At 74.5% G+C, this 98,698-nt stretch carries 100 protein-coding genes, 2 tRNA genes, 1 pseudogene and 1 riboswitch; of the genes and pseudogenes, 55 read left to right on the top strand and 48 right to left on the bottom strand.

Annotated elements, in window-relative coordinates:
* Positions 1-774: 774 nt before the first annotated feature.
* Positions 775-845: transfer RNA gene (locus tag ABD994_RS06245), tRNA-Gly, on the bottom strand.
* A 128-nt stretch (positions 846-973) separates the two neighbouring features.
* Here ABD994_RS06245 and ABD994_RS06250 point away from each other — a divergent pair.
* The 7 genes from ABD994_RS06250 to ABD994_RS06280 all read left to right on the top strand — a co-directional run bounded on the left by ABD994_RS06250 (position 974) and on the right by ABD994_RS06280 (position 3,777).
* On the top strand, positions 974-1,126 hold the full coding sequence (locus tag ABD994_RS06250) for a hypothetical protein (protein ID WP_345411889.1): 153 nt from the start codon (positions 974-976) through the stop codon (positions 1,124-1,126).
* Between the two features lie 83 nt (positions 1,127-1,209).
* Positions 1,210-1,283 (top strand) — tRNA-Pro (locus ABD994_RS06255).
* A gap of 174 nt (positions 1,284-1,457) precedes the next feature.
* Complete coding sequence (locus ABD994_RS06260; RefSeq protein WP_345411891.1) at positions 1,458-1,853, top strand: hypothetical protein; 396 nt, start codon at positions 1,458-1,460, stop codon at positions 1,851-1,853.
* Between the two features lie 10 nt (positions 1,854-1,863).
* Positions 1,864-2,571, top strand: a complete 708-nt coding sequence (locus ABD994_RS06265) for an alpha/beta hydrolase family protein (protein ID WP_345411893.1) — start codon at positions 1,864-1,866, stop codon at positions 2,569-2,571.
* Positions 2,564-2,761, top strand: coding sequence for a helix-hairpin-helix domain-containing protein (locus tag ABD994_RS06270; RefSeq protein WP_345411895.1), 198 nt, complete (start codon positions 2,564-2,566; stop codon positions 2,759-2,761). The genes ABD994_RS06265 and ABD994_RS06270 overlap by 8 nt, the downstream gene beginning before the upstream one ends.
* Before the next feature lie 96 nt (positions 2,762-2,857).
* Complete coding sequence (locus ABD994_RS06275) at positions 2,858-3,259, top strand: cupin domain-containing protein (protein ID WP_345411897.1); 402 nt, start codon at positions 2,858-2,860, stop codon at positions 3,257-3,259.
* A 152-nt stretch (positions 3,260-3,411) separates the two neighbouring features.
* Positions 3,412-3,777 carry a DUF4180 domain-containing protein gene (locus ABD994_RS06280; RefSeq protein WP_345411899.1) on the top strand — a complete coding sequence of 122 codons (366 nt, stop codon included), beginning with the start codon at positions 3,412-3,414 and terminating at the stop codon, positions 3,775-3,777.
* On the opposite strand, the gene ABD994_RS06285 is transcribed toward ABD994_RS06280, so the two are convergent.
* Positions 3,758-4,084: a YnfA family protein gene (locus ABD994_RS06285; RefSeq protein WP_345411901.1), complete on the bottom strand. Its 327-nt coding sequence runs from the start codon at positions 4,082-4,084 to the stop codon at positions 3,758-3,760. The genes ABD994_RS06280 and ABD994_RS06285 overlap by 20 nt on opposite strands.
* 7 nt (positions 4,085-4,091) lie before the next feature.
* Positions 4,092-4,877 (bottom strand): pentapeptide repeat-containing protein, encoded by a 786-nt coding sequence (locus ABD994_RS06290; RefSeq protein WP_345411903.1) that lies wholly within the window; start codon positions 4,875-4,877, stop codon positions 4,092-4,094.
* Positions 4,878-5,306: 429 nt separating this feature from the next.
* Between ABD994_RS06290 and tig the strand changes: the two genes are divergently transcribed.
* The 4 genes from tig to clpX all read left to right on the top strand — a co-directional run bounded on the left by tig (position 5,307) and on the right by clpX (position 9,851).
* The gene (gene tig, locus ABD994_RS06295) at positions 5,307-6,851 is read left to right on the top strand and encodes a trigger factor (RefSeq protein WP_345411905.1); all 1,545 of its coding nucleotides are present in this window, start codon (positions 5,307-5,309) and stop codon (positions 6,849-6,851) included.
* Between the two features lie 187 nt (positions 6,852-7,038).
* Positions 7,039-7,641: an ATP-dependent Clp protease proteolytic subunit gene (locus tag ABD994_RS06300; RefSeq protein WP_345412106.1), complete on the top strand. Its 603-nt coding sequence runs from the start codon at positions 7,039-7,041 to the stop codon at positions 7,639-7,641.
* Between the two features lie 15 nt (positions 7,642-7,656).
* Positions 7,657-8,310 (top strand): ATP-dependent Clp protease proteolytic subunit, encoded by a 654-nt coding sequence (locus ABD994_RS06305; RefSeq protein ID WP_345411908.1) that lies wholly within the window; start codon positions 7,657-7,659, stop codon positions 8,308-8,310.
* Between the two features lie 254 nt (positions 8,311-8,564).
* Complete coding sequence (gene clpX / locus ABD994_RS06310; protein WP_345412109.1) at positions 8,565-9,851, top strand: ATP-dependent Clp protease ATP-binding subunit ClpX; 1,287 nt, start codon at positions 8,565-8,567, stop codon at positions 9,849-9,851.
* A gap of 16 nt (positions 9,852-9,867) precedes the next feature.
* Here clpX and ABD994_RS06315 read toward each other — a convergent pair whose 3' ends face one another.
* Positions 9,868-10,803, bottom strand: coding sequence for an alpha/beta hydrolase (locus ABD994_RS06315; RefSeq protein WP_345411910.1), 936 nt, complete (start codon positions 10,801-10,803; stop codon positions 9,868-9,870).
* A gap of 74 nt (positions 10,804-10,877) precedes the next feature.
* Positions 10,878-11,750, bottom strand: coding sequence for a formate dehydrogenase accessory sulfurtransferase FdhD (gene fdhD, locus ABD994_RS06320; RefSeq protein ID WP_345411912.1), 873 nt, complete (start codon positions 11,748-11,750; stop codon positions 10,878-10,880).
* 99 nt (positions 11,751-11,849) lie between these two features.
* On the opposite strand from fdhD, the gene ABD994_RS06325 reads away from it, so the two are divergent.
* The 14 genes from ABD994_RS06325 (at position 11,850) to proB (ending at position 26,191) form a co-directional block, all read left to right on the top strand.
* On the top strand, positions 11,850-13,262 hold the full coding sequence (locus ABD994_RS06325) for an OFA family MFS transporter (protein WP_345411914.1): 1,413 nt from the start codon (positions 11,850-11,852) through the stop codon (positions 13,260-13,262).
* The gene (locus tag ABD994_RS31650; protein ID WP_425550030.1) at positions 13,259-13,366 is read left to right on the top strand and encodes an MFS transporter small subunit; all 108 of its coding nucleotides are present in this window, start codon (positions 13,259-13,261) and stop codon (positions 13,364-13,366) included. The genes ABD994_RS06325 and ABD994_RS31650 overlap by 4 nt, the downstream gene beginning before the upstream one ends.
* On the top strand, positions 13,363-13,638 hold the full coding sequence (locus tag ABD994_RS06330; protein WP_345412111.1) for a DUF6457 domain-containing protein: 276 nt from the start codon (positions 13,363-13,365) through the stop codon (positions 13,636-13,638). Before ABD994_RS31650 ends, ABD994_RS06330 begins: the two co-directional genes overlap by 4 nt.
* Positions 13,639-13,649: 11 nt before the next feature.
* Positions 13,650-15,224, top strand: a complete 1,575-nt coding sequence (folC, locus tag ABD994_RS06335) for a bifunctional tetrahydrofolate synthase/dihydrofolate synthase (protein ID WP_425550031.1) — start codon at positions 13,650-13,652, stop codon at positions 15,222-15,224.
* Positions 15,221-15,589, top strand: coding sequence for a DUF4233 domain-containing protein (locus ABD994_RS06340; RefSeq protein ID WP_345411916.1), 369 nt, complete (start codon positions 15,221-15,223; stop codon positions 15,587-15,589). The genes folC and ABD994_RS06340 overlap by 4 nt, the downstream gene beginning before the upstream one ends.
* Positions 15,590-15,640: 51 nt before the next feature.
* Positions 15,641-16,045: a nucleoside-diphosphate kinase gene (gene ndk / locus ABD994_RS06345; protein WP_345411918.1), complete on the top strand. Its 405-nt coding sequence runs from the start codon at positions 15,641-15,643 to the stop codon at positions 16,043-16,045.
* Between the two features lie 59 nt (positions 16,046-16,104).
* Positions 16,105-18,057 (top strand): TIGR03960 family B12-binding radical SAM protein, encoded by a 1,953-nt coding sequence (locus ABD994_RS06350; RefSeq protein ID WP_345411920.1) that lies wholly within the window; start codon positions 16,105-16,107, stop codon positions 18,055-18,057.
* 4 nt (positions 18,058-18,061) lie between these two features.
* Positions 18,062-18,559, top strand: a complete 498-nt coding sequence (locus ABD994_RS06355) for a GNAT family N-acetyltransferase (protein ID WP_345411922.1) — start codon at positions 18,062-18,064, stop codon at positions 18,557-18,559.
* Complete coding sequence (locus ABD994_RS06360; protein WP_345411924.1) at positions 18,559-19,362, top strand: TIGR03936 family radical SAM-associated protein; 804 nt, start codon at positions 18,559-18,561, stop codon at positions 19,360-19,362. Before ABD994_RS06355 ends, ABD994_RS06360 begins: the two co-directional genes overlap by 1 nt.
* A gap of 198 nt (positions 19,363-19,560) precedes the next feature.
* A complete protein-coding gene (locus ABD994_RS06365; protein ID WP_345411926.1) occupies positions 19,561-22,737 on the top strand; it encodes a translation initiation factor IF-2 N-terminal domain-containing protein in 3,177 nt (1,058 codons plus the stop codon).
* A gap of 194 nt (positions 22,738-22,931) precedes the next feature.
* The gene (gene rplU / locus ABD994_RS06370) at positions 22,932-23,231 is read left to right on the top strand and encodes a 50S ribosomal protein L21 (protein WP_345411928.1); all 300 of its coding nucleotides are present in this window, start codon (positions 22,932-22,934) and stop codon (positions 23,229-23,231) included.
* 10 nt (positions 23,232-23,241) lie between these two features.
* Complete coding sequence (gene rpmA / locus ABD994_RS06375; RefSeq protein WP_345411933.1) at positions 23,242-23,511, top strand: 50S ribosomal protein L27; 270 nt, start codon at positions 23,242-23,244, stop codon at positions 23,509-23,511.
* An 86-nt stretch (positions 23,512-23,597) separates the two neighbouring features.
* Positions 23,598-25,070 carry a GTPase ObgE gene (gene obgE / locus ABD994_RS06380; RefSeq protein ID WP_345411936.1) on the top strand — a complete coding sequence of 491 codons (1,473 nt, stop codon included), beginning with the start codon at positions 23,598-23,600 and terminating at the stop codon, positions 25,068-25,070.
* Positions 25,067-26,191 (top strand): glutamate 5-kinase, encoded by a 1,125-nt coding sequence (proB, locus tag ABD994_RS06385; RefSeq protein ID WP_345411940.1) that lies wholly within the window; start codon positions 25,067-25,069, stop codon positions 26,189-26,191. The genes obgE and proB overlap by 4 nt, the downstream gene beginning before the upstream one ends.
* 17 nt (positions 26,192-26,208) lie before the next feature.
* Here the strand turns inward: proB and ABD994_RS06390 are convergent, their stop codons facing one another.
* Positions 26,209-27,558 carry an HNH endonuclease signature motif containing protein gene (locus tag ABD994_RS06390; protein ID WP_345411944.1) on the bottom strand — a complete coding sequence of 450 codons (1,350 nt, stop codon included), beginning with the start codon at positions 27,556-27,558 and terminating at the stop codon, positions 26,209-26,211.
* A 103-nt stretch (positions 27,559-27,661) separates the two neighbouring features.
* On the opposite strand from ABD994_RS06390, the gene ABD994_RS06395 reads away from it, so the two are divergent.
* Positions 27,662-28,951, top strand: a complete 1,290-nt coding sequence (locus tag ABD994_RS06395) for an aldehyde dehydrogenase family protein (RefSeq protein ID WP_425550032.1) — start codon at positions 27,662-27,664, stop codon at positions 28,949-28,951.
* A gap of 3 nt (positions 28,952-28,954) precedes the next feature.
* On the opposite strand, the gene ABD994_RS06400 is transcribed toward ABD994_RS06395, so the two are convergent.
* The 7 genes from ABD994_RS06400 to ABD994_RS06430 form a co-directional block, all read right to left on the bottom strand.
* Positions 28,955-29,650 carry a helix-hairpin-helix domain-containing protein gene (locus tag ABD994_RS06400; protein ID WP_345411948.1) on the bottom strand — a complete coding sequence of 232 codons (696 nt, stop codon included), beginning with the start codon at positions 29,648-29,650 and terminating at the stop codon, positions 28,955-28,957.
* On the bottom strand, positions 29,647-31,158 hold the full coding sequence (locus ABD994_RS06405; RefSeq protein ID WP_345412117.1) for a fatty acyl-CoA synthetase: 1,512 nt from the start codon (positions 31,156-31,158) through the stop codon (positions 29,647-29,649). The genes ABD994_RS06400 and ABD994_RS06405 overlap by 4 nt, the downstream gene beginning before the upstream one ends.
* 9 nt (positions 31,159-31,167) lie before the next feature.
* Positions 31,168-32,064, bottom strand: a complete 897-nt coding sequence (locus ABD994_RS06410; protein WP_345411950.1) for an MOSC domain-containing protein — start codon at positions 32,062-32,064, stop codon at positions 31,168-31,170.
* 71 nt (positions 32,065-32,135) lie between these two features.
* Positions 32,136-32,477, bottom strand: coding sequence for a DUF3040 domain-containing protein (locus tag ABD994_RS06415; protein ID WP_345411952.1), 342 nt, complete (start codon positions 32,475-32,477; stop codon positions 32,136-32,138).
* 138 nt (positions 32,478-32,615) lie between these two features.
* Positions 32,616-34,736, bottom strand: a complete 2,121-nt coding sequence (locus ABD994_RS06420; RefSeq protein ID WP_345411954.1) for a RecQ family ATP-dependent DNA helicase — start codon at positions 34,734-34,736, stop codon at positions 32,616-32,618.
* Positions 34,737-34,781: 45 nt separating this feature from the next.
* Positions 34,782-36,224, bottom strand: coding sequence for an amidohydrolase (locus tag ABD994_RS06425; protein ID WP_345411956.1), 1,443 nt, complete (start codon positions 36,222-36,224; stop codon positions 34,782-34,784).
* 118 nt (positions 36,225-36,342) lie between these two features.
* Positions 36,343-37,848: a hypothetical protein gene (locus ABD994_RS06430; protein ID WP_345411958.1), complete on the bottom strand. Its 1,506-nt coding sequence runs from the start codon at positions 37,846-37,848 to the stop codon at positions 36,343-36,345.
* 116 nt (positions 37,849-37,964) lie between these two features.
* On the opposite strand from ABD994_RS06430, the gene ABD994_RS06435 reads away from it, so the two are divergent.
* From ABD994_RS06435 to ABD994_RS06455, 5 genes are all read left to right on the top strand, one after another.
* Positions 37,965-38,846, top strand: a complete 882-nt coding sequence (locus tag ABD994_RS06435; protein WP_345411960.1) for an AAA family ATPase — start codon at positions 37,965-37,967, stop codon at positions 38,844-38,846.
* Complete coding sequence (locus ABD994_RS06440; protein ID WP_345411962.1) at positions 38,846-40,312, top strand: vWA domain-containing protein; 1,467 nt, start codon at positions 38,846-38,848, stop codon at positions 40,310-40,312. Before ABD994_RS06435 ends, ABD994_RS06440 begins: the two co-directional genes overlap by 1 nt.
* A 28-nt stretch (positions 40,313-40,340) precedes the next feature.
* On the top strand, positions 40,341-40,976 hold the full coding sequence (gene nadD, locus ABD994_RS06445; RefSeq protein ID WP_345411966.1) for a nicotinate-nucleotide adenylyltransferase: 636 nt from the start codon (positions 40,341-40,343) through the stop codon (positions 40,974-40,976).
* Positions 40,977-41,116: 140 nt separating this feature from the next.
* Complete coding sequence (locus ABD994_RS06450; RefSeq protein WP_345411968.1) at positions 41,117-42,535, top strand: DUF6777 domain-containing protein; 1,419 nt, start codon at positions 41,117-41,119, stop codon at positions 42,533-42,535.
* The gene (locus ABD994_RS06455) at positions 42,532-43,122 is read left to right on the top strand and encodes a hypothetical protein (RefSeq protein WP_345411970.1); all 591 of its coding nucleotides are present in this window, start codon (positions 42,532-42,534) and stop codon (positions 43,120-43,122) included. Before ABD994_RS06450 ends, ABD994_RS06455 begins: the two co-directional genes overlap by 4 nt.
* 3 nt (positions 43,123-43,125) lie before the next feature.
* Here the strand turns inward: ABD994_RS06455 and ABD994_RS06460 are convergent, their stop codons facing one another.
* Both ABD994_RS06460 and ABD994_RS06465 read right to left on the bottom strand, forming a co-directional pair.
* Positions 43,126-43,608, bottom strand: a complete 483-nt coding sequence (locus ABD994_RS06460) for a PPOX class F420-dependent oxidoreductase (protein ID WP_345411972.1) — start codon at positions 43,606-43,608, stop codon at positions 43,126-43,128.
* Positions 43,609-43,690: 82 nt separating this feature from the next.
* Positions 43,691-44,860 carry an FIST signal transduction protein gene (locus tag ABD994_RS06465; RefSeq protein ID WP_345411975.1) on the bottom strand — a complete coding sequence of 390 codons (1,170 nt, stop codon included), beginning with the start codon at positions 44,858-44,860 and terminating at the stop codon, positions 43,691-43,693.
* A 98-nt stretch (positions 44,861-44,958) separates the two neighbouring features.
* On the opposite strand from ABD994_RS06465, the gene rsfS reads away from it, so the two are divergent.
* The 6 genes from rsfS (at position 44,959) to ABD994_RS06495 (ending at position 50,734) form a co-directional block, all read left to right on the top strand.
* Positions 44,959-45,357 (top strand): ribosome silencing factor, encoded by a 399-nt coding sequence (gene rsfS / locus ABD994_RS06470; protein WP_345412119.1) that lies wholly within the window; start codon positions 44,959-44,961, stop codon positions 45,355-45,357.
* Positions 45,354-45,968 carry a histidine phosphatase family protein gene (locus ABD994_RS06475; protein WP_345411978.1) on the top strand — a complete coding sequence of 205 codons (615 nt, stop codon included), beginning with the start codon at positions 45,354-45,356 and terminating at the stop codon, positions 45,966-45,968. The genes rsfS and ABD994_RS06475 overlap by 4 nt, the downstream gene beginning before the upstream one ends.
* The gene (gene octT, locus ABD994_RS06480) at positions 45,965-46,699 is read left to right on the top strand and encodes a diglucosylglycerate octanoyltransferase (protein WP_345411981.1); all 735 of its coding nucleotides are present in this window, start codon (positions 45,965-45,967) and stop codon (positions 46,697-46,699) included. The genes ABD994_RS06475 and octT overlap by 4 nt, the downstream gene beginning before the upstream one ends.
* A gap of 28 nt (positions 46,700-46,727) precedes the next feature.
* A complete protein-coding gene (locus ABD994_RS06485) occupies positions 46,728-47,159 on the top strand; it encodes an SRPBCC family protein (protein WP_345411983.1) in 432 nt (143 codons plus the stop codon).
* A gap of 126 nt (positions 47,160-47,285) precedes the next feature.
* A complete protein-coding gene (locus ABD994_RS06490; protein WP_345411985.1) occupies positions 47,286-48,287 on the top strand; it encodes a helix-hairpin-helix domain-containing protein in 1,002 nt (333 codons plus the stop codon).
* Positions 48,284-50,734, top strand: a complete 2,451-nt coding sequence (locus ABD994_RS06495) for a ComEC/Rec2 family competence protein (protein ID WP_345411987.1) — start codon at positions 48,284-48,286, stop codon at positions 50,732-50,734. The genes ABD994_RS06490 and ABD994_RS06495 overlap by 4 nt, the downstream gene beginning before the upstream one ends.
* A gap of 7 nt (positions 50,735-50,741) precedes the next feature.
* On the opposite strand, the gene thrC is transcribed toward ABD994_RS06495, so the two are convergent.
* Positions 50,742-52,004 (bottom strand): threonine synthase, encoded by a 1,263-nt coding sequence (thrC, locus tag ABD994_RS06500; protein WP_345411990.1) that lies wholly within the window; start codon positions 52,002-52,004, stop codon positions 50,742-50,744.
* 12 nt (positions 52,005-52,016) lie between these two features.
* Positions 52,017-52,133: riboswitch (SAM riboswitch) on the bottom strand.
* A gap of 147 nt (positions 52,134-52,280) precedes the next feature.
* Here thrC and holA point away from each other — a divergent pair.
* Complete coding sequence (gene holA / locus ABD994_RS06505; RefSeq protein WP_345411992.1) at positions 52,281-53,297, top strand: DNA polymerase III subunit delta; 1,017 nt, start codon at positions 52,281-52,283, stop codon at positions 53,295-53,297.
* 132 nt (positions 53,298-53,429) lie between these two features.
* Here holA and rpsT read toward each other — a convergent pair whose 3' ends face one another.
* A complete protein-coding gene (rpsT, locus tag ABD994_RS06510; RefSeq protein ID WP_345411995.1) occupies positions 53,430-53,723 on the bottom strand; it encodes a 30S ribosomal protein S20 in 294 nt (97 codons plus the stop codon).
* Positions 53,724-53,896: 173 nt separating this feature from the next.
* Here rpsT and lepA point away from each other — a divergent pair, with 173 nt between their 5' ends.
* The 5 genes from lepA (at position 53,897) to ABD994_RS06535 (ending at position 61,426) form a co-directional block, all read left to right on the top strand.
* Positions 53,897-55,810: a translation elongation factor 4 gene (gene lepA / locus ABD994_RS06515; protein WP_345411998.1), complete on the top strand. Its 1,914-nt coding sequence runs from the start codon at positions 53,897-53,899 to the stop codon at positions 55,808-55,810.
* A 43-nt stretch (positions 55,811-55,853) separates the two neighbouring features.
* Positions 55,854-56,390, top strand: a complete 537-nt coding sequence (locus tag ABD994_RS06520) for a hypothetical protein (RefSeq protein WP_345412000.1) — start codon at positions 55,854-55,856, stop codon at positions 56,388-56,390.
* A gap of 165 nt (positions 56,391-56,555) precedes the next feature.
* Positions 56,556-58,382, top strand: coding sequence for a DEAD/DEAH box helicase (locus ABD994_RS06525; RefSeq protein WP_345412002.1), 1,827 nt, complete (start codon positions 56,556-56,558; stop codon positions 58,380-58,382).
* Between the two features lie 207 nt (positions 58,383-58,589).
* The gene (locus ABD994_RS06530) at positions 58,590-60,590 is read left to right on the top strand and encodes an FAD/NAD(P)-binding protein (protein WP_345412004.1); all 2,001 of its coding nucleotides are present in this window, start codon (positions 58,590-58,592) and stop codon (positions 60,588-60,590) included.
* Entirely contained in the window at positions 60,587-61,426 is an 840-nt protein-coding gene (locus tag ABD994_RS06535) for an alpha/beta fold hydrolase (protein ID WP_345412006.1), read from the top strand. Before ABD994_RS06530 ends, ABD994_RS06535 begins: the two co-directional genes overlap by 4 nt.
* Before the next feature lie 39 nt (positions 61,427-61,465).
* Here ABD994_RS06535 and ABD994_RS06540 read toward each other — a convergent pair whose 3' ends face one another.
* Positions 61,466-62,431 (bottom strand): quinone oxidoreductase family protein, encoded by a 966-nt coding sequence (locus tag ABD994_RS06540; protein WP_345412010.1) that lies wholly within the window; start codon positions 62,429-62,431, stop codon positions 61,466-61,468.
* Positions 62,432-62,533: 102 nt separating this feature from the next.
* On the opposite strand from ABD994_RS06540, the gene ABD994_RS06545 reads away from it, so the two are divergent.
* Both ABD994_RS06545 and ABD994_RS06550 read left to right on the top strand, forming a co-directional pair.
* Positions 62,534-63,286: an alpha/beta fold hydrolase gene (locus tag ABD994_RS06545; protein ID WP_345412012.1), complete on the top strand. Its 753-nt coding sequence runs from the start codon at positions 62,534-62,536 to the stop codon at positions 63,284-63,286.
* 34 nt (positions 63,287-63,320) lie between these two features.
* A complete protein-coding gene (locus ABD994_RS06550; RefSeq protein ID WP_345412015.1) occupies positions 63,321-63,533 on the top strand; it encodes a hypothetical protein in 213 nt (70 codons plus the stop codon).
* A gap of 100 nt (positions 63,534-63,633) precedes the next feature.
* Here the strand turns inward: ABD994_RS06550 and ABD994_RS06555 are convergent, their stop codons facing one another.
* Positions 63,634-64,407: an enoyl-CoA hydratase-related protein gene (locus ABD994_RS06555; protein ID WP_345412017.1), complete on the bottom strand. Its 774-nt coding sequence runs from the start codon at positions 64,405-64,407 to the stop codon at positions 63,634-63,636.
* 109 nt (positions 64,408-64,516) lie between these two features.
* Here ABD994_RS06555 and ABD994_RS31655 point away from each other — a divergent pair, with 109 nt between their 5' ends.
* The 3 genes from ABD994_RS31655 (at position 64,517) to ABD994_RS06565 (ending at position 66,335) form a co-directional block, all read left to right on the top strand.
* Positions 64,517-64,582, top strand: a complete 66-nt coding sequence (locus ABD994_RS31655) for a putative leader peptide (RefSeq protein ID WP_425550036.1) — start codon at positions 64,517-64,519, stop codon at positions 64,580-64,582.
* 191 nt (positions 64,583-64,773) lie between these two features.
* Entirely contained in the window at positions 64,774-64,989 is a 216-nt protein-coding gene (locus ABD994_RS06560; protein WP_345412019.1) for a hypothetical protein, read from the top strand.
* Between the two features lie 116 nt (positions 64,990-65,105).
* Positions 65,106-66,335 (top strand): acyl-CoA dehydrogenase family protein, encoded by a 1,230-nt coding sequence (locus tag ABD994_RS06565; protein WP_345412021.1) that lies wholly within the window; start codon positions 65,106-65,108, stop codon positions 66,333-66,335.
* Positions 66,336-66,426: 91 nt separating this feature from the next.
* Here ABD994_RS06565 and ABD994_RS06570 read toward each other — a convergent pair whose 3' ends face one another.
* The 15 genes from ABD994_RS06570 to ABD994_RS06635 all read right to left on the bottom strand — a co-directional run bounded on the left by ABD994_RS06570 (position 66,427) and on the right by ABD994_RS06635 (position 78,945).
* Positions 66,427-67,431, bottom strand: coding sequence for a zinc-binding alcohol dehydrogenase family protein (locus ABD994_RS06570; RefSeq protein ID WP_345412121.1), 1,005 nt, complete (start codon positions 67,429-67,431; stop codon positions 66,427-66,429).
* Positions 67,432-67,481: 50 nt separating this feature from the next.
* Complete coding sequence (locus ABD994_RS06575) at positions 67,482-68,255, bottom strand: dienelactone hydrolase family protein (RefSeq protein WP_345412023.1); 774 nt, start codon at positions 68,253-68,255, stop codon at positions 67,482-67,484.
* Between the two features lie 99 nt (positions 68,256-68,354).
* Positions 68,355-68,828: an OsmC family protein gene (locus ABD994_RS06580; protein ID WP_345412025.1), complete on the bottom strand. Its 474-nt coding sequence runs from the start codon at positions 68,826-68,828 to the stop codon at positions 68,355-68,357.
* Positions 68,829-68,910: 82 nt separating this feature from the next.
* Positions 68,911-69,039: a putative leader peptide gene (locus ABD994_RS31660; protein ID WP_425550033.1), complete on the bottom strand. Its 129-nt coding sequence runs from the start codon at positions 69,037-69,039 to the stop codon at positions 68,911-68,913.
* Entirely contained in the window at positions 69,036-70,238 is a 1,203-nt protein-coding gene (locus ABD994_RS06585) for a trans-sulfuration enzyme family protein (RefSeq protein ID WP_345412027.1), read from the bottom strand. The genes ABD994_RS31660 and ABD994_RS06585 overlap by 4 nt, the downstream gene beginning before the upstream one ends.
* Before the next feature lie 36 nt (positions 70,239-70,274).
* Positions 70,275-71,657: an NtaA/DmoA family FMN-dependent monooxygenase gene (locus ABD994_RS06590; protein ID WP_345412029.1), complete on the bottom strand. Its 1,383-nt coding sequence runs from the start codon at positions 71,655-71,657 to the stop codon at positions 70,275-70,277.
* 9 nt (positions 71,658-71,666) lie between these two features.
* Complete coding sequence (locus ABD994_RS06595) at positions 71,667-72,818, bottom strand: LLM class flavin-dependent oxidoreductase (RefSeq protein ID WP_345412032.1); 1,152 nt, start codon at positions 72,816-72,818, stop codon at positions 71,667-71,669.
* An 11-nt stretch (positions 72,819-72,829) separates the two neighbouring features.
* Entirely contained in the window at positions 72,830-73,546 is a 717-nt protein-coding gene (locus ABD994_RS06600; protein ID WP_345412034.1) for a GNAT family N-acetyltransferase, read from the bottom strand.
* A 52-nt stretch (positions 73,547-73,598) separates the two neighbouring features.
* Entirely contained in the window at positions 73,599-74,762 is a 1,164-nt protein-coding gene (locus ABD994_RS06605) for a serine hydrolase domain-containing protein (protein WP_345412036.1), read from the bottom strand.
* Positions 74,763-74,830: 68 nt separating this feature from the next.
* Positions 74,831-75,394: a QsdR family transcriptional regulator gene (locus ABD994_RS06610; protein ID WP_345412038.1), complete on the bottom strand. Its 564-nt coding sequence runs from the start codon at positions 75,392-75,394 to the stop codon at positions 74,831-74,833.
* Complete coding sequence (locus tag ABD994_RS06615) at positions 75,391-75,708, bottom strand: hypothetical protein (RefSeq protein WP_345412043.1); 318 nt, start codon at positions 75,706-75,708, stop codon at positions 75,391-75,393. Before ABD994_RS06615 ends, ABD994_RS06610 begins: the two co-directional genes overlap by 4 nt.
* Positions 75,709-75,855: 147 nt before the next feature.
* Positions 75,856-76,218 (bottom strand): cupin domain-containing protein, encoded by a 363-nt coding sequence (locus ABD994_RS06620; protein ID WP_345412045.1) that lies wholly within the window; start codon positions 76,216-76,218, stop codon positions 75,856-75,858.
* Positions 76,215-76,910, bottom strand: a complete 696-nt coding sequence (locus ABD994_RS06625; RefSeq protein ID WP_345412047.1) for a nitroreductase family protein — start codon at positions 76,908-76,910, stop codon at positions 76,215-76,217. The genes ABD994_RS06620 and ABD994_RS06625 overlap by 4 nt, the downstream gene beginning before the upstream one ends.
* A gap of 34 nt (positions 76,911-76,944) precedes the next feature.
* Positions 76,945-78,282, bottom strand: coding sequence for an HNH endonuclease signature motif containing protein (locus tag ABD994_RS06630; protein ID WP_345412050.1), 1,338 nt, complete (start codon positions 78,280-78,282; stop codon positions 76,945-76,947).
* 120 nt (positions 78,283-78,402) lie between these two features.
* Positions 78,403-78,945 (bottom strand): TetR/AcrR family transcriptional regulator, encoded by a 543-nt coding sequence (locus ABD994_RS06635; RefSeq protein ID WP_345412052.1) that lies wholly within the window; start codon positions 78,943-78,945, stop codon positions 78,403-78,405.
* A 108-nt stretch (positions 78,946-79,053) separates the two neighbouring features.
* Here ABD994_RS06635 and ABD994_RS06640 point away from each other — a divergent pair, with 108 nt between their 5' ends.
* Genes ABD994_RS06640 through ABD994_RS06655 form a run of 4 tightly spaced genes read left to right on the top strand, consistent with a single transcriptional unit; the run spans position 79,054 to position 83,199 of the window.
* Positions 79,054-80,259, top strand: coding sequence for a cytochrome P450 (locus tag ABD994_RS06640; RefSeq protein WP_345412054.1), 1,206 nt, complete (start codon positions 79,054-79,056; stop codon positions 80,257-80,259).
* Positions 80,256-81,203 (top strand): MBL fold metallo-hydrolase, encoded by a 948-nt coding sequence (locus tag ABD994_RS06645; RefSeq protein ID WP_345412056.1) that lies wholly within the window; start codon positions 80,256-80,258, stop codon positions 81,201-81,203. Before ABD994_RS06640 ends, ABD994_RS06645 begins: the two co-directional genes overlap by 4 nt.
* Positions 81,200-82,171, top strand: a complete 972-nt coding sequence (locus tag ABD994_RS06650; protein WP_345412058.1) for a fumarylacetoacetate hydrolase family protein — start codon at positions 81,200-81,202, stop codon at positions 82,169-82,171. Before ABD994_RS06645 ends, ABD994_RS06650 begins: the two co-directional genes overlap by 4 nt.
* A complete protein-coding gene (locus ABD994_RS06655; RefSeq protein WP_345412064.1) occupies positions 82,168-83,199 on the top strand; it encodes an acyl-CoA dehydrogenase family protein in 1,032 nt (343 codons plus the stop codon). Before ABD994_RS06650 ends, ABD994_RS06655 begins: the two co-directional genes overlap by 4 nt.
* A 6-nt stretch (positions 83,200-83,205) precedes the next feature.
* Here ABD994_RS06655 and ABD994_RS06660 read toward each other — a convergent pair whose 3' ends face one another.
* Positions 83,206-83,976 (bottom strand): SDR family NAD(P)-dependent oxidoreductase, encoded by a 771-nt coding sequence (locus ABD994_RS06660; RefSeq protein WP_345412067.1) that lies wholly within the window; start codon positions 83,974-83,976, stop codon positions 83,206-83,208.
* A gap of 63 nt (positions 83,977-84,039) precedes the next feature.
* On the opposite strand from ABD994_RS06660, the gene ABD994_RS06665 reads away from it, so the two are divergent.
* A complete protein-coding gene (locus ABD994_RS06665) occupies positions 84,040-84,624 on the top strand; it encodes a TetR/AcrR family transcriptional regulator (RefSeq protein ID WP_345412069.1) in 585 nt (194 codons plus the stop codon).
* 96 nt (positions 84,625-84,720) lie between these two features.
* Complete coding sequence (locus tag ABD994_RS06670; protein WP_345412071.1) at positions 84,721-85,134, top strand: cupin domain-containing protein; 414 nt, start codon at positions 84,721-84,723, stop codon at positions 85,132-85,134.
* Here ABD994_RS06670 and ABD994_RS06675 read toward each other — a convergent pair.
* The 9 genes from ABD994_RS06675 to ABD994_RS06710 form a co-directional block, all read right to left on the bottom strand.
* Entirely contained in the window at positions 85,125-86,285 is a 1,161-nt protein-coding gene (locus tag ABD994_RS06675) for an acyl-CoA dehydrogenase family protein (protein WP_345412073.1), read from the bottom strand. The genes ABD994_RS06670 and ABD994_RS06675 overlap by 10 nt on opposite strands.
* Complete coding sequence (locus ABD994_RS06680; RefSeq protein ID WP_345412075.1) at positions 86,282-87,397, bottom strand: LLM class flavin-dependent oxidoreductase; 1,116 nt, start codon at positions 87,395-87,397, stop codon at positions 86,282-86,284. Before ABD994_RS06680 ends, ABD994_RS06675 begins: the two co-directional genes overlap by 4 nt.
* 148 nt (positions 87,398-87,545) lie before the next feature.
* Positions 87,546-88,820, bottom strand: coding sequence for a sulfate adenylyltransferase subunit 1 (locus ABD994_RS06685; protein WP_345412078.1), 1,275 nt, complete (start codon positions 88,818-88,820; stop codon positions 87,546-87,548).
* Positions 88,820-89,737, bottom strand: a complete 918-nt coding sequence (gene cysD, locus ABD994_RS06690; protein ID WP_345412080.1) for a sulfate adenylyltransferase subunit CysD — start codon at positions 89,735-89,737, stop codon at positions 88,820-88,822. Before cysD ends, ABD994_RS06685 begins: the two co-directional genes overlap by 1 nt.
* Positions 89,734-90,456: a phosphoadenylyl-sulfate reductase gene (locus ABD994_RS06695; protein WP_345412082.1), complete on the bottom strand. Its 723-nt coding sequence runs from the start codon at positions 90,454-90,456 to the stop codon at positions 89,734-89,736. Before ABD994_RS06695 ends, cysD begins: the two co-directional genes overlap by 4 nt.
* The gene (locus ABD994_RS06700; protein WP_345412084.1) at positions 90,453-90,581 is read right to left on the bottom strand and encodes an Insertion element protein; all 129 of its coding nucleotides are present in this window, start codon (positions 90,579-90,581) and stop codon (positions 90,453-90,455) included. Before ABD994_RS06700 ends, ABD994_RS06695 begins: the two co-directional genes overlap by 4 nt.
* Positions 90,578-92,359: a nitrite/sulfite reductase gene (locus ABD994_RS06705; protein ID WP_345412086.1), complete on the bottom strand. Its 1,782-nt coding sequence runs from the start codon at positions 92,357-92,359 to the stop codon at positions 90,578-90,580. The genes ABD994_RS06700 and ABD994_RS06705 overlap by 4 nt, the downstream gene beginning before the upstream one ends.
* 111 nt (positions 92,360-92,470) lie before the next feature.
* Positions 92,471-92,728, bottom strand: coding sequence for a putative leader peptide (locus ABD994_RS31665; RefSeq protein ID WP_425550034.1), 258 nt, complete (start codon positions 92,726-92,728; stop codon positions 92,471-92,473).
* Complete coding sequence (locus ABD994_RS06710) at positions 92,614-93,639, bottom strand: hypothetical protein (RefSeq protein WP_345412088.1); 1,026 nt, start codon at positions 93,637-93,639, stop codon at positions 92,614-92,616. Before ABD994_RS06710 ends, ABD994_RS31665 begins: the two co-directional genes overlap by 115 nt.
* Positions 93,640-93,716: 77 nt before the next feature.
* Here ABD994_RS06710 and hemW point away from each other — a divergent pair, with 77 nt between their 5' ends.
* Positions 93,717-94,952 carry a radical SAM family heme chaperone HemW gene (hemW, locus tag ABD994_RS06715; RefSeq protein ID WP_345412090.1) on the top strand — a complete coding sequence of 412 codons (1,236 nt, stop codon included), beginning with the start codon at positions 93,717-93,719 and terminating at the stop codon, positions 94,950-94,952.
* 303 nt (positions 94,953-95,255) lie between these two features.
* Here the strand turns inward: hemW and ABD994_RS06720 are convergent, their stop codons facing one another.
* From ABD994_RS06720 to ABD994_RS06735, 4 genes and pseudogenes are all read right to left on the bottom strand, one after another.
* Positions 95,256-95,582, bottom strand: a complete 327-nt coding sequence (locus ABD994_RS06720) for a hypothetical protein (protein WP_345412092.1) — start codon at positions 95,580-95,582, stop codon at positions 95,256-95,258.
* Entirely contained in the window at positions 95,579-96,817 is a 1,239-nt protein-coding gene (locus ABD994_RS06725; protein WP_345412094.1) for a hypothetical protein, read from the bottom strand. The genes ABD994_RS06720 and ABD994_RS06725 overlap by 4 nt, the downstream gene beginning before the upstream one ends.
* A 51-nt stretch (positions 96,818-96,868) precedes the next feature.
* Positions 96,869-98,362 (bottom strand): LuxR C-terminal-related transcriptional regulator, encoded by a 1,494-nt coding sequence (locus ABD994_RS06730; protein ID WP_345412098.1) that lies wholly within the window; start codon positions 98,360-98,362, stop codon positions 96,869-96,871.
* A pseudogene (locus ABD994_RS06735) lies at positions 98,359-98,698 on the bottom strand (hypothetical protein); the annotation flags it as partial. The pseudogene ABD994_RS06735 and the gene ABD994_RS06730, both read right to left, overlap by 4 nt.

Raw genomic sequence — 98,698 nt, forward strand, 5'->3', positions numbered from 1 at the left:
GCCCGGGTGGGCAGTAGTTGGTATTGCGGCAGATTCCGCCCTGGTTGGTCTGCCCGGGTGGGCAGTAGTTGGTGTTCTGGCAGACCCCGTTCACGTTGGTTCGGCCCAGGGCGCACGTCCCCAACAGGCCGCTTGGAGTGCACTGACCATATGCGCCGGAGACTTCACCGATGGGGCAGGTAGTGAGAGCAGTCGAGGCGTTCGACGCGTACGGTGCGCTGATCAAGTAGACCGCAAGTGCGAGTACGCCAGCAACGCCAGCAACGGCGAGGGCGACACCTCCTACGCGCCTTCTGCGTGCGTGCTTGGTGTCGTCAGCCGACTTCGCAGAGTTATCCTCATGGTTCATGGAATCGCCCCCCGAAGCGGAGCATCGCCTGTGGAATACTTCAGGTCAAGTGATTCCAAGATTTGGCTCTCGATCGCGACAATCGGGTAGTTACATAGTGTGGCGCGGCGGTCGCAGATTGGATTGAAGGAAGGGGTCCTAGCACGGTTCTCCGATTGCTCGGGCCACCCTCCGGTGAACGCCTCAAGTCAGTCCATGATCTAGGCCCCGGTCCCCCGCCGGGCTCGAATCGGACAGAGAGGACCGAGTTGAGGTTGAGAGCAGGACCCTGGGTTGCAGGCGCAGCGCCACGCTTGCAGGGCTTGTGGCCGGCGGGAGGGGGGCGAGCGCAATCGCACGCTTATCGCACGGCGCGGCGCCTTCGGAGGTCGCGGGGCGCCTGCAGCCGTGCCGGACGCACCGCCTGACCTGCGGTGCTGGCCTAGAGCGGGCGACGGGAATCGAACCCGCGTAGCCAGTTTGGAAGACTGGGGCTCTACCATTGAGCTACGCCCGCGGCGGGCCGCACGGCCCGCGACCACCGTAGCGGATGGCCCTCTCGCGCCCCGGTCGGTGGCCCCGGCGGCCGCGCTCGCTCCTCACTCGTCCGGGTCTTGACCGATCGACTGGAACGATCCGTCGAGAGTGACGTCCTACGAGTACGCCCCGGTAGGTATCTACTTCTCGCCATCCTGGGGACGTCGGACGCCAGCGAGGAAGGAGCCGGAGATGAACATCGCGCACGAGGTCGTGGACGAGGTCGTCGAGGACGACCACATCGTCCGCGGGCTGGACTAGCCCCGACGCGGTCCACCGCGACACGGGCCGGGAGGCAGCGGCGCCTCCGCGGTCCCGGCGCCCCGCCCCTAGACTCCCGACCACGGGGTGTGGCGCAGCTTGGTAGCGCACTCGCTTTGGGAGCGAGGGGCCGTCGGTTCGAATCCGGCCACCCCGACCGTGACCCTCCGGGCGAGGTCCTCGGCGCCGTGTTCCAGCCGACCGGGGAGCCCCGATCAAGCGGACCTTCCGGCAGGTCTACGGCGCGCCGGGCTGAGGCACTCCGGCGACCACGGTGTGACGGTGCCCGGTCGCGCGGCCGTGCGCACGCCGCGCTCCTATCTTCGGTGTCGTGATGCCGCCCCTGATGAGGATCCTCGCGCGGGGCGCCGCGCTGGTCCTCGGGACGACGGCGGCGCTGGCCGCGGTCGTCGGCCTCGTCGCGGGGGACCTGCTGGTCGCGCTCAACGCGTTCGGCTTCGTCGGCGTCTGCGCCCTCGCCGCCACGGTCGTCTTCTACTCGGTGGCGCTCGAGCGCATCGGGCTGGACCGCGCCCGCAACGCGGCCACGACGATCGTCGCCGTGCTGGGCGGAGCCGCCGCGGTCATGGGCGCCGTGTTCCTGGCCCTGGTCACCCAGGAGCGGTTCCGCGACGAGGCGTCGCGGTTCGGCTACCACTCGATCGCCGGGATCGTCGTGCTGGCGCTCCTCGGCGTGGTGCTCGCCGTGATGTGGCGCGAACGGTAGGGATGTCGTCGTGGCGCCGACCTTCTTCCACGACGTCCCACCGGCCCGGTGCACCCGGGAGGACCTCCTCGACGTCCACGTCGCGGAGGACGCGACCAGGCCGCGCCCCGCGGTCGTGTTCGTGCACGGCGGCCCGATCCCGCCGGGCCACAGCCCGCGGAACACCGACGTCTTCCGCGGCTACGGCGCCCTCGCCGCGGCGGCCGGGCTCATCGGCATCACGTTCGACCACCACCTCCACAGCGGCGAGCACTACCCCCAGGCTGCCGACGACGTCGCCGCCGCCGTGGCCCGAACGCGCGAGCTCCCGGTCGTCGACGCCGATCGCCTGCTGCTGTGGTTCTTCAGCGGCGGCGGGGCGATCGCCGCGGCGTGGCTGCGCGACCCGCCGCCCTGGCTGCGCGGGATCGCCTGGACCTACCCGATCCTCGCCCCGCCACCGGGCTGGACGGGCGACGTCCCGCGCTTCGACGCCGTCGAGGCCGTCGGGAAGCACCCAGCACTGCCGACGCTGCTCGTGCGGGTCGGGACGGAGATCGAGCCCGCCCGGGACACGCAGGACGCCTTCGTCGCCGCTGCGGACGAGGCGGGTGCCGGGCTGGAGATCCTGGTGATCGACCACGCCGGGCACGGCTTCGAGGTCCAGCCGTACGACGCCGAGGCCCGGGCCGTGGTGGACCGCGCGATGGCCTGGGCGGTGGCGACCCTCCGTGGCTGACGAGGAGGGCGACCTGCCCCGTGAGGTCGGGCGGCCCGCCACGAGGGCGCTGCACGCGGCCGGCTACACGAGGCTCGGGCAGCTCGAGGGCGTGCCGGGCGCCGACCTGCTCGCCCTGCACGGCGTCGGCCCGAAGGCGGTCCGCCTGCTGCGCGAGGCGCTGGCCGAGCGGGGGAGCGACCTGGCCTGACCGACTTCTTGCGGTCGGTGCGGTGCCCGCAGGAGGGTGACCGCACGGCCCGCGGCGAGGCGGGCGCCGTTCACCCCCGAGCGCCGGAGGCCTCCCGTGACCACCCCCAGCACGCCCGTCGAGCTCACCGTCGTCGACACCACGACGGCGGCCTGGCAGGGCTTCCCCGTCGCCTACATCGGGGCGAACCTCGAGCACGTGCCGCTGGTCGAGGACCCGGAGACGGGCATGACCGTGCTCAAGATGGTGTACCGCGCGGGCTTCACCAACCCCTGGCACAGCCACCCCTGCGCGCACGGCGTCTACGTGCTCGAGGGCGTGCTGAACACCCACCAGGGCGACTACCCCGCGGGCAGCTTCGTCTGGTTCCCCGAGGGCGGCGTGATGCAGCACGGCGCGACGCAGGACCAGGACGTCACGTTCCTGTTCATCACGAACAAGCCCTTCGACATCCACTTCGTGGGCGACGAGGACGACCCGGAGGCCCCGACGATGTAGCGGGGACCCCTTGCGGGACCGCACGCCGTGACCAGGCACGATGGGGCCCTGCGGTTCACGTGAGCAGCCGCCCGGCGGCCCTGCCGTGACAGGTGGCTCTTCACCGGCAGGGCCGCGACCAATCCACTGGACGTGCGTGGTCTGCTCGGGGCGTGAGCGCGCAGACGACCGACCGCCACGGCGTCCGGGTCCTGGTCCTCGACGCCACGGGACCCGCCATCGCCGGCGACGAGGCCGTGCTCGACGTCGTCGGTCAGGCCCTCGGAGACGGCGCCGAGGTCGTCGCGATCCCGGCCTCCCGCCTCGACCCGGCGTTCGCGCAGCTGGCCAGCGGTGTCGCGGGCGCGGTGGTGCAGAAGTTCGTCAACTACCGGCTGCGCCTGGTCGTCGTCGGGACGCTCGGGGCGACGTCGGGACCGGTGGCCGACTGGGTGCGCGAGGCGAACCGGGGCCGCGAGCTCTGGTTCGTCGCCGACCTCGACGAGCTCGACGCCCGGCTCAACGCGGCGCGTACATGATCACGCCCACGCCGGCCAGGCAGACGACCGCGCCGAGGACGTCGTAGCGGTCGGGCCGGTAGCCGTCGAGCAGGACGCCCCAGAGCAGCGACCCGGCGACGAACACCCCGCCGTACGCGGCGAGCACGCGGCCGAAGGCGGCGTCGGGCTGGAACGCGGCGACGAAGCCGTAGCACCCGAGCGCGAGCACGCCCAGGGCGGCGAACCACCACGCCCGGCCCTCGCGCAGCGCCTGCCACACCAGCCACGCGCCACCGATCTCCAGCACGGCGGCCAGCACGAACAGCGCGATCGAGCGCAGGGTCACCGCAGCATCACCGCGGTGACGGTAGGGCAGGCCAGTGCGCCGGCCGGGGCAGGTGCGCCGGCACGGTGGTGGCCGCGTCGCCGGTCGCGGCCGTCAGCTGCGGGGCGGTGAGCAGCAGCGCGCCGGCGAGGCGCGCCCCGCGCACGTCGGCGCCGCGGAGGTCGGCGCCGAGCAGCTCGGCCCCGTCGAGGTCGGCGCCGCGCAGGTCCGCCCCGACGAGCAGCGCGCCGCGCAGGCGGGCGGCGCGCAGGTCGCGGCGGCGCAGGTCGGCGCCGAGGAGGTCGGCGCTGCGCAGGTCCTCGCCCGGGTCGCCGGCCTGGGCCGCGAGCACGAGGTCGTCGAACACCGCCCCGGCCGCCCGCCGCACCGTGTCGACGTCGACCGCGGCGAGGCCGTCGGCGTCCCGCGCGACGAGCTCCTCGACGTGGGCCGAGAGCGCCACCGCGTCGTCGCGCACCGCGGGGGACCGGACGGCTTCGTCGAGCAGGGCGAGCACCTCGTGCAGCGGGTGGAGCACCGCGAGGGCGTCCAACATCCCGTCCTCGCGGCGCGTCGCCCCGCCGAAGGTCACCTGCACGACCTGCTGGCCGGCGCCGAAGCAGTCGAACACCACGCAGCCCGGGAAGCCGCGGTCGCGGAGACGGTCGTGGATGCCGCACCCGGAGTCGGATCGCAGGTGCGGGCAGGGCGTGCGGGCCGGCTTGTCGATCGCGAAGTCGGCCGACGCGGCGAACCCGGGCCCGACGCAGCACAGCGCCAGGCACCGGGAGCAGTCCGCCGTCCTCTCGCTCACATCCTCAGCGCCGGCCGCGCCTGCGGCGCTTGGTGCCGTAGCCGGCGATGAGCTCGAAGGTCTCGAGCGCCCGCTCGATGACGCCACGGGTCTTCTTCATCCGGGTCACCGTTCCCTCCTCTCGGACCCCGCGGGGAGCTGCGGGGTGGATGTCCCCCCACGGTGCCAGTCGCCGCGGCGGCACCTCGGAGGGGTGGGCACCACGCGCGCCGGACGGGCGCGGCGGCGCGCGGTCGGGGGTCACGTCTAGACTCGCCGCCACGCCCGGGCGGGCGCGTCAGCAGGTGCAGGCACCGGCCATCCGGTGCTCCTCGACCGTGAGCGGTGAGGGCGGCCTCCCGCGTCACGCCACGGACCGACCCGTCGTCGCCCCCAGGGGTCACGGCCCGGGTCACAGCACGAGCGCCCTGCCCCGAGGAGAGACGACCAGTGAAGTCCACCGTCGAGCACCTGTCGCCGACGCGCGTCAAACTCGCCGTCGAGGTGCCCTTCGACGAGCTCAAGCCCAACTTCGACCGGGCCTACAAGAAGATCGCGAAGCAGGTGCGCATCCCGGGCTTCCGGCCCGGCAAGGCGCCCGCGCGCATCCTCGACCAGCGCCTCGGACGGGGGGTCGTGCTCGAGGAGGTCGTCAACGAGGCCGTCCCCGCGAAGTACGGCGAGGCCGTCTCCGAGGCGGAGGTCCAGCCGCTCGGCCAGCCCGACATCGAGGTCACCGAGATCGAGGACGGCGACAAGCTCGCCTTCACCGCCGAGGTCGACGTCCGCCCCGAGTTCACGGTGCCGGACTACTCGTCGATCGCGGTCGAGGTCGACGCCGCCGAGGTCACCGACGACGACGTCGACGAGCAGCTCAAGGGCCTGCAGGCGCGCTTCGGCACGCTCACCGGCGTCGACCGCCCCGTGCAGAGCGGCGACTTCGTGGTCATCGACCTCTCGGCCACCGTCGACGGCGAGGCCATCGAGGAGGCCCAGACCACGGGCATGTCCCACGAGGTCGGCTCGGGCCAGCTCATCGAGGGGCTCGACGAGGCGCTCGAGGGCATGACCGCGGGCGAGACCAAGCAGTTCACGACGAAGCTCGTGGCGGGCGACCACGCCGGCGAGGACGCCGAGGTGTCGGTCACCGTGCAGACGGTCAAGGAGCGCCAGCTCCCCGAGGCCGACGACGAGTTCGCCCAGCTCGCCAGCGAGTTCGACACGCTCGACGAGCTCAAGGACGACCTGCGCACCCGCTACGCGCGCGTCAAGAAGATGGAGCAGGGCAGCCAGGCGCGCGACCGCGTGCTCGAGGCCCTGCTCGAGGCGGCCGACGTGCCGCTGCCGGAGTCGGTCGTGCAGTCCGAGGTCGAGGTCCGCGCCCACGAGGCCGTCCACGAGTTCGACCACGACGAGCAGAAGCTCACGCAGTACGTCGAGTCGCAGGGTCAGACCCGCGAGGAGTTCGACACCGAGCTGCGCACCAACGCCGAGCAGGCCGTGAAGACCCAGCTGCTCCTGGACCGGATCGCCGACGACGCGGGCGTCCAGGTCGAGCAGCAGGAGCTCATGGAACGCATCATGATGCAGGCCCAGCGCTTCGGGGTGAGCCCCGAGGAGTACATCCAGCAGGCGCAGCAGGCCAACCAGCTCGGCGCGGTCTTCGCCGACGTGCGGCGCGGCAAGGCGCTCGCGACGGTCGTCCAGTCGGCCACCATCACCGGCCCCGACGGCGCCGAGGTCGACCTCTCGGAGCTCTTCGGCACCGCCGGGGACGTCGAGGGCGAGACGATCGACGAGGCCCTCGAGGACGCGACCGCCGAGGGTGCCGACGCGGCCGCCGGCCCCACCGACCCCTCCGACTCGACTGCGACCCAGGTCGCGGACGCCGACTCCGACGCGAGCGACCCCGAGTCCCCCAGCTCGCAGGTGGAGGCCGAGCCCGGCGCGGACACCGAGGTCGTCGGGGCGCCCGACTCGACCACCCGCGCCTGACGCCGTCGGTACCGCGGATCCCGGGTCGCTCGGCCAGGAGCGAACACGGCCCGTCGACGGACTGCCGGACACCGCCCGGTGGTTACTGTCGAGGTCGGACGGCCCGACCGACGCCCGACCGATCACCTCAGCAGAGAAAGCAGGGACACAGGTGAGCCAGCACCTCTCCATCCCCGCCGGGGCGGTCATGCGCTCCGCCGGGGGATCGATGACCCTCAACGACTCGGTCTACGAGCGGCTCCTGCGGGAGCGCATCGTCGTCCTGGGTCAGGAGGTCAACGACACGATCGCCAACCAGATCTCGGCGCAGCTGCTCCTGCTCTCCGCCGAGGACCCCAAGTCCGACATCACGCTGTACATCAACTCGCCGGGTGGCTCCGTGTCCGCGGGCATGGCCATCTTCGACACGATGCAGTGGATCGAGCCCGACGTGTCGACCGTCGCGATGGGCCTCGCCGCGTCCATGGGGCAGTTCCTGCTCTCGGCCGGCGCCCGGGGCAAGCGCCTCGCGCTGCCGCACGCGCAGATCATGATGCACCAGCCCTCGGGCGGCCTCGGCGGCACCGAATCGGACATCACGATCCGCGCCGAGTCGATGCGCAAGCTCAAGCGCGAGATGGCCGAGCTGATCTCCGAGCACACGGGACAGAGCTTCGAGCGCATCACCGAGGACTCCGACCGCGACCGCTGGTTCTCGGCGCAGGAGGCCCTCGAGTACGGCTTCATCGACCACGTGGTGACGCGGTCGTCGGACCAGCCGAGCAGCAACGGCAACGGCCAGAGTTCCTGACAGGAGACAGAGCACATGAGTGAGCTCCACGTGCCCGGCGGCACGGCTCCGGCCTCGCCGCAGGCGCGCTACATCCTCCCCTCCTTCGTCGAACGCACCAGCTACGGCGTCAAGGAGTCGAACCCCTACAACAAGCTCTTCGAGGAAAGGATCATCTTCCTCGGGGTGCAGATCGACGACGCGTCGGCGAACGACGTGATGGCGCAGCTGCTGTTCCTGGAGTCGAACGACCCGGACCGCGACATCACGATGTACATCAACTCGCCCGGCGGCTCGTTCACGGCGCTCATGGCGATCTACGACACCATGCAGTACGTGCGGCCCGACATCGCGACGGTCTGCCTCGGGCAGGCCGCGTCGGCCGCCGCGGTGATCCTCGGCGCCGGTGCCCCCGGCAAGCGCCTCGCCGTGCCGAACGCCCGCGTGATGATCCACCAGCCGGCCACCGAGGGCTTCTACGGCCAGGTGTCCGACCTGGAGATCCAGGCCGCGGAGATCTCGCGCATGCGCCGCCTCATGGAGGAGACGCTCGCGCGGCACACCAACCGCAGCGCCGAGCAGATCCGCCAGGACGTCGAGCGCGACAAGATCCTGACCGCCGCCGAGGCCAAGGACTACGGCCTCATCGACGACGTCGTGGCGAGCCGCAAGCTCTCCGCCAACCGCTGATCCGGCTCCCCGCCCCGGGCACGCCCCGGGGCGGGACCGCCGGTGCGGCGCACCCCGGCGCAGCGGGTCGACCGCCCGTCGCGGGCACGCCGCGGGGTCCGGGGCGGCACCCGTCGTCGCGTACCCGATGACCTGCACGATCCACGACATACGGGACCGTGCCGAACCTCCCCGTCCGGTGGGGTGGACAGGTACGGTCGACCACGATGAGCGCACCGACCCGGGTGCGCCGGAGGGACACGAGGTCTGCTGCGATGGCACGCATCGGTGACGGCGGGGACCTGCTGAAGTGCTCCTTCTGCGGGAAGAGCCAGAAGCAGGTCAAGAAGCTCATCGCCGGGCCGGGCGTGTACATCTGCGATGAGTGCATCGACCTCTGCAACGAGATCATCGAGGAGGAGCTCGCCGAGGCCGGCGAGGTCAAGCTCGACGAGCTCCCGAAGCCGACCGAGATCCACGACTTCCTCGACCAGTACGTCATCGGTCAGGACGACACCAAGAAGACGCTGTCGGTCGCGGTCTACAACCACTACAAGCGGGTGCAGGCCGGCGAGAAGAACCGGGAGAGCTCCCGGAACGACGACACCGTCGAGCTGGCCAAGTCGAACATCCTCATGCTCGGCCCCACGGGCTGCGGCAAGACCTACCTCGCGCAGACCCTCGCCAAGCTGCTCAACGTCCCGTTCGCCATCGCGGACGCCACGGCCCTCACCGAGGCCGGCTACGTGGGCGAGGACGTCGAGAACATCCTGCTGAAGCTGATCCAGGCCGCCGACTACGACGTCAAGCGCGCCGAGACCGGCATCATCTACATCGACGAGGTCGACAAGATCGCGCGGAAGTCGGAGAACCCGTCGATCACGCGCGACGTCTCCGGCGAGGGCGTCCAGCAGGCCCTCCTGAAGATCCTCGAGGGCACGACGGCGTCGGTGCCCCCGCAGGGCGGGCGCAAGCACCCGCACCAGGAGTTCATCCAGATCGACACGACGAACGTGCTGTTCATCGTGGCCGGGGCCTTCGCGGGCCTCGAGAAGATCATCGCCGAGCGGGTGGGCAAGGGCGGCCTCGGCTTCGGCGCCGACATCCGCTCGAAGGCCGAGATGGAGTCCGCCGAGTCGTTCGGCGACACCCTGCCCGAGGACCTCATCAAGTTCGGGCTCATCCCCGAGTTCATCGGCCGCGTGCCGATCGTCGCCTCGGTGTCGAACCTCGACCAGCCGAGCCTCGTGCAGATCCTCACCGAGCCGCGCAACGCGCTGGTGAAGCAGTACCAGAAGCTCTTCGAGATGGACGGCGTCGAGCTCGAGTTCGCGCCGGAGGCCCTCGAGGCGATCGCCGACCTCGCGATCCTGCGCGGCACGGGGGCCCGTGGCCTGCGCGCGATCATGGAAGAGGTGCTCAACCCGGTCATGTACGACATCCCGGGTCGTGACGACGTCGCCAAGGTCGTGGTCACGGAGCAGACGGTCAAGGAGAACGTCAACCCGACGATCGTCCCGCGGCAGCCCTCGCGGCGGGAGCGCCGGGACAAGTCGGCCTGAGGCCCTGCGGCGCCGCTCAGCGGAGGCGGCGCCGCCCCGTCGTGGGCGCCCCGTCCCGGCTGTGCCGGCCGAGGAACGCCATGACGTCCGGGAGCACGCTGGCGTAGTACACGCCGTCGTGGCGCCCGGGGCTGATCCGGCCCACCTCCGGGCGCGCGAGCGCGAGGAAGCGGCGGGTCGCGTCGACGAAGGGGTCACGGTCGCCGCACCAGACAGCCGTGGGCAGGCCGCCGAGCTCGGGGTAGAAGCGCAGCGGGTCGTTGGCGGCCCAGTCGGCCTCCCCGGCGAACGGGCGGCGGGAGGCCACCCGCCAGTCGGTGAACAGCCCCGGGCTCACGGCCGTGGCCGCCCGCAGCGGGCGTCCCGTCCGCGTACGTGCCCGGGCGTACATCAGCGCGCCCGCCCCGCCCATCGAGATGCCGGTGACCAGCGCCGGGTCGCCGGGCAGGTCGCCGGGCAGGGGCCTGCTGCCCAGCCCGCGCTGCTGCATCCACACCGGCAACTCGTCGAGCAGCATGCGCATCGGGTCGTCGCTCGCCCGGTAGGGGTGCCAGTAGTTGTCGCCGCCGTCGAGGCCGACGAGCGCGAACCGCGGCACGCCGCGCGCCCAGGCGTCGCCGAGGATGCCGCGGGTGCCGGGGTCGGCCCAGAACGAGGCGGTGCCCCGCAGCCCGTGCAGGCCCACGCACACGGGCAGGCCCTCGCGCTCGGCCCCTGGCGGGAGCACGGTGACCAGCCGCACGGCGCGCCCGCGGGCGGCGGAGTCGACCCACTCCAGGGTCGAGACCGCGTCGGTCGGGGCCGCCCTGCGCGTCGGCGTCGGCACGCGCTGCGGCGGCGGCGCGGGATCCTCCTGGCCGACCAGCAGCCCGCCGACCCCGACGGCGCCCGCGACCCCGAGCGTCCCGGCGGCGCCGAGGAGGACCTGCCGACGTGTCGGTCGTGCGGGCACGGGGGGCCTCCTCACTCGCTCGGTCGCGTGCCGGGGTCACCGTACGTCGCCGAGGGGAGTGTGCCCCGGCACGGTCAGCCGGAGGTGGCCTCCGCGCCGACGAGGGACGCGTCCCCCGTCGAGCCGGTCGCGATCCGGGCGGTGCCGGCGTACACGTTCATCGACGTGCCGCGCAGGAACCCGACGAGCGTCATGCCCGACTCGCGCGCCATCTCGACCGCGAGCGAGGAGGGCGCGGACACCGCGGCGAGCACCGGCACCCCGGCCATGACGGCCTTCTGGGCCAGCTCGAACGACGCGCGCCCGGACACCATGAGCACGGTGCCGGCCGCCGGGATCGCGTCCTCCAGCAAGGCGTGCCCCAGCACCTTGTCGACGGCGTTGTGGCGCCCGACGTCCTCGCGCGCGACGAGCAGCGTGCCGTCGGCGCGGAACAGTCCGGCCGCGTGCAGGCCGCCGGTGCTGTCGAACACGGCCTGGGCGGCGCGCAGGGTGTCGGGGAGGCCGGCAAGCACCTCGGGCGTGAGCGTCACCGGGTCGTCGCCGGGCGCGAAGCGGGTCCTGGTGCGCACGGCGTCCAGCGACGCCTTGCCGCAGACGCCGCAGGACGACGTCGTGTAGAAGCGGCGCTCCACCGAGTCGTCCGGCGGCGCCACGCCGGGGGCGAGGGCGACGTCGAGGACGTTGTAGGTGTTCCGGCCCGCGTCGTCGACGGAGTCGCAGTAGCGGGCCGTCGACACGTCCTCGCGGTGGCCGATGACGCCCTCGGTGAGCAGGAAGCCGTGGGTGAGCTCCACGTCGTGCCCCGGGGTGCGCATCGTCACCGCCAGCGAGCGGCCGTCGACGCGGATCTCCAGGGGTTCCTCGGCCGCCAGCGTGTCCGGACGGCGGCGCGTCGTGCCGTCCTCGATGCGCAGCACCGGGCGCTTCACCGTCACGCGTCCCATGGGCTCTCCCGGTTCGTCGCGATGTGTGGTTGACGTGTGGACGACCACCCAACCGGGTAACGAGGCCGTTACCGGACGAAGTCGGCGAAAGGGGCCAAGATGGCCGGCGGGTTCTTCGATCGTTCCGCCATCGTCGCACCACCGGGATGGAGCCGCTGGCTCGTCCCGCCCGCGGCCCTGGCGGTCCACCTGGGCATCGGCCAGGCCTACGCCTGGAGCAACATCAAGACGGCGCTCGGCACCGGGCCGGGCAACCTCGGCTACTCCGGCACGGCGACGGCGCTGCCGTTTCAGCTGGCGATCGTCATGCTCGGCCTGTCGGCCGCCTTCGGCGGCACGCAGGTCGAGAAGCGGGGGCCCCGCTGGGCGATGTTCGTCTCGACGGTCTTCTTCTCCGGCGGGTTCCTCATCTCCGCGCTGGGCATGGCCTTCTCCCAGTACTGGCTCGTCGTCGTCGGCTACGGGTTCTTCGGCGGCATCGGCCTGGGCATCGGCTACATCTCGCCGGTCTCGACGCTGATGAAGTGGTTCGCCGACCGACCCGGCATGGCCACCGGCATCGCGATCATGGGCTTCGGCGGCGGTGCCCTCATCGCCGCGCCGATCGAGACCGCGCTCATCGCGACGTTCGGCAAGTCCTACGGCGGCTTCTCGATGACGTTCCTCGTCATGGGGATCGGCTACGCGGTCTTCATGTCGCTGGGCTGGCTGCTCGTGCGCGTGCCGGCGGACGACTGGCAGCCGCCCAACCCGCTGCAGGCCTCGCCGGGCAGCACGGGCCACGGCCCGGCGGTGTCGGTCTCGACCGCCATGCGACTGCCGCAGTTCTGGTTCCTGTGGATCGTGCTGTGCTTCAACGTCACGGCCGGGATCGGTCTGCTCGAACGCGCCAACCCCATCTACCAGGACTTCTTCGCCACCACCGGACCCACGACGCAGATCGCGGCAGCCGCGGGGGCGTTCGTGTCGATCCTGTCGCTGGCGAACATGCTGGGTCGCTTCGTGTGGTCGTCGGCCTCCGACGTCATCGGCCGCAAGAACATCTACCGGATGTACCTGGGCGTCGGCGCCCTGCTCTACCTGGTGATCCTCACCCTCGGCGAGGGCAACAAGGTCATCTTCCTCATCGCGTCGCTGCTGATCCTGTCGTTCTACGGCGCCGGCTTCGCCACCGTGCCCGCGTACCTCAAGGACCTGTTCGGCACCTACCAGGTCGGCGCCATCCACGGCCGGCTGCTCACGGCCTGGTCGGCGGCCGGCGTGCTCGGTCCGCTGGTGGTCAACGCGATCGTCGACGCCCAGGGCGACGAGCAGGGGCCGAGCAAGTACTCGGTCTCGTTCATGATCATGATCGGTCTGCTGGCCGTCGGGTTCGTGGCCAACGAGCTCATCCGTCCCGTCGACCCGAAGCACTACGTCCCCGACGCCGAGCGCGGGGGCGTGGAGGGCGCGGGCGTCGGCACGTCGTCCACCGAGTCGTCCAGCCAGCGCAACGAGGAGGTCTCCCGATGACCGCCGGACGCACCGCCCTGACCGTCGTCGCCTGGCTGTGGGTGACGATCCCGTTCCTCTACGGCGTGATCGCGCTGATCGGCAAGATCGGCGCGCTGTTCTGAGCACCCTCTCGGACTGGATCACCGAGGTCGCCCTCGAGCTGGGGATCGAGGAGCTGGGCGAGCTCGTCGACCCCGCGGTCGTCGAGCCGCTCGTGCTCGACATGACCCGCGACGTCGCGCACGGCGTCGCCCGCCCGGCCGCACCGATCAGCGCCTACCTGCTGGGGCTGGCGGTGGGCCGGGCGGCGGGCGCCGGGCCGGGGGAGCGGGAGCTCGCGGAGGGCTTCGCAGAGCGGTTGGCGGCGCGGGCCCGCGGTGACCTGTCGCCGTAACATCGAGGGTGATGACTGACGACCGCTGGGGCTCCGTCTCCGCTGATCAGGACGCGTCCGGTGACGCGGACGCCGACGAGCTGGCCCAGCTCCTCGCCATGGCGGGCGGTGCCGACGACTCGGGGTCCGGCCCCGGCGGGGGCGCGCTCGCCGACGCCCTGAGCCAGGGCGTCACCACCGGGGCGATCGAGGGGGCCCCCGGCCACGAGCCCGACGACGCCGAGTCGCTCGCGGCCCTGCGGGCGGTGGAGGCCGAGCTCGACCAGCGCTGGCCGGAGACGCGCATCGAGCCGTCCCTCGAGCGCATCCGCGCGCTCGTCGAGGTGCTCGGCGACCCCCAGCGGTCGTACCCGGCGATCCACGTCGCCGGCACCAACGGCAAGAGCTCGGTGACGCGGATGATCGACGCGCTGCTCACGCGCATCGGCCCGCGCACCGGGCGCTACACCAGTCCGCACCTGCAGCGGGTCACCGAGCGGATCGCGATCGACGGCGCCCCGATCAGCGCCCGGCGCTACGTCGAGCTCTACCAGGAGGTCGCGCCGTTCCTCGGGATCGTCGACCGCGCCCAGGAGGCGCACGGTGGGGGCCCGCGGCTGTCGAAGTTCGAGGTGCTCACCGGGATGGCGTTCGCCGCGTTCGCCGACGCGCCGGTCGACGTCGCGGTGCTCGAGGTCGGCCTCGGCGGGAGCTGGGACGCCACCAACGTCGCCGACGCCGTCGTCGCGGCGATCACGCCGATCGACATCGACCACGTCAACTACCTGGGCCCGGAGCTCGGCGGGATCGCCGCGGAGAAGGCGGGCGTCATCAAGCCGGGCGCGGTGGCGCTCATGGCCGAGCAGGCGCCCGAGGCGGCGAAGGTGCTGCTGGAGCGGGCGGTCGAGGTGGAGGCGGAGGTCGCCCGCGCGGGCATGGAGTTCGGCGTGCTGGGCCGCGAGGTCGCGGTCGGCGGGCAGCAGCTGCGGCTGCAGGGGCTCGGGGGCGAGTACGACGACATCTACCTGCCCCTGTTCGGCGAGCACCAGGCCAAGAACGCGGCCCTCGCGCTGGCCACCGTCGAGGCCTTCTTCGGGGCCGGCGCGTCGCGCAAGCTCGACATCGAGGCAGTCCGCGACGCCTTCGCCTCGGTCCGCGTCCCCGGGCGGCTCGAGCGGCTGCGGGCGGCGCCCACCGTCGTCGTCGACGCGGCGCACAACCCCCACGGCGCCCGCGCCGCCGCCGCGGCCGTGCGCGAGGAGTTCTCGTTCCGCCGGCTGGTCGGGGTCGTCGCGGTGATGGGCGACAAGGACGCCGGCGGCATCCTCGCCGCGCTCGAGCCGGTGCTCGACGAGGTCGTCGTCACCGCCGTGTCGTCGCCGCGGGCGATGGACCCCGACGAGCTCGGCAGCCTCGCCGTCGGCCACTTCGGCGCCGACCGCGTCGTCGTCGAGACCCGGATGGACGCGGCGCTGGAGACCGCGATCGGTCTGGCCGAGGAGACCGACGACCCGGACACCCCGGTCGCCGGCGCGGGCGTGCTCGTCGTGGGATCGGTCGTGGCCGCCGGCGAGGCGAGGACGCTCCTGGGGCGGGAGCCGTCGTGACCGACTACGTGGCCGACGCGAAGAAGGCGTTCCGCGGGCCGGCGAGCGCCGCGCTGAGCATGGAGATCCTCCTGCTGCCGCTCTCGCTGATCATCATGGACAAGCTCGAGGGCGGGCTGACGGCGGTCAAGATCACCTGGGTGGTCGTCGTGACGCTCGGGATGATCGTCGCGATCGCCCGGTTCTCGAAGCCGTGGGCCCTGCCGCTGGCCCTGGCCCTGCAGGTCCTCGTGCTGCTGGGCTGGGTGGTGTCGCCGTCGCTGGGCGTCTTCGGCCTCGTGTTCTGCCTCGTGTGGGCCGGGATGCTGTGGATGCGCCACGAGGTGCTGCGGCGCCGGGCGCAGTGGGGCGCCGGGCCGGGCTGAGCTCCTCGTTACCCTCGCGTCGACAGCTGGTCGCAACAAGAGGGGAACGACGTGGACGAGCGCACCCTGGTGCTGGTCAAGCCCGACGGCGTGGAGCGCGGCCTGATCGGCGAGGTCGTGTCGCGCATCGAGCGCAAGGGCCTGCGCCTCGTGTCGCTGGAGCTGAAGTCCGTCGACCGCGGCCTCGCCGAGCAGCACTACGCCGAGCACGAGGGCAAGGGCTTCTACGAAGACCTGATCACGTTCATCACCTCGGCGCCCGTGGCCGCGATGGTCGTCGAGGGCCCCCGCGCCATCGCCGCCTTCCGCCAGATCGCCGGCGGCACCGACCCCGTCGAGAAGGCCGTCCCGGGCTCGATCCGCGGCGACCTCGCCCTCGAGACCGGGTCGAACATCGTGCACGGCTCCGACTCGCCCGAGTCCGCCGAGCGCGAGATCAAGCTCTGGTTCGGCTAGGTCCTCGCCGGGTGGGCCGTGTGGCGAGACCCCGGGACGGCGATCGTTACCCTGGGCCGGTGGTCGAGTCCGTGTTCGAGAGCCTGGAACCGCTGCTGCCCCGGGTCCGCAAGCCGGTGCAGTACGTGGGTGGCGAGCGCAACGCGGGGACCAAGCCGTGGGACTCGGTGCCGGTCCACTGGGCGCTCTGCTACCCCGACGCTTACGAGGTGGGTCTGCCCAACCAGGGCCTGATGATCCTCTACGAGGTCCTCAACGAGCGGGACGACGCGCTCGCCGAGCGCACGTACGCCGTGTGGCCGGACCTCGCCGCGCTGATGCGCGAGCACGGGGTCCCGCAGTTCACCGTCGACGGCCACCGCCCGGTCGGGGCGTTCGACGTGCTCGGCGTCAGCTTCGCCACCGAGCTCGGCTACACCAACCTGCTCTCGATCCTCGACCTCGCGGGCATCCCGCTCCACGCCGCCGACCGCGGCGACGGCCACCCGCTGGTCCTCGCCGGCGGGCACGCGGCGTTCAACCCCGAGCCGATCGCCGACTTCGTCGACATCGTCGCCCTGGGCGACGGTGAGGAGGTCGTCGGCGAGATCACCGACGTGGTGAAGGCGACGCAGGGGTGGCGCCGGCGCGAGGTCCTCGAGCGCCTCGCCGCCGTCCCCGGCGTCTACGTGCCGAGCCTCTACGACGTCACCTACGGCGAGGACGGCGCGATCGCGGCGGTGACGCCGACCAGCGACGCCGCCCCCGCCCGCGTGCACAAGCGCACCACCAGCGACCTCGACGACTGGCCCTACCCGAAGCAGCCGCTGGTGCCGATGGCCGAGACCGTCCACGAGCGGATGAGCGTCGAGATCTTCCGGGGCTGCACCCGGGGGTGCCGCTTCTGCCAGGCCGGCATGATCACCCGCCCGGTGCGCGAGCGGTCGCCGCAGGGCGTGGGCGAGATGGTCGAGCAGGGCCTCAAGAGCTCGGGCTACCACGAGGTCGGCCTGCTCTCGCTCTCGAGCGCCGACCACTCCGGCATCGGCGAGATCGCCAAGGGCCTCGCCGACCGCTACGAGGGCACGGGCACCGGGCTGAGTCTGCCCAGCACGCGCGTCGACGCGTTCAACGTCACCCTCGCCGAGGAGCTGACGCGGTCGGGGCGCCGGTCCGGTCTCACCTTCGCGCCCGAGGGCGGCTCCGAGCGCCTGCGCAAGGTGATCAACAAGATGGTCTCCGAGGAGGAGCTCATCGCGACCGTCGGCACCGCCTACGAGCACGGCTGGCGCCAGGTCAAGCTCTACTTCATGTGCGGTCTGCCCACCGAGACCGACGAGGACGTGCTGCAGATCGCGCACATGGCCCACGAGGTCATCCGCGCCGGGCGCAAGGCCGCGGGCCGCGGCGACGTGCGGGCGACGGTGTCGATCGGCGCGTTCGTGCCCAAGCCGCACACGCCGTTCCAGTGGGCCGCCCAGACCGCGCCCGAGGTGGTGGACGCCCGGCTGCGCAAGCTCCGCGAGGCCATCAACAGCGACCGCAGCCTCGGCCGCAACATCGGCCTGCGCTACCACGACGGCGAGCCCAGCCTGGTCGAGGGCCTGCTCAGCCGCGGTGACCGCCGCGTCGGGCGCGTCATCGAGCAGGCGTGGCGCGACGGCCAGCAGTTCGACGGCTGGAGCGAGTACTTCTCCTACGAGCGGTGGATGGCCGCCGCCGAGCGCGCCGGGGTCGACGTCGCCTGGTTCACCACCCGGGAGCGCGGCGAGCACGAGATCCTGCCGTGGGACCACCTCGACTCCGGGCTCGACCGGGGCTGGCTGTGGGACGACTGGCAGGATGCGCTGGCCGCCGAGGAGCAGGACGACTGCCGCTGGACGCCGTGCTTCGACTGCGGCGTGTGCCCGACCATGGGCACCGAGATCCAGATGGCGCCTCCGGGGAGCGTGCCGCTGTCGATCACGCCGGTGGGGGAGCGCTCGTCGACGCCCGTCCGCAACCCCGCCCTCACGGGCGATCGGGGCGCGTGAGGCCGTGAGCGCGGCGTCGCCCGCCCTGGAGGTCCGCGTCCGCCGGGCCGGCGAGCCGGACGGTGACGCCGTCGCCGCCCTGCGCCGGGCCTGGCTCGAGCAGCGCGGGCGCGTGACGCCCGGCAGCGACCCGGGCTTCGAGCACGGGTTCGCGACGTGGTGGCGCGCGGAGCTGTCGCACCACGTCGTCTGGGTGGCCGAGGTCATCACCGAGGGCGACTGGCGGGTCGTCGGCTCGCTCGACGTCGCCGAGGTCGCCGCGATGCCCGCGCCCGGGCGGCCGGGGGAGCGGTGGGGCTACGTCGGCAGCCTCGTCGCGCTCGGGGCCGCGCCCCGCGGGGTGCCCCGCAAGCTGCTCGGCGCCGCCGTCGCCCACGCCCGCGACCGCGGTCTGGTGCGGCTGGTGCTGCGGCCGTCCCCGGCGGGGGCGGCCTTCTACCGTGCGGCCGGGTTCGTCCCGGCCGGCGACGACATGGTGGTCCTGACCACCGGAGGACCCTGATGGCGACCAGCAGGACGGCGAAGGCCGGGGAGGCGCCGCACCCGTCGGCGCCGACGGTGGCGAAGCTGCGGATGCGCTACGCCAAGCGTGGGCGGGCGCGCTTCAGCTCCCACCGGGACGTCGCGCGGACGATGGAGTGGACGCTGCGCCGGGCGGGGGTGCCGGTCGCCCTGTCGCACGGCTTCAGCCCCCATCCGCGCCTGTCGTGGATCGGTGCGGCGCCGACCGGCGCGGCGAGCGAGGCCGAGTACCTCGAGATCGGCGTCACCGAGCACCTCGACCCGGAGCTCGTGGCCCGCGAGGTCGACGCCGCGCTGCCCGCGGGCCTCGCGGTGATCGAGGTCGTCGTGGCCGGCCCGGGCGCGCTCGCCGACCGCATCGACGCCAGCGCGTGGCTGATCGAGACCCCGGGTGTGCCCGACGAGCGCCTGGCGCCGGCGATCGAGGCGTTCCTCGCGGCCCCCGAGGTGGTGGTGGAGCGCGTCACCAAGAACGGTCCCCGGCCGCTCGACGTACGAGCGGCCGTCGCCGAACCGGGGCTCACGCTCACCCGGACGGACGAACCACAGGACGCGGACCGGCAGGACCGTGCACCGGCCGCGACGTGTGGGAGACTGACAGCGGTCGTACGGCACACCACGCCGGCCGCACGACCCGACGACGTGTGCAGTGCCCTCCGCGACGTCGCCGGCCTCGAGTTCCCGGAGCCCGTCAGGGCCACCCGGTGGGCGCAGGGCCGGCTCGACGAGCGCGGGGAGCTGATCGATCCGCTCCTGGCGGACCGCGCGGCCCCCACCGCGTAGCCCCCGGACGGACCCGGTCGGCCTCGGTGCTGCCACGGCGGCGCACCGCACGACCCGACGGCACCCCGGGCCCACCGGCCCGCACCGCCGGACCGTGCCGCAGTCGGCGGTCGTCCCCGACGTCCGCCTCGGCGAGACCACGTACAGGTCCCCGTGTGGCCGCGACCCCCGTGTCGCGCCCGGGGGCGGAGGAGATGGATGACCGACACCGACACCCCCTCCGGCGGACCCACCGCCGCGGGGGTCCCCGTCGCACCCGGACGCCCCGACGACGCGGCCCTGGCCGCGCTGCCGGACAAGGTGCGGGTGCACGCCCTGGCCCGCGTCGTGGGCTCGTCGAGCCGCGAGGTGCTCGCCGTGCTCGCCAAGCTCGGCGTCCCGGCGCGCAGCGCGCAGTCCAGCGTCGACCGTGAGGTCGTCGCCCGGGTCGTCGACGACCTGTTCCCGCTGCCGGACGCCCCGGTCGCCGAGCCGCTCCCGGCCCCGGAGCCGGCCCCGGAGTCGGCCCCGGAGTCGACGGGATCCGACCCGGCCACGACCGCGCCGGCAGCACCGGCCGCACCGGCCGCACCGGCCGCGGCGCCCGCCTTCGCGGCGCCGATGTTCCTCGCCCCGGACGCCACCGGGGCCGACGCCGTGCCGACGCGCTCCCGGCGCCGCCGCGGCAGCCGCTCGACCGGCGTCGTCACCCCGGGGGAGACGACCGAGACCGAGGCCACCGGCGACCTCGCCGCCGACGCCGAGGAGAGCGTCGCCGCGGAGCCGATCTCGGCACCGGCGGCGACCGGCGACACCACCCCCGACACCACCGACACCACCACCGACACCGGCCCGGACGTCGAGTCCGCCGACGACGGTGACGAGGACGACGGCTCGCGCCGGCGCCGCCGTCGCGGCCGTCGCGGCCGTGGTCGCGGCCGCGGGGGCAGCGAGGACGCCGACGCCGAGTCCGGCGGCGAGTCCGCGTCCGACGACGTCGCGGACGGCGGCACGGACGGCGGCACCGACGATGCCAAGGACGAGCAGGACACCGAGGAGCAGGACGGCGACGACGGCGAGGGCGACGACGACGCCGAGTCGTCGTCCGGCACGTCGCGGCGCCGCCGCCGGCGTCGCCGCCGCTCGTCGGAGTCCGAGGGCGACGGGGACGCGGGCGACACCGAGGGTGCCGACCCGCCCAACACCGTCACGCACGTCCGCGACCGGGTCGAGCGGCCCGAGGGCGGCCGGTCGTCCAACGACGAGGTCAAGGGCGTCAAGGGCTCGACGCGGCTCGAGGCGAAGCGCCAGCGCCGCCGCGACGGGCGCGAGTCCGGCCGCCGGCGTCCGGCGATCCTGTCGGAGTCGGAGTTCCTCGCCCGGCGCGAGGCCGTCGAGCGCACGATGGTGGTGCGCCAGCAGGCCGGCCGCAGCCAGATCGGGGTGCTCGAGGACGGGGTGCTGGTCGAGCACTTCGTCGCCGGCGACGGCCAGAACTCCATGGTCGGCAACGTCTACCTCGGCCGGGTGCAGAACGTGCTCCCGTCGATGGAGGCCGCGTTCGTCGACATCGGGCGCGGCCGCAACGCCGTGCTCTACGCCGGCGAGGTCAACTGGGACGCGTCGGGCCTCGAGGGCAAGCAGCGCAAGATCGAGCAGGCGCTGTCGAGCGGCGACCAGGTGCTGGTCCAGGTCACGAAGGACCCGGTCGGCCACAAGGGCGCCCGCCTCACCACGCAGATCAGCCTGCCCGGGCGCTTCCTCGTGTTCGTCCCCGCCGGCGGCGCGACCGGCATCAGCCGCAAGCTGCCCGACACCGAGCGCAAGCGGCTCAAGGAGATCCTCAAGCGGATCGTCCCCGACGAGTCCGGGGTGATCATCCGGACGGCCGCGGAGGGCGTCAGCGAGTCCGACCTCGAGCGCGACGTCCGCCGCCTCACCGCGCAGTGGGAGGCCATCGAGAAGTCGGCCTCGGACAACAAGAGCACCAAGGGCCCGACGCTGGTCTACGAGGAGCCCGACCTCCTCATCCGCGTCGTGCGCGACATGTTCAACGAGGACTTCTCCTCGCTCGTCGTCTCCGGCGAGCGGGCGTGGGAGACGCTCGAGGGGTACGTGTCGCACGTCGCCCCCGAGCTCGCCGGGCGCCTGACGCGCCACACCGGACCGGAGGACGTGTTCACCGCGCACCGCATCGACGAGCAGCTGATCAAGGCCCTGGACCGCAAGGTCTGGCTGCCCTCGGGCGGCACGCTGGTGATCGACCGCACCGAGGCCATGACGGTGGTCGACGTCAACACCGGCAAGTTCACGGGGTCCGGCGGCAACCTCGAGGAGACGGTCACCCGCAACAACCTCGAGGCCGCGGAGGAGATCGTCCGCCAGCTCCGGCTGCGCGACATCGGCGGCATGATCGTCATCGACTTCATCGACATGGTGCTCGAGTCGAACCGCGACCTCGTGCTGCGGCGGCTCACCGAGTGCCTCGGGCGTGACCGCACGCGGCACCAGGTCTCGGAGGTCACCTCGCTGGGCCTCGTGCAGATGACCCGCAAGCGCGTGGGCCAGGGCCTGCTCGACGAGTTCTCCACCACCTGCGAGCACTGCCGCGGCCGCGGCGTCATCGTCTCCACCGAGCCGGTGATGGGCCACGAGCCCGCGCCGTCGAACGGCTCCGGCGGGAACGGGGGCGCGTCCGGGAACGGCCAGGGCCAGGCGTCCGGCGGTTCGGGCGGCTCGAGCCGTCGGGGCCGTCGCGGGCGGCGCGGCGAGCGCTCCGAGGGCGGTTCGCCGGCGACGGTCGCGGCCGCCAGCGGCCTGGGCAACGGCAAGGACGCCGACGACGTCGCCGACGAGGTGGCGGAGGCCGAGGAGCTGGAGACCGCCGAGGTCGCGGACACCACCGTCGACACCGCCGTCGCCGGTGACTCCGGCACGGCGGCGAGCGCCGAGACGGCCGCGGAGCCCGTGCCCGAGGCCGACGAGCCCGAGGTCGAGCTCGAGGCGGGGCTGGCCGAGGCCAGCGGCGCTGCGGACGGTGACGACGAGGGCGCGGCCGAGGAGGCCGACGACGAGAGCGTCGAGGAGACGATCCACGCCGCCGTCGAGGCCGAGGTGGCGCTCGAGGCCGAGGTCGCCGAGCACACCCCGGACACCAACGGCGCGGCGCCCGCCCCGCGCATCACCGGCGCGATCGGCGCCGTGCCGTCCACCGGGAACGGCAACGGCAACGGCCAGCACGAGGCCCTCGTGACGCCCGCCGGCACGGCGGGCGAGGCGTCGGACGACACCCCCGGGCCGGAGACGCCGGCCGCCTCGGTGCCCACCGGCGCCGGGTCGTCGCGGCCGCGTCGTCGCCGGGCCGCGTCCCGGCCGGCCGGCCCGCCGCAGTCCTGAACGAGACGTGATCGTTTCCTGACGACGGCGGTCCGCACCCCGGGGTGCGGACCGCCCCGGCCGGACGGGTACCCTTGGACGTCGGTGCCCGCCGGGTCGGTCCACCCGAACACCCGCGGCACCAGTGCGCCGGGCCCGCTCCGCAGGGGCCGCGCCGGAGCCGGAAGCCACACAAGACAGGAGTCCCGCGGAAGATGTACGCGATCGTGAAGACCGGCGGCAAGCAGTACAAGGTCGCGGTCGGCGACGTCATCGACGTGGAGCTCCTCGACGGTGACACGGTCGACCTCCAGCCCGTCCTGGTCGTCGACGGCAGCACCGTGCTCAGCTCGGCCTCCGACCTCGAGAAGGTGTCCATCTCGGGCAGCATCGTCGGGGACGCCAAGGGCCCGAAGATCAAGATCCTGAAGTACAAGAACAAGACCGGGTACAAGCGGCGCGTCGGCCACCGCCAGCGCTACAGCCGCCTCGAGGTCACGAACATCTCGAAGTAGGGGAGCAGACATGGCTCACAAGAAGGGTGCGTCCAGCTCCCGCAACGGTCGCGACTCCAACGCCCAGCGGCTCGGGGTCAAGCGCTACGGCGGCCAGGTCGTCAAGGCCGGCGAGATCCTCGTTCGTCAGCGCGGCACCAAGTTCCACCCCGGCGTCGGTGTCGGCCGCGGCGGCGACGACACGCTGTTCGCCCTCATCCCGGGCGCGGTGACCTTCGGGACCCACCGCAACCGCAAGGCCGTCAGCATCGTGCCGGTGGAGGAGACCGCCTCCGTCTGACAGCTCGCAGTACCGTCAGGGGTGGGTCCGGAACGCGGACCCACCCCTTTCGTTCGTCTCGACCCGGAAAGGAACAGAGCACCGCGATGGCCCGCTTCGTCGACCACGTGACGCTGCACGTCACGGCGGGCTCCGGCGGGCACGGCTGCGCCTCGATCCGCCGGGAGAAGTTCGTGCCCCTCGGCGGCCCGGACGGCGGGAACGGCGGGCGTGGCGGGGACGTCGTGCTCGTGGTCGACCCCGGCGTGCACACCCTGCTGGACTTCCACCACCGCCCGCACGCCACTGCCGGCAACGGGCGCCCGGGTCAGGGCAGTTTCCGCAACGGGGCCAACGCCGACGATATCGAGCTCGCGGTGCCCGAGGGCACGGTCGTGCTCGACGCCGACGGCGAGGTGCTGCACGACCTCACGGGCATCGGCACCCGGTTCGTCGCCGCGACGGGCGGGCGCGGCGGCCTCGGCAACGCGGCGCTGGCCGGCCCGTCCCGCAAGGCGCCGGGGTTCGCGCTGCTCGGCGAGCCGGGGGAGTCGCGCGACCTCGTGCTCGAGCTGCGCTCGATGGCCGACGTGGGGCTCGTCGGCTACCCCAGCGCGGGGAAGTCGTCGCTGGTGAGCGCGCTGAGCGCCGCCAAGCCGAAGATCGCCGACTACCCATTCACGACCCTGGCGCCCAACCTCGGCGTCGTGTCCGCGGGCGGCTCCACGTTCACCGTCGCCGACGTCCCGGGCCTCATCCCCGGCGCGAGCAGCGGCAAGGGCCTCGGGCTGGACTTCCTGCGCCACATCGAGCGCTGCTCGGTGCTCGTGCACGTCGTCGACTGCGCGACGTTCGAGCCGGACCGCGATCCGGTGTCCGACATCCGCGCGCTCGAGGCCGAGCTCGCCGCCTACACCCCGGCGCTCGGCACCGACCTGGCCGCGCGCCCCCGCATCGTCGCGCTGAACAAGATGGACGTCCCGGACGCCGTCGAGCTCGCCGAGATGGTGCACGACGACGTCGCGGCGTTCGGCTGGCCGGTGGTCGAGATCTCGACGGCGACGCGGGCCGGCTTGCAGGAGCTCGCCTACACGATGGCGACGGTCGTCGACGAGGCCCGCGCCGCCGCAGTGCCCTCGAGCGCGCCGCGGGTGGTGCTGCGCCCGACCGCGGTCGACGACACCGGCTTCTCCGTCGAGCCCGACCCGGAGGAGGGGTTCGTCGTCAAGGGCGAGAAGCCCGAGCGGTGGGTGCGCCAGACGGACTTCCAGAACGACGAGGCCGTCGGCTACCTGGCCGACCGGCTGGCCCGCCTCGGCGTCGAGGAGGCCCTCGCCGACGCCGGCGCCCGACCCGGCGACATGGTCACCATCGGCATCCACACCTTCGACTGGGAGCCCTCGACGCCCGCGGGCGTCGCGGCTATGCGCGGTAACCGGGGCACCGACCCGCGCCTCGAGGGCGCCGAGCTCGCCGACCGCCCGTCGGCGTCCGACCGGCGCGCGGCCCGCGACGAGCGTCGCCGCCACCGCAGCGACGACGAGCTCGGTATCGCGCCCTGGCACGAGGACTACGAGTGACTGCGCGGGAGACCGTCGCCCGCGCCCGCCGGCTGGTGGTCAAGGTCGGGTCGACGTCGCTGACCAGCGTCGACGACGGCCTCGACGTCGCCCGGCTGGACGCGCTCGTCGACGCCGTGGCGGCCCGGGCGGCGGCCACCCAGGTCGTGCTCGTCTCCTCCGGGGCGATCGCGGCCGGTCTGCGCCCGCTCGGCCTGCCGCGCCGGCCCCGCGACCTCGCCACCCAGCAGGCCGCGGCGGGCGTCGGGCAGCTGCACCTCACGCGCGCCTACGCCGAGGCGTTCGCCCGCCACGGCCGCACGGTCGGGCAGGTGCTGCTGACGTCTCACGACGTCGTGCGCCGCGGGCCCTACCGCAACGCGCAGCGGACGTTCGAGCGGCTGCTCGGCCTCGGGGTGGTGCCGGTGGTCAACGAGAACGACACCGTGGCCACCGACGAGATCCGCTTCGGCGACAACGACCGTCTCGCCGCCCTGGTCGCCCACGTGATCTCCGCCGACGCGCTGGTGCTGCTGTCGGACGTCGACGGCGTGTACGACGCCGACCCGCGCTCGCCCGGCGCGACGCTGGTCCGCGAGGTCACCGGCGGTGCCGACCTCGCCGGCGTCCGCGTCGGCCGGCCCTCCTCGCTCGGTACGGGCGGCATGGCCTCGAAGCTCGCCGCCGCCGACCTCGCCAGCGGTGCCGGGGTTCCGGTGCTCGTCGCCGCGGCCGCCGATGCGGCCGCGGCCCTCGACGGCGCCGAGGTCGGCACGGTCTTCGCGCCCCACGGGCCGCGGCTGTCGGCCCGCCGGTTCTGGTTGCGGCACATGGCCGGGACGCGGGGGCGGCTGCACCTCGACGACGGCGCGGTCCGCGCGGTGGTCGGACGCCGCCGCTCGCTGCTCGCGGCCGGCATCACCGGCTCCGACGGCGACTTCGAGTCCGGTGACGTGGTCGACCTCGTCGACCCGCGTGGCGACGTCGTCGCCCGCGGCGTCGTGGCCTTCGACGCCGAGGAGCTCCCCGAGATCTCCGGGCGCTCGAGCGACGACCTCGCCCCGGAGCTGCGGCGTGAGGTCGTGCACGCCGACGACCTCGTGCCAGTGGCCCGGTCGACGGACGCGGCGCTGAACGGCTGACCGACCTGTCGGTCAGGTCAGGTGGGGACCCGTGGTCGTCCGCCGAGGCGTGGTCGCCGCTCGGGGTCGATGAAGGCGGGCGGGGTGAACCAGGGCCGGCCGTCGATCATGGTGATGGTCCAGTGGCCGTGGTGGATCAGCTGGTGGTGGTAGCGGCAGAGCAAGCACATGTTGTGCAGGGCGGTGTCGCCGTGGTCGAGCCAGTGGTGGATGTGGTGGGCCTGGCAGCGGCGGGGTCGGCGGTGGCAGCCGGGGAAGGCGCAGCCTTGGTCGCGCTGGTGCAGGGCGCGGCGGATGGCGTCGGGGGCGGTGCGGTGGGTGCGGCCGACGTCGAGGGGCTGGGAGCGGGAGCCGAGGACCATGGGGATGATCTCGGCGTCGCAGGCCCAGCGGCGCAGGGTGGCCGGGTCGACGGCGTGGCCGGAGTCGAGGACTCCGAACCCGCGCTCGGCGAGGGTCTGGCACAGGAATCGGTGGTCGATGGTGACCGTCAGCAGCGCCCGCCCCGGCCGCCCAGGGCGGGCGGGCCGGGCGGGCTGGGGCGGCTCGGGGCGGCGCGGCTGCGGGATCAGGGCCAGCGTCTCGCTCTCGGAGCCAGTGACGGCGTCGTCGGGGTCGTCCTCGTGCGGGCTGGTGGTGGCCAGGCCCTGGGGGCCGCGGGCGTCCTGGATGAGGTCCTTGAACGCTTCGGCCTGGCGGAGGGGCAGGGCGCGGTCGTCGTCGGGGCCGTGGGGGGCGGCGAGGACCCCGAACACCTCGATGGCCGTCTCGGCGTCCATGGGGTCGGCGAGGTGGCCCTTGAAGGCCAGGGAGCCGTCCTTGCGGCGGTGCAGGCGCAGCTCGTCGCCGGTGGCGTCGCCGTCGGGCGGGGCGGCGCCGTCGGGGTCGTAGAAGTCGACGAAGCCCTTCGCCAGGACCTTCAGCATCCGTGGGGGCAGCAGCTGGGCCTGGGTGGCGAGCTCTTCTTCGACCGCGCACAGCTCGTCGGGTGGGGGCGGGGCGAGCAGCCTGGCGAGGTGCCGCATCGTGTCGCGGAGGATCTTGACGTGGGCGGGGTCGATCGCACCGGCGGCCAGCGCCGCGGCCGTGGCCGGCAGTCGCGGGGGCAGCGGCTGGCCCTGCAGCGAGGTGCGCGGGCAGAGGTCGGTGGCCTCGGCGACCAGGCGCTTGGCCTCGGCGTGGTCGAGGTTGTCGCGGTCGGCGATCAGCGCCTCGATCGACCGGTAGCCCAGGCTGACCGCCGTGCCCAGCTCGTCGAGCGCGGCGATGTCCTGCAGGCGGCGGTGGTAGCCGGCGCGCTGGGCGATCACGTGCTCGCGGGCCCGGTCGAGCGCGTCGCGCTCGACCGTCCTGACCCGTTCGCTCATGTGTTCGAGTGTACGCGTCACCACCGACAACCGCGACACCCACGACAGGTGGGATCGGCCCACGGCGTCGGGGTCGGAGCGTCCCGGCTGGCAGAATGCGGGCGTGACCAGCACGACCGACGTCCTGACGGACACGACCGCGGACCCCGCCGCCATCGTCACCGACTGCGGCCGCCGCGCGGCCGCGGCCGCCCCGCACATGGCGGCGGCGACGGACCACGAGGTCGCGCAGGCCCTGCGCGGGATGGCGGCGCTGCTCGCGGAGGCCGCGGAGACGGTGCTGACCGCCAACGCCGCCGAGGTCGAGGCCGCGGAGCGCGACGGCACGACGGGCGCGCTGCTCGACCGGCTCCGGCTCGACCCGGCGCGGCTGGACGCGATGGCCGAGTCGCTGCTCGACCTCGCCGACGTCCCCACCCCGCCGGCGGACACCGTCCTCGAGGAGCGCCCCGACGGGCTGCGGCTCATCGAGCGCCGCCGGCCGGTCGGGGTGATCGGCGCGAACTTCGAGGCCCGCCCGAACGTCGTCGTCGACGTCGCGTCCCAGCTGATCAAGTCACGCAACGCGGGCGTCCTGCGCACCGGCGGCGCCGCGCTGGCGTCGGCCACCGCGCTGATGGAGGCCGTGGTCGCGCCCGCCCTGGCCGGCGCCGGGCTCGACCCGGACGCGGTCGTGCTCGTCACCGACGCCCGCCGCGAGTGCGCCGTCGAGCTGGTGCGCCGCCCGGGCCTGATCCCGCTGGTCATCCTGCGCGGCTCCGGCGACACCACCCGCTCGCTCGGCCTCGAGGCCGCCCAGCACGGCGTGCGCACGCTCGCCCACGCCGACGGCGGCGGGGTGCTCTACGTCGACCGGGCGTCCTCGGTCGAGCTCGCGCACGGCATGGTCACGTCGTCGATCGACCGGCTCGGCGTCTGCAACCGCCTCAACCTCCTGCTCGTCGACCGCCACCGCTGGGACGAGCTGACGCCGGGCCTCGTCGCGCTGCTCGGCGAGCACGGGCTGCGGGCGTCGCTGCCGCCGCACGGGCACCCGCTCGGCCACGAGTGGGCGCTCGACGACGGCCACGAGGCCACCGTGACCCTCGCCCCCGCCGACGGGCCCGCCGACGCCGCCGCGATCGCCAACCGCGAGACGTCCGGGCTCGCCGCCGCCATCGCCACCGCCGACGAGGCCGCCGCGCGGACGTTCCTCGACACCTACGCCGGCACCGGCGCGTTCTGGAACGCCACCACGCGCCTGCTCGACGGCGTCAAGCTGCGCCGCGTGCCCGAGACCGGCATCAACGTCGACCACGTCCCGGGCCCGCGGGGGCCGGTGGTGTTCACCGACCTGTGCCTGCGCCAGTACGTGGTCGTCCCGGCGTCGACGGCGATCGGGCACCCGGAGTAGGGCTCAGCCGACGACGACACCGCGGTCGCGCACGACCTCCCACAGGTCGTACGGCAGGTCCGCCCAGGCGAAGACGTCGTCCACCGCCGTGAAGCGGCCCGCCAGGCCGCGGGAGGTGACGATGCGCTCGGCGAGCTCGCGGGGGATGCCGCAGACGTGCGCGATCACCGGCGCCGGGGCGCTGTTGAGGTCGACGAGGCCGCCGTCGTCGTAGGTCCGCCGCAGGTCCGGACGCCCGATGCGCAGCTCGCGGGCCAGCAGCGGGTCCTGCGCGGCGAGGCGGCGCGCCTCGGTGCGGCGGTCGCGCGCGGCGAGGACGGCGGCGATCGCCGGGTCGGGCGGCGGGCGGTCCCACCCGGCGCCGCGACGGGCCGCGAAGACCTGGGACCGCACCACGACGAGCGTGACCAGGCCGCCCAGGAAGCACGTCGTGATGCCGAGGGCGCCGAGCGGGCTGCCGCCGTCCACCAGCTCGCCGTCCGGCGTGTGCGGCGCGCCGGCGATCGCGAGCACGGTCCCGATGACGATCAGGTAGGACACCACCGCGGCGACGACGTGCCCGGGCCGGCGGCTGCGCACGGCGGCCGCCGTCATCGGCACCGGCCAGAACAGCCCCAGGCTCAGCAGGTGCACGAAGAACCACCAGCCGCCGCGGGTGAACCAGTTCCCGCGGTCCGCCCCGGCGGTCGGCGCCGTCACGACGGGAGCTGGTCGCGCAGCACGCGCTTGAGCAGCTTGCCCGACTGGTTGCGGGGCAGCTCGTCGACGACGTGCACCTGTTTCGGGGTCTTGAAGCCCGCGAGGTGACGGCGTGCGTGGGCGATCAGGTCCTCCTCGGTGGCCTCCCCGCGCAGGACCACGAACGCCGCCACCGCCTCGATCCACCGCTCGTCGGGGACGCCGACCACCGCGACCTCGGCGACGGCCTCGTGCGTGTAGAGCACGTCCTCGACCTCGCGCGACGCCACGAGCACGCCGCCGGTGTTGATCACGTCCTTGATCCGGTCGACGACCGTGATGTACCCCTGGGCGTCGATGCGCACGAGGTCGCCGGAGTGGAACCAGCCGTCCCGGAACGCCTCGGCGGTCTCCTCGGGCTTGTCCCAGTAGCCCTCGCAGAGCTGCGGCGAGCGGTAGACGACCTCGCCCGTCCCGCCGGGCTCGACGTCGCGGCCGTCGTCGTCGACCACCCGCAACTCGACGAACAGCACCGGCCGCCCGCACGAGTCGGGACGCTCGTCGTGCTCCTCGGGCTGCAGCACCGTCGCGAGCGGGCCGATCTCCGACTGGCCGAAGCAGTTGTAGACCCCGAGCGCGGGCAGGGCCTCGCGCAGCCGGTTCAGCACGGGCACCGGCATGATCGACGCGCCGTAGAACGCCTTGCGCAGGCTGCTGAGGTCGCGCGTGCCGAAGTCGGCGTGGTTGACCAGCGGCACCCACACGGTAGGGGCGAGGAAGATCGCGCCGATGCCGTCGGCCTCGATGCGCCGCAGCACCTCCGGGACGTCGGGCGCCTCCACGACGGTGTTCGTGGCGCCGACCATGAGGTAGGGCATGAGGAAGAGCTGCATGCCCGCGGAGTGGTAGAGCGGCATGGCGTGCAGCGGCCGGTCGTCCTCCGACATCGCCAGCGCGTGCACGCCCGACACGTACTCGTGCACCAGACCGCGGTGGGTCATCATCGCGCCCTTCGGCCGCGACGTGGTGCCCGACGTGTAGAGCAGCTGGACGAGGTCGGTGTCGGCGACGGTGGTGGTCAGCTCCGGGATCGCGCCCTCCCGCGCCCGGTCGAGCAGTGACCCGGGCGCGTCGCGCAGCGGCACGACCTGCTTGGGCTGCGTCGGCAGCGCGTCGACGGGGGCGGCGAGCGCCGGGTCGACGAGCAGCAGCCGGCTGCCCGACTGCTCGAGCAGGTAGCCGAGCTCCTCGCCGGTGAGCGCGTAGTTGATCGGGACGTGGACCGCCCCGAGACGGGCGCAGCCGAGGAAGGCCAGGGCGTACGCGTCGGAGTTCCGCCCGTAGGTGGCGACGCGGTCGCCCGCGGCGATCCCCAGCTCGGCGAGGAAGCCGGCGGCGCGGGTGACGGCGTCGTCGAGCTCGCGGTAGGTCCAGGAGCGGTCGGCGAACCGGAGGGCGACGCGGTCGGGCGTGCGCCGCGCGCTGCGGGTGACGACGCCGTCGACGGTGCTGGCGCGGGTGTCCATGATCTGCCCGGGTCAGGAGTGCGGGTCGCCGACGGCCACCTCGCCGCCCGCGGCGACGTCGGCGTACACCCCGGCGCAGGCCCACTTCCCGCCGACCACGGGGTGGGAGATGTCGATGCGGTTGTTCTTCGCGACCGTGCGCAGGGTGTTGCGGTCCTCGGGGAGGTCCTGCTGCGCCATCGTCGTCATGACGCAGCGCATGGTCTGGAAGCTGAACGCGAGCCGGGCGCCGTCGCCGCCCAGGGTCATCTCGCGGCCGGGCCAGTCGTTCTCGACGAAGCCGGGCTCGGTGTCCGACAGCACGACGTTGGGCCGGTAGCGGCGGGCGTCGAAGTCGCTCTCCGGGGCGAGCTCGCGCAGGCGCTGCAACGTCGACTCGGTGATGACGTGCATCGCGCACAGGTCGTAGAACCGCCCGGGCGGGGCGAAGCCGGCGACGTCGAAGTGGCTGATCGCCTCGCCGGTGTCCTCCTGGCGCTTCGTGGTGGCCTCGATGATGTGCTCGGGGCCCAGCTCGGCGCGCTCGACGCCCTCGATGTCGACCCAGAGCTCCTCGAAGGCCACGCCGTCGGGCGGCGTCGTGATGAGCTCGACCTCGCGGCCCAGGACGTCGGAGAGCGCCTGGTCGATGTCCGGGTCGTCGCTGCGCCGGGTGGAGCCGTCGGGGAAGGTGATGACCACCGGCGGCGCCGCCTCGCCCGCGACCGGCTCGCCGGCGAACGCGGCCGAGAACGCGAGGAGCTTCGCCCACCGCTTGGGCACCTTCGCGCTGGCCACGATGCCGGTCTCGACGTCGAGCACGGCGTAGGCCCGGTCGCCGAGGACCCCGCGCTCGTCCAGCACGGCGCGGCTCAGGGACTCCCCGAGCATCGACTTCACGGGGTAGCGGTACAGCGCGGCGATCGTCACACCGCAGGGCATACCACCCCGCGACGCCCGGCGGGAACCGGACGACCGGTCGGACACGGCCGCCGTCCCGGTCATCCCTCGTCGGGCCGCTCCCGCGGCTGCTCCCGCCGCTGGGCCAGGACCGTGATCACGGTCGGCACCAGCATGACCACGACGACCGCCAGCGCCGCGGCCCACGGGGGCGGGAGGAGCACGACGAGCACCACCAGGACGACGGCGACCTGGATCAGCGCGTTGTAGGCGCGGGACGAGATCGCGGGCATCCACGCCGGGCGCGGGCGCATCCGCTGGTGCAGGGAGGGGTCGTCGTCGGCGAGGTGCTGCTCGAGCTCCGAGAGCGCGCGGCACTCGTGCTCCGAGAGCGGGCGGGGTTCCTGGGGCTCCTGGGGCTCGGGCGGGCGCGGCATCGTCATGCCCGGGTCCTCTCGTCGGCGGGAGGGCGGCGAGACGCCGGAGAACGGACATCTCCGGCATACCGCCCCAGGCTCGCCGACCGAGCTGAACCCGCGCTGAGAGGAGGGCGTGCATCGCCCGAGCGTGGCGCGTCCCGCTCAGCCGGTGGTGGCCAGCACGAACGGCAGCACCGCGGGCGCCTCGGCCCGGCGCAGGAGCGCGGCGGCCACGGTGAGCGTCCAGCCCGAGTCGGCGACGTCGTCGACGAGCAGGACCGGGCCGGCGCCCAGGTCCGTCCCCGGCGGGACCGACAGCCGCGACCACACCTCGGCGAGGCGCTGGGCGGAGTTCGGCGGCTCGGGTTCGCTGTCGTCCTCGGGGTCGTCGTAGACCGGGGGCGCGGTGTCGGCGAGCGCGCCGAGCAGCGGCAGCCGGCCGATGCTCGCGATGCGCTGTGCGAAGCTCTCGACGAGGACGGGCCGCCGCCGCGACGGCAGCCAGACGACGCCCGCCGGGCGCTGCGCCCAGTCCCAGCCCTTGAGCACCTCGACCGCGGCGTCGACGGCGGCGTCGGGCACGAGGTCGTCGGCGCGCAGCAGCGGGCGCAGCCGCGGGCCCCAGCCGACGTCCGTGAGCCGGCCCAGCGCCCGGCCCTCCTCGGCGGCGTCGCCGGGCGCGATCTTGCCCTTGAGCGGGACGTCGAGGGCGTCCATGCCGCTGGGCCACTGCTTGCGCGGGGCCAGGGGCACGCCGGGCCGGTCGAGCGTCGTCTGCGCCTGGACGCGGACGTCCTCGCCGATGCTCGGGTCGTGGCGCTGCCCGGTGCAGTTGTCGCAGCGCCCGCACGGGGCGGCGCCGGGGTCGTCGAGCTGGCGGCGCAGGAACTCCATGCGGCAGCCGTCGGTGGCGATGTAGTCGAGCATCGCCTGCTGCTCGGCGCGGCGGGCCTTGGCCAGCCCGGTGTAGCGGGCGCCGTCGTACTCCCACGGCTGCCCGGTGGCCTCCCAGCCGCCCTTGACGCGGCGCACGGCGCCGTCGGTGTCGAGGACCTTGAGCATCATCTCGAGCCGCCCGCGGGACAGCTCCACCCGCGGCTCGAGCGCCGCGGTCGACAGCGGGCGGCCGGCGTCGCCGAGCACCGAGAGGGCGACCCGCACCTGCGGCTCGGCCGGGAAGGCGAGCGACGCGAAGTAGGCCCAGATGTCGCGGTCCTCCGGGCCGGGCAGCAGCAGCACCTCGGCGCGCTCGACGCCGCGGCCCGCGCGGCCGATCTGCTGGTAGTAGGCCACCGGCGACTGCGGGGCCCCGAGGTGGACGACGAAGCCGAGATCCGGCTTGTCGAACCCCATGCCGAGCGCGCTCGTCGCCACCAGCGCCTTGACGCGGTTGGCCAGCAGGTCGTCCTCGGCGCGCTCGCGCTCGGCGGGGTCGGTCTTGCCCGTGTAGGCGGCGACGGCGTGCCCGCGCTCGCGGAGGAACGCGGCGAGCTCGTCGGCCGCGGCCACCGTCAGCGTGTAGACGATGCCCGAGCCCGGGAGGTCGTCGAGGTGCTGCGCGAGCCAGGCGAAGCGGTCCGCCCCCTTGTCCAGCGGGAGGACCCCGAGGCGCAGTGACTCGCGGTCGAGCTCGCCGCGCAGGACCAGGGCGTGGTCATGACTGCTCGACACCCCCAGCTGGTCGGCCACGTCCGTCGTGACGCGGTCGTTGGCCGTCGCCGTCGTGGCCAGCACCGGGACGCCGTCGGGCAGCTCGGCGATCAGCGTGCGCAGGCGCCGGTAGTCCGGCCGGAAGTCGTGCCCCCAGTCGGAGATGCAGTGCGCCTCGTCGACCACGAGCATGCCCGCGGTGCGGCTGAGCTCCGGGAGCACCTGGTCGCGGAACTCGGGGTTGTTGAGCCGCTCCGGGCTGACCAGCAGCACGTCGACCTCGCCCGCCTGGACCTGGGCGTAGACGTCCTGCCACCCGTCGGTGTTCGCGGAATTGACCGTCACCGCGTGGATGCCGGCGCGCTCGGCGGCGTCGATCTGGTTGCGCATGAGGGCGAGCAGCGGGCTGACGATGACCGTCGGGCCCTTGCCCGCCGCCCGCAGCAGCGCCGTCGCCACGAAGTAGACCGCCGACTTGCCCCACCCGGTGCGCTGCACCACCAGGGCGCGCCGGCCCTCGGCCACGAGCGCGTGGATGGCCGCCCACTGGTCCTCGCGCAGCCGCGCCCCGGGCCCGGCGAGGCGCTGGAGCGTGGCCTCGGCGTCCGTGCGCAGGTCGGTGGTCGCCGTCATGCCCCCACGAAAGCACAGCGGTCCGACAGCGCGGGGCACCGACCGCTACGGATCCGTGCGGTGGGTGAAGCGCCCGCCCACGAGCGTCGCCAGCACGGGCATCGCCCGCAGCGTCGCCGGGTCGGCGTGCAGCGGGTCGTCGCCGAGCAGGACGAGGTCGGCCGGGTCGCCGGCGCGCAGCTCGAGCCGGCCGCCGCACGACGCCCGCAGGGCGGTGGCGACGTCGAGGGCCTGCTCCGGGTGCCACGGCGGGCGCTCGTCGCCCGAGCGGGCGACGGCCGCGGCGATCGCCGTCCACGGGTCGGGCGGGGCCACCGGGGCGTCGGATCCCAGCTCGAGACGGGCGCCGGCCGCGACGAGGTCGGCGTAGGGGAACGCGCGGGCCGTGACGTCGGGCCAGTGCCGCTCGGCGACGTCCCGGTCGTCGAGCAGGTGCGCGGGCTGTACCGACGCGACCAGCCCGGGCCGGGCGAACCGCGTGACGTCGCCGGCCGCGACGAGCTGGGCGTGCTCGACCCGGCCCGGCCCGCCGACGTGCTCGAACGCGTCGAGGACGACGGCGTTGGCCCGGTCGCCGATGGCGTGCACCGCGGGGTGCAGGCCGTGGCGGGCCACGTGGTCCATGAGCTCGCGCAGGTCGCCCGGGTCGATGTTGAGGGCGCCGTGGCCGTCGGCGGGGTCGGGGTAGGGGTGGTGGCAGGCGGCCGTGCGCGTGTTGAGCGAACCGTCGGCGAGGATCTTGAACGGGCCGACGCGCACCAGGCCGGCCACCGCGTCGCCGGTGGCGTGCCCGCGCTCGAGGGTCTCGTCGAGCCACGGCTCCCACACCGCGGCCTCGACGCGCAGGGCCAGCGGTCCGCGGGCGGCCCGCCGCGCCCAGACGGCGGGGGTGTCGTCGTACTCGAAGTCGCGGATGCCGGTGAGGCCGCGGGCGGCCGCCTCGACGGACGCCGCGGCGACCCACCCGTCGAGCTCGGCGGGGTCCGGCTCGGCCGACAGCCGCGTCTGGACGGCGAACGCCTCCTGCTCGCGCAGGTGCCCGGTGGGGTGGTCGAGCCCGAAGCGCGCCAGCGCGGCGGGGCTGAGCCAGACGGCGTGCAGGTCGTCGCTGACCAGCGCGATCGGGCGTCCGGGCGCGGCGCGCTCGAGGAGGTCCTGGTGCGGCGCGGCCGACCAGAGCCCGGCGCGGAAGCCGTGACCGACGACCAGGCCGGCGCCGGGGGCCGCCGCCATCGTCGCCGCCGCCTCCTGCGGCGACGTGGCCGCCCCGACGTCCACGCGCCGGCGCACCTGGGCCCACTGCGACCAGTGCACGTGCGCGTCGACCAGGCCCGGCAGCACCGTCAGACCACGGGCGTCGACGACCTCGTCCCCGCGCTCCACCCCGACCTCGGCCCCGACCGCGGCGACCACGCCGTCCGCGAGACGCACGTCGAGCGGCCGCCCCGACCCCGGCATCCGCGCCCCGCGCACCACCACGCCCGCCATGTCCGGCACCTTCCCACCCGCACGCCACCCCGTCCGGTGATCAGCAGTCCGAAACGCACCGCCGCGGGGGTCGTGGAGGTGCCTTTCGACCTGGTGATCTCGGGTGGCGGGGGAGCGCTCAGCCCCGGGCGATCGGGGTGGTCGCCGCGACCGGGATCGCCTCGGTGGGCAGGGCGGCGGGGTCGACCGGCGCGGGCTCCGGTCCGTCCTCCTCGACCGGCTCGCCCGCGCCGACGTACCGCACCCCGAGCGCCCCGGCGCGGCGCCGGACCGTGAGCGCGCTGGTCGCCGCGCCGATGAGCAGCAGCGCGCCGACGTTCTCGCCCAGCTCCTCGACGTGGTAGGCGAGCACCTGCACGACGCGGCTGCCCTGCTGGCTCGCGATGACCGCGCCCTCGATGCCCTCCAGGCCGAGGGCGAAGAAGAACAGCACGCCGAGCCCGCCGACGAGCAGCCAGCGGGGGCGGCCGCGCAGCTGCCGCGCCAGCGCGCCGACGACGACGGCGATCGCCAGCGCGACGCCCGCGCCCGGGATGACCCAGTAGAACGAGAACGAGCCGTCGGTCCCGCCCGCGCCCTCGGGCTTGACCATGTCGCCGACGCGCTCGTGGATCGAGGTCATGTCGTCGAGCGACATGCCGGCGAGGATCGCGGCGGTGACCAGCCAGCCGACCGCCGCGCGGGCGCCCGTGGCGCGGCCGGCGAGCCCGGCCAGGAGGTGCGCGACGGCCGCGATCGCGAGCAGGCCGACGGCCCACCACGTCGGCAGGTTGCCCTCGGCGTCGACGTTGAGGTAGCCGATCCACTGCTCGAGCTTCGGGCCCGGCGTCGGGAACGCGAGGGTGACGAGCAGGCTCAGCGCGCTCAGCGCGACCGTCGGCACCAGCAGCAGCGCCCAGAGCAGGCGGCGGCGCAGGTCGGGGGACGCGTGCAGGCCGCCGCGGCGCGGACCGGCGAGGTCGTCCGGGCTCGCCCCGGCGGGCAGGATCCCCAGCTCGGTGCCGTCGCGGACCACCGTCACGGCCCCGACGAGCGCCAGCAGCAGGCCCACCGCGCCGAGGATCTGGACGCCCTCGGCCAGCTCGGCCGGCACGCGGCCCCCGGGACCGAGGGCCCGGACCAGCAGCTCGCTGACCAGCGCACCCACCCCGACCGCGGCGACGGCGGCCAGCAGCCACCGGCCGTGGGGCAGCCGGCGCGACACCACGACGAACGGCACCGCGAACAGCAGCCCCGCGGCGATCGCGGAGGGGAGCCAGTCGGTGGTCAGGGGGTTGGTGCCGACGACCTGGCGGGCGAGCCCGTCGATGCGGGTGTGGAAGCCGGTGGCGACGCACAGCGAGGCGATCGTGGGCCCGACCGCGGCCGCCGCCCACCACACCGCGTCCCGGCGGCGCGCGGCCCGCGCGGCCAGACCGGCGGCGAGGCACGCGAGCGCCGCGAGCAGCAGCACCACCGCGCCCGCCCACGTCGGGAAGTTGTAGGGCTCGAGACCGTCGACGTAGGCCCACAGCGCGGCCGGGGCCGGGTGCAGGAGAGCAGTGACGAGCGAGAGCGCGATCGTCACCGCCACCGTCGCGACCAGGGCCATCGCGAGCAGACGCTCGACCGACGCTGTCCTCACGTTCACCTCACGTTCAACGAGGTGACCATCAGGAGGGTGTCGTCGGTCCCCCGCGTGAGGGGCGAGCGGGCCACATCCGGGGGACAACACGGGGCGCGGCAGGCAGGATGCGGCCCGTGAGCACCGAGCCGGTCCGCCAGAAGACGTTGTTCGACTCCGTCGACGACGTCGTGACCCGGCTCGCCGACGTCGGCTACCTCGCGTCCACCGCCGTCGCGACCACCGTCTTCCTCGCCGACCGCCTGGGTAAGCCGCTGCTCGTCGAGGGGCCGGCGGGCGTCGGCAAGACCGAGCTGGCGCGGGCCGTCGCCGACGCGACGGGCGCCGGGCTCGTACGGCTGCAGTGCTACGAGGGCATCGACGAGGCCCGCGCGCTCTACGAGTGGAACCACGCCAAGCAGCTGCTGCGGATCACCGCGAGCCAGGGCGAGTCGTGGGACGACACCCGGGACGACGTCTTCTCCGAGGAGTTCCTGCTCCCGCGCCCGCTGCTCACCGCCATCCGGCGCACCGACCCGACCGTCCTGCTGGTCGACGAGACCGACAAGGCCGACGTCGAGGTCGAGGGCCTGCTGCTGGAGGTGCTGGGCGACTTCCAGGTCACCGTCCCCGAGCTCGGCACCGTCGTCGCCGCGCAGCGCCCGTTCACGCTGCTCACGTCCAACGCCACCCGCGAGCTGTCCGAGGCGCTCAAGCGGCGCTGCCTGTTCCTGCACCTCGACTTCCCCGACGCCGAGCTCGAGCGCCGCATCGTGGCGTCGCGCGTGCCGCAGCTGCCCGAGGCGCTGGCCGAGGAGCTCGTGCGCATCGTCGGCGTGCTGCGCGGCATCCAGCTGCGCAAGGCGCCGTCGGTGTCCGAGACGATCGACTGGGGCCGCACGCTGCTCGCGCTCGGCCTCGACACCCTCGACGACGACACCGTGCGCGCCACCCTCGGCGTCGTGCTCAAGCACCAGGCCGACGCGCAGAAGGCCGTGGCCGAGCTGCGGCTCAACTGATGCCCGCCCCGTCCGTGACCGGCGGCCTGCCCGCCCACCTCGTCGACTTCGTCGGGGCGCTGCGCCGGGCGGGGATCGCCGTCGGGCCGGGCGAGTCGGTCGACGCCGCGGCGGTGATGGCCGAGCTCGACCTGCTGCGACGCGAGCAGCTGCGCGAGGGGCTGGCCGCGGCGATGCTGCGACGCTCGGGCCAGCGGGCGGTGTTCGACGCGCTGTTCGACCTGTGGTTCCCGCTGGGGCAGGGCGCCGCGCTCGGCGAGGTCGCGCTGCCCTACGCCGAAGACGGCTCGGTGGACGTCGAGGCGCTGCGCGACCTGCTCGCCGGGCTCCTGCGGGACGGCGACACCGCGGCGATGGCCGAGCTGGCCCGCGCGATCGTGGACGGGCTCGGCGCGGTCGGGCGCGGCAGCGGCCAGGGCGGCCAGGGGCAGGGCCAGGGCGGTGGCGGGGGCGATCGCGGGGAGGGTGGTGGTGGCCGTCCGACGACGTGGTCGGCGTACCAGGCGCTCAACGCGGTGCGGCCCGAGACGCTGCTCGCGCGCGTGCTGGCCGACCTGCGCGGGGGCCCCGACGCGGAGTGGGACAGCCCGTTCGCCGAGGAGGTCTCGCGGCGCCAGGTGCGCGAGCGGATCGCGGCGTTCCGGCGGATGGTCACCGACGAGACCCGCCGGCGCGGCGCGGAGGTCCGCGGCCGGGAGGCGGCGGCGAAGACCGGCGTGCCCAAGCAGGGCGATCGCGTCGACTTCCTGACGGCCAACTCCGAGCAGCTCGCCGATCTGCGCCGGCGCGTCGCCCCGCTGGCCCGGCACTTGGCATCGCGGCTGGCCGCGCGCCGGCGGCGGGCCCGCCGCGGCCCGATGGACCTGCGCCGCACCCTGCGGCGGTCGATGTCGACCGGCGGGGTGCCGATGCGCCCCGCCTACCGCAAACCGCGCCCGGGACGCCCCGAGCTGGTGCTGTTCTGCGACGTCTCCGGGTCGGTGGCCGGCTTCAGCCACTTCACGATGATGCTGGTCCAGGCCCTGCGCGAGCAGTTCTCCCGCATCCGGATCTTCTGCTTCGTCGACGGCTGCGTCGAGGTCACCGACCTGTTCGGCCCCGACGCCGACCTCGCCGGCGTCATGGCCGAGATCACCGCCCGGCCGGGCCTCATCGCCTTCGACGGGCACAGCGACTACGGGGCCGCGCTCGGCCGGTTCCGGGAGGGCTGGCCGGACGTCGTCGGGCCGCGGACGTCGCTGCTGGTGCTCGGCGACGCGCGCACCAACTACCGCGACCCCAACCTGACCGTCCTCGGCGACCTCGCCGAGCGCGCCCGTCACGTGCACTGGCTCAACCCGGAACCGCAGGCCCAGTGGGGCACCGGCGACTCCGCGGCGCGGCGCTACGGCGAGGTCGTGCCGATGCACGAGTGCCGCACGGCCGCGCAGCTCGCGGGTGTGGTGTCGGGCCTGCTGCCGGTGTGAACACCCGGCGGCGATCTAGGCTGATCGGATGAGCGGCCGCCGGATCGGGGTCATGGGCGGCACCTTCGACCCCGTTCACCACGGCCACCTCGTGGCGGCCAGCGAGGCGCAGGTCCGGTTCGCGCTCGACGAGGTCGTCTTCGTGCCGACCGGCCAGCCCTACCGGAAGGAGAGCCAGGCGGTCAGCCCGGCCGAGGACCGCTACCTCATGACGGTCGTCGCCACGGCGTCGAACCCCCGGTTCACCGTCAGCCGCGTCGACGTCGACCGGCAGGGACCGACGTACACCGTCGACACCCTCTCGGACCTCGCGGCGATCTTCCCCGACGACGAGCTCTTCTTCATCACCGGCGCCGACGCCCTCGAACAGATACTGTCGTGGCACCGCGCCGACGAGATGTTCCGGCTCGCGCACTTCGTGGGCGTGACGCGCCCGGGCTTCGACCTCGACGGCGACCACCTCCCGCACGGCGCGGTGAGCCTGCTCGAGGTGCCGGCCATGGCGATCTCGTCGACGGCGTGCCGGGAGCGCGTCGCGGCGGGGGAGCCGGTCTGGTACCTGGTGCCCGACGGGGTCGTGCAGTACATCGCCAAGCGCGGTCTCTACCGTGAGCACGGGCACGGCTGGGTACTGGGCCCGACGGAGCACGTCGCGCCGGAGTAACGCCCGCTCTGGTCCGTCCGGAGGCTCGACCGCCACGATCGAGTGATGCGTCGGCGTGTCGACTAACGCACCGCAGTGACTCCCCGAGATCCACTCGACGCCGCCCGTCGGGGGCGGGCTGCTGGGGGAGTTGATCCGGGATGATCGTGCCGCCGCCACCGGTCGTCGTGCAGGTCCAGCCACCGCCCCGCCGTCGGGCCCGCGCGGCGATCGTGGTCCTGGTGGTGCTCGCCGTGCTGGTCGCGGCGGCCGCGGGGATGCTGGTCGCGCGGGAGATGAGCGCGCCCACCACCGTCGCGCTCGAGCCCGTCGCCACCGCCGGCGCCGACCCGTTCATGCCCGCGGTCGGCACCGACGCCGTGGCCGTCCGGCCGGTCGCCCACACCGGCGGACGCCGCTCCGGCACGACCCCCGGTCTGTACGGGGGCTCGGGCAGCGACGCGGTCTGCGACCGCGGGCAGCTCAGCCGCTTCCTCGCCGACCACCCCGACCGCGCCGCCGGCTGGGCCTCCGTGCTCGGTCTCGGCGACTCCTCGGCGACCACCGTCTCCCGCTACGTCGACGGCCTGACCAGCGTCGTCCTGCGCTCCGACACCTACGTCACCAACCACGGCTGGGCGGGCGGGCACGTGACGTCCTGGCCCGCCGTGCTGCAGGCCGGCACCGCGGTGCTCGTCGACGACCACGGCAACCCCGTCACCCGCTGCTTCTGCGGCAACCCGCTCTCGGCGCCCCGGTCGTTCAGCTCGGTGGCCTACTACGGCCCGCGCTGGGTGTCGTTCACGTCCACCGCGATCACGGTCATCACGCACCAGACGACGACGGTGACCAACAACTACACCATCGTCGACGTCCACACCGGCCGTGGCTGGGACCGCCCGGCGGGCAGCGACGGCCACCACGACACGGTCAACGTGGACGTCACGATCAACAACAACTACTTCCCGCCGGCACAGCCCTCGTCGAGTACTGACCCGGCGGAGGCCGGGGCGGCTGACGGCACCCCGATCAACGAGGCCACGAACGCAGAGTCGAACGCCGACCCGAACGCGGTCGACCCGAACGCGGTCGACCCGAACGCGGTCGACCCGAACGCGGTCGACCCGAGCGCGGTCGACCCGAACGCGGTCGACCCGAACGCGGTCGACCCGAACGGCGGCGACCCAGAGACCTCCGACACCTCCGACAACGCCCGGCAGGCACCGGCGCGCTCGCCGGCTGCGGGCGGTGGCGGTACGACTCCTGAGTCGGAGGACGCCGCGACGGAGGGGACGCCGGAAGGGTCGGGGACGGTGACCCCGTCGGACACCTCGACCACGACCGCCCAGCCGGCCGTCAGCGCGCCGAGCGGCACCTACAGCGCGAGCGGCTGCTTCGGCGGCGGGTCCGTCATGTTGTCGGACGGGAGCGTCACCGTTGACGGGGCAACAGTGGGGTCCTACACGTTCGCGGGGTCGTCCCTGCAGGTGGTCCCGAATGATGGCAGCGCGGCGACGCTGTCCTACTCCGACGGCACCTGGTCCGGCAACGGCTGCGCCCTGAGCGAGGCCTCCCGATGAGCCGGCACCGTCGCGAGGGCGTGGAGGAGGACGCCGCGCCGGAGGTGCTCGTCGAGGACGACGCGCCGACCGGGCCGCTGGACCTGTCGTCGGTGAAGGTCGTCGTCGTGCCGCGGCCGCGGCAGGCGCCGGAGGCGGGGGAGCCCCTCGCCCCGGCGGTGGTGTCCGCTGTCGAGCAGCAGTGGGCGGCGCTGAGCCCGGCGGAGCGGGCGTGGCGGGAGTGGTCGGACGCGCCGGGCGGCTTCGTCCGCCCGCACACGGGGCCGATCCCCTCGCCCGTCCCGCGCCCGGCCTCCGCGCCCGCGCCGCGTCCCGAGCAGGAGTGGGGTCCCTGGCCCCCGGAGCAGGCGTCCGACCTGCCCGGCGTGCCGTCCCACGCGCTGCCGGCTGTCGCGACGTCCGGTACCTGGGTCGAGCCGGAGCGCCGCCCCGCCGGCGCGCTCGTGATGAGCGCGATCGCCGTGCTCGTCGTGCTGCTCGTCGCGCTCGGGGTGGCGCTGGTCCAGCCGTCGACGTTCGGGCTGCACGCCCCGCCGTTGTTCGAGATCTCCGGTGAGGCGGGGCCGGGGACGAGCACCGGCCCGTGAGCCTCAGCCCTGGCGGTGCACGGCGGTCGGGGCGATCCGCAGGATGAGACGGACCTGGTCCCGGCCGCCGAACCACGGGTAGGGACCCCCGAGGTAGCGCCGGGCGAGCGACTCGATGTGCTCGCTGGCGCCCTCGGGCGTGATGTCGACGACCCGGCCGCGCACGGCGACGTAGCGGCTGGGTCGCGTCACGTCGGCGACCGCCACCGAGACGCGGGGGTCGCGGCGCAGGTTGCGCACCTTCTGGAACCCCTCGACCGTGTTGATCACGACGTGGCGGCCGTCGGTGTCCACCCACGTCTCGGTCGTCTGCGGCGACCCGTCGGGCATCACCGTCGCGACGAAGCACGGGTTCGGGCCGCGGAGCAGCGCCACGACGTCGTCGGGGAGGGGCGGGGTGTCGCCGGCCGGGGGACGGGCGTCCTCCGGCGGAGGCCGGTCGTCCCCCGGACGCTGCCGGGGGTCCGGCCGGTGCGCGGGGCTCATCGCGTCACGTGCTCCTGGCGGGGGTGCGGTCGGGCGGCGTCCACCGTAGGAGTGACGTCCGCACCGGGTCGCAGGGCCCCCGTCAGCGGGTCGCCGCGTCGCCGAACGCCAGCACGGACGCGGTGAACGCGTGCAGGTGGTTGCGGGTGCCGACCGGCCCGATCTCCCCGGCCGCGAAGAACCCGGCCACCCCCTCGGGCGCGAGACCGCGCCGCAGGGCGGCGACGTCGTGGTCGGCGTCGGGGAACATGGCCCGCCCGCGCCCGTTGCAGGAGAACAGCAGCGCGCCGGCCGTCGCGCCCTCGCCGCGGAAGCGCGTCATGAGCCAGTCGAGGTCGGCGTCGGCGCTGGCGGCGTCCCGGACCTGGAAGCGCACGGTGCGCCCCACCTCGACGACGTCGCCGACGGTGACCGTCCCCTCCTCCGGGTCGGCGCCGACGACGCCGCGGATGAGGAAGTCGCCCTGGCGGTGGTCGTCGGCGTACTCGTCCATGGCGACGCCGAGGTGCAGGCCCTGCGCCACCAGCTGCTGCTCGCCCTCGTCGAGCTCACCGATGATCTGCTCGAGCTTGCGGTAGGCGGGCTGGCCGGCGAGTCCCTGCAGGTGGGGGCCGTCGGCGGCCGTCACCGTCATCGTCGGCCCCACCGGGCGGCAGCCCTGGCTGACCAGCGTGCGCACCGTGACGTCGCCGCCGATCGTCAGCCCGACGACGCCGCGCTCGTGCACCGACCCGTCGAGGAACAGGCGCGCGCCCCCGGCCCCGCCCGGACCCGACGCGAGCCCGCCGACCAGCGGCAGCCCCCGCAGTGCCTCGCCGGACTGCTCGACGAAGCCCTGGATGGGGAACGTGTACGGGTCCGCGAGCATGATCGCGACCTGGTCGCCGTCCGCGCGGGCCGGCATCCCGCCGACGACGATGCCCGTCTCGGTGCGGCTCGCGTCGAGGTGGAACGGCGTCAGCCGCGCGCCGGGCAGCGCGGCCGCCCACACGGCGACGGCGGGCGAGGCCTCCACGCCGTGGCCGTCGCCGATGACGCCACCGGCGCTGCAGCCGATGGCGGCGCGCGCGCCCGCGACCTCCATCGCGCGCTCCCCGGCCCGGGCGATGACGTCGGGGTCGGGATGGCAGACGAAGACGGCGAGCAGGTCGGGACGCCGGCCGCCGAGCGGGGCCGTGGCCTGCGCGACGGCGTTCTCGGCGGCGGCCACCAGGTCGGTGCCGCGGGCGAGTCCGTCCCCGAAGTCCGGCATCCGACAAGTATGCGACGGGCCCCCGACGTCGCGCGGGCTCGGCCCGGCACCGGTCGAGTACCATCGAGGTGCTCGAGTCTCCGACCCCGAAGGGTTTCGTGGCCGTCACCGACCGCGCGCGCCGTCTGGCCCAGACCGCCGCGCTCGCCGCCGCCGACAAGCTCGCCCAGGACGTCGTCGCCATCGACGTGTCCGAGCGGCTCCCCCTCACCGACGCGTTCGTGATCGCCTCCGCGCCCAACGAGCGCCAGGTGCAGGCCGTCGTCGACAACGTCGAGGAGAAGCTGCGGGACCTCGAGGCGAAGCCGGTGCGCCGCGAGGGCACGCAGGAGGCGCGGTGGGTCCTGCTGGACTTCGGCGACATCGTCGTCCACGTGATGCACACCGACGAGCGCGACTTCTACGGCCTCGAGCGCCTGTGGAAGGACTGCCCGGCCGTGCCGCTGCCCGCCGAGGTGTACGGCCCGCCGTCCGACCGCAGCGCCGCCGTCGAGTGACGCTGCACCGGCTCGTCCTCGCCCGGCACGGTCGGACGACGTGGAACGCCGAGAGCCGGATGCAGGGTCGCCTCGACCCCGACCTCGACGACGAGGGCCGCGCCCAGGCCCTCGCCGCCGCGCCGCTGCTCGCGGACTACGACCCCGCGCTGCTCGTCGCGTCCGACCAGGTCCGTGCCTGGCGCACGGCCGAGGCCGTCGCCAAGGAGTCCGGGCTGGTCCCGCGCCCCGAGCCGCGGCTGCGCGAGACGTCCCTCGGCGACTGGGAGGGCCTGACCGGCTCGGAGGTCGAGGCGGGGTGGCCCGGTGGGCTGGCGGCCTGGGGCACCGACCCGGGCTGGGCGCCGCCCGGCGGGGAGTCCCGCGTCGAGGTCGCACGGCGGGCCGTTCCGGTCCTCGACGAGCTGGCCGAGGAGCTGGCGGGCACCGACGAGGCGCTGACGGCGATGGTCGTCGCCCACGGCGGCACGATCAGCGCGCTGACCGCCTCCACGTTGGGCTGGCCGGTCGAGGCGTGGCACTCGCTGCAGCCCCTGCGCAACTGCGCCTGGGCGGTGCTGGAGCACCGTTTCGACCGCTGGCGGCTGCGGGGCTGGGGCCTCGGGGCGTGACCTCTCCGGTGCCGCCGGGTCCGGTCCTCGTCGTGATCGCGGACTCGCTGTCCTTCCACGGCCCCGACCGGGCCGAGCCCGCCGACGAGCCCCGGCTCTGGCCGCACGTCGCCGCCCGGACCGTCGACGGACGCGCGGAGCTGCACGCCGGCCTCGGATGGACCGCGCGGCACGCGTGGCGGGCGATGGTCGGCGACCCGCGCATCTGGGCCTCCCTGCGCCGCGCGGACGCCGTGGTTCTCGGGGTCGGGGGCATGGACACGCTGCCCTCGCCGGTGCCGACGGCGCTGCGCGAGCTGATCCCCGCGGTGCGGCCGTCGTGGCTGCGGCGCTCGGTGCGCGACGGCCACCGGTGGCTGACGCCCCGGGCGGCCCGTGCGCTCGGCCGTGCCGGGCCGGTGGCGCTGCCGCCGGGGGAGACGGTCCGGTACCTGGAGCAGCTGCGGCTCGCGGTGACGACGCTGATCCCCGGTCTGCCCGTCGTCGGACTGCTGCCCTCGGTGCACCGGGCGCCGGCCTACGGCGGGGTGCACGCCGGGCGCGAGGCCCACGTCCGGGCCATGACGGCGTGGGCGGCGGCCCGCGACGTCGTGCTCGTCGACCCGGCGCCGCTCGTCACCGACCACGTCCTCGGCGGGCGCGGCAACCCCGACGGCATCCACTGGGGCTGGCCCGCGCACGAGGCGGTCGGGCTCGCGGTCGGCGACGCGGTGGCCAAGGCCCTGGTCTGAGGCGTCCCGCGGGCGCGACGATGGCGACGTGACGGCCGTCGTGAACCGCCTGGACACCGACGCCGACCCGGCGACCGTGTTCGACCACGTCTCGGACCTGCGCACCGAGGTCGGGTGGAACCCCGCGGCGCGCCGGATCGACCTCCTCGGACCAGAGCCGGTCGGGGCGGGGTCGCGGTTCGCCGCCTCCTACCGGGGAACGGGGCGCGGGACGGCGGAGATCGTGGAGTACGCCCGCCCGACGCACTGGCGGACGCGCTGCCGTTTCCGCGGCGTCGACGTCGACATCGTCGGGCGTGTGGAGCCCCGGGGGCGCGGGACCCACCTGACACTGACGCTCGAACTCGCGGCGGGCCGTGCCCTGCGTCCGCTGCTGCCGGTGATGGCCGCGGGGCTGCGCGTGGCGGGACGGGCCAACATGCGGCGGCTGGGGCGCCTGCTGAGCGCGCCGGAGGTCTAGCCGGCTGCTCTCTCCGGCCGTGGATGCCGCCCGCCCGGGCCGTCCTCCGTCCCCACCCCCGCCGGTTGTCCCCAGGCACCGTCTCGCTGCTGTCCCTGCTCCCGCGGCGCTTCCTAGCGTCGCGCCATGCTCCGCAGCCCCTCGCCGCCGGCCGACGGCGCCCGCGACCGCCTCCGCGCCCTGCGCGCCCCCGGGTGGGGCGGGCGCGAGGACGTCGACGTCGGTCCGGCGGCGCCGTCCCCGGCCGAGGAGCGGGTCGATCGCGTGGGCTGGCCGGGGGCGCCGCCGGGCACGCCCGCGGCACGGTTGCGCCTGGCGCCACCGGTCGCGGTCGACCCGGAACCGGAGCCCGACGGTGACGACGACTGGTGGGACGACGAGGAGGACGACGCGCCGCCGCCCCGGCGGGCGAGCGCCTGGGACCCGCCCGAGCGGGGCGAGCGCGCCCGGCGCTGGCTCGCGCGCTGGGTGCCGGCGTCGTGGGCGGGGGCGCGATGGGATCCCGGCCGCACCGGCGCGCTCGCCCTCGTCGCCGCGGCGGCCGCCGCGGCCGTCGTCGCGGCGGTCGGGGTGTGGGCGGGACGGCCGACGGCCGAGCCCGTCCCCGCGCTGCCCGTCGTCGCGGGGCCGGCGAGCGCGCCCGTCGGACCGGCCGTCGGGCCGCCGGTCGACGCGGGGCCGATCGTTGTCTCGGTGTCGGGACGGGTCGTGCGTCCCGGGCTGGTCCGGCTCGCGCCCGGCAGCCGGGTCGGCGACGCGGTCGAGGCCGCGGGCGGCGCGGCACCGGACGCCGACCTCACCGGGCTGAACCTCGCGGCGCGGATCAACGACGGCGAGCAGGTCGTCGTGGGGGTGCCGACGCCGGCAGCCGCTCCGGCCGGGGCCGCCCCGGCCGGTGGGTCGGCGGGTGGCGGGGGCGGTGCGCCGCCGGGCGGGGGCCGTGTCGACCTCAACACCGCGACCCTGGAGCAACTCGACCAGCTGCCGGGCGTCGGCCCGGTGACGGCCCAGCGCATCCTCGAGTGGCGCAGCCAGAACGGGCGCTTCGCGACGGTCGAGCAGCTCCAGGAGGTCAGCGGGATCGGCGATGCCCGCTTCGCGACCCTGCGGGACCTGGTGACGGTGTGAGCACCCTGGCGCCGGAGCGGGCGCGGCGGGGGCCGGACCCGTCGTCGCGGGAGCCGGAGCCACCGGCGCCCCCGGACCTGCGCCTCGTCCCCGCCGCGCTCGCGTCGTGGGGGGTCGCCGTCGCGGCGCTGACGGCGGGGTGGGGCGCGGCGCTGGTGCTGGTCGCGGTCGGGGTGGTCGCCGCCGTCGTGGCGGCGCGCCGGCGGGGTGCCGGGCGCTCCGGGCGCTCCGGTCTCCGGGCCGTGGTGATCGCGACCGGCGGGTGCGCCGCCGCGGTCGGCGTCGTGGCCGGGCTCGGGGCCCACGCCGTCGCGAGCCACCCGCTGCGGCCGGCCACGGGCTCCGGGGCGTCGGCGCGCGTCGACCTCGTCCTGACCGCCGATCCCCAGCCGGTGCGCTCGACGGTGCCGGGGCCGGGGCGGGTCGTCGTGCGCGGCGAGCTCGTGGGCGGGCAGGTCGGGGCGGGCGTGGCCTGGCGGGCCGGCGGCCGCGTCGTGCTGCTCGCGCCGGCCGAGCACTGGGCGGGGCTGTTGCCCGGCCAGGTGGTGGGCGCGCGGGGCCGGCTCGCACCCCCGGACCGCGCCGACCTCACCGTCGCCGTGCTGCAGGTGCGCGGCCCGCCGCAGCAGGTGGGCCCGGTGCCGGCGGCCCAGCGGATCGCAGGCGATCTGCGCGGCGGGCTGCGCGACGCCGCCCGCGCCGTCCTCGCCGAGGACCCGGCGGCGCTCCTGCCCGGGCTGGTGGTGGGCGACACCTCGGGGCTCTCGCCCGGGTTGCAGGACGACTTCCGCACCGCCGGGCTCACCCACCTCACCGCGGTGTCGGGCACCAACGTCGCGATCGTGTGCGGCGCGGTGCTGCTGCTGGCCCGGCTGGGTCGGCTCGGTCCCCGCACCGCGGCGGTGCTGGCGGCGCTGGCGCTGGTGGGGTTCGTGGTGCTGGCGCGGCCGTCGCCGAGCGTCCTGCGGGCGGCGGTCATGGGCGGGGTCACGGTGCTGGCGCTAGCGGTCGGGCGGCGGCGCTCGGTGGTGCCGGCGCTGTGCGCGGCGGTGATCGTGCTGCTGCTCGTGGACCCGGGCCTCGCGACCGATCCGGGCTTCGCGCTGTCGGTCCTGGCCACGGGGGCGCTGGTGCTGCTGGCCCCGGGGTTCGTGGCACGGATGCGGGCGCGGGGCGTGCCGCCGGGGGTCGCCGAGGCGCTGGCGGTGCCGGTGGCGGCGCACGTGGTCACCGCCCCCGTGATCGCGGGGCTGTCGGGGGAGGTCAGCCTGGTCGCGGTGGTGGCGAACCTCCTGGCCGCCCCGGGGATCGCGCCGGTGACGGTGCTCGGGGTGCTCGCGGCGGTCGTCGCCCCGTGGTGGACCGCCGGCGCGCACGCGCTGGTGTGGGCGGCCGGGCCGGGGGTGTCGTGGCTGGTGTGGGTCGCGCGGCGGTGCGCGGCGGTGCCGGGCGCGACGTTCGCGTGGCCGTCGGGTGCCGTCGGGGCGCTGGCCCTGGCGCTGGCCGTCGTGCTGGTCGCGGCGGCGCTGCGGTGGCGACGCCTGCGCCTGGTGGTGGCCGCGGTCCTCGTCGGCGCGCTGCTGGTGATCGTGCCGACGCGCGTGGCGCCGCCCGGGTGGCCGCCGGCGCGGTGGTCGCTGGTGATGTGCGACGTCGGGCAGGGCGACGGGCTCGTCCTGGCGACGGGCGAGCCGGGACGTGCCGTGCTCGTGGACGTCGGGCCCGACGCGGGCGCGATCGACGGCTGCCTCGCGCGCCTCGGCGTCCGGTCGCTGGCGCTGGTCGTGCTGACCCACCTGCACGCCGACCACGTGGGCGGGCTCGCGGGCGCGCTCTCCGGACGGCCCGTGGGCGGCATCGCCCTCGGTCCGGCGCGCGACCCCGAGGACACGCTGGTCCAGGTGATCGGGCGCTCGGCGGCGGCCCGGGCGCCGGTGGTCGGGCTGGCGCGGGGCACCGTGCTGCGCTGGCCGGGGCTGGTGCTCGAGGTGCTCGGGCCGGTCCGCCCGACCGTGCACGTCGACGGTGAGGACGGCAGCGCGGTCAACGACACCTCGGTCGTGCTGCGTGCCCACACCCCGGTCGGCCGGATCCTGCTGCCCGGCGACGCCGAGCTCTCCGCGCAGTCGGCGCTGCTCGGCACCGGCGCCGATCTCCACGCCGAGATCCTCAAGGTGCCCCACCACGGGTCACGCTCGTCGTCGCCGACGTTCCTCACCGCGGTACACGCCGGGCTCGCGCTGGTCAGCGTCGGGCGCGGTAACACCTACGGGCACCCCAACCCCGGCGTGATGGGTCTTCTCGCCCGCTCCGGGGCGATGGTGCGCCGCACCGACGAGTCCGGCGACCTCGCCGTCGTCGCGAGGGACGACGGCGGCGACCCGCGTGCCGGCCCCGCCGTCGTCGCCCGCGGCGACCCGCGTCCCGACCCCCGACGACGGCGGTGAGGAGGAGCTACAGCCCCAGCGCCTCGCGCACGGCCTTCGACGTCGCGGGGATCGTGGCCTTCGGGCCGACCTGGTGCTCGATGGCGTCGAGGGTCTTCAGACCGTCGCCGGTGATGAGCAGGACCGTGTCGGCGTCCGGGTCGAGGTCGCCCGACTCGACCATCTTCTTCGCGTTGGCGACGGTCACCCCGCCGGCGGTCTCGGCGAACACGCCCTCGGTCCGGGCGAGCAGCCGGATGCCGTCGCGCACCTCCTCGTCGGTGACGTCGGTGACGACACCGCCGCAGCGGCGCACCGCGTCGAGCACGTACGGGCCGTCCGCCGGGTTGCCGATGGCCAGCGAGCGGGCGATCGTGTCCGGCTTCTGCGGGCGGACCACGTCGGTGCCCTCGCGGAAGGCGGTGGACACCGGAGAGCACCCGGCGGCCTGGGCGCCGAACACCTTGTAGTCGCCGCCGTCGACGAGACCCAGGGAGATCAGCTCCGAGTAGGCCTTGTCGACCTTCGTCAGCTGCGAGCCCGACGCGATCGGGATGACGGTCTGGGCCGGGACGCGCCAGCCCAGCTGCTCGGCGACCTCGTAGCCGAGCGTCTTCGAGCCCTCGGCGTAGTAGGGCCGCACGTTGACGTTGACGAACGCCCAGTCCTCCTGCTCGAAGGCGAGCTCGGTGGCGAGACGGTTGACGTCGTCGTACGTGCCCTCGCAAGCGAGGAGGTTGGTGTCGTACACCGCGGTCATCAGGATCTTCGCGCGCTCGAGCGAGGCCGGGACCAGCACGACCGAGTCCCAGCCCGCGCGCGCCGCGGCGGCCGCGGTGGCGTTGGCGAGGTTGCCCGTCGACGGGCAGGCCAGCGTGGTGAAGCCGAGCTCGCGGGCCGCGGCGAGCGCGACGCCGACGACGCGGTCCTTGAAGGAGTGCGTCGGGTTGCCGGTGTCGTCCTTGACCCACAGGTTCCTGATCCCCAGGGCGGCACCGAGGCGGTCGGCCCTGAGCAGACGCGTGCAGCCCGGGTCGGTGTTCGGGATCGTCTCGACCGTGGTGGGGACCGGCAGCAGCGACTTGTAGCGCCAGATGCTGCGCGGCCCGCGCTCGATGTCCTCACGGGTGACGCGGCCGAAGTCGTAGGCCACCTCGAGGGGCCCGAAGCACCGCGGGCACGCGAACTCCGCCGCCAGGTCCATGCGGTGGCCGCAGGCCCGGCAGGAGAGGGCGGCGGCGGGTCCGAGGTCGTAACCGGTGCCGGTCGTGGCCTGGACAGTCAGCGTCATGGAAGGAAATCCTCCTCATCTTCCCCGCCGGAGCGGGTCGGAATTGGCACCGTGATCGCCGCGCAGAACACGCTGACGCCGGTTGCCGGGGTGTCGTCGGGCCGGTCCCTCTACCCCTCTGGATGAGCCTTGTTCGGTTGTGTGGCGGCCTCCTGGGCACGTCCAGCGCGAAACCCTACGGCACGAGGGGGAGCGCGACCACCGAGCGCGGCCGGGGGAGACCTCCCTCACGCGCTCGCCGACGGCGCTGTCGCTGTGTCGTGACACGATCGGTCCGTGAGTCCCGAGCCCCCGGCGCCGCTGCACCTGGTCGTCGGCGACGAGGCCCTGCTCGTCGAGCGGGCGGTGTCGCGCGCGATCGCGACGGCCCGCGAGGCGGACCCGGCGGTCGAGGTGTCGCACGTCGCCGCCGGCGAGATCACCGCGGGCGTGCTGGGCGAGCTGGTCAGCCCGTCGCTGTTCGCCGAGTCGCGCGTGGTCGTGGTGGACAACGGACACGACGCGAGCGCCGAGGTCACGACGCTGCTGCTCGACTACGCGAAGGCACCCAGCGACGGCGTGACGCTCGTGGTCGTGCACCGCGGCCCGCCCAAGGGTGGGAAGGGCCGGCGGCCGGCCAAGGGCAAGGAGACCAAGCCGAAGGGCGACGCGCTGCTCGAGGGGCTGCGCAGCGCCGGCGCGACCGAGGCGTCGGCGGCGTCGCTGTCGGACGATCAGCGGGCCGACTTCGTGCGCACCGAGGTCCGCCAGGCCGGCGGGAAGATCACCGGCGAGGCCCTCGGCCTGCTGATGGACGCCGTCGGCTCCGACCTGCGCGAGCTCGCCGCCGCCGCGTCCCAGCTCGCGTCGGACTCGGGCGGTCACGTCGACGCCGACGCCGTGCGCCGCTTCCACCGCGGCCGGGCCGAGGTCACCGGGTTCGCCGTCGCCGAGAAGGCCATCACCGGCGACCGGCCCGGTGCGCTCGAGGAGCTGCGCTGGGCGCTGGAGACCGGTGTCGCCCACGTGCTCGTCGCCGACGCCCTGGCCGACGCCGTGCGCACCGTCGCCCGGGTCAGCGCCGCCGGTCGGGGCGACCCGTACGCCATGGCGTCGGCACTGAAGATGCCGCCCTGGAAGGTGCGCAAGGCCCAGGGCCAGGCGCGGGGCTGGGGAGCCGAGGGGCTGACGCGCGCGATGGGCGTCGTGGCCGGTCTCAACGCCGACGTCAAGGGCGCCGCGGCCGACCCGGCCTACGCGCTCGAGCACGCCGTCGAACTGGTCGTCGCGGCCCGGGGCAGCTCGCGACGCTGAGCCGCCGTCCGGTGATCGTGGGGGCTTTCCTGACGTCCAACGTCCGCGTGGACGCCACGCTGGCACACCCGGTGAGACGCAGAACGGCCCGCCCCGAGGTCGGGGACGGGCCGTTCCGCGTGTGCTGGGGCCTCAGGCCGGGGTCTTGCCCGCCTTGGCGTCGACGGTGAAGCGCTCGGCGCGGTGGGCCATGCGCGACTTCTTGTTCGCCGCCTGGTTCTTGTGGATGACGCCCTTGCTCACGGCCTTGTCGAGCAGGCGGGCGGCCTCGCGCTGGCGGGTGGTGGCCTGCTCCTGGTCGCCGGCCTCCACGGCCTCGCGGTAGCGGCGGATCGCGGTCTTGATGCGCGACTTGGCCGCCTTGTTCCGCTGGCGCGCCTCCTCGTTCTTGCGGATGCGCTTGATCTGCTGCTTGATGTTCGCCACGGGAGTCTTCGAACCTCGTCTGTCGGTGCTTCGGGAGCCACGGGAGCGCGCGGGGGCGCTCGACCGCCTCACGCAGTGGACGTCAGGTTACCAACCCCGCACATCGCCGGGTGCGGCCGGGCCTCGTGGGACGATGGGGACAGCACGTCCGTCCCGACCGTGAGGATCGCCCGTTGAGCCAGACCACCCAGCAGTCCGACACGACCCCTGGACGGCCGGGCACGCAGGGCTTCGCGGACGAGACGTTCACGCCGCCGGCGCAGATCCGCAACTTCTGCATCATCGCCCACATCGACCACGGCAAGTCGACGCTGGCCGACCGCATGCTGCAGATGACCGGCGTCCTGGGGGACCGGGCCTACCGCGCCCAGTACCTCGACCGCATGGACATCGAGCGCGAGCGCGGCATCACCATCAAGGCGCAGAACGTGCGCCTGCCCTGGTACGCGGCCGGGCCCGACGGCGAGATGCGCGACCACGTGCTGCACCTCATCGACACCCCGGGCCACGTCGACTTCACCTACGAGGTGAGCCGCTCGCTGGCCGCGTGCGAGGGCGCGATCCTGCTGGTCGACGCCGCGCAGGGCATCGAGGCGCAGACCCTGGCCAACCTCTACCTGGCCATGGAGCACGACCTCGAGATCATCCCGGTGCTCAACAAGATCGACCTGCCGGCCGCCGACCCCGAGCGTTACGCCGAGGAGATCGCCCACCTCGTCGGCTGCGAGCCCGACGAGGTCCTGCGCATCTCGGCCAAGACCGGCGACGGCGTCGAGGCCGTGCTCGACTCGGTGGTGCGTCGGGTGCCCGCGCCGGTCGGCGACGCCGAGGCGCCGGCCCGCGCCATGATCTTCGACTCGGTCTACGACACCTACCGCGGCGTCGTCACCTACATCCGCGTCGTCGACGGCCGGATCACCCCGCGCGAGCGCATCCGCATGATGTCCACCGGCGCGGTGCACGAGCTGCTCGAGGTCGGGATCATCTCGCCGGACCAGAAGCCCTGCCAGGGCCTGGGCGTCGGCGAGGTCGGCTACCTCATGACCGGCGTGAAGGACGTCCGCCAGTCCCGCGTCGGCGACACCGTCACGTGGGAGCGCAAGGGCGCCACCGAGCCGCTCGGCGGCTACCGCGACCCCCAGCCGATGGTCTACTCCGGGCTCTACCCCATCGACGGGTCGGACTACCCGCTGCTGCGCGACGCCCTCGACCGCCTGCGGCTCAACGACGCGGCCCTGTCCTACGAGCCGGAGACGTCGGCGGCGCTGGGCTTCGGCTTCCGCTGCGGCTTCCTCGGCCTGCTCCACCTCGAGATCACCCGTGACCGCCTCGAGCGCGAGTACGGGCTCGACCTCATCTCGACCGCCCCCAACACCGTCTACCGCCTCGAGCTCGACGACGGCTCCGAGGCGGAGGTGACCAACCCTGCGGACTGGCCCGAGGGCAAGGTCGCGACGATCTACGAGCCGATCACCAAGGTCTCGGTGCTGACGCCCGCGGACTTCGTCGGTCCGATCATGGAGCTGTGCCAGTCGCGGCGCGGGTCGCTCGACGGCATGGACTACCTGTCCGACAGCCGGGTCGAGCTGCGGTACACGATGCCGCTCGCGGAGATCATCTTCGACTTCTTCGACATCCTGAAGTCGCGCACCCGGGGCTACGCCTCGCTGAACTACGAGCCCGCCGGCGAGCAGGCCGCCGACCTCGTGAAGGTCGACATCCTGCTGCAGGGCGAGCCGGTCGACGCGTTCTCGGCGATCGTGCACCGCGACGCCGCGTACGCCTACGGCAACAGCATGGCGACCAAGCTGCGCGAGCTCATCCCGCGCCAGCAGTTCGAGGTGCCGATCCAGGCAGCCATCGGCGCGAAGATCATCGCTCGCGAGACCATCCGCGCGATCCGCAAGGACGTGCTCTCCAAGTGCTACGGCGGGGACATCACCCGCAAGCGCAAGCTGCTGGAGAAGCAGAAGGAGGGCAAGAAGCGGATGAAGACGATCGGCCGGGTCGACGTCCCGCAGGAGGCCTTCGTCGCCGCCCTGTCCACCGACCAGAACGCGGTGGAGAAGAACAAGGCGAAGAAGTAGCGATCGACCCCACGGCCGGGACGGCCCGGGTCACACTGCGGCGGTGACGAGGTCCGCGTCGTGGGCGCTGTGGTGGGCGGGCACCGCCGTGATGGTGGCCTGGGGCGTGATCGGGGCGTTCGTCGTCGCGGCGGGCGGTGTTCCCGGTGGCCCACGAGGCTGGCTCGCCATCGGTCCCTTCCTCCTGGTCTGGGTCGCGTGGGCGGCCGTCGTGTGGCTCTCCCGTGCCCGCTCGTCCCTCCCGCGACCCGAGGAGCCGACCGTCGTCGACGCCGTCCGCGCCGTGGGGCGCGGCGAGTCGATCGCCGACCCGGACCTCCTCGCCGCGGCGCTCGACCGCCACCGTCGGGCGCACCGGCTGCTCGACCTGCAGGTCGTGGGCTGGTCCGGCGGCGGGTGGGTCTTCGCCACGTGGATCGCGGACCCGGAACGGGCCCTCCCGCCCGCCCTGACGGTGGTGCTGGTCGGTCTCGCCGCCGCGGCCGTGCTGGCGGCCGCCGTCGTCCACGCGCGCGTCGGGCGGGCGCTCGGCCGCCTCGACGCCCTCGCATCCGTGACCGCGCCGTCGGGTCGGGAATGACCGATCGCGTAGACTGGTTGGACGTGCCGAGCTGTCGGCCTGGGAGGACTCCGGAGTTGTGACCGGGTCCACGGACAGCTCCGCGTCCGTTGCTCCCTCTCCTGAAAGAACTACGTGACCCACGCTGCTGTCCTGTCCGATCACCATGACGTCGAGCTCGTCGATGTGATCTCCCCCTCCACCTCCGAGAGCGCCACCGCCGACGACGGCGACCTCGCGCCGGAGACCCCCGAGACCGCTGACGAAGCGGCTCCCCAGCACGACGAGCCGGCAGCCTCCGGCTTCGCCACGCTCGGCCTCGACGACCGGCTGCTGCCGACGCTCGCCGCGGCCGGGTTCGACACGCCCACGCCGATCCAGGCCGAGACCATCCCGCTGCTGCTCGCCGGCCGCGACGTCCTCGGCCTGGCGCAGACGGGCACCGGCAAGACCGCCGCGTTCGCGCTGCCGATGATCTCGGCGGTCGAGCCGGCGCAGAAGAACGTGCAGGCCCTGGTCCTGACGCCCACCCGCGAGCTGGCGATCCAGGTCGCCGAGGCCATCGAGCGCCTCGGCACCGCGGTGCCCGGGCTCGAGGTCGTCCAGCTCTACGGCGGCGCGCCCTACGGCCCGCAGCTGCACGGGCTGCGCCGCGGCGGCCAGATCGTCGTCGGCACGCCCGGCCGCGTGGCCGACCACCTCGAGAAGGGCACGCTCGACCTCTCGCACGTCGCGCACTTCGTGCTCGACGAGGCCGACGAGATGCTGCAGATGGGCTTCCTCGAGGAGGTCGAGGCCCTCTTCGAGCACCTGCCCGACGACCGCCAGGTCGCCCTGTTCTCCGCGACGATGCCCGCGGCCATCCGCGAGGTCTCGCGCCGGCACCTCAACGCGCCGGCCGAGGTGTCGATCAAGTCGAAGACGCAGACGGCGGTCAACACCCGGCAGCGCTACGTCGTGCTGCCCGAGCGGCTCAAGGCCGACGCGCTCGCGCGCATCCTGCAGGTCGAGGACTTCGACGCCTGCCTGGTGTTCGTGCGCACCCGCCAGAACACCACCGACGTCACCGAGGCGCTCAACCGTCGCGGGTTCTCCGCCGTCGCGATCTCGGGCGACCTCTCGCAGGTGCAGCGCGAGAAGACGATCGCCGACCTGCGGTCGGGCAAGATCGACGTGCTCGTCGCGACCGACGTCGCCGCCCGCGGCCTCGACGTCGACCGCATCTCGCTCGTGGTCAACCACGACCTGCCCACCGACCCCGAGTCCTACGTGCACCGCATCGGGCGCACGGGGCGGGCCGGGCGCAGCGGCGAGGCCATCTCGTTCGTCACCCGCGGCCAGATCCGCACCATGCGGATGATCGAGGGCGTCACGAAGCAGAAGGCCGAGGAGATGTCGGTGCCGGACACCGACGCGGTCAACACGCGTCGCCGGCAGCGCTTCACCGAGCGGATCAGCAGCACCATGGCCGACGGCATCCCCGGCGGTGACGACGTCGAGGTGTTCCGTTCGCTGGTCCGCGGCTACGTCGAGGAGACCGGTAGCGACCCGATCGAGGTCGCCGCGGCGCTCGCGACGATGGTCCAGGACGGCAAGCCGCTCCTGATCGAGGAGCTGCCCCCGCCGCCGGCCCGCGGCGAGCGCCCCGACAAGCGCGGGACGCGTGACGGCAAGCCCGACCGCGGCCAGGGCCGCACCAGGGCGCCGTCGTGGGACGTCGGCTCCGGCCGCGACACCTACCGCATCGAGGTCGGGCACAACCAGCGCGTGCGGCCCGGGGCCATCGTCGGCGCCATCGCCAACGAGGCCGGGCTCGACTCCACGCACATCGGGCACATCGACATCCGGGGTGACCACACCCTGGTCGAGCTGCCCGACAACGTGCCGGGCCACGTCGTGAAGCGCCTGCAGCGCGCCCGCGTCGCCGGCCGGCCGATGGGCCTGCGCCGCGCGTCCGGTGCCGAGGTCGCGTCGGCCCCGCCCCGCGGTCCGCGGGGCCCGAAGCGCCGCTAGCCCGGCCGGCGGCGCTGCAGCGCCCGTCCACGCGTGCCCCCGACGAACGAACGGCGTTCTCGCTGCTACCGAGGCAGCGAGGGCGCCGTTCGTTCGTGACGGGCCGGGTGCGTGTCCCGCGCGTCACCCGCCGCCGACGAGCGGTGGCCGCCCCAGGGAGCCCGGCCTACCGTTGAGGGCGTCGAGCAGGCGGCGGAGGGTGCTGAGATGGCGCGGTCGATCGTCGTCGTGGGTGCCGGCCCGCGGGGGGCGGGGGTGCTCGAGCGGATCGCCGCGAGCGCCGAGGAGTTCGGCGTCGGACCCGGCGCCGAGCTCGACGTGCACCTCGTCGACCCCTACCCGCCGGGCGCGGGACGCATCTGGCGCCACGAGCAGTCGTCACTGCTGTGGATGAACTCGATGGCCGCCGACGTCACGATGTTCACCGACGACTCGGTGCAGATCGACGGGCCGATCGTGCCCGGGCCCTCGCTCTACACGTGGGCGGTCGACCTGCGCGAGGGCCGCATGCCGGGGGAGGACGTCCCGCCGGGCGAGGTCGGCGACGAGCTGCGCGCGCTGGGCCCCGCGACGTTCCCGACGCGGCGGCTGCAGAGCTACTACCTGGACTGGGTGCTGCGCCACGTCGAGGCGACGCTGCCGCCGGGCGTGCGCGCCCACCGGCACCGCACGCGCGCCGTGGGGCTGACCGACGGCACCCCGCAGCGCGTGCGCCTGGCCACCGGCGAGGAGCTCGACACCGACGCGCTCGTGCTCGCCAGCGGCCACCTCGATGCCGACCCCACCGCCGACGAGCAGGACCTCGCCGCGTTCGCGGCGGCGCACGGCCTGACCTACTTCCCGCCCGAGCAGACCACCGACTCCGAGCTCGACCGCATCCCCGCCGGCGAGACGGTGATCGCCCGTGGCATGGGCCTCGCGTTCGTCGATCTCGTCGTGCTGCTCTTCGAGGGCCGCGGCGGGACGTTCGTCGAGGACCCGGCCGCCGACCCGTCGACGCCGGGCAGCCTGCGCTACGTGCCGTCGGGCCGGGAGCCGGTGCTGCACGTCGGGTCGGGACGCGGGGTGCCGTACCACGCGAAGACCGAGTACGCGCTGCGCGGACCGCGCCCGCCGCTGCCGCGGTTCCTGGGGCCCGACGAGGTCAAGGAGTTCATCCGCGAGGGGTCGGTCGACCTGCGCCGCGACGTCTGGCCGCTCATGGCCAAGGAGGTCGGCTGGGGTTACTACCACGAGCTCTTCCACGGCCACCTGGACCGCGTCGCGGGGACGTGGGACGCGTTCGCCGCCGCCTACGCCGAGGTCGACTGGTACTCCGCCGAGCGCGCCGAGCTCGTCGCCGCGCGGGTGCCCGACCCGGACGACCACCTCGACTTCGAGCGCATCGACCGCCCGCTGCGCGACGTCTGCGTCGACGACCCGGAGGCGCTGCAGCGCGTGCTGCGCGACTACGTCACCGACGACCTGCGCCGCCACGTCGACGACCGCTACACCGCCGAGCTGGGCGCGTTCGTGGCCCTGCTGTCGGTGTTCGCGCAGGTCATGGAGCTCGCCGGCGCCGACGCGCTGACGCCGGCGTCGCGGGCGCGCGACCTGTCGTGGTGGCAGAACCTGTTCAGCTCGCTGGCCAGCGGGCCGCCCGGGCCGCGGCTGCGCCAGCTGCTCGCGCTCTCGCGCGCCGGGTTCGTGCGGTTCCTCGGCGCGGGCCTGCTCGTCGAGGCCGACGAGGACGCCGGCGTGTTCCGGGCGCGCAGCGACAGCCTCGACGGCGTCGGCGTCGAGGCGCGCACGTTCGTCGAGGCCCGGCTGCCGGCGCCGAGCGTGAGCCGCAGCGCCGACCCGATGCTCGCCGCCCTGCACGCCGAGGGCCAGCTCGACGAGGAGGTGCTCGACCTCGGCGGCGAGTGCCCGGCGAAGTCGTGCGGGTCGGCCGTGCGCTCGGCCGACGCGGCCGTGGCCCACGGGGACGGCGCGGTGGTGCTGCACCACACCGGGCTGGTGCGGGTGCGGCCGTCGGACTTCCGCCTCGTCGACGACGACGGCGAGGCCCACCCGACGCGCTTCGCGATCGGACCGCACACCAACGTGCGCATCCCCGGCGCGTTCACCCGCCCGAACACCAACGCGCTGAGCTTCCGCGCCAACGACGCGCTCGCGCGCGCCGTGCTCGCCGTCGTCGCGCCCGCCGCGGGACGATTGACGGCGTGATCCCCGCGCCGGTCCGCGTCGCCCTGCCCGACGTCACCCTCTCGGTCACCGACGTCGGCGAGGGACCGGCCGTGGTGCTGCTGCACGGCTTCCCGGACCGCGCGTCGATGTGGTCCGCGCAGATCGAGGGGCTGGTGGCGTCCGGGTACCGGGTGATCGCCCCCGACCTGCGCGGGTTCGGCGACAGCGACCGGCCCGACGCCGTCGACGCCTACCGCATCAGCCGCTCGGTGGCCGACGTGCTGGCCCTGCTCGACGAGCGCGGCGTCGAGCGGGCCGCCGTGGTCGGGCACGACTTCGGCTCGGTCGTCGGCTGGGCGTTGGCGATGCGCAGCGACCGCGTCACCCGCTACGCCGCCCTCGCCGTGGGCCACCCCGAGGCGTTCCGCGCCGCGGGCCTCGCCCAGCGCGAGCGGTCCTGGTACATGCTCTGGTTCTCGTTCCCCGGCGTCGCCGAGGAGGTCCTGCCCGCCGACGACTGGACGCTGTTCCGGCGCTGGTTCCACAGCGGGCGCGACGACGAGCTCGCCCGCACCCAGGTCGCCGACCTCGCCCGGCCGGGGGCGCTCGTCGCCGGGCTGAACTGGTACCGCGCGAACACCGACCCGCGCACATTCGTCGACGAGACCCCGCTCGGGCTGCCGCGGTTGACGATCCCGGTGCTCGGCATGATCGGCGACCAGGACGTCGCCCTGGGCGAGCCGCAGATGGCCGACTCCGGGCGCTACCTCGACGGTCCGTTCACCTACGTGCCGGTGCCCGGCGCCGACCACTGGTTCCCGGTCCGCCACGCCACCATCGTGACCGACCAGCTCCTCGCCTTCCTCCGTGCGTGATCTTCCGAGCTATCGCTCGGAAGATCACGCACCTAAGGGTCAGCGGGTGAAGACGATCTTGCCGGCGGTGACGCCGTCGAGCATGCTCTGGAACCCGTCCTTGGCGTCGGCCATCGGGAGCTCCTGCCCGATCTCCGGGCTGATGCCGGTGGCCGCGACGAAGTCGAGCAGGTCGCGCAGCTCGGCGAGCGTGCCCATCGTCGAGCCGACGAGGTTCTTCTGCAGGAAGAACATCTGGGCGAGCTCGGCGGGCGGCTGGTTGCCCGAGGTCGCGCCCGAGCAGACGATCGTGCCGCCGGGCACGAGCGCGCGCACCGAGTGCTTCCAGGTCGCCTCGCCGACGGTCTCGAACACCGCCTGCACCTTGCCCGGCAGCTTCCCGTTCGACTCGAAGACCTGGTGCGCGCCCAGGCGCAGCGCCAGCTCGCGCTTCTCGTCGCTGCGGCCGGTGACCCACACCTGCATGCCCGCCGCGCGACCCAGCTGGATCAGCGCCGTCGACACGCCGCCCGACGCGCCCTGCACCAGCATCGTCTGGCCGCCGCGCAGGCCCGACTTCGTGAACAGCATCCGGTAGGCCGTCAGCCACGCCGTGCCCATCACCGCGCCGGCCGTGGCCGTCATGCCCTCGGGGCGGGGGAGGGCGTTGCGCTGCGGGACCACGACGTAGTCGGCGAAGCTGCCCTGCGCCCACTCGGTGAGCATCTTGCGCTTCGGGTCGAGGGTCTCGTCGTCCTTCCAGTCCGGGTCGCCCATGAGCGAGTGCAGGACGACCGGCGTGCCGTCGTCGAGCGTCCCGGCGCCGTCGCAGCCCAGGATCATCGGGAACTGCTCTGCCTGGATCCCGACACCGCGCAGGGTCCACAGGTCGTGCATGTTGAGGCTCGCCGCCTCGACCTTCACCCGGACCCAGCCGTCGGGGACCTCCGGGTCGGGCCGCTCGCCCACCACGAGGGAGGCGATCGGGTCGTCGGCGTTGGGCTCGGAGGCGTAGACCGCGAACATGCCCCGCAACCTATCCGGGACGCCTCGCCGAACGCCCGATGAGTTCGGGCGCCGCGAGGAGTTCCACCGGTGACGACCCCGAGGCCCCCTGGGAGGACCCCGATGTACGCCCACCTGCCCGGCATCGACGTCTACTACGAGGACCACGGTGACCCCACCCGCCCGGGAAACCCGCTCGTCCTGCTCCACGGCGGGATGCAGACGATCGACCTCAGCTTCGGTGCCCTGCTCCCGCGGCTCGCCCCGCACCGGCGCGTCATCGCCGTCGAGCTGCAGGGTCACGGCCGCACCGCCGACGTCGACCGCGGGATCACGCTGGAGAACCAGTCCGGCGACGTCGTCGGCGTCCTCGACCACCTCGGTCTCGAGCGCGCCGACGTGCTCGGTTTCAGCTGGGGCGGCTACGTCGCCCTCGAGACCGCGCTACGCCACCCCGGTCGCGTGGACCGGCTCGTGCTCGCGGCGGTGAACACCCGCGCCGACGGCTACCACGCCGAGATCGGCGACCCGGCGCAGTGGGAGACGTCCACCCGGATGCCCACCGCCGAGGAGTTCGGGGCCATGGTCGCCGCCTACGAGCGGTACGGGCTGAGCACCTTCGAGGGCGTCAACGCGAAGCTGCAGCCCATCGTCGGCGCCGAGGAGAACTGGACGTCCGCCCAGCTCGCGACCGTGGCCGCCCCGACGCTCGTGGTCATCGGCGACCACGACTTCGTGCGCGTCGACCACGCCGTGGCGATGCAGGAGGCGATCCCGGACGCCGCCCTCGCGGTCCTGCCGCGCACGAAGCACAGCGAGGTGGTCGCCCGCGTCGGGATCCTCGCCCCGATCCTCGAGGACTTCCTGGGTCGCTGACGGGCGTCAGGCGCCCGCGCGTACCGTCGACGTCGTGCTGCACGCCGTCGCGACCTGGTGGGACGGGATCGAGCTGTGGCTCACGCAGCTCGACTTCACCGTGCAGGTCGTCCTCGTCGTCGCGGTCGTCGGCCCCGTCGCGTGGGGCCTCGCCGCCGTCATCGACACGGTCGTCGAGCGCTCCGTCGCGGCCCGGCTGGAGGCCGCCGAGCGCCGCGAGCAGCGCCGCTCGGGCAGCCCGGGCTGAGGGACCGTCGATGGACCGCCGCGCCGCGCGGCTCTGGGTCTCCGCGACCCTCGTCGCGCTCCTGCTGATCGTGATCGTGGTCAACCTGCTCTGACGCGGGTCAGTCGCCCGGCACCCACGACGGCGCGCGCTTCTCGGCGAACGCCGTCATGCCCTCCTGGCCCTCCTCGGAGGCGAAGAACTCCGCCGACAGGGCGAGCATCGCCTCGAGGTCCTGCGCCAGGTGCTCGCCACGGTCGCGGCGCAGCAGGGCCTTGGTGGCCGCGAGTGCGCGCGGGCCGCCGCGGGCGAGCATGTCGGTGTAGCGCGCGACCTCGGCGTCGAGCCCGTCGGCGTCGACCGCGCTGTTGATCAAGCCGATCGCCGCGGCCCGGTCGGCGCCGAACGTCTCGCCGGTGAGCATCAGCTCGTGGGCGGCGCGGGGGACCAGCCGGGGCAGCACCGTCGACGAGATCACCGCGGGCACGACGCCGATGCGGACCTCGGTGAACGCGAACGTCGCCTCGCGGGCGGCGACGGCGATGTCGCAGGCCGAGACGAGGCCGACCCCGCCGGCGCGGGCCGGGCCGGCGAGGCGGGCGACGACGGGGGTGTCGGACTCCCAGAGCAGCGCGAGGATGCCCGGGAACTCGTTGACGCCCTGCTCCGACGAGCCCGCACCGCGCGACTCGCGGAGGTCCATCCCCGAGCAGAACACCGGACCGGTGTGGGTCAGGACGATCACGCGCGCGGCCTCGTCCTCGATGGCCGCCTCGAGGTGGGCGCGCAGCTCGCGGCGCAGCTGCGCCGACAGCGCGTTGCGGTTGTGCGGGGAGTCGAGGGTGATCGTCGCGGTGCCGCCCGCGACGTCGAGGTGGACCAGTTCGTCGGGCATGGGCGTCACTGTGGCATCGCGGGGCCCGGACGTGATCGCCCGCACGGTGGTGGCGTCGGCGGGCGGCCGGTGCGTACCGTCCCGTGGTGTGACCGAGGCGCCGACCACGATGTGGCACGCGTGGCGCCGTCACGTCGATCTGTGCCGCACCTCCGGCGCGATCTGTTGCTCCTGACCCGTTGAGCCCGCCCGGGCCACACGTCCCGGGCACCGTCCTCATCCGTCGGAGCACGACATGACGCTGTCGCAGCGCGTCCAGCGGGCCCTCGACGACCTGTGTCGTCTCTCCCCGCTGCTCGCCCTCGTGCACACCTCCTCGCCGGCCGCGGCCACCGTCCCGGGCGAGGTCCACCGGAGGAACCCCGCATGGCCACTGTCATCCCCCGTTTCAGCCCGCGAGGCGCCGCGGTCGCCGAGCTCCTCACCGACCTGGACTCCCTGGTCCGCCGCGAGGTGAACCGCGACAACGCGGGCACCGAGCACTGGGACCGCGGCGCCGAGCGCATCGCCGCCGAGGTCGCCACCGCGCTGGCCCGCCTGCGCGACGACCTGCGCCGCCACCCCTTGCCCGACCGCCGGTGACGCCGCCGCCCCCGCCGGTCCCGCTCGTGCGGCGCCGGTGGGTCGACCACGCCCGGGTGCGGTCCCAGCGATGTCGGTCCTCCCCGCCGAGACGACCGACCCGCCAGGAGAACCCGATGACCAGCACGCTCACCCGCCCGACCACCGACTTCGCCGCCCTGCCCACCCCGCGCACGGAGGAGGAGTGGCTCGAGCGGGCCCGCCTCGTCCGTACCGTGCTCGCCGCCGACGCCGCGGCACGCGACGCCGCCGGCGCGACCCCCTACGCCGAGGTCGCCCTGCTCAAGGACTCCGGCCTCGTCACCCTGCTCGGCCCCGTCGAGCACGGCGGGGGCGGCCAGGAGTGGCCGCTCGCCTACCGCGTGATCCGGGAGGTGGCCGCCGGTGACGGCTCGATCGGCCAGCTGCTCGGCTACCACCTGTTGTGGTGCTGGGCCGCGCGACTCGTCGGCACCCCCGAGCAGATCGCGCACGTCGAGGCCGAGGCCACCCGGCAGCGGTGGTTCTTCGGCGGTGCGGTCAACCCGCGCGACGCCGACGTCGTCATCCGCGACGAGGGCGACGAGATCGTCTACACCGGCCGGAAGTCGTTCTCGACCGGCAGCAGGGTCTCGGACGTGACGGTGCTCGAAGGGGTGCTGGAGCACGCCCCCGAGACGCACGTCTTCGCGATCGTGCCGTCGGACCAGCCGGCGATCACGTTCCACGACGACTGGGACAACATCGGCCAGCGGCTCACCGAGTCGGGCAGCGTCACCCTCGACGGCGTGCGCGTACCGTGGAGCGACGCCGCCGGGTTCCGCGACAGGGTCTTCACGCCGCGGGTCTACAACACGATGAACGTGCCCACGATCCAGCTCGTCTTCGTCTCGTTCTACCTCGGCGTGGCCCGCGGAGCGCTCGAGGAGGCGGCCGCGTACACCCGCACCACCACCCGTCCATGGCTGCACGGCGGGTACGAGCGCGCGGTCGACGAGCCCTACGTGATCGACACCTACGGCGACCTGCAGGCCGGGCTCTGGGCCGCCGAGGCCCTGGCCGACGCCGTGGCCGCCGAGGCACTGCCCATCCACCGCGACCCCGACGCCCTCACCGAGCGGGCCCGCGGCGAGCACGAGGTGCGCGTCGCGGCGGTCAAGGCGCGGGCGACGGAGGTCGCGCTGGAGGTGACCAGCCGCGTGTTCGAGGTGCTCGGGGCCCGGGCGACGGCGTCGTCGCTGGCCTTCGACCGCTTCTGGCGCAACGTGCGGACCCACACGCTGCACGACCCTGTGGCCTACAAGCGCCGCGAGGTGGGCCGGCACCTCCTCGTCGACGAGCTCCCGACGCCGACCTGGTACAGCTGACCGGCGTACCGGACGCGGCCGAACGCTGCCGGCCTCGAGGAACGAGCGGCGCTCTCGCTGCTTCCGTAGCAGCGAGAGCGCCGTTCGTTCGTCACTTGCGGGACGCCGGGGGGCGCCAGCGCAGGGGGCGGGGGAGGACCACGATCTTCCCCGTCGCCCGGTCGCCCTCCATGATCGAGTGGGCGTCCCGGATCCGTTCGATGGGGAAGACCTGGCCGAGCGGGACGGTCGCCCGCCCGGCGGCGACGTCGTCGAGGAAGCGCTGGAGCACGTCGGCGGGCAGGTCGCTCGCCTCGCCCCCGTAGGCCGTCAGCCGCACCCCGCGCGGCAGGTAGTCGATGGGGTAGAAGTCCGGCACCGTCCACTGGTTGGAGAGCATCCCCGCGAAGCACACGACGCCGTGGCGACGGGCCGCGCGCAGCGTGTCGGGCAGCGTCGGGGTGCCGACGAGCTCGAGCGCGGCGTCGACGCCGTCGCCGAGGACATCGCGCACACGGTCGGCGACCGCACCGTCGTCGACGATCACCTCGTCCACCCCGAGCGCGCGCAGCCCCTCGGCCTTGGCCTCCGAGCGGGTCGTCGAGAGCACGGTCAGCCCCCGCGCCTTCGCCAGCACCGCCGCGGCCATCCCGATCGAGGACGTGCCCCCGCGGATGAGCAGGCTCTGGCCGGGCCGCACGTCGAGCCCGTCGGTGAGCGCGCCGTAGGCGGTCTGGAGCATCTCCGGCACGGCGCCGAGCGTCGGCCAGTCGAGGTCGCTCCAGAACGCGATGACCTGGCTCGCGGGCACGCAGGTGTACTCGGCGTAGCCGCCGTCGAACGTGCGGCCCATCCCGCCCATCATCGTCACGACCTGCTGCCCGGGCACGAACTCGCCGCCCGGGCACACCGCGACGACGCCGGCCGCCTCGATGCCCGGCACGCGCGGGAACGTGACGCCCTCGGCGAGCCCGAGGCGGGTGTGCAGCTCGGAGCGGTTGATCCCGAACGCCTTGACCGCGATGAGCACCTGCCCGGGCTCGGGCTCCGGGACGATCAGGTCCTTGATCTGCAGGGCCGTCAGGTCCCCCGGCCCGCTGAGCACCACCGCACGCATCCTCGCCACGGCGATGATCCTGCCCGAGCGCTCGGGCCGCCGTCAGCGTGTCAGGCGGCCGTCGGCGCGACGTCCAGCGGCAGGCACTCCCCGAGCAGCGCGACGACGTCGTCCCAGGCCCGCTGGGCGTGCCGTGCGTGGTACGCGACGCCGGGGAGCACGGTCTGGCCGTACGTCCCGTCCTCGGCGATGCTGCCGTCGGGGCGCGTCGGCGGGTGGTGGAAGGCGTGCTGGGCGCCGCCGTAGACCACGAGCCGCCAGTCGACGCCCGCCTGCGCCATCTCGGCGGTGAACGCCTCGCGCTGCTCGGGCGGCTGGATCGGGTCGTCCGACCCGACGCCGGCCCACACCGGGCAGCCGATGCCCGCGGCCTCCCCGGGGCGGCCCGTGATCAGCCCGTTGACCGTCGCCACGGCGCGCAGCGGGACGCCGGCGCGGGCGAGCTCCAGCCCGATGGCGCCGCCGGTGCCGTAGCCGATCGCGGCGATGCGGTCGGGGTCGGTCCTCTCCTCGGCGCGCACCGCGTCGAGCGCCGCGTGGCCGATGTCCCGCATCCGCTCGGGGTCGCCGAGCAGCGGCAGGCAGCGTGCCAGCATCTCCTCGGGGTCGGCGAGCCACCGCCCGCCGTGGATGTCGAAGGCGAGCGCGACGTACCCGAGCTCGGCGAGGGCGTCGGCGCGACGGCGCTGGAACGCGTTGAGCCCCGGTCCCTCCGGGCCGACCAGCACCGCGGGACGCCGGCCGTCCCCGTCCGGGAGGGCGAGGTGGGACACCATCACCAGGCCGTCGGCGGGGTAGGTCACCGACCGGGTCGTCACCGTCATGCCGGGGACGTTAGGCAACCGGCGCGCCGTTCGGTCCGGTGTTCGCGGCCGGCGGACGCTCAGCAGCCGATCGCGTCCGTCCCGGACCCCCGAAGTGCGTCAGACCGCCGCGGGCAGCTCGGCGCGGGTCCAGTCGTTGACGAACTCCGTGCCCGAGCGCTGGAAGAGCTGCGTCACCGGGCAGCGGCGCGCGGTCTCCGAGATCAGCGTGGCGAACTGCTCCTCGCTGGCGTCGGTCTCGACGGTGGCGCGGACCTCGACCTTGTCGAAGTTCGCGTTGCCCTCGGCGCCGCCCACGAGCACGGCGGTGTCGAGGTCGCCCTGGATGTCGAAGGTCCACGCGCCGAGCTGGATGCCGAGGTCCTTGGCGACGAGCGCGGCGGTGACCTGGTTGCACGAGGTCAGCGAGCCGAGGGCGTAGAAGAGTGGGCTGGGCGCCTCGTCCTTGCCCCCGAAGGCGGGGTAGGCGTCGGTGTGGAAGACGTGACCGCCGGCGTCGAGCGTCTGCGCGACACCGGTGCCCTCGCCGTGGACGGCGAACGGGACGACGGTCTCCTTGGGCTTGATGGCCATGGGTGTGCCTTTCGTCAGGCGTGTGGGAGCACCCGGGCACGCGACGGCCCGGAGGTGCCGAGAAGGGGGAGGAGTGAGTGGATCAGCCGCGACGACAGGTGGTCGACGCCAGCCGGCAGAGGTCGACGTGCAGGCGTCGCACCAGCGGGCTCACGATCACCTTCCTACCCGATGGCCCACAACCGGACCACCCCGGCGAGCGCACGATCACGTACCGACGGTGTCCAGCGCGGCGGCGAGGTCGGCGATGAGGTCGTCGGGGTCCTCGAGCCCGACCGAGAACCGCAGGTGGCCGTAGCGGCGGAACTCCTCGGGCCAGTACGCGGCGCGGGCGGAGTCGGTGCCGACGTGCACGATCAGGCTCTCGTCGTGCCCGAGCGACACCGCCGAGGTGACGACGCGCAGGTCGGCCACGAAGCGGTTCTGCAGCGCGGCGTCCCCGTCGAGCGCGAAGGCCATCATCCAGCCGTACCCGCGCCCGCCGAGCAGCCGTGTCGCCAGCTCGTGCTGCGGGTGGCCCGGCAGCCCCGGGTACGTCACGTAGGCGACCGCCGGGTGGCCGGCGAGGAACTCGGCGACCCGCTGCGCCGAGCCGACGTGCTGGCGCAGCCGCAGCGGCAGCGTGATCGCGCCGCGGGAGATGAGCCACGCGTTGAACGGCGACACCACACCGCCGACGTCGACCATCGCCTCGGCCCGGATCGCGTCGCAGTGCTCCCGCGAGCCCACGACGACCCCGCCCATGGCGTCCCCGTGGCCGTTGACCACCTTGGTCAGCGAGTGGACGACCAGGTCGGCGCCGTCGAGCAGCGGCCGGTAGAGCGGCGGCGGGGTGCACGTCGAGTCCACCGACAGCAGCGCTCCGCCGGCGTGCGCGACCTCCGCGACCGCGGCGACGTCGCACACGCGCGTCGTCGGGTTGGCGATCACCTCGGTGTGCACGAGCCGGGTGGTCGGACGCATCGCCGCGCGCACCGCCTCGGGGTCGCTCGTGTCGACGAACGTGGCCTCGATGCCGTAGCGCTGCGGGAGGATCTCGGCGAAGAGCCGGTAGCTCGCCTCGTAGGTGACGTCCGAGATCACCGCGTGGTCGCCGGTCCGCAGGAAGGTGAAGAACACCGCGTGCAGCGCCGCGACACCGGTGGCGAGCACGACGGCGTCCTCACCACACTCGAGGTGCGCCAGCTTGGACTGCAGTGCGCGCTGGTTCGCTCCCGTGTTGCGGGTGTAGAGCGGGACGTCGAACCCCGACCAGGACAGCTCCTCGGGGTTCTCCGGCAGCGCGTAGGAGTTCGCCATGACGATCGGCGTGCGGATCGCGCCGCTGCCGGCGTCGACGGCGTTGCCGGCGTGCACCGCCTGGGTCGCGAACGCCAGCGACGCGGGGTCGTCCTTGTCCGGGCGGGTCACGCCGGCGATCGTGTCACCAGGGCGCCTCCGGCAGGATCACGCCTCCACGGACACCGCGGCGACGGTGGTGGGGGAGGGCTGGAGGCCGAGGTGCTCGCGCAGCGTCGTGCCCTCGTAGTCGGTGCGGAACGAGCCCTTCTCCTGCAGCAGTGGCACCACCTGGTCGACGAACGGGTCCATCCCGCCCGGGGTGATGTGCGGGACGAGGACGAAGCCGTCGGAGGCGTCGGACTGCACGAACTCGTCGATCGTGTCCGCCACCCGCTGCGGGGTGCCGACGAACGTGTGCCGCCCGTTCTTGCGGATCACGACCTCGCGCAGCGACAGCCCCTCGCGCTCGCCGAGCTCGCGCCACTCCTGCGCCGTGGCCACCGGGTCGCGGTACATGCGCACGCTCGCGCGGCCCTTGGAGATGTGGCCGCCGGAGTCGACGTCGTCGGAGGTCTTCGGGTCGAACGACGGCACCGGCCCGTCGGGGTCGACGTCGGAGAGGTCACGGTTCCAGACCTGCTCGGCGAACGCGATCGCCGTGGCCGGCCCCACCTGCTGGTACTGCACCTGCCGGGCGTTCTCCGCGGCCTCGTCCTCGGTGTCGCCCAGCACGAACGTCGCCGCGGGCAGGATCTTGAGGTCCTCGGGACGGCGGCCGAACTTCGCCAGCCGGGCCTTCACGTCGGCGTAGAACTCCTGCCCGGCCTCCAGCTCGGCGTGCCGGGTGAAGATCGCGTCGGCGCTGGACGCCGCGAACTCGCGGCCCTCCTCCGAGTCGCCGGCCTGGATGATCACCGGCCGCCCCTGCGGGCTGCGCGGCACCGGGAAGCGCCCGGAGATGTCGAACTGGTCGGAGCGGATCGCGAAGCTGCCGGCGTCCGGTCGGCGGACGAACCGTCCCGACGCGGCGTCGGCGACGAGGTCGTCGGGCGCCCACGAGTCCCACAACGCCTGCGCGGTGGCGAGCATCTCCTGGGCCCGCAGGTAGCGCTTGTCCTTGGGCAGGTAGCCACCGCGGCGGAAGTTCTCGCCGGTGAACTCGTCCCAGCTGGTGACGACGTTCCAGGCCGCGCGCCCGGCCGAGAGGTGGTCGAGCGTCGCGAGCTTGCGGGCGACGTCGAGCGGCTCGTTGAACGTGGAGTTCACCGTGCCGGCCAGGCCGATCCGCTCGGTGACGGCGGCGAGCGCCTGCAGGATCGCGACGTTGTCCGGGCGGCCCATGACGTCGAGGTCGTAGATGCGGCCGCCCTGCTCGCGCAGCCGCAGGCCCTCGGCGAGGAACAGGAAGTCGAACTTGCCGCGCTCCGCGGCCTGCGCGAAGCGGCGGAACGACTCGAACTCGATGTGGCTGCCCGAGGCCGGGTCGCTCCAGACCGTCGTGTTGTTGACGCCGGGGAAGTGTGCGGCGAGGTGGATCTGCTTCGGCATGATCGCTCCTTACGCCCGGGCGTACCGGTCGGCGGGACGCGCGAGGCCGAAGTGGCCGCGCAGGGTGTCGGACTCGTAGGCCGTGCGGAACAGGCCCCGGCGCTGCAGCTCGGGCACCAGCTCACCGGTGATCCGCGGCAGGTCGTGCGCGGTGACGGCCGGGCGCATCCGGGCGCCGGCGAGCCCGGCCCCGTGCCAGGACTCGAGGACGTCGGCGACGTCGGTCGCGGTGCCGGTGAGGATGCGGGCGTCGCTGCGGAGCTCGCTCCCGTCGGTCTCGTCGAGGCGCCGCAGGCGCTCGCGCGCGGCGTCGGCGCTGTCGTCGAGCACGACGAGCAGGTCGCCGAGCACGTGCAGCGGGTCGCCCTCGCGCCCGACCGCGGCCTCCTCCTCGCGGACCTGCCGCAGGATCGCCTCCGCGTCGCCGGTCGGGCCGTCGCGGCCGACGCCGCCGGGGGTGACGAACACGAGGTCGGCGCCGCGGGCGGCGAGGCGGTAGGCGACGTCGACGTGGGCGAGCGCGGTCACCAGCGGCTGGCCCTGCGGCGGGCGCGGGGTGATCGACGGGCCGCGCACGGAGAAGTGGTCGCCGGCGAAGTCGATGTAGTGCAGCTTGTCGCGGTCGACGAACCGGCCGGTCGCGGCGTCGCGGATCTCGGCGTCGTCCTCCCACGAGTCCCACAGGCGGCGCTGCACCTCGACGTGGTCGGCGGCCTCGTCGAACAGGCTCTCCCGGCTCTCGGACCCGGCCTCGCGGCGCCCGAACAGCGCGTACTCCTCGGGGCGCGACGACACCTTGACCCGCAGGCCGGCGCGGCCCGTGGTCGCGTAGTCGAGCGTCGCGATCTCGGTGGAGACGTGGAACGGCTCGGTGTGGGTGGTGACGACGGTCGGCACCAGGCCGATGTGGCGCGTCACCGGGCCCACCCGCAGCGCGACCAGCTGGGCGTCGAGGCGGCCCTGGACGCGGTCCGGGCGGTCGGTGTCGACGGCGAAGGAGTCCTCGAACGTGACGAGGTCGAGCAGCCCGGCCTCGGCCTGCTGGACCTGGTCGACCCAGAAGCCGCCGGTGAACAGCTCGTCGGCGCGGACGCCCGGCTCGCGCCAGGCCGCGGGGTGCCAGCCGGTGCCGTCGAGCGCGACCGCGAGGTGGAGCGTCATGGTCATCCTGTCTACGTGTGCGCGGGGCTCGTTCTGGCCGGGGTGGTGCTCGGGACCGTCAGGGCGACGAAGTCGGGACGGGCGCGTACCCGGAACCCGAGCTCGTCGTAGAGCCGGATCGCCGTGACGTTGTCGGCGGCGGCGTGCAGGAACGGCACCTCGCCACGGTCGCGGATGCCGGCGGCCACGGCCAGGACCAGCCGGGTGCCCAGCCCACGGCCGCGGTACGCGGCGTCGGTGCACACCGCGCTGATCTCGGTGTACCCGGGCGGGTGGAGCCGCTCACCGGCCATCGCGACCAGCTCGCCGTCGTCGACGACGCCGAGGTAGGTGCCCATCTCGACCGTGCGGGGGCCGAACGGGCCGGGCCGGGTCCGCGCGACGAGGGCGCGCATCGCGGGGACGTCGGCGGGCCCGAGGCGGACGAGGTCCGGGTAGGGGCGGCCCTCGACGGCGTCGCCGACCATCTGCACGCCGGGCAGCACCCACCCGATCTCGAGGCCGGTCGGGGCGAGGGTCCCGAAGGCGGGGACGACCGTGTCGTGGCCGGGCCCGACCAGGGTCGCGACGTCCGCCCACTCGGCGGCGACGCGGGGCTCGGCGAGGAAGGGCGCGACGTCGGGCCGGTAGCGCACGGCGCTCCCGACGCCCTCCGCGAGGTGCGCGTGCGCGCCGCGCAACGCGGTGCGGACCGGCTCGTCGAGCGGTCCCGTCGGTGCGGGTGCCACCTCGGGCACAACCACGGCCCCGGGGCGACCATTCCGGGCCGACGGGGACGCGTCACGCCCGGACGATCGGCGCCACGGCCCTCTCGATGATCGCGCAGTACGCGGCGGAGACCTCCGACCCGATGACCCCGGGCTGCATGCGGTTCATCATGTAGCTGATCGTCGTGCGCCGCTCGAGATCCATGATGATCAGCGAGCCGCCCCAGCCGCCCCAGAAGCAGAGCTTGCCGTCGCGGACGAACGGCACGCCGTCGGGCTCGGGCAGCCCGAAGCCGATGCCCCAGCGCAGCGGGATGCCCAGGAAGAGGTCCGTGCCGTGGGCCTGCTCGCGGAAGATCAGCTCGATCGTCGCGGGGTGCAGCAGGCGCACGCCGTCGACCTCGCCGCCGCGGGCGATCGGGGAGAGGATCCGGGCAACCGAGCGGGCGTTGCCGTGCCCGTTGACCGCGCCGAGCTCCGCGGCGCGCCAGGCCGCGGTGTTGGCCAGCGTCGGGTCGACCGCCGAGCCCAGGAACGTCTTGACCGCCACGCTCTGCGGGTCGGGAGCCGGGGCGTCGGCCGGGGCATCCGGGGCGGGCGGGGGCGGGACGATCTCGGCGATCCGGTCGGCGTCGGCCTCGTCGGCGCCGATGGAGAAGTCGGCGCCCAGGGGCCCCGCGATCTCCTCGGCGACGAACGCCCGCAGCGAGCGCCCGGACACCCGGCGCACCACCTCGCCGACGAGGTGCCCGTAGGCGGTGGCGTGGTAGCCGCTCGCGGTGCCCGGCTCCCACCAGGGCGCTTGCGCGGCGAGCCTGCTCGTCGAGGCGGCGAGGTCGTAGACGTCCTCGTTGGCGAAGGGCTGGTCCCACCCCGAGACGCCGGAGGTGTGGCTGAGCAGGTGGCGGACCTCGACGTGCTCCTTGCCGTTCGCGGCGAACTCCGGCCAGTACGCGGCCACCGGCGCGTACGGGTCGAGCTGCCTGCGGTCGACCAGCATCAGCGCGGCGAGCGCCGTGACGGCCTTCGTCGTCGACCAGACGTTGACGATGGTGTCCCTGGTCCAGGGCAGCGTGCGCGCGGCGTCCCGGTACCCGCCCCAGAGGTCGACGACCGTCTCGCCGTCGACGTCCACCACGATGCTGGCGCCGACCTCGACTCCCTCGGCGATGTTCGTCTCCAGCGCCTCCCGCAGCTCGTCGAACTGCTCCGTGGCGTGCCCCTGCACTGCGGCCATGGCCGGGTCCCCTCGTCGTTGCAACAAATCTGAGTGTGTTGCAAACGGCGGCGCGGGGCAAGGTGTGTTCAGTCGGCGTGCAGCACCGCGGCGATGGCGGCCTCGACCTTCGCCGCGTCGGGCTCGTCCCCGGTGATCAGGTCGGAGTAGATGAACGACTCGATGATCCGCACGATGAGGTAGGCCAGGTCGCGGGTGCCCAGGGCGTGGGTCAGCGCGCCGCGGTCGATCTCCTCGACGACCAGCCGCTCGAAGTAGGCCACGATGTGCTGCTGCAGCGGGCTCGCCTTGGTGGTGATCAGGCGCAGCGCCTTCTCGGTCTCCCGCTGCAGGAACGCGCGGTAGTACGGCGACGCGATGAGGGCGGCCGCGTAGCACCCGGCGATCCCGGCGATGCGCCGCCCGCCCGTGCCGGGCGCGGTGGCCTCGATGTCGCGCAGGGTCGGGTCGGCCAGCGACGTCAGGACGTCCACCAGGAGCCGGTCGCGGCTGCCGACCCAGCGGAAGAGCGTGCTCCGGTCGACGCCGAGGCGCGCGGACAGATCCTGCATGTCGATCCGTTCGCCCGCCATGAACGTGCGGCGGGCGAGGCGGAAGGCGGTCGTGGCGTCGGGGCGGGACACGGGGCTCACGGGCGCCGTTCGTCGAGCCAGCGGTTGTGGGTCTCCCACGCGGCCTGCTTGCTCGACCCCAGCGCGCGGCCGATCTCCGTCCACGACGCGCCGGCGCGCCGCGCGCTGCGCACCCCGAGCTGGCGCCCGTAGCCGGCCTTGCGGGCGATCAGCTCGCCGAGCGCCAGCATCTCCAGCGCCTCCTCGCCGGTGAGGGCGGCGGCCCCGCCGTCGTCGGGGTCGTCGGACGCCAGCGAGTCCTGCGTGCGGAGCTCGTCGAAGCGCGCGACCGCGGTGCGCAGGGTGTGCTCGCGTTCGAGCCCGTCGGGGTCCATCGGCCCACCCTGGCGTCAGGTAAGCTTGACGTCAAGTTGCCCTGACGATGGTGCGGCCTCCTGGACGAACGAACGACGCTCTCGCTGCTTCGGAAGCAGCGGGAGCGCCGTTCGTTCTCGGGAGGGCGCGGCGACCGGCCCAGCGCGCTACGCCCCGTAGAGGTCGTTGCCGCGCGAGAACTCCACGAACACCGCCGGCTCGTCGCCCACCGACCAGGCGTCGTGCCCGGGCGGGAGGAGCATGACCTGGTGGGGCCCGAACTCGTCCTCGCTGCCGTCGTCCATGACCACGTGCAGGCGGCCCGACAGCACGAGCGCGACGTGGGGGAGCTCGCAGGTGTCGGTGCCGGCGTCGTCCTTGAGGTCCTGCGACCACCGGGCGCCGACGCCGAACGTCACCTCGGTGACGCTGACGCCGTCGAGCTCGACGGTCTTCTTGGAGATCCTGCCGTGGACGTCGGACGGGGCGGCGGCGAGGTCGCCCTTCTGCATGGCGGTCGTGGAGGTCACGGTGGAGACTCCGCCGACGGTCGTGCGGCTGTCAACGGCGCTCGCGCGTCGCGCCCCACCGCTCCCAGTGCACGACCTGCTCGACGGGCTGGCGTCGCGGCGTCGACCAAGCGGCCACGTGCGGGGTAGCCCAGCGGCACCAGGCCCATCGTCGCCGCGTCCTCGGGCAGCCCGAGCAGCTCGTCGATCTCCCGCTCGCCGGTGATCAGGTGCAGCGACGTCAGCACCCCGCCGATGCTGTGGGCGCGGGCGGCCAGCAGCAACTGCTGGACGGCGCCGTAGATCGAGCCGCCGAGGCGCTTGTCGGTGGAGTCGGCGGCGTGGCGCAGCACGGGGACGACGAACACCGGCGCCTCGGCGAGGTGCCCGGCCAGGTGGTCGGCCGCGCGGAAGGACGCCGGGGTCAGGCCGGTCGCGGCGTCGTCGCGGTCCGGGTCGAGGAGCTCCTCGCGACGCACCCCGTAGATCTTCTCCCAGCCCTGCTGGTAGTGCTCGGCGATGCGGGCCTTGACCGCCGGGTCGGTGACCACGAGCCAGCCCCACGTCTGCCGGTTGCCTCCCGACGGGCCGCGGATCGCGGTGTCGAGCAGCTCCCACAGCACCTCGTCGGGGATCGGCGTCGCGGCCAGGTAGCGCCGCGCCGGCGTGGTGCGCAGGCCCTCGAGCAGGCCGACGGGCTCGGGTCCGGACACGGTGCCTCCCACGGCTGATCGACTCCTCGCCACCCTAGGCGGCGGCGACTGCGCCTCCTGCCCAGCTCACCGCTCGTGGTCGGCCGCCGGGCCGGGGTTGTCGGTCTGGGTTGATCCAGTCCGGTGGGGTGAACCAGGGCCGGCCGTCGATCATGGTGATGGTCCAGTGGCCGTGGTGGACCAGCTGGTGGTGGAACCGGCAGAGCAGGCACATGTTCTCCACGGCGGTGTCGCCGTGGTCGAGCCAGCTTTGGATGTGGTGGGCGTGGCAGCGCTGCGGCGGGCGGGTGCAGCCCGGGAACGCGCAACCCCCGTCGCGCACGACGAGCGCGCGGCGGATCGCGTCGGGGGCGGTGCGCTGCTGGCGACCCACATCCAGCGGCTCGGAGCGGCTGCCCAGCACCATCGGGATGATCCCGGCGTCGCAGGCCAGCCGCCGCACCGACTGCGGGTGCACCAGCGCCCCCGAGTCCAGCACCCCGTGCCCCACCGCCTGCTGTAACCACCGGTGGTCCATCGTCAGCGTCAGCAACACCCGCCCCGAACCCGACGGCCTGGCCGGCGGCTTGGTCGCGGGCTCGGGTCGGCGGGGCTGCGGGATCAGCGCCGGCTCGGGCTCGTCACCGGCCGCGGAGTCGTCGCCCGCGGGCGTGCTGCTGGGGTCGGCGTTCTCGACGACCTCCTTGAGCGCATCGGCGCGGCGCCGCTCGAGACTGCGGGTGTCCTCGGGGCCCAGCTTCTCGGCCAGCGGGTCGATGGCCCCGAGGAACACCTCGGCGTCGGCCGGGTCGTGCAGGCTGCCCTTGAAGTCCAGCCGGCCGTCGCGGCGGCGGACCACGTGCAGCTCGTCGCGGCGGTCCTCCCCCTCCGGCGGCGCCTCCCCATCGGGATCCAGGTGCGCGACCAGGGCCTTGGCCAGCGCGGTGAGCCCGGCCGGGGACATCTGGCGGGCCTTCTCGGCCAGGAACCGATCCGCCTCCACCCAGTCCTCGACACCCAACCCGTCGACACGCTCCAAACGAGCCATGGCCCGGCGGATGACCACGACATGCCCGGGCCCGATCGCCCCCACCGCCACCGCGGCCGCCGTGCAGGGGAACCGTGCCGGCAGCCGCTCGCCCTGCAACGACCGGCGCGCCACCAGGTCGCCGGCCTCGTCGAGCAGCCGCTTGGCCTCGGCGTGATCGACGTTCCACTGCGCCTGCAACAACCGCACCGTGCCCCGGTCCCCGGTCACCTCGGCCACCGCCGCCCGGTCCAGCTCGGCCACCAGCTCCAGACGCGCGTAGTAGTCGCGGCGCCGGGCGATCTCGGCGTCGCGGGCCCGGTCGAGCAGCTCCCGCTCCACCACCCCGACCCCGCGTTCGCTCATGTGTTCGATTCTAGAGCCGACCCCGACAACGACGGGCCGATCCGCGAGAACAGGTGCAAACACTCGAGCAAACGCTCCGAGCCCACCGCCACCTCGCCCGAGCGGCGGTCGAGGCCGCGGTCAGTCCCGCGCCCGCACCGCCGAGAGCACCAGCTCGATCCCGCCGTCGGCGACGTCCTGGAACGACCCGAGCGCCTCGGGGTCGCGGACCCACCGGAACACCACGCCCATGTACACGTCGGACAGCGTCCGTGCGGCCTCGGCGACGTCGACGTCCGTGCGGACGTCCCCGCGTTCCTGGCCCTCCCGGAGCAACGGCCGCAGGTCGGCCAGCAGCGAGGACTCGTAGCGGATGGGGCCGACCGCGGCGGTCCAGCCGAGCATCATCTGCCGCGTCAGCTCCGGCTCCGCCTCCACCAGCCGGCTGATCAGGCGGAAGTAGTCGCGGATGCGCCGGGGCGCCGGGTCGCCGGTCGAGCCGGTGATCACCTCGACGGCGACGTCAGCCATCCGCCGCGTCCACAGCATCGGGATGTCGCCCTTGCTGGGGAAGTGGTTGAACGCCGTACGCCGCGACGTGCCGGCCCGCTCGGCGATGTCAGCCATCGTCGTGTCCTCGTAGCCGCGCTCCACGAACAGCGCCGCCGCCGCCTCGTAGAGCACGTCGCGGGTCGTCGGCCCGCCGTGACCCTTGACACGTTCTGCACCCGGGTGCAACTGTTCTGACACCGCCTTCTGCACTCGAGTGCAACACGCTCACCAGGGAGAAGTATGTCCAACGTAGCTCCGCCGCTGCCGCCGGGCGATCTCGACCCGTACCGTCCCGAGGCCCTCGAGGACCCCTACCCGCTCTACGCGCGGCTGCGCGAGCAGGGGCCGGCGACCTACGAGCCCGAGCGCGACATCTGGCTCGTGCCGGGCTACGCCGAGGCCGCCGCGGTGCTGCGCGACCACCGCTCGTTCGTCTCCGGCGACGGCGCCACCTACGAGAGCGCGCTCGGCCGCACCGAGCGCTACCCGCTGATCGAGACGGACCCGCCCGAGCACACCCGGATCCGGCGGGCGGTCCAGCCGCCGTTCGCCCGGGCCGAGATCGAGCACCTGCGGCCCGGCATCGAGGCCGCGGCCACGGAGATCGTCGACGGCGCACTCGCGCGGGGCGAGGTCGACGCCGTCCCGGACCTGGCCCAGCCGATGCCCGACCGGGCCATGGCGCTGCTGACCGGCCTCGTCCCGCCGAGCTGCCAGGCCCTCGTCGACTGGAGCGACGCCGTCGTCCGCGCCCAGGAGCCCGGGGCCGACCCGCGCCACGGCGAGCTGCTCGGCGCAGCGCTGGCGTGGATGATCGGTGAGGGCATCCCCGGCCTGCCCGCGCACTGCCTGGGCCGGCTCATCACCGACGAGGGCGGCACCACCGGCGGCCTGCACGCCGAGGGCCCCGAGCGCCTGATGACCCTGGCCTCCATCTGGCTCGCCGGCGTCGACTCCACGGGCGCGCTGCTGGGCAACGCGATCGACGCGTTCACGGAGTTCCCCGACCAGTGGGAGCTCCTGCGCGCCCGGCCCGACCTGATCGGGAACGCCGTCGAGGAGCTCCTGCGCTTCGAGGCGCCCTTCCGCGTCTTCTACCGGCGCACGCGGGCGCAGGCGCAGGTCGGCGGGGTCGCGATCCCGGCCGGGGCCACCGTCTGCGCCGTCCTGGGGTCGACGGGACGGGACCCCCGACAGTTCGCCGACCCCGACCGCCTGGACGTGACCCGCGAGAACGCCCGCACCCACCTGGCGCTGGGGACCTCGATCCACCTCTGCCTCGGCGCGCCGGTGGCCCGCCTCGAGGCCACGGCCATGCTCACCGAGCTGACCCGCCGGGTGGCGCGGTTCGAGCGCACCGGCGACGCGGTCCGCAGCCCCAGCGGGACCATGCGCAAGTTCGACACGCTCCCGGTCCGTCTGGTGCCGGCAGGTGGTCGAGCGTGACGGCGGGCTACGCGCCGGGGCCCCACGACCTCGGCGGCGACTGTCACGCCTGGCTCATCCCCGAGGGCCGGTGGGGCGAGAGCAACAGCGGGCTCGTCCGCGGGGCCGGCGTGTCGCTGCTGGTCGACACGCACTACGACCTCCCGCACACCGCCGACATGCTCGCCGCCGTCGCGCCGCTCACGGCCGGGCACCCGATCCGCACGCTGGTCAACACCCACTCCGACGGCGACCACTGGCACGGCAACCAGCTCGTCGCCGGGCCGGAGGTGGAGATCGTCGCGTCGGCGGCCGCCGCGGCGCTGATGACGCCCGCCGCGGTCCGCGAGCTGGCGGGACTCTCCGACCGCGACGACCGGCTCGGCGACTTCATCCGCTCGATCTCCGGGCCCTTCGACCTCTCCGGGATCGTCGCCACCCCGCCCACCCGGACGTTCACCGGCGAGCTGGACCTCGACGTCGGCGGCCGCCAGGTGCGCCTCATCCAGGTCGGGCCGGCGCACACCCCCGGCGACGTGATCGTCCACGTGCCGGACGCCCGGGTCGTCTACACCGGCGACATCCTGTTCATCGGCGGCGCCCCGCTGGTGTGGACCGGGCCGGTCGCGCGCTGCATCGCCGCCTGCGACCGCATCCTCGACCTGCCGCTCGCGGCCATCGTCCCCGGTCACGGCCCGCTGACCGACAAGGACGGCGTCGGGTGGGTCCGCGACTACCTGGTGTTCGTCGAGCAGGAGGCGACCAAGCGCTTCGAGGCCGGCCTGACCGTCGAGGAGGCCGTCGCGTCGATCGACCTCGGCCGGTTCGCCGCCATGTCCGAGCAGGGCCGCATCGCCGCGAACGTCCTCAACGTCTACGAGGAGCTCGACCCGACCCGCCCGCGCGCCGACCGCCTCGAGCAGTTCGGCCGCATCGCCGCCCACGAGCTGGGAGACCCCGCATGAAGATCGCCCGGATCGAGATCGAGGGGACGGCGCGGGTCGGCGTCGTCGACGGTGACGCCGTCCAGCCGCTGGCCGTCGACCTCGACGAGCTGCTGGCGTCGGACGCGCGCGACGAGCTCGCGGCACGGACCGCCGACGGGTCGCCCCGCCCGCTGTCGGCCGTGCGGCTGCTCGCCCCGGTGGCGCCGCCCACGCTGCGCGACTACATCACCTTCGAGGAGCACCTCGAGGGCAGCCTCAAGCTGCTCGGACGCACGGCCCCGCCGCCGGAGTGGTACGACCAGCCCGTCTTCTACTTCTCCAACCCGAACGCCGTCGTCGGCCCCGACGACCCGGTGGCGGTGCCGCCGGGCTGCGAGCGGCTCGACTTCGAGCTCGAGCTGGCCGCCGTGATCGGGAAGCCCGGGAAGGACCTCACGCCGGAGCAGGCGGGCGAGCACATCGCCGGGTACACGCTGTTCAACGACTGGTCGGCCCGCGACCTCATGCCACCGGTGATCCCGGTCGGGCTCGGCCCGGTCAAGGGCAAGGACTTCGCCAACACCCTCGGGCCGTGGATCGTCACCGCCGACGAGCTGGCCGGGCACCGCCGCGACGACCGCCTCGCGCTGGAGATGCACGCCGAGGTCAACGGCGTCGCCCTGCCCGGGGGCGGCGACACGTCGGCGAACATGTCGTGGTCGTTCGAGGAGATCGTCGCCTACGCCTCGCGCGGTGCCGAGCTGCGCACCGGCGACGTCCTCGCGTCGGGGACCTGCGGGGCCGGCTGCCTGCTGGAGCACTGGGCCCACCTGGGCGACGCCGCCCCGCCACCGCTGCGGCCGGGCGACGTCGTGACCCTGGTGGTGGAGGGCATCGGGTCGGTGTCCAACCCCGTCGTCGCCGGCGTCGAGCCCGTGGCCCTGCCGAAGGCCCGGGTCGGGATGCCCCGGCGGGCGCGGCCGTGGGGGCGCACCCTGGAGGGGTGACCGACGTCGTCGACCGCGCCCTGCTCGACCGTGTCGCCGAGCGCGCGCCGGCCCTCGACCGGGGCGACGACGACGTGCGCCCGGCGCTGCGGGAGCTCGGTGCGGCCGGCCTGCTCGACCTCGGCACCGGGCCCGACCGCGCGGGCGAGCTGCCCGCGGTGGTGACGCTGGTCGAGGAGCTCGCGGCGCGGTGCCTGGCGACGGCGTTCGCGGTGTGGGCCCACCGGATGGTGATCGACTACTACGCGCACGCCGGGTTGGGTGGCGTCGACGTGGAGGCCCTGGTCCGGGCCGAGCGGTGCGGGTCGACCGGGCTGGCGCCGGCGTTGCGCGAGCTCGCGGGGTTCGATGTGGTGCCGCTGGAGGCCCGCCGCGACGGGGCGGGGCTGCGGGTCTCAGGGCCCGTGAGCTGGGCGTCCAACCTCGTCCCGGGCACGCTGCTCGCCGTCCCGGTGCGCCTGCCCGACGAGGGTGAACGGGCCCGTGCGGTGGTGGTGGTCGACGTCGACGACCCCGGCGTGACCGTCCACCCGTTCCCGCGCCTGCTCGCGATGAACGCGACCGCGTCGTCGTCGCTCGCGCTGGAGGACGTGGCGGTCGGCCCGGGGCGGGTGCTCAGCGAGGACCTGCCGTCGTTCGTCGGCGCGTGCCGACCGCGGATGGTGCTGGTCCAGACGGCGCTCTGCCTGGGGCTGGCCCGCCGGGCGGTCGACGAGGGCCGGTCGCGGCTGCGGGGCGTCGCGGCGTCCCTGTCGCCGCGGGCGACGCAGGTCGCGGACGCCGTCGCCGACGCCCGCCGGCTCCTGCACGGGATCGCCGCTCGACCGTCGGGGACGGCGCCGCGCGAGCTGGCCGCGCTGCGCCAGGACGCGGCCCGTCTCGCCGGCGACGCCACCCGCCTGGAGGCGGCGCTGGTCGGTGGGGCGGGCTACGTCGCCGACAGCCCCACCGCACGGCGCCTGCGCGAGGCGGCGTTCCTCCCGGTCCAGGCCCCGACCGAGCCGCTCCTGGAGGTGCTGCGTCGGTGAGCGGGGTCAGGCGGCGGCCACGGCCACCCCGGTCCGGCCGCCGTCGACGTCGAGCACGATGCCGTGGGTGAACGAGGCCTCGTCCGAGGCGAGGTACACCGCCGCGGCGCCGATGGCGTCGGGGTGGCCCGCGCGGCCGGCGGGTGTCCCGACCATGAGCGCGTCGCGCGGCCCGAGCTCGCTCGTCGCGATCTCGGGCGGGTTGACCACCCCCGGGGAGATGGCGTTCACCCGCACCCCGCGCGGCCCGAACTCGGCGGCCCACGCCCGGGTCAGGGTCTCCACCGCCCCCTTCGTGGACGCGTACAGCGCGCCGCGCGGCACCCCGAGCCGCGTGATCCACGAACCGAGGTTGATCACGACGCCGTCGCCGCGCTCGATCATGGGCGGGACGAGCGCCTGCGTCAGGAAGAAGGCCGCCTTGACGTTCACGCCGTAGACGTGGTCGAACGTCGCCTCGTCGGTGTCCAGGGTCGACGGGGCCGGGAAGACGCCCGCGTTGTTGACGAGGACGTCGACGCGACCGCCGAGCCGCCGCGTGGCCTCCTCGGCGAGGGCGTGGCTGCCGGCCGGGGAGCCGTCGAGGTCGGCGGCCGCGAAGTCGGCCCGGCCGCCGTCGTGGCGGATCGCGTCGACGACCGCGGCGCCCCGACCGGCGTCCCGTCCGGAGACGATGACGTGGGCGCCCTCGGCGGCGAAGGCGAGGGCGATCGAGCGGCCGATGTTGCTGGTGGAGCCGGTGACGAGAGCCGTCCGGCCCGTGAGTCGTGAGGACATGGCGGCGACGGTAGGTCGCAATTTTTGGACTCGCGAGTCCAGAAGCTGGGCTACCGTGGGGCCGTGACGCTCACGGCCAAGGGGCACGCCACACGGCAGCGCATCGTGGAGGGCACGTCGGCGCACCTGCGCCGCGGCGACCCGGCCGGCGTGACGCTCGACGACATCCGCGCGATCACCGGGACGAGCAAGGGTCAGCTGTTCCACTACTTCCCGGGCGGCAAGGAGGAGCTCTTCCTCGCCGTCGCCCGCTTCGAGGCCGACCGCGTCATCGACGACCAGCAGCCCCACCTCGGGGCGCTCACCTCGTGGGCGGCCTGGAGGCGGTGGCGTGAGGCCGTCGTCGCCCGCTACCGGGTGCAGGGCCCGTACTGCCCGCTCGCGACCCTCATGGACCAGGTGGGCAGCACGCCGGGCGCGGCGGAGGTGGTCGGTCAGTTGCTGGAGCGGTGGGAAGGCGAGATCCGGCGGGGCATCGTCGCGATGCAGGAGCAGGGGGAGGTCGACGACCACCTCGACGCCGGCCGGGCGGCGGCCGCGATGATCGCCGGCATCCAGGGCGGCGTGCAGGTGCTCCGCTCCACCGGCCGCTCCGCCCACCTGGAGGCGGCGATGGACCTGGTGATCGAGCACCTGCGGGGTGCCTGACGGCACGTGAGCCCTCGTGACGGGTCCGCGACGAGGGCGCGGACGCCGCCTCCTGACCGCGCACCTACGCCGTTCGCCGGAACGAGGTGGTCGACGGTGTGCGCGACCATGGTCGTCCACCACCACGGATGGGGGACGACCATGCTGAAGCTCTCGCTCGACGCCTGCGCCCGCCAGCAGCTCGGCGCCGCCCGCACCAGCTCGGCGGGCCGGGCCGCCCACACGGTGGTGGGCGGGCACGGCAACACCATGCGGCAGACCGTGATCGCGCTGACCGGCGGCCGCGAGCTCGGCGAGCACGAGAACCCCGGCGAGGCGACGCTGGTCGTGCTGCACGGCCGGGTGCGCCTCGTGTCCGACAGCGACGCGTGGGACGGGCGCCGGGGCGACCTGCTCGTCGTGCCCGACGCCCGCCACCGCCTCGAGGCCGTGGAGGACGCCGTCGTGCTGCTGACGGTCGCGAAGACGGACCGCCGGGGCGGGGATCCGAAGAGCGGGGATCAGAAGTAGGCGTTCGTCGGCAGCGGGTCACCGGTGACGAGGTGGCGGCCGATCGCGGCGGCCTTGTACGACGCCGGGTTGTGCAGGGTGATCGTGCGGATGTTGCGCCAGTGCCGGTCGAGGTTGCGCGCACGGCTGGACGCCGACGCACCGCCGACGTCGAAGAGCGCGGTCGCCGCCGCCGGCGCCACGCGGTCGAGGTGCACCTTCACCGACGTGTGGGCGAGCGTCGCCGCCCGCCGGTTCTCATCGGTGGGGTCGGCGCGCACCGCGTCGATCGCGTCGGCCGCGGCGAGCACCGCCGCCTCGGCCACCCACGCCGTCGCGGCCAGCTCGCCCACCGTCGTCTGCAGGATCGGGTCGTCGACCGCCCGCGGGGCCGGTGCGTGCTCGAAGGTGCGGCCCCGGGAGCGCACCACCTCGGCGGCGTCCGTGGCCACCGACCGCAGGATGCCCGCGACCAGCGCCTGCAGGTAGAGCTGGAGGAACGCGTTCGTGCCGGCCGGGCGCGGCTCCGTCCGCGGCCGCACCGAGAGGATCTCCCCGGGCTCGACCGCGACGTCGTCGAACGACGTCGTGCCCGTGCCGGTGCGGCTCTGCCCCATGCCGTCCCAGTCGTCGACCACCGACACCCCGGCCCGGTCGGCGGGCACCAGCACGGTCGCCACGCGGTCGCCGGGCATCCCGGCCGCGACCGCGATCCAGTCCGCGTAGAGCGTGCCGGTGCTGTAGTACTTCGTCCCGCTCAGCACGAGACGCCCGTCGGCCTCGCGCAGCTGCGTCGCGAACTCGTGGCTGCCGGCCGTCAGCGGGCCGGCCTCGCTGATCGCGTTGCCGAAGACCTTCCCGTCCAGCACCTCGTCGAGCCAGCGCCGGCGCACGGCGGCGTCGGAGTTCTGCAGGAAGCCCAGCACCTGGCTGTAGTGGGTGCGCAGGACGTGGGCGACGATCGGGTCGGCCTCGGCCAGGTCGACGACGAACGCGATCAGCTCGCGCACCGACGCGCCGCCGCCGCCCTCGTCCGTGGGCACCGACAGCGCGCCCAGCCCGGCCTTCGCCACGGCGGCGACCTGGTCGAACGGGCTCTCGTCGCGGCGTTCGCGGGCGGCGGCGCCCGCCGCGATGTCCGCGAGCAGGGCCCGCACCTCGTCAGGTGTCATGCGCTCGCCTCCCGGGGCGTCCGTCGGGCCACCTCGGCGTGGACCAGGGGCAGCAGGTCGCGACCGTAGGCGACGGCGTCGTCGAGCGGGTCGTAGCCGCGGACGAGGAACGTGGTGACGCCGATCTCGTGGTAGTCCAGCAGGGCGGCGGCGACGGTCTCCGGGGTGCCGACCAGCGCCGTCGAGTTCCCGGCAGCGGCCGTCGCCGCCGCGGTCGGCGTCCACAGGCAGCGGTCGTGCAGCTCCCCGCGCTCGGCCGCGGCGAGCAACCGCTGCGAGCCGACGTTGGCCGGCGGCTGGTGCCCGCGGCGGTGGCTCATCCGCCCGGTGAAGGAGCCCGCACCACCGCCCGCCGCGGTGATCCGGTCGAGGACGTCGTGCGCGCGCTCCCACGCCTGCTCCTCCGTCGCCCCCAGGATCGGGCGGAACGAGACGCTGATCCGCGGCATCGACGTCCGGCCGGCCGCGCGGGCGGCGGCGTGCACCGCCGCGATCTGCTCGGCGGTCTCGGCCAGCGGCTCGCCCCACAGCGCGTAGACGTCGGCGTGCCGGCCGCCCACGCGGTAGGCGTCCGCCGACGAGCCGCCGAAGTAGACGGGGATGCGCGGCTGCTGGAGCGGGCGCGCGGTGGCGTGCACGTCGGCGACGTCGTAGAACTCGCCGCGGTGGTCGAACGGCTCGTGCTCGGTCCACGTGCGCGTCATGACCTCGAGGTACTCGTCGGTGCGCCGGTAGCGCGCCGCCTTGTCGAGGTGGTCGCCGTCGCGGCGCTGGTCGGCGTCGCTGCCGCCGGAGATGACGTGCACGGCGACGCGGCCGCCGGAGAACTGGTCGAGGGTGGCGAACGACCGCGCGGCCAGCGTGGGGGCGACGAACCCGGGCCGGTGCGCGACGAGGTAGCCGAGACGCTCGGTGTGCGCGGCCCCGAACGCCGCGACCTGCAGCCCGTCCGCGGTCGAGGCGCTGTGGCCCACCAGCACCTTGTCGAACCCGCCCTCGTCGTGGGCGGTGACGATGCGGCGCACGAAGTCCGGGTCGATCGGCGGGCCGGACGCCGGGTGGATCTCGGAGACGTGCTGCGTGCCGATCATCCCGACGAACTCGACGCCCATGCGGACCTCCTGCGCTGGTGCGGTGCTCCTCGCCCCTGGCTACCCCGGTCCTGCGCCACCGAGCAGGGGAAGCTGACCGAGGTGAGCTGAGCCGGTTACTGGCTGGTATCGCTCGCCCAGCGAGCGATACCAGCCAGTAATCGCCGGCTCAGTAGCGGTCGAGCGGGCGGGCCACCAGCGGGCGCCCGACCAGCCCCGCGGCGAGGGTGTCGCCGGCCTGGGGGTCGATGAGCAGGAACGAGCCCGTGGTCGCGATCTCGTCGTAGGGGTCGAGCGGCAGCGGCTCGGAGACGGTCAGCGCGACCTGGCCCATGTCGTTGATGCCCAGCTCGCCCGGGTCCTCGACGACGGACAGGGTCTCGGTGTCGAGGCGGTGGGTCACCGCGCCGACGATCGCCTGCACCGTGCGCGTGCCGTGCTTGAGCAGCAGCCGGGCGCCCGGGCGCAGCGGCTTCTCGTGCAGCCAGGCGAGCGTCGCGTCGAACTCGGTGACGGGCTCCGGCGCCCCGGGCGCGGCCAGCAGCGCGCCGCGCGCGACGCCGAGGTCGTCGGCGAGGCGGAGCACCACGCTCTGCCCGTCGTGGGCCACGTCGAGCTCGCCGTCGGCGGTGTCGATGCCCTCGACCCGCGTGCGCTGCCCGTCGGGCAGCACCGCGACCTCGTCGCCGACGCTGACCGTGCCCGCCGTGACCAGGCCCGCGTAGCCCCGGTAGTCGGGGTGGGACTCGGTGCGGGGGCGCACCACGTACTGCACCGGGAACCGGAACGGGGCGGCGTGGTCGGCGCCCTCGACCGGCACCGACTCGAGGTGCTCGAGCAGCGTCGGGCCCTCGTACCAGGGGGTGTGATCGGAGGCGAGGACGACGTTGTCGCCCTTCTTCGCCGACAGCGGGATCGCGACGACGTCGTCCTCGGCGTAGCCCAGGGCCTCGGTGAGCCCGAAGAACTCCTTGGCGATGCGCCAGTAGGTGTTCTCGTCGAAGTCGACGAGGTCCATCTTGTTGACCGCGAGCACCAGCCGCGGCACCCGCAGCAGCCCCATCACCGCGACGTGGCGGCGGGTCTGCTCGACGATGCCGTGGCGCGCGTCCACGAGCAGCACCGCGAGCGACGCGGTGGACGCGCCGGTCACCGTGTTGCGCGTGTACTGCACGTGGCCCGGGGTGTCGGCCAGCACGAACGACCGCCGCGGCGTCGCGAAGTACCGGTACGCGACGTCGATCGTGATGCCCTGCTCGCGCTCGGAGCGCAGGCCGTCGACCAGAAGCGAGAGGTCCGGGTCCCCGCCGCCCTGGGTGGCGCGCTCGACGGCCTCCATCTGGTCGGCGAGCACCGACTTGGTGTCGTAGAGCAGCCGCCCGACGAGGGTGGACTTGCCGTCGTCGACGGAACCGGCCGTGGCCAAGCGGAGCAGGTCGGTCATCAGAAATAGCCCTCTCGCTTGCGGTCCTCCATGGCGGCCTCCGAGAGGCGGTCGTCGGCCCGCGTCGCGCCGCGCTCGGTGAGGCGGCTCTCGCGCACCTCGTCGAGCACCTCGTCCAGCGTCGACGCGTCGGACTCCACCGCGCCGGTGCAGGAGCCGTCGCCGACGGTGCGGTAGCGCACCGTCTTGGTGACGACCTCCTCGCCGTCCCGCGGGCCGCCCCACGGCCCGCTGGTCAGCCACATCCCGTCGCGGGAGAACACGTCGCGGGTGTGCGCGTAGTAGATCGAGGGCAGCTCGACGCCCTCGCGCGCGATGTAGCGCCAGACGTCGAGCTCGGTGAAGTTCGACAGCGGGAACACGCGCACGTGCTCGCCGGGCTTGTGGCGCCCGTTGTAGAGGTTCCACAGCTCGGGGCGCTGGCGGCTCGGCTCCCAGGCGCCGAAGGCGTTGCGGAGGGAGAAGATGCGCTCCTTGGCCCGCGCGCGCTCCTCGTCGCGGCGCCCGCCGCCGAAGACGGCGTCGTGGCGGTGCTCGGCGATCGCGTCGAGCAGCGGCGTGGTCTGCAGCGGGTTGCGGGTGCCGTCGGCCCGCTCCTGGAGCCGGCCGTCGTCGATGTAGTCCTGGACGCGGGCGACCTCGAGGGTCAGGCCGTAGCGCTCGACGACGCGGTCGCGGAAGTCGATGACCTCGTCGAAGTTGTGCCCGGTGTCGACGTGCAGCACCGGGAACGGGATCGGCGCGGGCCAGAACGCCTTGGCCGCGAGGTGCACCAGCAGCATCGAGTCCTTGCCGCCGGAGAAGAGGATCACGGGACGGTCGAACTCGCCCGCGACCTCGCGCATGACGTGGATCGCCTCGGACTCCAGGGCGTCCAGCTGGTCGGTGTGGACGGCGTCCAGCGGGGCGGCGGTCATCCGTGCAGCCCGCACTCGGTCTTGGAGAAGCCCGCCCAGCGCCCGCTGCGCGGGTCGGCGCCCGGGGCCGGCTTGGCCGTGCAGGGCGCGCAGCCGATCGACGGGTAGCCCTCGCCGACCAGCGGGTTGACCAGCACGGCGTGCTCGCCGATGTAGGCGTCCATCTGCTCGTCGGTCCAGTGCGCGATCGGGTTGACCTTCACCAGGCCGTGCCGCTCGTCCCAGGTGACCAGCGGTGTCGTCGCGCGGGTCGGGGCCTCGACGCGCCGGACGCCGGTGACCCAGGCGTCGTAGCGCGCGAGCGTCCTGCGCAGCGGCTCGACCTTGCGCATCCCGCAGCACGCCCCGGGGTCGGTGGCGAAGAGGTCCTTGCCGTACTGCGCGTCCTGCTCGGCGACCGTGAGCTCCGGCTCGGCCTGCACGATCCGCACGCCGTAGACCTGCGCGACCGCGTCGCGGGTGCCGAGCGTCTCGGCGAAGTGGTAGCCGGTCTCGAGGAAGAGCACGTCGACGCCCGCGCGGGCCTCGGCGCCGAGCTTCACCAGGACCGCGTCCTGCATGTTCGACGCGACGATGAGCCCGGCGCCGTAGGTCTCCGCGGCCCAGGTCAGCACCTGGCGGGTGAGCTCCTCGTGATCGACCGTGCCCTCGAGCGCGGCGAACCGCTCGCCCGCAGCGAGGGCCTCGGACCGTCGGGTGTCGGTCTCCGTACTGGTCATGCGGTCACTCCCGTGACGACGAAGGTGCTGCGGCAGTCGGCGCACTCCCAGGCGCCGCGGGGTTCCTCCCGCGGGCGCAGGTCCTGCTCCCCGCAGTACGGGCAGTACTGCACCGCGAGCCTCACGACAGCTGCGCCTCGTCCGCGCGCACGACCCACTGGGCGAAGCGCTCGCCGTCCTGGCGGTGCTCGGCGTAGGAGCGCACGACACGCTCGACGTAGTCGCCGAGGTCGGCGGAGAGCACCTTGTGCCCCCGCAGCTTGCGCCCGAAGCCGGCGTCGAGGCCGAGGCCGCCGCCGAGGTGCACCTGGAAGCCCGCGGCCGGGTTGCCTTCGGCGTCGTTGACGATCTGACCCTTGAGCCCGATGTCGGCCACCTGGACGCGAGCGCAGGAGTTCGGGCAGCCGTTGAGGTTGATCGAGATCGGGTGCTCGAGGGTGTCCTGGACGTCGGCGAGGCGCTGCTCGAGCTCGTCGACCAGCTCGCCCGCGCGGTTCTTGGTGTCGACGAAGGCGAGCTTGCAGAACTCCAGACCGGTGCAGGCCATCGTCGCCCGGCGCCAGGGGCTCGGCCGGGCGGGCAGGCCGAGGTGGTCGAGGGCCGTGGTCAGGCCGTCGAGCCGGGCCGGCGGCACGTCCAGCACGAGGATCTTCTGGTACGGCGTGAGCCGGACGCGCTGGGAGCCGGCCTCCTCGGCGGCCTTCGCGACGCCGACCAGCGTCGAGCCGCTGGTGCGTCCGGCGGGCGGGGCGACGCCGACGTAGTGGTTGCCGTCGACCTGCTCGTGGACGCCGACGTGGTCGATGATGCCGGCGATCTCCCCGGGGGCCGGACCGTCGACGAGCTTCCGCTCGAGGTACTCGTCCTCGAGGACCTGGCGGAACTTCTCCGGGCCCCAGTCGGCGATGAGGAACTTGATCCGGGCCCGGGTACGCAGCCGGCGATAGCCGTAGTCGCGGAACACCTGCACGACGCCCTGCCAGACGTCGGCGACCTCGTCCAGCGGCACCCACGCCCCGAGGCGCACGGCGAGCTTCGGGTTGGTCGAGAGGCCGCCGCCGACCTGCAGGTCGAACCCGGGGCCGTGCTCGGGGTGCACGACGCCGACGAAGCTGACGTCGTTGACCTCGTGCGCGACGTCCTGCTGCCCGGAGATCGCGGTCTTGAACTTGCGCGGCAGGTTCGCCAGCGAGCGGTCGCCGATGAAACGCTCGACGATCTCGTCGATCGCCGGGGTGCCGTCGATGACCTCGTCGGCGCTGATGCCCGCGACCGGCGAGCCGAGCACCACGCGGGGGCAGTCACCGCAGGCCTCGGTGGTGTAGAGCCCCACGGCCTCGAGCCGCCGCCAGATTTCCGGGACGTCCTCGACGCGGACCCAGTGCAGCTGGATGTTCTCGCGGTCGGTGACGTCGGCGGTGTCGCGGGCGAACGTCTGGCTGATCTCGCCGATGACGCGCAGCTGCTCGGTGGTCAGGGCGCCGCCGTCGACGCGGACCCGCATCATGAAGAACGAGGCGTCGAGCTCCTCCTCCTCGACGTGGCCGGTGTCGGTGCCCGGGAAGCCCTCCGCACGCTGGGTGTAGAGGCCCATCCAGCGGAAGCGCCCGCGCAGGTCTGCCGGGTCGATCGAGTCGAAGCCGCGGACGGAGTAGATGTTCTCGATCCGCGCCCGCACGTTGAGTGGGTGGTCGTCCTTCTTGGACTGCTCGTTCTTGTTCAGCGGCTCGCGGTAGCCCAGCGCCCACTGGCCCTCGGCCTTGCCCTTGCGCGCCCTCGCCGGCTTGGGCTTCGGGGGTGCGTCCTGCCCGCCGTCCGGGTGACGCAGCGGCGTGGTCTCCGCGTACGACTCCTCGGAGGTCGTGGCGTTCTCGGACGACGGGGCGCCAGAGCCAGTGGCCATGGTTCGGGGTTCCTCCGGGGGGTGGTGCACGGGCGCGCGCGGGCACGGCGAGGCGGACCTCGATCGAGGTGTGCGCGGTTCCCGCTGGGGTGTGGTGGCGGTGCGTCGCGCTCAGCAGGCCCGGCAGAGGGCGCTGGCCTGACGAGCGAGGTCGACGTGACGTCGACTCACGAGGAGCTCGCCCGGCGTGTGCACGCCCACGAGCCTGCCACGAGCAGGGGGTCCTTTTCCACGTGACGTTCGACGACGCCCGATCAGTTGCGTGCGCACGCGTAGGTCAGCGGCACCTCGGCGCCGTGGTCGATCACCTCGAAGGCGTCGACGGGCAGGCCGGCGAACGTCTGTGCCTCGATGCCGAGGTCGGCCCACCGCGCCGTGCCCGTCCGGTCGTCGGCGAAGGTCAGCGCGATCTCCCCGCCGTCGGCGAGGTACATGCCGTGGGTCTGCAGCGCGGTGGTCACGACGCGCTGGGCAGGCGTGTAGCCCGAGAGGTCGACGTCGGACCGTAGGCGCAGGTGGACGCCGTAGGGCGGGGCGTCGGGGTCGGTGCTCTCCGGCCCGCCGGCGTGGGTGGCGGGCGGGACGTAGACGCCGGCCCTGATGCGGTCGTTGGGCAGGACGAAGCGCAGGGCGTGGTCGATGCGCCCGGCCGCGACCTCGTCGGCGGTCGGGGTCATCGCCGCGATCGGGAAGCCCGCGGCGTCGGCGCTGGTGCACTGGGGGCCGCGCAGCTCGTCGGTCCAGGTGCGGTCGAGGTCCCAGACGACGAGGGCGCCGGCGGTGATGCCGTCGGGGGACCCGGTGCCCTGGTAGATCTCGTACAGGCGCCGGCCGTCGCGGTCGGCGACGAGCAGGTGGCAGTCCTCGTTCGCGGCGTCGCAGGTCAGGTCGGGCGAGCCCTCCGCGTGGGCGCCGTCGGGCAGCGGCACCTCGGCCGGCACGGGGTCGCAGTCGGGGCCGCCACCGCAGTAGTCCGGGGTGCCGGTGACGGTGGTCCGGGGCGTCCCCGCGTCCGCGGTCAGGACCGGCATCCCGAAGTCGATCTGCATCACGCCGCCGTTGCCCCAGCCGCCGGCGTTCGCCAGCGCGGCGATCACGGCGCTGCGCTCGGACGCCGGCGCGGACGAGACGTCGGCGGTCCACGGCTGGGGACCGCGGAAGAGGCCGGTGCCCTCCTCCGGCGCCGCGGGACGCTCGGCGCGGGGCGGCGTGCTGCCGCACGACACGAGGAGGGCGGCCGCGACGGTGCAGGTCAGCGCCGCGCGCAGGGCCCGGGACATGATCCGGACGCTAGCCCCCACGCGCTACCGAACGGGGCGTTCCGGAATACGGCAATCGCCGGGCGCACACTGGATCCGTGCCCTCCGTCCCCTCGTCCGGCGAGCCGGCGCCCGCCGACGGCGCCCTGCCGCCCGCGTCGCTCGCCGGGCTCGGCACGCGACCGTTCGGGGTCTACGTGCACGTGCCCTTCTGCGCGACGCGCTGCGGGTACTGCGACTTCAACACCTACACGGCCTCGGACCTCGGGCTCACCTCGTCCGACGACCCGGCGTCCCCGGCGTCCTGGCTCGAGGGGCTGCGCCGCGAGCTCGACCTGGCCGCCCGTGTCCTGGGCTCGCCCCCGCCCGCCGACACCGTCTTCCTCGGCGGCGGCACGCCCTCGCTGCTCGGCGGCGACGGGCTCGTGGCGGTGCTCGACGCGGTGCGGTCGTCGTTCGGGCTGCGGCCCGGCGCCGAGGTGACCACCGAGGCCAACCCGGAGTCGACGACGCCCGAGCTGCTCGCGGCGATCGCCGACGCGGGCTACACGCGTCTCTCGCTGGGCATGCAGTCCGACGTCGACCACGTCCTCGCCGTGCTCGACCGGCGGCACACGCCGGGGGCGGCGGTCTCCGTGGCCGGCGCCGCGCTCGCGGCCGGGCTGCGCCACGTCAACCTCGACCTCATCTACGGCACGCCCACCGAGACCGACGACGACCTGCGCCGCTCGCTCGACGCCGTGCTCGCCTCCGGCGCGGACCACGTCTCGGCGTACGGGCTGATCGTCGAGGAGGGCACGGCGCTGGCCCGGCGGATCGCGCGCGGCGATCACCCGATGCCCGACGACGACGTCCTCGCCGACCGCTACGAGATCGTCGACGACGTCCTCGGCGCCGCCGGCTTCGGGTGGTACGAGGTGTCCAACTGGGCGCGGTCGGTCGACGCCCGGTGCCGTCACAACCTCGTCTACTGGGGCGGCGGCGACTGGTGGGGCGCCGGGCCGGGCGCGCACTCCCACGTCGGCGGCACGCGGTGGTGGAACGTCCGCCACCCGGCGCGGTACTCGGCGGCCCTCGCGGCGGGGCGCTCGCCGGCGGAGGCGCGCGAGGTCGTCACCCCCGACGAGGCGCACCTCGAGCAGGTGCTCCTGGAGCTGCGCACGGTCGACGGCCTGGCGGTGGCGGCCCTCGACGGCCCCGGCCGCTCCGCCGGCGACACCGCGGCCCGCGACGGCCTCCTCGACCCGGGGCAGTGGGCCCGGGGCCGCGCCGTCCTCACGCGGCGGGGGCGGCTCCTCGCCGACGGTGTGGCGCTGTCGCTCGCGGGGGCGTGAGCGCGCCCGGCCGTGTTCGGCGGTTACTGGCTGGTATCGCTCGCTGAGCGAGCGATACGGGCCAGTAACCGCTCCTGGGGTGCGGGCGTCGGGCGAGGGGCACGGTGCGCATGATCGAGAGGCTCGCGGGCCTGCGGAACGTGCCGCTCGGGGTGGCCGGCGGGCCGTGATCGCTCCCGCTGCTCCTCCGGGGCCGTGTGGTGACCTCGGCGGAGCACCTGGAGCGATCTCCCTTCTCGCCTCGGCCTCGGCCTCGGTCGTCGAGGAGCGACTCCGCGCGGGCCTCAGCGGCCGGCGCCGGCGTCAGGGCTGTCCCGCGCGTCCGGGGCCGCGCAGGTCGGGGTCAGGAGGCCAGGCCTCGGTGCCCCTGACCCCCCTCGTGATCTGGTAGGCGACGAGGAACCGTTCGACCGCGTTCTCGACGCGGGCGCCGTAGGGCGTCGGCTCCCATTCGGGTCCGGTGAGCTCGCTCGCGATCTCGTCAGCCAGGACGTCGTTGACCTGTTCGCGCAGGGACATCGTCGGTGTATCGCTGCTCTCCACGGCGCGGAGGAGGTCGGGCGCCCGTTGCCCGAGTACCTCGCGGATGGTCTTCGCGGACTCCGCGTCCAAGCGATCCAGAGCGCTCACCGGTTCCTCCATCCGTTCGACGTCTTGGCCCAGGTGGTCACGACCTCGCCGTTCTCGTTGAGGGAAGCGACCGCATCCCTGCCTTCGTAGCGATAGGTCCCGCTCCTCGGCTGGAACACCGGCGGTGAGGTCGGGTTGGCGACGGCGTCGGCCATCGCTTCGTCGTTCACCCCGACTCCGTCGCGGCCTTCCGCGCGCTCCTGCCCATGCCTCGTCAGGCCGGTGATCTCCTCGGGCGGGTCGAAGGGCGGTCCGGCGTCCTCGTTGACCCGGAACGGCGCGACGCGGTCGTCGCCGAGGGCGTGCTGGGTGAGGTCGATCGCCCCCGCCCCGGCGATGCCCACCCCCGCCGCGAGGCCCGCCGCCGAGGCGCCGGTGAGGGGGACGCCGACGGGGGCGCCGACGCCCGTGGCGGTGGCGACCGTGCCGCCCAGGACGCCGGCGGCGCTCGCCGCGGCCAGGGCCCCGCCGCCGAGGACGGCGAACGCCGACGGGACGTGGTGCAGCGCGGCGTTGCCCACCGACGCGGCAAGGTTGCCCGCCGACGCCAGGGCCTCGCCGAGCCCCGACGCGCCGCTCTGAACGGCAGTCGCGGGCACCGGCCCGCCCAGCGCCTCCGTCGCCGCCCGGAACGCGCGGGCGGCCGCCTCGTTCGCCGCGAGCGCCCGCTCGGGGGATCCCGTCCGCAGCTCCTCGGCGCAGAGCCGCAACGGACCGACGACGCCCGCGACGGCGTGGGCCGCCCGGCGCACCTCCTGGGCGTCGGCCTCGACGCGCGCCAGGGCCATCGGCGCCGCGAGGCCCGACCAGTCGGTGACGGTCGACCTCCCGTGGGCCAGCAGCCCGTCTGCCGCGGCACCGAGGTCGCGCGCGGCGGCAGCCAGCTGGTCGGCGGCGCCCACCAAGGCTTCGGGATCCCCGGCGAGCGCCATCAGCGCGGCGGCCCGAGGCCGGGGAGGACGATCGTGTCGGTGGCGGTGTACCGCGTGCTCGCCGCGTCGAGGGCGTCCGCGCACTCGGGTGACGCTGCCCGTCACCGCGCGGAGCAGGGCGTCGAGCCGCCCGGCGAGAGCGTCGGCCGCCTCCGCGAGCGGCCCGTCGCCGGCTGCGGTCGCCGCCGACGCCGCCCCGTCGACGGCACGGCCGAGGGCGTCGCCCACCCGCCCCGCGTCCCCGCGCAGCAGCCCCGCACCCCGACGCAGGTCCTCGGGACGGACGTCGACCCCCTCCGGCACGACCGCGATGCTCACACCGGCGCAGCGACCGTGGGTGCCGTTCGGGAGAAGTCAGCGCCCCAGCGCCGCGCGCAGGTCCCCGAACAGCTCGCTGCGGGTCGCCGAGCCCAACCGCTGGCGCAGGCGTGCGACGTGGTGCTCGACGGTCTTGGCCGACAGGAACAGCCGCGCCCCGATCTCGCGGTAGGTCAGGCCCTCGACGACGAGGGCGGCGACCTCCCGCTCCCGGTCGGTCAGGACGACCCCGGGCGCCCGCGGCTCCGGGACCTCGGATGACGCCGTGACCCCGGGGTGCAGGTCGCGCGCGCAGGCCAGCAGGGCCGAGATCGCGCGGCGGTCGGTGGTGCGCAGCGCCGCCTCGCCGGCCAGCCGCGACCCGTCCCACCCGAGCCCGGCCGCCCGCAGCCCCGTGGCCGCGGCCGCGACCTCCTCCGCGTCGACCTCCCCGGCCAGCACCCGCAGCCACGCGGCGGCCGCCCGGGCCGGGGCGACGGCGGGGTGGGCCACCTCGGCCGCCGCGGCCAGCGCGCGGGCGTGCGTCTCGGCCCGCTCCGGGGCCTCGGTCGCGATCGCGTACTGCAGGCCGTACCAGTGCCACGGCGTGCTCCACAGCGCCGGCTCGCCGAGTGCCGCGAGCAGCGCGTCGCCCTCGGAGAGGTGCGGCGCCACCCAGCCCTGCTCGCCGAGGCGGGCCGCCGCGAGCGCCAGCTCGCCGACGGGCAGCAGGACGTAGAGGTCGACGGGGTGGCACACGAGCGCCTCCCGCGCCCGTGCCCACAGGTCGAGCAGGGCGCGCACGTCGCCGGCCCGGCGGGCGAGGGCGACGTCGAGCGCCACGGCGACCAGCTCGTCGCGCGGCTCGACGACCGCCGGCCCCGCCTCGCCGGCCCGCGCCCGCAGCGACCGCGCGGCGGCGCCGTCGCCGGACGAGAGCGCGCACCAGGCCCGCAGCAGCAGGTGGCGACGCCGGTGGGCGGGACCGCCCAGCTCGAGGGCGAGCGCCCGGTCGAGCAGGGGCGCGGCGAGCTCGGGCTCCCCGCGGTGCAGGGCGACGAGCGCGCCGAGCGCGGCCGGGGTGTCGCCGCGGACCACCTCCTGGTCGCACACCGCCAGCGCGGCCGTGGCCCGGCTGAGCAGCGAGAGCGCGGTCGAGGAGTCCCCGGTCACCGACGCCAGCACCCCGCGGGCGGTGAGCGCGTCCGCCGCCTCGCTCAGCCCGGGAGCGCTCGCGCCGCCGACCGGGCACGCCAGGGCCTCCGCCGACGACCCCACCCCCAGCAGCGCGACGACGCCGTCGGGCGCCGCGTGGCCCCGCTCCGCGAGCCACCGGTGGAGCTCCGCGGCGCGGGCCAGCAGCCCGCGGTGGGGGAGCACGGCGGCCAGGACGGCGGCCGCGCGCTCGCGGTCGGCGCCGCCCGGATCCCGCAGGACGGCGTCGGCGGTGCGCAGCGCGGTGTCGAGGTCGCCCGCCCGCGCCGCCCGCTCGGCGGTGCCGACGCCCGGCGGGTCGCCGGCCGGGGGCGGGGCGGTGTGGACCGCGGTCACGTCGTCTCCTCCGCGGGAGTGGGCGCGGGCTCCTCGGAGGTCGTCTCCGCCGCAGGCTCCCCGGCCGGCTCCTCCGCCGGCTCCTCCTCGGCACCGCGCGTCTCGGGCTCGGTGACGGTCGGGTCGGGCTCGGCGGTCGCCTCCGGCGTGGTCTCCACCTCGGCGTCGGGTGTCGAGGTGGGCGCCGGGGAGGGCTCCGACGCGGCCGACGCCGGCGTGGCGGCGACGGCGAGCGGTGTCGCCGCCGGCGCGTCACCCGCCGGCGCCGACGCGGGCCGGGCGACCGTGTCGTCGGGGACCGGACCGACCGCGCCCGGCCCGACCGCCCCGGCCCGC

Origin of the sequence: Actinomycetospora chlora (assembly GCF_039542135.1) — a bacterium.
GTDB classification, from domain to species: domain Bacteria; phylum Actinomycetota; class Actinomycetes; order Mycobacteriales; family Pseudonocardiaceae; genus Actinomycetospora; species Actinomycetospora chlora.

Coding starts and splice junctions, on each gene's coding strand:
- ABD994_RS06300 (WP_345412106.1), top strand. CDS start 7,039: ATGCGCTCCGCCGGGGGATCGATGACCCTCAACGACTCGGTCTACGAG.
- ABD994_RS06305 (WP_345411908.1), top strand. CDS start 7,657: ATGAGTGAGCTCCACGTGCCCGGCGGCACGGCTCCGGCCTCGCCGCAG.
- clpX (WP_345412109.1), top strand. CDS start 8,565: ATGGCACGCATCGGTGACGGCGGGGACCTGCTGAAGTGCTCCTTCTGC.
- fdhD (WP_345411912.1), bottom strand. CDS start 11,750: ATGGGACGCGTGACGGTGAAGCGCCCGGTGCTGCGCATCGAGGACGGC.
- ABD994_RS06325 (WP_345411914.1), top strand. CDS start 11,850: ATGGCCGGCGGGTTCTTCGATCGTTCCGCCATCGTCGCACCACCGGGA.
- ABD994_RS31650 (WP_425550030.1), top strand. CDS start 13,259: ATGACCGCCGGACGCACCGCCCTGACCGTCGTCGCCTGGCTGTGGGTG.
- folC (WP_425550031.1), top strand. CDS start 13,650: ATGACTGACGACCGCTGGGGCTCCGTCTCCGCTGATCAGGACGCGTCC.
- ABD994_RS06360 (WP_345411924.1), top strand. CDS start 18,559: ATGGCGACCAGCAGGACGGCGAAGGCCGGGGAGGCGCCGCACCCGTCG.
- ABD994_RS06365 (WP_345411926.1), top strand. CDS start 19,561: ATGACCGACACCGACACCCCCTCCGGCGGACCCACCGCCGCGGGGGTC.
- rplU (WP_345411928.1), top strand. CDS start 22,932: ATGTACGCGATCGTGAAGACCGGCGGCAAGCAGTACAAGGTCGCGGTC.
- rpmA (WP_345411933.1), top strand. CDS start 23,242: ATGGCTCACAAGAAGGGTGCGTCCAGCTCCCGCAACGGTCGCGACTCC.
- obgE (WP_345411936.1), top strand. CDS start 23,598: ATGGCCCGCTTCGTCGACCACGTGACGCTGCACGTCACGGCGGGCTCC.
- ABD994_RS06390 (WP_345411944.1), bottom strand. CDS start 27,558: ATGAGCGAACGGGTCAGGACGGTCGAGCGCGACGCGCTCGACCGGGCC.
- ABD994_RS06415 (WP_345411952.1), bottom strand. CDS start 32,477: ATGACGATGCCGCGCCCGCCCGAGCCCCAGGAGCCCCAGGAACCCCGC.
- ABD994_RS06420 (WP_345411954.1), bottom strand. CDS start 34,736: ATGACGGCGACCACCGACCTGCGCACGGACGCCGAGGCCACGCTCCAG.
- ABD994_RS06425 (WP_345411956.1), bottom strand. CDS start 36,224: ATGGCGGGCGTGGTGGTGCGCGGGGCGCGGATGCCGGGGTCGGGGCGG.
- ABD994_RS06440 (WP_345411962.1), top strand. CDS start 38,846: ATGCCCGCCCCGTCCGTGACCGGCGGCCTGCCCGCCCACCTCGTCGAC.
- nadD (WP_345411966.1), top strand. CDS start 40,341: ATGAGCGGCCGCCGGATCGGGGTCATGGGCGGCACCTTCGACCCCGTT.
- ABD994_RS06450 (WP_345411968.1), top strand. CDS start 41,117: ATGATCGTGCCGCCGCCACCGGTCGTCGTGCAGGTCCAGCCACCGCCC.
- ABD994_RS06455 (WP_345411970.1), top strand. CDS start 42,532: ATGAGCCGGCACCGTCGCGAGGGCGTGGAGGAGGACGCCGCGCCGGAG.
- ABD994_RS06460 (WP_345411972.1), bottom strand. CDS start 43,608: ATGAGCCCCGCGCACCGGCCGGACCCCCGGCAGCGTCCGGGGGACGAC.
- ABD994_RS06465 (WP_345411975.1), bottom strand. CDS start 44,860: ATGCCGGACTTCGGGGACGGACTCGCCCGCGGCACCGACCTGGTGGCC.
- ABD994_RS06490 (WP_345411985.1), top strand. CDS start 47,286: ATGCTCCGCAGCCCCTCGCCGCCGGCCGACGGCGCCCGCGACCGCCTC.
- thrC (WP_345411990.1), bottom strand. CDS start 52,004: ATGACGCTGACTGTCCAGGCCACGACCGGCACCGGTTACGACCTCGGA.
- ABD994_RS06530 (WP_345412004.1), top strand. CDS start 58,590: ATGGCGCGGTCGATCGTCGTCGTGGGTGCCGGCCCGCGGGGGGCGGGG.
- ABD994_RS06540 (WP_345412010.1), bottom strand. CDS start 62,431: ATGTTCGCGGTCTACGCCTCCGAGCCCAACGCCGACGACCCGATCGCC.
- ABD994_RS06545 (WP_345412012.1), top strand. CDS start 62,534: ATGTACGCCCACCTGCCCGGCATCGACGTCTACTACGAGGACCACGGT.
- ABD994_RS06555 (WP_345412017.1), bottom strand. CDS start 64,407: ATGCCCGACGAACTGGTCCACCTCGACGTCGCGGGCGGCACCGCGACG.
- ABD994_RS06560 (WP_345412019.1), top strand. CDS start 64,774: ATGGCCACTGTCATCCCCCGTTTCAGCCCGCGAGGCGCCGCGGTCGCC.
- ABD994_RS06565 (WP_345412021.1), top strand. CDS start 65,106: ATGACCAGCACGCTCACCCGCCCGACCACCGACTTCGCCGCCCTGCCC.
- ABD994_RS06570 (WP_345412121.1), bottom strand. CDS start 67,431: ATGCGTGCGGTGGTGCTCAGCGGGCCGGGGGACCTGACGGCCCTGCAG.
- ABD994_RS06575 (WP_345412023.1), bottom strand. CDS start 68,255: ATGACGGTGACGACCCGGTCGGTGACCTACCCCGCCGACGGCCTGGTG.
- ABD994_RS06580 (WP_345412025.1), bottom strand. CDS start 68,828: ATGGCCATCAAGCCCAAGGAGACCGTCGTCCCGTTCGCCGTCCACGGC.
- ABD994_RS06590 (WP_345412029.1), bottom strand. CDS start 71,657: ATGCCGAAGCAGATCCACCTCGCCGCACACTTCCCCGGCGTCAACAAC.
- ABD994_RS06595 (WP_345412032.1), bottom strand. CDS start 72,818: ATGACGCTCCACCTCGCGGTCGCGCTCGACGGCACCGGCTGGCACCCC.
- ABD994_RS06605 (WP_345412036.1), bottom strand. CDS start 74,762: ATGGCCGCAGTGCAGGGGCACGCCACGGAGCAGTTCGACGAGCTGCGG.
- ABD994_RS06615 (WP_345412043.1), bottom strand. CDS start 75,708: ATGGACCCCGACGGGCTCGAACGCGAGCACACCCTGCGCACCGCGGTC.
- ABD994_RS06630 (WP_345412050.1), bottom strand. CDS start 78,282: ATGAGCGAACGCGGGGTCGGGGTGGTGGAGCGGGAGCTGCTCGACCGG.
- ABD994_RS06640 (WP_345412054.1), top strand. CDS start 79,054: ATGTCCAACGTAGCTCCGCCGCTGCCGCCGGGCGATCTCGACCCGTAC.
- ABD994_RS06650 (WP_345412058.1), top strand. CDS start 81,200: ATGAAGATCGCCCGGATCGAGATCGAGGGGACGGCGCGGGTCGGCGTC.
- ABD994_RS06660 (WP_345412067.1), bottom strand. CDS start 83,976: ATGTCCTCACGACTCACGGGCCGGACGGCTCTCGTCACCGGCTCCACC.
- ABD994_RS06675 (WP_345412073.1), bottom strand. CDS start 86,285: ATGACACCTGACGAGGTGCGGGCCCTGCTCGCGGACATCGCGGCGGGC.
- ABD994_RS06680 (WP_345412075.1), bottom strand. CDS start 87,397: ATGGGCGTCGAGTTCGTCGGGATGATCGGCACGCAGCACGTCTCCGAG.
- ABD994_RS06685 (WP_345412078.1), bottom strand. CDS start 88,820: ATGACCGACCTGCTCCGCTTGGCCACGGCCGGTTCCGTCGACGACGGC.
- cysD (WP_345412080.1), bottom strand. CDS start 89,737: ATGACCGCCGCCCCGCTGGACGCCGTCCACACCGACCAGCTGGACGCC.
- ABD994_RS06695 (WP_345412082.1), bottom strand. CDS start 90,456: ATGACCAGTACGGAGACCGACACCCGACGGTCCGAGGCCCTCGCTGCG.
- ABD994_RS06705 (WP_345412086.1), bottom strand. CDS start 92,359: ATGGCCACTGGCTCTGGCGCCCCGTCGTCCGAGAACGCCACGACCTCC.
- ABD994_RS06710 (WP_345412088.1), bottom strand. CDS start 93,639: ATGTCCCGGGCCCTGCGCGCGGCGCTGACCTGCACCGTCGCGGCCGCC.